Below are 97,583 nucleotides of genomic sequence, written 5' to 3' on the forward strand. Positions count from 1 at the left end.
AATATATTAAGAGGTTTTGGTGAGGAATAAAACACTCAGCAATTATACTGGATGTTTAAATGTAATTTACCAAATCTCCTGCTCAATATGAAAAGCACGGGAGTGATTCAAACACTTTGGGTAAATTAATATGAACCCTGAAGTCTAGTTTTACGCACTTTCTATTATTAATTAAGTCATATAAAATCATCTTAAGTTTTTACTAACAGACTCTGAAACAGACCCTAACTTTTCGCCCACCAAAAGTTTGATACCTATACCCCTTCTGTGCCCCTCGTTTTTTGATGTATTATTGTTTTAAAATAGTGATCATGCATATGTTATTTCCTCTAATACTTCTTCTATAAACTTTATTTTACCTCGTTCTCGCATGTCATGTATAGTTCATCGTTTAAGTTTCGATTAAGGAACTTATTCTAAAATATATATAGAGAGAAAAAGAAAAAGAAAGTGAGGCACAATTATGAGTGAAGATACTAAAAATGTAGAACCACATGGTCCATCAAAAAATGTTATTGAACAAGATAAACAGAAATGGTACAAAAATATTAATACAAAGTTAGTCCTGTTTTCTGTCAGTTTTTTTGTAGTAGGTGTTTTTTCAACTTTTCTTATAAGTAATATGGTACACCACAACAACAGTTTTTATGGAACTAATATGAATAGAAACTTTGACAGATATGATATGGGCCGAAATTTTAATAATTTTGAAAACCGCAGGTTTGAAGGACCGTGTGATTAATAAATTATTCTTTTAAAAAGTTTTCATCATATTATGTAAGAAAAGCATCAAATATTCAAATGGTTCCTTTTACCCAAAAAACTCCCATGATCAATATGATCGTGGGAGTTTTACACTTAATCCGATTTTGTAGGGAACCACAATAAAATTAAAAATATAATTGAAAGTGTATTAATTATCCATTCCTGATTGGAAAACAAAAAAGCTGCAATAAATATGGATAGGGCCAATAAAGTTAAAACTATTTTATAAATTGTTGATTTTCTTAGACGTTTGTTTTCTGCCATTTTTACTTCCCTCCTGCAGAGTCCTTAAAATCATGATAATAAAAATTTCAAAATTTTGCCAGCATAAATCAAGTTATGTTTTCAAACTCCCAAGCAATCTTAGGTGTCCTGAGTGGATCTATACAAATGAAATCTAGATCATCAAGCCACTGTTCGCCATATTCTACCGAGTCAGGACCTTTTTTGACGCCTTTAATGTGAGGTACATCATGTTCATTCTTCAGCTCAGCAATTGATTTAGGTTCTGCAGAATCGGCAAATATGACATCACTCGCATAGCCTTTGGTATGCAACCATTTAGCATATTCTCGGTTACTAATCTTTTGACCGTAATGCTCGTCAATTGCATATATCCCATTCTTTTTCTTGTCATATTGCCATCTTACGTGTGCTAGTGGGTCAGTAGCATAACCAAAGTCGACTGCCTCACGAATGTTGTCAAAGTTATCAACCATCTCGTTTGTGATTGACCCAGGCACGACTTGTAAATTGTCAAATGGCACAACACCAGACCCAATTGCCTTTCCTAAGTACTCCCAATCATAACGCCGTTCACTCCTAGCCTTTGTCGCCTCAGCCTCTTCTATGAACTCTTTAGAAATAAATGGATTGTCGTGATAAGTTGAATGATGAACGAAAGTATTTGCTGGTTGAAATGATGATTCATATTTCTTATTAACCCATGATTGTTTGCGCTTTGGTGGGTTGTATGAGTAAAAAAACTTATAAAAAAGACCATCAGCTAATTCCCCACGTAATAGTGAGCTAGTGATAGTCGTTACTTCCTCTTCAGTTTTAAACTCTGCCAATTCCTCAATCCATCCGATCGTGAAAGGAAATTTGCTGTCTTTTAATGACTTGATTCGCTCAGGGTTCTGCGCCCCTCGGAATATCATGTAATTGCCACGTGGCTTGTATGTGATACGTAAAGGGGATTTATTAAATTTAAACAAGTGTGTCACACCTTGCTCTTCAATAGCCCACTTCATTTGCTCATAGATAGATTGCTCTAGTGTGTTATCAACATAGCGGATACCAACTGCGTTAACTGCATAGCGCATTAGCAACTGAGTGATGATAGGTGCAATATCAGATGACTTCCCTGATCCACGACCACCTTTTTCAACAATATTTAGGATACTTGAATTTAATGCTGCACGCCAAGTTGAGTGAAAGGCTTGAGGAAATAGCTCAGATATTTTTTTAGCCATCAGGATCACCTATATCGTCAACGAACACTGGTACCTCAGTTACAGTCATCTCAGTCTTGTCAGTGAACAACGCATAACGTTTGCCAAGGTCAACTGCAGCAGATTTTCTTGTTGCTACGTTCGGTTGTAGATTGATGACTTTTTGTTTACCATCACCGTCTAAGATTGCTACTGGTTCTGTAACCTCTCCTCGCATGACAGAAGTGAGAAATTGCATCACTTCATCAGCGTCTGCAATTCGTTCTTCTTCGAGTTGCTTCAAACGTTCATCAATATAGGCTTTAAGGTCAAGTTTTGTCAAGTTCTGCTGACCTATCTGTTTGGCAGTCTTTTCACTATACCCAGCAAAGATAGCAGCCTTAGTCGCATTCCCTGTTTCTATGAAATAATCACAGAATTTCTTTTGTTTTTCAGTCATTGTCATGTTGTTCACCTCCAATCTATACAAAAAAGCCCTGATTTTTATCAAGACTTTCAATTTTCTATTTTACAACCATAACATTACACGGTGCATGATTAACAACATATTTAGTGATTGAATGTGCATAAAGTTCATCTGTCTTACTAGTACCACTCGACCCTATCACAATAAGATCAATCTTATTTTCTTTCGCATATTGAACAATTTGTCTCTTTGCATTGTTGTCATAAAGATTTATTTCTTCATATTCGACTTGTTCATCTACTATTTCCGATACCCTTTTGGGAATATCTGTAGCTGGTCTTTCCTTCGAAGTAACCTCAAATACAGATCTATCAAAGGCATTATAGTATCTGCTGGTCTCTTTAACAGTCAAAACTTGAAGTTTTGCTTTATTTCTCTTCGTGATTTCAACTGCTTCAGAAACGGCATTATAAGCGTGTTCTGATCCATCTACTGCGACAAGGATGTTCTTGTATTCTTTTCTCATATTGGCACCCCCACTCTATAACTCTATTATAAAACTAAATAAGTCAAAAATAAACCAATAATATAAAAGCAACCAGTGCTCAAACCACTAATTGCTTTTCTTTTGAATTCCATGATACTCCTATAACACGTTTTTCTTGTCAGTTTTTGCTCAAAAGCTGACAAAATTCAAAATTTACCAAAAACCATCACTTATTTCGTCATATTTTTCTAGAATCGCCGTGCGTTTCCTAAAGTATTGACGTTCAGTTATGTTACACTTAGCAGCTATTTCTGAAACTGTATCATGTTTTTCGGATAGTCAACGATATGAAAATATTAAATTTAGTTCTTCATCATATCCATATCCTTTAATTCATCATCCAATATAATAGCCGTGCTAAACTCTCCATCATCAAACAGAATAGCCTTACCATCTAACAATGCTTGCAACACTTCGCGCTTCATCTTGACTACTCCACATCGCCAAAACTTTTTATGAAATGCTTCTATATCTTCGTCATTTTCAGCTATACCAAACTCATAATCCCTAAACTCGGTATTGATAAATCTATTAGTCACATATATATCATCTTCATATTTCCTAAGTTCTTCGACAGCAGATTCCCCAAACATTATAGAAAGTAATTTATCTGTGGTCTCTTGTCTATCGTTCGTTTCATTCGAAAACCGTTCTGCTATTTTGGTATCTGCCATATTATCCATATATCCCAAACCCTTACCACAAAAAAAACCACAGCTTATGCTATGACTATTATTTATTATTACCCTTTACAGTTTCTCGATATCTTTCTACAGAGCTATGTTCAATGACACGTTCAAGATGCTTCATGTAGTGATGATTAATCGCTTCTAATTTAATCATTTCATTCCGTTGATGCTTTGCAAGTTGTATCAAATCTTCTTTGCTAAAAGCGTCGCAATCTACTTCATTCACTTAACGTTTCCTCCAAAATTTATTTAACAAACTAACAGGAGAGGATTTGAACCCGCGCACGTGTTGCCACATCAGGATTCAAGTTCACGCGTCTTTTCAGCTTCTTCCGAAAACTTGCTAACGACTGCTTCAAGCTCTAAATCTTCTTCATCACCTGAGTAATTCTCATTACTAATTTCATCCAAATTCGCAAACATTTCAATGTGATTTTTAAAATTAGTTAGTGTAATTGGTGCATCGCCACCATATTCACCATCAAGATTAATCATCATTCGGTCACTCGACTGGGGTTCAATTTTGATTTGACTTGTTTTGATATACTCTATTTTTTTATCATCAATGTGTTTACCACCATTGAGCACTAAACCAATTAGCCGAATCATTTCAAATAAGTTAGCTGTTTTAACTAAAATGAGTGTAAATAAACCATCATCAAGTTGGGCATCAGGAGCGATTTGTTCGAAACCACCGACTGAATTAGTCAAGGCAGCAAAAAACATGGAAATTTCACCCTCAAATACACCTTCATCATGTGTAATTTTAAGAGGGACTGCCTTAACACGAGGTAACAACTCTGCACCTTTAGCTAGATAAGCTAAATAACCAAAAGCTGTTTTAAGCTGAGATGGGACACTATAAGTCAATTCAGTTAAAGAGCCCCCTGCAGCGATATTGATGAAATAGTTATCATCTCCCGCACAGCCAACGTCCATATTTAAGGTTTGCGCCTTACCGATAATTCTTGCTGCTGCAACTGGATTATTACGAGGAATTTTTAAGGCACGCGCAAAATCGTTAGTTGTTCCTGCCGGAATAATCGCTAATTTAGGCCGAATTCCCAATGGTGCAATTCCATTAACCACTTCATTAATTGTCCCATCTCCACCTGCTGCAATAATCAATTCAAATCCTGCCTCTGCCGCACGTCGTGCTTCATTTTTTGCAGAGTGTTTTTCAGCAGTCGTCGCAAAAGCAGACGTTTCATGACCAAAATTTTCTAGGACATCTAAAATTTCAGCGATATTTTTTTTCATCGTCTCTTGTCCAGAGGTTGGGTTGTAGATTAGTCTCGTTCTCATAATTTGATTAACTCCTCTTCCGTCCAGATCTCAATGCCGAGGTCCTGTGCCTTTGTCAACTTGCTACCCGCGTCGCTACCGGCAACAACAATATCTGTTTTCTTGGAGACACTGCCACTGACATTTGCGCCAAGATTCTCCAATTTTTCTTTGGCCTCAGTTCGTGTTAATTGCGATAATTTTCCCGTTAAGACAACTGTCTTACCTGATAAAGGTGCATCATCTCGCTTAACTGGTCCTAAGTAATCAAAATTAATGCCCACAGCTTTTAATTCCGCTAGAAGTTTTTTTGTACCATCTAGTGCAAAATATTTAGTTAAACTTTCAGCCAATACCGTGCCAATCGTTGGAATTGCTGATAATGTCTCGGCTGTTGCAGTCGAAATACTATCCAAATTAGACAAATTCTCAGCAATTATTTTTGCTGCTTTTGAACCAACATGACGGATACCTAGACCAAAAATCAATTTTTCAACTGAATTTTCTTTAGAAGATTGAATGGCTTGATACAGCTTCTTAGCTGATTTTTCTTTCACTTTATCTAGTTTTAGAAGGTCATCTATAGTAAGTTGATACAAATCAGCGACATCAGTAATGATTTTTTTGTCAAAAAGTTGCGTTACCACAGCATTTCCAAGACCCATGATATTCATAGCACCACGACTGGCAAAATGGATTAATTTCTCTCTAATTTGAGCAGGACATAGCGGATTAACACAGCGCAAAGCAACTTCATCTTCAAAATGAAGTAAATCCGACCCACATTCTGGGCAATGTTTTGGAATATTTAATGCAACAGAAACAGAAGTTCTTTTGTCCAAAAGAACGCGCTGAACAGCAGGGATGATGTCTCCAGCCTTGTAAATCACAACTTTATCGCCTAATCGGATATCCTTTTCTTTGATGTAATCAACATTGTGCAAGGTTGCTCTTGCAACAGTCGTCTGAGCTAATAACACTGGTGTCATATTAGCAGTCGGTGTGACAACACCTGTTCTACCAACAGTCCAATCAACACTTAAAATTTCAGTTTCTGCCAATTCAGCTGGAAATTTGTAGGCAATCGCCCATTTTGGAAATTTCACGGTGAAACCTAATGCATCTTGTTGGGCTAATTGATTCACTTTAATGACAACACCATCTATATCGTAGGCAAGTGAATCACGTTGAGTTGCAACCTTTTCGATAAACGCCCAAATTTCACTTATATTGGTCGCAAAAGCTCGCTGCTCATTAACAACAAGACCTAGTTTTTCTAGATACTCTAGGACTTCTTCTTGCGTGTCATTAGTCGCTGGACTTGCTTCTTGGTAGAGAAACGTTGCAAGGCCACGCCTAGCAACGACTTTCGTGTTGAGCTGTCGTAAGGTACCTGCGGCAGCATTACGCGGATTGGCAAATGACGGCAATCCTTCTTCTTCACGCTCTAAATTTAGCTTTTGAAAATTACGACGGGGTAAATAGGCTTCGCCTCGAACCACAATGTCAATAGGTTCGCTCAAGACTAGAGGGACATCTTTGATTCGTTTGACCTGCTCTGTAATATCCTCTCCGACGCTGCCATCACCACGTGTAGCCGCTGTCACCAGCACGCCATTAGCATAAACAAGAGACAAAGATAAACCGTCAATTTTAAGTTCACAAATATATTCAGGCTCTGTTATTTCTTTGCGCACGCGGGTATCAAAGGCTTCAAGTTCTTCTTTTGAAAATGCGTCTTGTAAACTGTAGAGCTGGTAGTCGTGGGTATACTTTTTAAAGCCTGATAACACGACGTCTCCGGTTCGATGCGTTGGTGAATCTGCTCGTACAAGGTTTGGATTTTCAGCTTCTAACGTGACAAGTTCGCGGTAGAGACGGTCATATTCTGCATCTTCAACGACTGGATTATCTAATGTATAGTAGGCATGTGCATATTGATTAAGTTGTTCGGTTAATGATTTGATTTTTGATTCGACATTCATACACTAATTTTAACACAATTAATCGGAAAATATTATCTAAAACCGTGGCAATCCATACGCCCCAAATTCCCATACCAAATGCTGTTCCTAAAATCCAAGCAAGGCTTATTCGAATTATCCACATACCAAACACCGTGGCATAAAAAGGTGTTTTGGCATCACCCATAGCTTGAAGGGCAGCTGTATATATAATGACACCAGCAACTATCGGTTCGCTAACAAATGAAATTAAAATAACAACATGTGCCGCTGAAACAGCTACCGCATCACTGGTGAAGAAATTCAAAATAAAACTTGAAAAAGTAAAAATCATGCCACCAACAATAGTGCTGATAATCGCTGTCATAAAAAAGGATTTTTGGGTTAGTGTCCGTATTTCTAACCTATCTTTTGCACCGTAGGCTCGCGCAATTAAAATACTTGCTCCTGTTGCAAAACCAAATGCAGGAAGATAATTATAAGCTGTTATTGTCTCACCAATGGCATTACCAGCAAAAACTTTACTGCCATAGGCAATAATGATAACAAAAATTACAATATCCCCAAGTCGCATCATGAGTCGCTCTCCCATAATTGGTAGTGCTCTTTTTACGATTTCAGTTTTGAAAAGCTGATATTTCAAGTTAATCACAGGGCCGTTCAAACGATGTGAAGTTTTTTGTAATTTATGAAAGAGTAAACACACACCAATTAATCTGGAAAGTGCTGTGCCAATCCCAGCCCCCAGAATACCAAGTCTTGGCAAACCAAATAAACCAAAAATAAGCACAACATCCAGACAAAAATTTAAGATATTCACGATTAAATTGATGGTTAAAGGCGTTCTCGGTTGACCTGCTGTCCGAATCAACTGACCTAACACAGTCATCAAAACGATGAGGACACTTGTGCCAGCTATGACGCGAAAAAAAACAATCCCTTGCTGTAAAATTTCACCGCTTGCCCCCATTGCCCGTAAAATCGGCTGAGCTAAAACTAAGGATAAAATTGATAAAATGACGCCAATAACCAAAGACAGTGCGATAGATTGCCTAACGTTTTCAGAAACTTCTTTCGTTGCTCTGGCGCCTGCAGCATTGGATACGACGGTTGCGACAGCAACGGCTAAGGCGATAAAAACCGCTTGATAGACAGCCATGACCCCATTGACAAGGCTGACCGCAGAGACGGCTACCAGTGATATTTTAGCGATTAAGACGCTATCTATAAATCCGACGCTAGTCTGTAAAACATTTTCAAACACAGCAGGTAGGGAATAATCAATTAAGCGACGCGTATTTTCTTTCATAGGGGACTTTCTAAATTAAAAACCGTTGGGTACGGTTTACTACGATTATTGATATGGACTGCTTCAGTCCTAATTATTAGACTATTCTAACTTTTATTATACCTAATTTCTAACCCTTTCTCAACACCTCCGCTATTTTTTTGGTAAAATAATAGGTATGGATTATTACATTTTAGCAAATCCCCATTCAGGCCATGGGCATGGACAGCAGGTAACTGATAAACTGACTGCTTATTTAACACAAGAAAAAATTACTTATTATCTATTTAATACGCATCAGCCGTTTGATGAACATCGGTTGATGATGACTATCTTAGCGCAAAAAAATACCGACGACCGCATCATCATTATCGGTGGTGATGGCACAATTTCCCTAGCTGTCAATGCCTTACCAGCAGAACAAGCCTTTTCTTATATCCCCGCTGGTTCTGGTAATGATTTTGCCAGAGGACTTGAGGTGTCGTTGCAAGATACGATTGCAACATTTGATCATATTCACAAGGCGACACCCCAAACGATTTATGTCTTGAAATATGAATCTGAAACATTATCAGGTATTGCGACAAATAATTTCGGGATAGGGCTTGATGCGGCGATTGTCGATGCCGCAAATCAAAGTCTAACCAAAGGTTTCTTAAACACTTTGAAACTAGGACAACTGGCCTATCTAACGACGGCTTTAAAAATTATTTTCGCCAAGAAACCGTTCCAAGTAACTGTCAATGGTGTGACATTTACTAAGACATTTCTTTTTACTTTAACCAAGCATCCTTTTTTTGGTGGTGGTGTACCACTAGCACCAAATGCTAGTCTCATGGATACTGATATTCATTTAGTTGAAGTTGATCGCATTCATCTTCTAGGTATTTTTGCTTTGATTCCTAAAGTGCTGAAAGCCAAACATTTAGCTAATCAACACGTTCACCATATGGTAAATAACTCCTTTACATTAGAGATTACAAGTGACCAGCCTGTGCAAATTGATGGTGAAATCCATCAACTTAAAGCGCATCAAACTTTACGGGTGACAACAGAAAAACGAACGATTATTAAATAATCGTTCGTTTTTTTAATGATTTAATCCTGATTCAAATTGCGTAATAATTCATCAATTTTGCCACCATAGGCAACAGATTCATCTTTAGCAAAAATCAAATCTGGGATTTTATAAAGTGTCATACGTTTAGCCAACTCACTTTTAATCGCGCCAGTTGCTTTTTTAAGACCAATTTTAGCTTTTTCATTATCTGATGCTAGATCAGACAAAAGGCTATAATAAACTGTCGCCTGACTCAAATCACCTGTGATTTGAACATCAGAAATGTTGACTTCTTGGACACGAGGGTCGCGAATTTTTAGACGTAAAATATCATTAATTTCACGCATCAATTCAACCGCAACACGGTCACTACGATGTGTATTAGACATATCTCTTTCCCTTCTGCATTTTCATTTCAAGACATCTTGAAACTTAACCTATGTTGGCATTTCATCCAACCGAGGTCATTCTATCAAAAAATGCTTGCTCCTGCAAGCATTTTTAATTACGCTTATAAATTTCAAGATAGCTCGACCGTTTGATTAACGTTTAATCTCAACCATTTCATAAACTTCAAAGGTGTCATCAATAGCAATATCGTTGTAGCCATCAATCATAAGACCACCTTCATTACCTTTTCTGACTTCTTTGACATCGTCTTTAAAATGTTTCAGAGATGACAAGTTACCGTCTGCGATGACAATACCATCACGAATGACACGGACACTTGCATCACGTTTAACTGAACCTGATAAGACCATAAATCCGGCAATCGTACCAACTTTTGAAACGGTAAAAGTATCACGTACGACTGCTTCACCAATGACTTTTTCTTCAAATTCAGGGTCAAGCATCCCTTTCATGGCAGTCTCAACTTCTTCAATCACTTTATAGATGATGCTGTGCAGACGAATTTCAACTTCATCAGTTTCAGCTTGTACGCGCGCAAGTGGTGTAGGGCGAACATTGAAACCAATAATGACAGCATTAGCTGCTTCAGCAAGTGAAACGTCTGACTCATTAATGGCACCAACAGCACTGTGAACGATATCAACTTTAACGCCTTCAACTTCAATTTTTTGGAGTGATGCTGCTAAAGCTTCTGCAGAACCTTGTACATCTGCTTTGATAATCACGTTAACAGACTTGATTTGACCTTCTTTAAGGGTATCAAAGAGGTTTTCAAGGCTAACACGGTGCGTGTTGTTACGTTGGTTCAAGAGAGCACGTTTGGCACGTTCTTCACCAACTGAGCGAGCTGTTTTTTCGTCTTCAAAGACGGCAAAATGGTCACCCGCTTGTGGCACATCGTTCAAACCAGTGATTTCAACTGGACTTGAAGGACCTGCAGTTTTTTCACGACGACCCAAGTCATTAACCATAGCACGGACACGTCCGAAAGTATTACCAACCACGATAGGGTCTTGCTGATGCAAAGTACCTTGTTGGACAAGCAGAGTTGCAATAGCACCTTTCCCTTTATCAAGACGCGCCTCAACAACTGTACCAATTGCTTTAACCGTTGGGTCCGCTTTGAGTTCTTGGATTTCTGCAACCAAGAGAACAGTTTCTAGCAAGTCATCGATATTTGTGTTAAATTTGGCTGAAATCTCAACGAATTCAGATTCGCCACCCCAGGCTTGACTCATGACACCATATTCAGAAAGCTCTTGAATCACGCGTTGTGGGTTAGCACCTGGTTTATCAATTTTGTTAATCGCTACGATGATTGGCACACCGGCTGCTTTAGAGTGGTTAATCGCTTCAACTGTTTGTGGCATCACACCATCATCAGCCGCCACAACAAGAATCGTGATATCTGTGACAGACGCACCACGCGCACGCATGCTTGTGAAGGCCTCATGTCCTGGTGTATCCAAAAACGTGATTTTTTTACCACTTTCTTCGATTTGATAGGCACCAATATGCTGTGTGATACCACCCGCTTCACCACTTGTCACGCGCGAATTACGAAGTGTGTCAAGCAAGGTTGTTTTACCATGGTCAACGTGACCCATGATTGTCACAACTGGTGGACGCTCAACAAGTTTATCTTCATTGAGGTAACCATCTTCGATGAAGAGACGTTCGATATCTGTCTTATCTTCTTCGACTTTTTTCTCAGGTGTCACACCATAGTCCAAAAGCAAAAGTTCAATCGTATCACTATCCAAAGATTGGTTTTGTGTCGTCATGATCCCCATCATGAACAGTTTTTTTACAAGCTCAGCTGGCTCACGTTTCAAACGTTTTGCCAAATCTGCAATTGTCATACCCTCAGTATAAACAAGACTCTCAGGGAGCTCATGGAATTTACGTTGTACCACTGGTTGTGGTGCAACTTGTTGACCTCCACGTTTGCCTTTTTTCTTCTTGTTACTATTCCAGTTAGAATTACGCGCATTCCGAACTTGATTACGGTTATCATTCACGCGCAATGGTCCACCTTGACGATTCCCACCACCTTGGTTACTTTGGCCTTGACCTTGGGCGTTATTGCCATTATTGCGATTTTTCTTATTTTTATTGCGGTTAGCATTTGCATTACCTTGACTTGCTGGCGCAACATCAGCAGCACGTTGGATAACTTTGATGCCACCATTTTTAGGCTTAATATCTTCTGCACGCTTAATGACTTTAATCCCACCATTGGCTGGACGTTCAGGTTTCTTAGGTGTTTCCGCTTTTGTTTTCGTTTCTACTTTGCTATCTACTTTCTTTTCTGATTTGCTGTCAGCTTTATTTTCAGCTTGTTTGTCTGCAACAGGTTGTGATGACTTGTTGGCTACGTTGTCCTGTTTTGCAGGTGCAGCTTGTTTAGTCTCAGCTTTTGACGTTTGTATTGGTGCAACTGTTTTGCCACCTACTGAGATAACACGGCCACTTGACACTTCTTCATCTGACAAGACTTTTTTGCCACCAACAACAATCGGACGGTTGCCTGTTTCTGTTTCAGATACCACTTTTTTACCACCAGCCACAATCACACGATTCTGAGACTTTGGTTCTTCTGTTACTTTTGGCGTAGCTTTGGCAGTTTTTTCTTGCTTGCTATCATTACCAGTACCCGTAGCTTTGAAAGAGCTCAATAATTGTTTCGCTTGTTCAGCATCAATGCTTGAGCTATGCGATTTAACGGGTAAACCGATTTTTTGTGCGTGGTCGACAAGTTCTTTATTGGTCAAGCCGCTCTCTTTAGCAATTTGGTTAATTCGTTTTTTTTCAGACATGTTGATGTCCTCCTTCTTAATCAGGTTCACAATGAGCAAGCCCTAGTGAAAAAGATAAATCCCAGAACCCGCGCAAGCGCCGAACTTTGTGATTTCTATTTTCATATGGCGCTAAACGCTCATTATCACCTTTTTATTCTTATTTCATAAGACTCTCCATTTTCTTGGCAAATCCTTTATCTTGAACAGCGATGACTTTCCGGTCGCTACCAATAGCGTGAGAAAGTTCGGCCGCAGAAAAGATGTCTAGCATGGGAATTTCATAATAGGTTGTTTTATCAGTGATACGTTTGACAAGATTAGGTGCGCCATCATGGGCAACAAATACTAATCTTGCACGGTCTGACTGGATAGATTTAATGACAAGTTCTTCACCTGTCGCAATCTTACCAGCTTTCTTGGCCATTCCTAGGGAATTTGCCAATTTTGTTTTATTGAAATCTGTTATTTCAGTCATATTTTAGCCTTAAATTTCTGGTGCCTCGTCTATTGAGTAGGTCACCGTTGCTAATTTTTTACGTTCGACCTGATGATCAACGTAAACGATTAACTCGTCATAAAAACGATCCGCAATTTCCGTCTGAAACACACGATCGAATATCCGTTTTTGCTTGGCTTGTTTTGCTTCATCGTTTTTAATGGCGATATAAGCACCGCGCCCAGCTGCTTTCCCTGTTGGGTCGATACTGATTTCGCCAGCTTTATTATAGACGATTCGTAGCAATTCTTTTTTTGGAAATTGCTCGTTTGAGACAACGGATTTTCGTAAAGGAATTTTTTTGGTTTTCACCATCGTTAATCACTCCTTTCTAAGATTTCACTTCGGAAATCTTGAAACTTGACCTGCACTTACGCTACGGCCAAACGGGGCCATTCGCGAACTCTATCCGCTCAAAGGCTCTCATGGTTCAAAATTTTAGTCAAGCACTTCGTCAGCAAAATCTGCTTCAACTTCTTCAGAAACAACTTCTGCAGCTTCTTGATCAAACTTTGTTTGAGACTTAATGTCGATTTTATTATTGGTAACGTGAGCCGCCAAACGGACGTTTTGTCCACGTTTACCAATAGCCAACGATAATTGATCATCTGGTACGACAACAACAGTTTCACCTGTTTCTTCGTTGATAATGACATCTGTAACTTGTGCCGGTTTCAAGGCATTTTTAATCAATGTCGCACGGTCATCATGCCATTCAATGATATCCATGTTTTCACCATGCAATTCATCAACCAGCGTCCGAATGCGTGAACCACGTGGACCTACGATTGTGCCGATAGCATCTACATTGGCATCATTAGATTTAACGATGACTTTCGCACGATCGCCTGCTTCACGGGCAATGCTGACAATTTCAACAGTACCATCGTAAACTTCAGGAATTTCTTTTTCAAACATGCGTTTAAGCAAATCAGGATGTGTCCGGCTGACATAAACAATAGGGCCTTTTTTCGACTGTTCAACAGCAGAAACGTAAACTTTTATTTTATCACCAATCTGGTAACGTTCACCAGGGATTTGATCACGTTTACCAAGCATACTATCAACTTTACCAAGATTGATAAAGATAGCACGATCGTCAACACGCTCAACGGTTCCCTGAATGATTTCATTTTCGTAACGTTTAAATTCATTATAGATGATGGTGTGTGACTCTTCACGCATTTTATTCATAATGACTTGTTTGGCTGCATTAGCCGCTGTCCGGGCAAAATCTTTCGGTTTTTCTTCAAAACGGATTTTATCACCAATTTGGTAATGTGAATTGAGCGCGAGGGCATCCTCAAGGCTCATTTCTAGACGACTATCAAAAACTTCATCTACAACTTCACGTGTTGAGTAGACGATAAAGTCACCCTTCGCATCATTGTACTCAATCGTCACATTTTGTGATTGATTGTATTGTTTTTTGTAAGCTGCTGTTAAAGCTTCCGCAATGGCACCAATAACAACTTCAGGCGAGATGCCTTTTTCTTCCTCCAAAAGGGTGAATGCAGCTTGCATTTCCTTGCTCATGTGTCTCCAACTTTCTTTTTTATTTTAAATGCTTCTATTGTTTATAATTTTACTTGCGTCCGAGCTTTAGCAATATTTGATAGCTCAAGCTCAACAGTTTTCTGACGTGTTTTGTCAAGATAATTCAAGGTGATAAGATTGCTGTCAAAAGCAACTAAATCACCAACAAATTCTTTTTCTCCTGCTACTTTTTGATAGAGTTTGACAAAAACGTAAGCACCAATATGCTTTTCAAAATCAGCTGATTTTTTAAGCGGACGCTCAGCACCTGGACTAGCTACCTCAAGCATATACTCCGATGGAAAAGGATCCGGTGAAATTTTGTCCAATTCTGGACTGATGATTTCTGATAAGTCAGCTGTGTCTTGCAATGTAATCCCTTCTGGTTTATCAACAAGTACTGATAAAACATAATCTGCACCCATTTTTGACCATTCGACATCCACCAACTCAAAGGGCTCAGGTAAGAGACCTTCAAGATGTGCCAACACAACTTCTGTGATATTTGTAGACATAATGTTTCCTTTCTACACTAATGTTCTCAAGAACATTTATTTAAATTCAAACAACAGGAGCGCCCATTGTGAGCGCTCCTTTCTTTGTTCTTTAGAGTTATTATACCATAATTTTAACAGAATGCAAACTTTCACCTTTATTTTAAATTTTCTACTTTATCTCTCCGATTAGTTAGAAATTAAGAATTTTGAGTTTGTTTACATAAAATGATATCATAAAGATATGACTATAAAAATATTACTTGTCTTAGTAGGATTTGCACTGATTATCTTTGGTGCAGATGTCCTTGTCGATGGCACAAGCAATATCGCCAAAAAATATCGCATTCCTGACGTCGTTATTGGTTTGACGATTGTCTCACTTGGTACATCGTTTCCTGAAATGATGATTACCATTACTTCTGCTAAAAACGAATACCATGATTTAATTTTTGGTAATGCCCTTGGCTCAAATATTGTCAATCTTAGCTTAATTCTAGGAATTATTGCCTTAATCAAACCCGTCTATTTAGATCGGGAAACCAAGAATATCCACCTACCACTTGCTATCATGGCAACTTCACTCCTTGCCTTTATGGGTAATGGTCTGATTGGAGAGCACTTCATGATTTCAAGATTAGAAGGCTGGTTCTTGATTGCCATGAGTATTGCTTACTTCATCGTACCTGCGTATAAATCTTTGCACAGCATTCAGTTAACCAAACACAAAATACGTCCTAATACAGAAAACATCTCTATTCCTAAGTCCATATTATTTATTGCCTTAGGCTTTGTCGCCCTCAAATTCGGCGCAGATTTTGCCGTTGATAATGCTAAAATCATTGGCGAAACTATCGGAGTCCCTGATAGCATTATTGGCTTGACTATTGTTGGCATGGGAACAGCACTTCCTGAATTAATCACATCCATTACAGCAACACTAAAAGGAACAGAAGGCTTAGCAATCGGTAACCTCATTGGTTCTTGCATCCTGAATCTCTTCTTGATTATCGGACTAGGTGCTGTGATTAACCCACTCACCTACCTTCCGATTTTCAACTTGGAACTCACATTCCTATTCGGTCTCACATTCCTCATTTGGACTTTCTCCTATATTGGAAAGCGCAACACCCTATCTCGACTTGAAGGCAGCATCTTAATTCTCGCCTTTTTCGGGTACATGGTCGTGCTATTGGGCTAAGACTGTAAATAAAAAACTTCTGATGATTAAAACTCAGAAGTTTTTTTCTTGTCCTAAAGACTTATTTTATCTCATTTTCACAATCAACTTTATCCTGTTTCATCAGTTCAGACTGTTCTTGACTCGTTGGGACGAAACGAAAGACGATAAATTGGGCTGGTTCACTTGATTGATTTAATAGCCGATGAATACTTCGCTTAACGCGTAAGACATCATTTTCTTGTACTATTTGACTTGAAACATGACCATTTTCCATGTACTCGACCGTGATTTCACCAGAAGTCACAATTACATTTTCATCAAGTTGCACGTGTTTGTGCCAATCTTGAACAACACCGGCAGGTAAAATATTCACATGAATTTCAAACTCAGGATACAAATAATAAGCTACCTGAGTGCCACTTGATTTTGTTACCGAAATAGCTGATGTTTGTCTTGTAATTTCAATGGCATCATTGTCTAAAGTCATAAGCCTATTTCCGTTTACGAGCAATTAAATGAATGGGTGTCCCCTCAAAGACAAAGGCTTTACGAATTTGATTTTCTAGCATCCGTGCATATGAAAAGTGCATAAGTTCTTCTTCATTCACAAAAACAACGAATGTCGGTGGTTTGATGGCTACTTGTGTGGCATAGAAGATTTTGAGACGACGGCCTTTATCGGTTGGTGTTGGATTAATGGCAATCGCATCCATGATGACGTCATTGAGCACAGCAGATGGAATCCGCATATTTTGGGCTTGGCTGACTGATTTAATCAAATCAGGTAATTTATTGAGACGTTGTTTGGTCTCAGCAGACACGAAAATAATCGGTGCATAGCTCAAATATTGGAACTCGTCTCTAATTTTTTCTTCCCATTTTTGAAGCGTTTTGTTGTCTTTTTCAATGGCATCCCATTTATTGACAACGATGATAATCCCACGGCCTGCTTCATGTGCAAAGCCTGCAATCCTTTTATCGTATTCTCGGATACCCTCTTCGGCGTTCAGTACCATGAGGACGACGTCCGAACGGTCAATGGCACGCATGGCACGCATGACTGAATATTTCTCAGTTGATTCGTAGACTTTACCACGTTTGCGCATGCCTGCGGTGTCAATCATAGTAAATTCTTGACCTTCAGCATCGGTGAAGTTGGTATCGATAGCATCGCGTGTTGTGCCAGCAATTGGGCTTGCGATAACGCGGTCTTCTCCTAAAATGGCATTAATCAAGCTTGATTTTCCGACGTTTGGTCGGCCAATCAGTGAGAATTTGATGATGTCTGGGTTTTCTTCTTCAGTTTCGACTGGTAGGTTGTCGATGATGGCATCTAGCACGTCGCCTGTCCCAATCCCGTGAACTGCTGATACTGGGTAAGGTTCGCCCAATCCAAGGCTGTAGAAATCAAAGATCTCCATACGACGCTCGGGGTTGTCAATTTTGTTGACGACGAGGATGACAGGAGTATCTGTTTTGTAAAGAATTTGTGCGACATATTCGTCTGCATCTGTCACGCCGTTTTCACCGTCTACGACAAAAACAATAACATCAGCTTCGTCCATGGCAATCTCAGCTTGTGCCTTGATTTGTGCCATGAAGGGTGTGTCAGCCATTTCGATACCACCTGTATCAATCATGGCGAATTTTTTATTAAGCCATTCACTGGTTGTGTAAATCCGGTCACGCGTTACGCCGGGTGTATCTTCGACGATGGAAATCCGTTCGCCTGCGATTCTATTAAAAATTGTCGATTTGCCGACGTTTGGTCTGCCGACAATTGCTACTGTTGGTAATGCCATTGTTTTCTTTTCTCCTTTATGTTGCCGTGCCTGTCCACTTGCTAAGCACTCAAGTCTAAGTATAACACAATATGTTTCGTCCTGCTCATCTTTTTTCCGTTACCTCAAGACAATAACAGATTAAGTTCATATAATGTGTTTACGATTAGTGTATAATTGCAATGTTTTGATTAGTATGATAATATTAATATAAATGTTAGTTAATTTGTTTTTTCTATTTTTATTATTTTAAATATCTAAGTAAGAAGCGATTATAAAGACACATGAGCAAATCTTGAACCTCACTAAAAGCTAAGTTAGGAGATTTTTTATGAAATCTAAAACGCTCGCACTCACAAACGGCATCTTCGGACTTATCGGTGGTATTGCCCTTGTTTTCGCCCCCTTATTCATTCTTGGTGGGATAACTAATGATGCACTTAATGATGACGGCAGTGCCACTTCAACAGTCGTTCTATCAATTATATTCATTTTAGTTAAAATTGCAATTCTTGTTCTTGGTATTGTTGGTCTTATTACTTATAAAGGAACTGGTCTGGTTAAAACGGCAGCACACGTTCTTTTAATCGTCGGTGGTGCAGTCGCTTTAATTCCACTTCTAGGCATAGCCGGTGGTATCGTATCTATCGTTGGTGGGGCGCTCTACCTTGCAAGTTTGAAAAACTTCAAAACTGATGCACAATAAATAATAGAGCGTTGGGACAAAATTCCCTCCAAAAATAGGCTATGACTGATTTCTAGTGTTAATAGAAATCAGTCATAGCCTATTTTGTATCATTTTCTCAAAAAAATTGTAAAACAATAATATGAGTCATTGAAAACAATACAAAATCGATAAAATAAGTTCATGACATCAATAAGATATCATGAACTTATTTTTTTATTTATCAACATTGACAAATGTAAAATCTTTTTCAGTTAAAGCAACCTTAACTGGTTTTTCTGTTGCTTTGGATAGAAATTCACCTAGTGCTTTATTTGTATCCTTAACAACCTTCTGCTTGACTGTATCATCCATTGAAACATTTTCGCTGGCTGTCACATCAACACTTTTTAAATTATCTTGCATGAATTGATTAGCATCTTTTCTATTTGTAAAGATATCAACGACCTTATCAAATGCACCATTACTATCTTTTTCAATTTCTGTTTTGCTATAATCAATTTGTGAATCTACTTCAACAATAAGTGGTTCTGTCACTGTGAAAACATTGTTTTTCACTTTAATAGCCTCACTCGAGATTTTCGACAAGTCTAAAGCAAAATCTGTCTCTACAACAGCTTTGATCGTCATATTTCGCCCTGAAAAAATAGAAACAAGACCTTTACCAAGCTCATTCCATTCCTTTACCAATTCTGGTTCTAAGGCGACTTTTTTAACTTCTTTTGAGGTTGTTTTTGTTACTTTTAGTTTAGCTTGCGACTCAATTTTTTGGATGACAAATTCTGTTGTCTCATCTTTTTTCAAAAATCCAAATTTAAAATGTGCTACTGTCGCGCCTATTCCCAAGAGCAAAATAATGACGGCTCCCCAGAAAATAGTAGCTTTGATTTTTTTCATTTCATTTCCCTTTTTAATAGCCTTTCTCAGCATTCCCCTACTGAAAAATTAATCATGCTTTTATTTCATCAAGCCTTTAGCCTGCAAATTTTCAAGTGTTGCTGTTTGTGATGGCGTACCAAATTGTGCGACGATTCGTTCACTCCAGTCGGTACCAAGTCGACGTTCTCCAGAAAACTCTGCTTGCATTTGGTCATAATCCTGAATGACCTTGGTCTCTTGAACTTTGTAGGTCTCGTCAAAGACAACTGCTTCATAAGGCAAACGTGGTTTGACATCATTTTGACGCGCAGGTACCCCTAAAGCTAAGCCAAACAAGGGATAGGTGTAGTCAGGCAAATTCAAAAGCGCTGACAGTTCAGTCGCTTGGTCACGGATCAACCCAACAATTACACCACCATAGCCCAGACTTTCTGCCGCTAAAAGAGTATTTTGCGCAACCAGACTGGCATCAACAGATGAAATCAAGAGATTTTCAATACCTTCTGGATAAAAAACATCTGTATGTAATTTCACTGCTTTTTCAGCACGGTTGAGGTCACCAACAAAGACGAGAAAATTTGAAGCGCCCTTGATTGATTTTTGAGGCTGTAAATCATATATTTTCTGTTTAGTCACTTCATTCGAAATGTTGATAATGGAGTAAGACTGAAAATTTTTCCAAGTAGATGCGGCACGACCAGCTTCAATGATTGTTTTCAAGATGTCAACTGGGATTTTTTCATCTGTAAAATTTCTGACTGATGTGTGTTGCATCATGAGATTGATTGTGTCATTGACCATTGCGACGATTTTCTCCCTCCAAGCGAAACTCTCTTGATAGCTTGCGAACACGTTCCATGACCCGCTTAGCAGACCAAGTTTCATCCCCTTTTTTAGTCATGGCAAGTCGCATCTCAAGCTCATCCATGGTTAAATTCGATGTGAAAAATGTCGGTAAGTTTTCCTGCATCCGATACTGCAAAATCACCTGCAAAATATTATCACGAATCCAATCATTATTACTTTCAGCACCAATGTCATCCAAGACTAAAACTTGGACTTTTTTAATCTCATTAGCCTGCCACTTTAATGCATCAAAACCAGTGTTATCAGAGATAAAAGAAGGGTAATGAATCAAGCTAGTCGCAATCCCCTTCTCTGCCAATTCATTTGCCATAGCAGCCATCATAAAGCTCTTACCAACACCGAATTTGCCATAGAGATAAACGCCGTTTTGATTAGGATAATCTGCTATAAATTCAGCAACAGCCTGATAGGCGGCAACGCGATTGGCATCATCTAAAAGGACATCATTCCAAGTGACATTAGCAAAATCTCTTGGCATACCAATCAATTTAACTCGGCGCTTCTTGATTATTTCAGCTTCTTTCGCCAAGGTTTCTGCTGTTGCACGATAAGTCACATCAGCAAAGCCTTCATTATTAAAGAGAATTGGTTCGTAGCCTGCTATTTTAGTGGGCTCACCAGCGACAAATTTAGCTTTTTCTTTTAAATATTCGTTAAATTTTGACAGAGATTTCGTCACTTGTGCAGATTCAAAACCATTGTCTTGAATAAAAGTTTGAATTTCAGGATTCTCCAAGATTTTGTCTGTTAGTTCCTGATATTTTTTGACGTCTAAACGATTTGCCATCGCATCTGCTATTGATTCCATTGCCATCTTATTCACCACCATTCATTTTGTCAAGTGCCTGACGTTTAATTTTTTCTAGCTCTGCCTGTTGATCTAAGCTGGTTTCATTTTTGTAATCAGGATCATACCAATCCGGTGTTTTACTCCCAACTGGTGCGGCTTTTGGTTGAGTTTTCGTTTTTTGCTGCACTTTCTCTGTCTGATTACGCTGATAGCTTGCTAACCACTTCACTGCTAGCTCGGCTGAGGTCACCTGATCTTTCTTCCAGCGGTTAGCCTGCTCTTCAATATAGTCTGAGACATTAGAATAGCCTCGAATTTCCAAGAAGTAGATGATCAGCATATTTTGGATTTCTAGTGCGACGCCATCACGTGAAAGACGCATAAGGAGTTGCTTTTCTTTTTGAGTCGGATGACCGTCAAAACGGCGTTTCTTAATTTGCGACAGCAGTGCCTCTGGTTTTTCGGACTTGGCTGTTCTGATTAAGGCTTGTTCGGCTTTTGAAAAATCTAATAAACGCGGCTGTTTTTGGTTTTGTGCGATTAAATGACGAGATATATTGGCTGTGTTGAGTGTCTGATCGGCATTTTTTGTCGTTTCTGCTATTTTAAAGAGTTTATACCAATCAAGGTCAAATTTATCTGCCAAGGCATAAAGTGATAACGTGTCCTTGGTTTCATTGGCAAACTGGACGCCTTGATTTTGCATAGCTGTCTTAAAAGCTGCTATATCTAATTTTGTATCTGCCGGCACTGAAATAACTGGTGTTTCAGGTATTTCAGCCACACGGTAGACATCTGAAAATTTTTTAGAGATTTTTTGACCCGAAAAGTCAGAGTCTCTCACCAATTTATCAACGGCGGGTTGACCGATTTTATCCGTTAACAATTGTTTATAAAGACCATCTGCCAGAAAAAGTTCCGGTGTCAAATGGCTTTTTAAATCTAAGGTCAGTTCGCCATGGTCCTCATAAATATCTAGTAAATGCAAGGCTGATAGCTGGTCAAAGCTACTCATCAGCTCATTCAAGCCGTAATCAAGATGATTGAGTAAGTCTGACAGACGACCCTGGTGATTGGGGAAAACACGCAAGAGTTGGTACAAAGCGAAACTTTCTCGTCCAATAATCGGTTGGTAGAACATGACAAAAACACCGGCATCAAAGCTGGTTTTATCAGCGTTTTTAACTGTGAATTTATCAATAGGCCGCATGGTCACTTCCTTACCTAGCTGATAGTGAGCAGAGCTCACTATCAGCTTTTATCTATTTATTCTTATTCGTAATATTGCGTAAGAGATCTTCAAGGTCGCTAACGTCTTTAAAACTGCGATAAACACTCGCGAAACGTACATAAGTGATTTCATCAAGTTCTGCCAACTCTTCCATAACAAACTCGCCAATGGTGTCTGAATGGACTTCATTTTCCGCAAGCATCCGGACTTTGCGCTCAACACGCTCAACTGCTTTTTCAATTGACTCAGAAGACACTGGTCGTTTGCGGGCACTACGTACAATCCCTGTGATAATTTTATCACGGTTAAAGATTTCTCGGGTGTCATCTTTTTTGATGACTAACAAGGGCATTTCTTCAATACGTTCAAAGGTTGTGAAACGATTGCCGCAATTTTCACATTCTCGGCGTCGTCTAATCGCATTTTCAGCCTGACGACTGTCAACGACTTTTGATTCTTCTGATTGACATTTTGGACATTTCATATATTAAAACTGCGCCTCCACTCGGTAGATTACTTGGCCTTTAGAAGAAAATTTTGCCTCGTATTCTGTCATGACATTTTTTTCAGAGAATTCTGTATCAGTATGTAAATCCAACCATACTTGCTGCAAGGTCATACCATATTGACTCATCGATGCTAAAGAGTACTCAAATAAGCCACGGTTATCAGTTTTAAAATGGACTTGTCCATTTTTGACTAAGATTGTTTCGTAGGTTTTCAAAAAATCTTTGTAGGTCAAACGACGTTTTTCATGACGCGTTTTAGGCCATGGGTCTGAGAAATTCAAGTAAACTAAGTCTACTTCGCCATCCGCAAAATAATTGGTTAAGCTACTCCCATCAACATGCAAGAGTTGCACATTCGGCAGGTTCATGTCGAGTACCTTATCTAAAGCGTAGGATAAAACTGTCAATTGCATATCAATGGCGATATAGTTAATGTCTGGATGACGTTCTGCCATACCTGTAATAAATGCCCCTTTTCCTGAACCGACTTCAATATGGATAGTGTGGTTATTACCAAATTTCTCTGCCCATTTACCTTTAAAGGCCTCTGGGTTTTCAACCACATATTGGGTGTTGGCTGCCATCATCTCTGGGGCACCTTTACGATTTCTAACTCGCATCTTTTTTCTTTCACTCCTATGTTAATGCATGACGCAATTTATATTTTTTGAGTAGAAAAGCTTAAACACCTGGTTTAAACTTTTTCCCTTTAACTGAAACAAGGAGACGCTAGTCTCCCCATACATTATTTAAAAATGTTACAAAAATTTCGCAAACCTAGAATTTCTAAATTCGCAGCCTGTAAATTGTCAGACCATAAATTTTCGTTGATCTGTTTTAAAAATGATAGTGTCCCATACCATTTTATTTTAACAAACGTTTCTTCATCCACCCGATAACCTGAGTATTCTAACCATTCCCGCCATTGATTTGGGGCAATGTAGTGGCTCAACAGATGTGCAACATCTACAAAGGCATCTGATAAAGCTACCGTATCCCAGTCTACTAGGTAAATTTTACCACTGTGGTCATTTTTTAACCAGTTATGGTGGTTAACATCACCATGGACGACGACAGCATTTTGTGCATCAAACCTAGGTGTCGCTTCGCGTAATTCTGATAAGGCATTTGACAAGTATGAATTTTGAATTAAACTTCTATGCGCATGTTGATGTAATTTATCCACCAGTTGTTTCGGTGTGGTCACATCGTTGCCAAATTTTTTGAAGGCTTCTACTAGCATTTTGCTGTGATGAAGGGTAGCAAGTGTCTGATTGACTTGCATATCTCCCATTTCAGTTGCTGCAAGCACGACACCGTCAACCCAAGATTGTGCCGTTAACATATCACCATTGCTATTGCGCTTGGTCCAAATAATTTTTGGCGTCAAACCTACTTGTGAAATTGATGCCAGAAGAGGGCTAGCATTGACTTTAACGAATGCCTTTTGGCTACCAAAAGTTGCATAAAAAACGTTATTCACACTTTGACCAAATGAGTTATTGAGTGGCACGTAGTGCCAATCCGCTTCGTTACCTTCCATCATGCTGATAGACCCCTCCTTTCTTTCTGATATCAAATGACTGCCTTATCCTTTATAATGAATCAACATTGACTGTGTTAAAATGTCAGCGTACATATAAGATTCAACGATTTTTTGACCACGTGGCAATATTTTTTCAACGACAAAATGTGTATCAAAAACTTCTGTCACGGTCACTTTATGACGGTTTTCACGTTTACGACCATAATGATCTGTAATCTCTACATCTTCACCTAGATGTGAGGCCACCTCTTTTTTAATCTCAATGATTTTTCCAACTTCTTGACTATCCATATCGCTCTCGTTTCTTTGATTTCCTTAGTTCACATGCTGTGAACTTTTACAGTATTTCTATTATAACATGAAAGGTCTACTAAAATCTACACTAGATTTTAGTAGCCTTGACTTGCTTCATGATGCGTGTCAATGCTGGTAAACTTGGTAAATTGCCCCACCCACATTAACTCGGCAGTACCGGTTTCACCTGATCGGTTCTTAGCAAATATAATTTCAGCTTTATTATCAATTTCGACTTCTGGATCATTGGCGTTTTGATAATAAGCCTCACGATGAATAAAAGCGACAATATCGGCATCTTGTTCTATTGAACCTGACTCCCGCAAATCTGATAATTTAGGGCGTTTATCCTCACGTTGCTCAACACCACGGCTGAGCTGGCTGAGCGCAATAACAGGGACTTTTAATTCTTTAGCTAGAACTTTCAACTGCCGTGAGATTTCTGATACTTCTTGTTGACGATTTTCTTTACCTGTTCCTGAAATCAACTGTAAATAGTCAATTAGAATCAAACCTAGATTGCCTTGCTCTTGGGCCAATTTCCGTGACCTTGCTCGAATCTCTGTGATTTTAATACCAGGTGAATCATCGACGTAGATACTTCTATCTGCCAAGGCGCCTTGTGCAATAATTAAATTGCTCCAGTCATCATCGGTTAACTTACCCGTTCGCAAAGCATGTGCATCAATTAATCCTTCTGATGAAACCATCCGGTTAACTAAACTTTCTGCTCCCATTTCCAGAGAAAAGATGGCAACGGTCTGCCCGAGTTTTCCGATATTTGAAGCAATGTTCAAGGCAAAAGCGGTTTTCCCCATGGCTGGGCGGGCAGCTAAGATAATTAGCTCGCCTTCATGTAGACCGGTCGTTTTCTCATCAAGTGATGGAAAGCCAGTTGAAATGCCGGTCACCGTCGATTTCAATTTTGATAAACGCTCGATTTCATCGTAGTTAATATCAATGATTTCAGATATTTTACGAAATCCTGAGCGTGTCCGACCTTCTGTGACGGCGACGATACCTTTTTCTGCCTCAGCGATGATGTCGTCGGCTGCCTCTTCTTGAGAATAGGCACGTTCGACTGATTCAGTCAACTGGCTGATTAACTTACGTAGTAAAGATTTTTCAGCTACAATTTTAGCATAGAAAACCGCGTGGGCCGCTGTTGGTGTACTCGTTGCCAATTCAGCGATATAGGAAATACCACCGATTGTTTCCAAATCTCCTTGGTTTTCCAATAAGGAATGGACGGTTAAAACATCAATTGGGCTACGCTCATCTTGTAGGCGTAGCATGATGCGAAAAATAATCTTGTGCGATGTCTTATAAAAATCATCAGCTGTGACGTATTCTGATACTTCAATCAAGCGGTCACTATCAAGGAAAATTGCCCCAAGGACAGCTTGTTCAGCTGCTAAATCTTGAGGCGGTGCCTTGAGCACATCAATATCTGCCATTTACTTCTCCGAAATTTTAACGCGAATCGTTGCCGTTACATCTTTGTGCAATTTAACTGGTACATCTTTCAAGCCAATAGCTTTAATCGGGTAGGCTAATTGAATTTTATGTTTGTCTAGTTTGAGGTTAAATTGCGCATTGAGGGCATCCGCAATTTTTTTTGAATTGATGGCACCAAAGAGGCGTCCATCTGCGCCAACTTTTTCTTTGATGTCAACAATTGTTGATTCTTTTTCAAGTTCAGCTTTAAGGGCTTGCGCTTCAGCCAAGATTTCAGCCTCTGCTTTTTGCTCTGCTTTGACTTGACCTTTCAACTCAGCCATAGCTTTACCAGTTGCCTCTTTGGCTAGATTTTTTTTGATTAAAAAGTTTTGTGCAAAACCAGTTGGGACCTCTTTCACTTCACCTCGCTTGCCTTTACCTTTAACATCTTGTAAAAAAATGACTTTCATTTTATTTCTCCTTTATAACATAACTAATCGTTTTAATACTAAGCTGACTCAATAGCCTTTTAACATAAAATAGATGACATACACCCAGCTAAACAAACCATGAATACATGCCCAAGCGATACTATGCCACTTGACATATGAAATGACGATCGCAAGTGCGCAGCCGAACGTGATACCGCTACTCGCAATTGAGCGTGTTCTGTTATCTTGAGTCTTACCAGCCATACATTACCTCTCTCAGATGGTCTCCATCATTTTATGCTATATTATCTATTTGTCATCACCAGAGCGATTTAAGAGTTTTAATAAATCATCTCTCACTTCAGTTGGGGTTTTCTCATAAATTTGCGCTGCTGCATTATTGAAATGTCCGCCACCACCAAATTTTTCCATAATACGTTGGACGTTGAAGTCTCCTGACGATCTAGCGGAAATAGCTACATAACCATTTTCATGATTGACAATCGTAAATGAGGCATCAATTCCCACCATATTTAAGAGTGTATCCGCTGCTTTTGCGATTGTAACATTGTCATACATTTTGCGGTAGAGCCCGATACCTATGGCAATGTTGTCATGAAATTCAGCGTTGAGGACAATTTCGTTAATCTTCTTGTATTTGTCAAACTCTGTCGCCAGGAATTTTTTAATTAGATTGTTATCTGCGCCCTGGGAACGGAGAAATGACGCTGCCTCAAAGGTTCTAGCAGTTGTGCCTTTGGAGAATTTCTGTGTATCGACTGAAATGCCTGCCAGGGCAATTGATGCTTCCACTTTTGACATTTTTTGTTTCTGATCATTTTGGTACTGTAAGACTTCAACCACCAACTCAGAAGCTGATGATGCCCCACTCTCAATATAAGTCAGTAAAGCATTTTTCGGGAAGTCATCATCACGACGATGGTGGTCAATTACTACGACTTTATCAAAACTCTTATAGAAATCATAATCCATGGTTTGACTTGTCTTCGAATGGTCAACCATAATCAACAGCGAGTTCGATTTTTTCAGCTCGTACGCGGTATCCATCCGGATAATGTGGGCAAAGCCATCTTTTGATTCATTGAGCTTGGCAATGGCACGCTCAACGTCAGGTAAAAGTTGTTTTTCGTCATAAACAATAAAAGCCTCTTTATCGTTCATATTGGCGAAAATTTTTGTTGCAACTGCTGCACCCAATGCATCCATGTCTGGATATTTATGTCCCATAACAAAGACATTCTCAGACTCTAACACAATCGTTCGAAGTGCTGTCGCAATCGCCCTCGCTCGTGTCCGAGATTTTTGAGTATGGCTGGCTGAGTTGCCACCAAAATAAATTGGCTTGGCGGTGTTAATGTTTTCTTTAATTACCACTTGATCTCCACCACGAACAAGTGCCAACTCTAAGTTATCAAGTGCTGTTTTACCAATCTTAGAAAAGTTTTCTAAACCGTAGGACATCCCGATAGACAAGGTCAGAGAAAAGTTTTTTTCTGTCGCCTCCTCACGAAAGGCGTTCACAAATTTAAACTTATCATCCATGATTTGCTTCAACGTTAGATAATTCGTATAAATATAGTAGCGACTGGCATTATATCGACTAATATAAACGTTATATTTGTTAGAAAAAGCATCGATTTTCGTCGCAATGAAATTATTAATAATCGTTCGACTACTGTCAGAAATCAAATCAGTCGTATCATCATAATTATCGACTGAAATAATCCCAATTACAGGACGGCTTTCACGCGTAATCGTTTTCGCCACAACCTCACTGGTCGCATCTATAAAATAAAGTAGTTTCTTTTTATGGTCAACTTTAATCGCATACTTTTTTTGTCCGACAGACAGGTATTGCATGCCTTGGTCATCAATATCCTGCACAATTTCTTTTATTTTATCGGCCTCTAATTTATCTTCATCATTGGAAAAGATAATATCGACATATGGGTTAAACCACTCGGGCGTATAATCAAACTCAGAATATCGCAATACGCCTATTGGCATCGTGTCGAGTGTCGCATTCAGTGAATTTTCTGCGGTTTCATTGAGTTCGCGGATATTATCGAGATTGTTAGCCATCACCACACGCGCACGGGCTAATAAAAGAAACATCACAATTAAATTCACAACTAACAATAAGACCAGCTCAGTTTGTTGAAATTCTGCCAAGCGCAAAATAATCACTTCGCATAAATACACCACCGTCATCGAAATGATGATAATAAGTGGTAAAAATCTTTCGTAACGTTTCACGTCTATTCACCTCGTTCTGAAGTTTCTGACTTTTGTTAATACAGTTATCAACGCTTTTTGATACCTAGCAACTAAGTCATAATGGTTCATTTTACCATATTTTAGCTGTTTTTTCAACGATTCAAGGTGGCAACTTAGCACAGTCTACAAATGACTCGCAATCTCAGTTAAATTATTAAACAATTCATCCGCCCGAGACTGATCCAAACCAAACACATTGTCTCTAATTCCCCAGACTGTCGCACCTGAGTCAACCCCAGCCGCGATACCTTTCTCACTATCCTCAATCACCAAAGTCTCCTTTGGATCCATACCTAACCGCGCCATCGCAACCTCATAAATTTCCGGATTTGGCTTAGACTCCTCGAAATCTTCACCCGATAAAACCACCTCAAAATAGGGCAATAGCCCCGTCAGTTTCATCGCCCTTAAAATCTCTAGTTTAATGGTACTAGACGCAAGCCCAAGTTTGTAGCCCTTGGCTTTTAAAGCGTCTAAAGTAGATTTAGCATCTGAAAATAAGAGTGTATCATAAGGAATCGCATGGGCAAGTTTATATTGGGTGTACTCAGCCTGCAAAGCAGGTACATCCCACTTATCATAGTCATCTCTTAAAATCATATACCAAACCTGTCTCATGTTGCCCCCAATGAAATCAAGTGGCGACAAGTGGGCAATCGAAATCCCTTTGCTATCTAAAAAATTCTGACGTCTCGTGTAATAATAGGGCTCAGTATCTACTAAAACACCATCCATATCAAAAATAATCGCTTTAAATTTATTCATAAATACTATTTTACCAAATTTTTTGATATTTCGTATTGAAAGTTTTCAGAATTTTCGCTAAAATAGATATAATACAATCCAAAACCGAGCAACAGCTCAGTATCATGACACAATACCGCCCCCTAAGCTGTGATAAGTTTCTACACCAAGTAGCATAATCTTCACAATATCTTAGAATAATCAAAGGAAAATCTCATCTTGAAAGTTATTAAATTTGGTGGCTCTTCACTCGCAAGTGCCGAACAACTCACAAAAGTCCGCAACATCGTCAAAAATGACCCGACCCGCAAATTCGTTGTTGTTTCAGCACCTGGCAAACGCGATGCCAATGATACAAAAGTAACGGATGCCCTGATTGCTTACTATAAAACCTACAAAAACGGTGATGATGTCATAGCCAACCAGGATTGGATTATTGCACGCTATCAATCCATTTGTGACGAACTAGGCATCACAGGCAATGTTATGACCAAGATTGCCGCAGACATCAAAGATCTCGCCACACTGCCAATCAAAGGCAATAAATTCCTCTATGATACCTTTCTAGCCGCAGGCGAAAACAACAACGCCAAACTCATCGCCGAATACTTTAGCGAAAATGGTATTAACGCCAAATACATCCACCCACAAGATGCCGGCATCATCGTCACACCTGAGCCAGGAAACGCTCGCCTCCTACCGTCTAGTAACGAAAAAATCAACTACCTCAACGAACTAGAAGAAACCCTCGTCATCCCAGGATTCTTCGGCGTCACAGAAAAAGGCGACATCTGCACCTTCTCACGTGGTGGCTCTGATATCACCGGCTCAATCATCGCAGCCGGCGTTCATGCCGAACTCTATGAAAACTTCACTGACGTTGACGGCATCTTTGCCGCCCACCCCGGTATCATCAACCAACCAACCTCAATCCCTGAACTCACCTACAAGGAAATGCGTGAGCTCGCTTATGCCGGTTTCTCTGTTTTACATGACGAGGCTTTATTGCCCGCCTACAGAGCAAGTGTGCCACTCGTGATTAAGAATACCAATAATCCTGAGCATCCCGGTACAAGAATCGTTGCTAAACGTAGCGTCACAGGCAGTCCAGTTGTCGGCATCGCAGCCGATGGAGACTTTACTTCACTCAACATCTCCAAATATCTCATGAACCGAGAAATCGGTTTTGGGCGCAAAGTCCTTCATATCCTTGAAAATCTCGGCATCCGTTTCGAGCATATGCCAACAGGGATTGATGACATGAGCGTCATCATGCGCAATCGTTATTTGACGAAACAAATTGAACGCTCAGTCATTCAAAATCTGACAGAAAGCTTGCAGCCTGATGTCCTACATTTTGAAAAAAATCTCTCAATCATCATGATTGTTGGTGAAGATATGAACGAACATATCGGGGTCACAGCCCGTGCAGCTAACGCCCTAGCCAAAGACGGCATCAATATCGAAATGCTATCCCAAGGCTCATCAGAAGTCTCAGTCATGTTTATCGTCAAATCAGACCAAGAAAAAGCTGCGATTAAAGCGCTCTATGGTGCCTTTTTTCAAGACTAATCATATTTTATGTGAGTCCAAAAGTTTTTTTAGAGACAATATGTCAAAATCATCAAAAAAACAAACTAGCTGTTTAAACACCTGATAACAATAAAAACGCTAGAACAATAATCATTTTAAAAATAGGCTATGAACGATTTTTGATATTAATCAGAATCGCTCATAGCCTATTTCCGTGTCACTTTTTGATACATTGCTAATCAGAAAGAATATGAAAGAAAAGAGAAAAAATATGTATTCAATACTTGTTTTCATGTCATGCGCTTCATAAGCTGGACTAAATATCCAAAATATGGGAGGAGTTATTATTGTTCGTCTTTAGCTTTGCTCAATTTACTCATGGCGACGCGAATTTGACGCTCAAGTTCTGCCTCGATTTTGCCTTCTGGGGCGAAGTCTGCTTCCCAGTTATCTGGTTTCATGACTTTATGTGTGACTGGATCAAAATGTGGTTGACCGTCTGGGAAAATTTTCCCCATGTTGGCTTGATGCACGGCTTTAAAAATAGCGTGCGGATCAACACCCATGAGGGCAAAAGAGCCATAGGTAAAGTAGAGCAAGTCCAAAAGGGCATCCACTTCGCCAGTCAAGGCGTTCTCCCCCTCTGGTATCGGTTTGGCCTTAACTTTAGATGCTGCCTTGTCAATCGACTCGTGCAAATTTTCTGTCAACTCATCAAAAACAGGCACATTAGCATTGGCTGCCGCAAATAGAAATTCAACGATTTCCTCAACCTTGAAACCTGCTCGATTACTTGCCTCTTCTGGTAGAAAGACACGCGGCATTTCCTGTGTCTTCCCGTCCATGACGCGGTGAAATTCTTTAACCTTATTAAAGTTATCGTCTTTACTGATAAAACTTGCGGCATGCTTGAAGTTAATCAAGCCAAAATGCGAGAGGGCTTTAGCGATACCGTCTGAGTTGTTGTTATCTGTAATATAACTAGCGACTCTTTTGATGGCTGGTGTGGCATTCCCCATACCAATGCCTAGACCTACACCTGACAGCATTTCCAAATCATTATCTGAATCACCAAATGCCATGACTTGTGAGAGGTCAAAGCCGAATTTTCTCCCGACTTTCTCAATCCCTTTTAATTTAGAATTACCTTTGGTAATCAAATCTGCGGAATAGGCATTGGAACGTGTGGCTTGTAATTCTGGAAAGTTGTCCATGATATCATCTGTTTCATCACTGGTTGCGACCATGATAACTTGATAGACAGGCTGTCTGATATTATCGGCTAGATTTTTAGATTGGGGTTTGATTTTTCTAATGACGTTTTTAAAGCCACTTTTTGTCAAGCCTGACATTTTTTGTGGTAAAATGCTGGCAATCACTTGTGCTGTCCGCGTTTCACCAAATTTAACAAGTCCACTCCCATGGACACCGTTCGCCATGCCGAGAGAGACATCTCTGCCGTGCCGGCGGGAAAATTCAATGACGTCGCGCAAGGTTTTCTTGTCAATTGGCGAAGTTGAGATGACGGCATCGGGTGTGAAGATGTACTGGCCATTGTAAGTCACGGCAAAATCGAGTCCCAGTGTCTCCATTAGAGGCAGGACAAAAGCCGGCCCTCGCCCTGTGGCGACCCCGACTAGTATCTTATTCTTATGTAGCTCAACAATCGCGCGTTTTGTCGTTGCAGCGACATTTCGTGTGCTGGTAAAAAGTGTGCCGTCTAAATCAAAAAAAACTGCCTTGATGTTCATGTCTATCCTTCTGTCTGTCTACTTAAAAAACTTCTACTTCTATTATACAGTTATTTGTAGCAGATGACTGAAATGAATCATAAAATTTCTAAAGAGACTTTTATTTATTCATATTGAGTTAATTATTTTCTCAAAATCATACCAAAATAGACGATGACCAGCTATCGGACATCGTCTATTTTAAATCATTTTCGTACCAACTTCGTTATCAGATTCGTGTTAACTTGAGTTTAGACTTTTGGGACAAAGAGATGACCTAAAGTCGCAGCCATGACTGCCTTGATTGAGTGCAGTCTGTTTTCTGCCTCTTGAAAGACGACAGAATAAGGTGCTTTGAAAATCTCATCTGTCACTTCTAGCTCTGTTAAATCTGACTTCTCATGAATAGCTTGCATTGTTGTCGTTTCCAAATCATGAAAGGCTGGCAGACAGTGCATAAAAATACAGTTAGGGTTGTTAGCTTGCTCAAAAAGCGCGGCATTCACCTGATAAGGCATGAGTTTTTCAATTCGTTCATCGTATTGGTCCTCTTCTCCCATGCTGACCCAGACATCCGTGTAAATGATATCAGCACCATTGACCGCAGCAGTGTCCGCGGTAATCATGATCTGACTGCCTGAATTGACTGCTTTTTCTGCCGCAATAGCCTGGATGTCAGTTGCGGGCTGCAAATCATCTGGTGCTATAATCGTGATGTTGACGCCTAAAATGGCTGAGGTGACCAGGAGAGAATTTGCCATATTATTTCGACCGTCACCGATATAGACGAGGTTTTTACCTGTGTAATCACCGAAAATTTCTTTAATGGTCATGAAGTCTGCGAGCATCTGCGTGGGGTGCCAAGTATCGGTCAGACCATTCCAGACTGGCACGCCAGACTCATCTGCCAGAATCTCGACATCGGTCTGTTTGAACCCACGAAATTGGATGCCGTCAAACATTGCGCCTAAGACTTTGGCGGTGTCTGCAGTCGACTCTTTTTTGCCGAACTGGACATCGTTTGGTCCTAAAAATTCTGGATGTGCGCCTAAATCATTGGCTGCGACAGTAAAAGCAGCACGTGTTCGAGTTGATGTTTTTTCAAACAAAAGAGCGATGTTTTTACCTGCAAGATACTGGTGAGGAATATGCTGATTTTTGAGTGCTTTTAAATGAATGGCAAAATCAATAAGATATGCTAATTCAGCTTGGGTGAAATCAATTTCTTTTAGTAATGAACGTCCTTGAAACATAAAATAGACCTATCTTTCTGTCGTCAGCTGCGTGCTATCCTGTGTGGATAGCGCAACTTATAGTGAATAATAAGTCTATTTTACTGTATATTTATGCAAAAGTCAAGCCTAATTAAATTGCGAAAGCAATGGCTTGATAAGGTTGCAACTGATTAGGCAGATAGGTTGCATAATTATTAATCAAAATCTCGCTATCTACAAAGTCAGCTAACAGTTCAAAATCAACAACTTGATTTGAAAAGTTGGTCAAAACAAGCAATTCACGACCTTCACACTCACGGATGAAAGCATAAATATGCTCAGCATCTTGATAAGCCGCCTGATAAGTGCCGTCTGAAATCAGCTGGTCAGTCTTTCTCAGCTGAATCAACTGCTTGTAAAACTGATACACTTCCCCCGATTGCTCATTTTCAACGTTAATCTCCGCATGATTCCCTGTTGCCAGCCATGGTGTCCCAGTTGAAAAGCCAGCATTGGCTGTATTATCCCACTGCATCGGCGTTCGCGAATTATCCCGCGACTTGATTTGAATAATCTCGAAAGCCTGCTCTGATGTATGCCCAGCTTCCAACAAGGCTTGATAGGCATTAATTGATTCCACATCGACATAGTCTGCCATAGATTTAAAATCTGGGTCAATCATCCCGATTTCCTCGCCCATATAGATATAAGGTGTTCCTCGGCTAAGATGGATACTGGCTGCCAGCATCGTTGCACCTTTCACTCGGAAGTTTTTGTAGTCTATGAAACGATTAATGGCGCGAGGTTGATCATGATTGTTCCAAAACAAAGCATTCCAACCTTGCCCCTCACTCATCTTTTCACCCCAAGTGTGAAAAAGGTGTTTAAGTTGGGCAAAATCAAAAAGTGACTTAGTCCATTTTTGTGCATTTGCATAGTCGACTTTCAAATGATGGAAATTAAATGTCATTGATAATTCTTGACGGTCAGGACGGCTATATAAGATACAGTTATCAATCGTCGTTGAACTCATTTCACCGACTGTCACACTCTCAGCATCCTTGCCAAAACTTGCGGCATTTAACATCTGTAAATAGTCATGCGTTAGCGGTTTATCTGTATATTCAGGCTTACCTTCATTAACAGGATTCGATTTGAGCAAGGCATCCTTACCAATCAAATTAATCACGTCAAATCTAAAGCCATGCACGCCTTTTTCACGCCAGAAGTTGACAACATCAAAGAGTTCTTTTCGAACATTTTCATTGCGCCAGTTTAAATCAGCCTGCGTAACATCAAAGAGGTGGAGGTAGTATCTACCCGTATCGCCAAAAGGTGCCCAGGCACTACCACCAAATTTTGAAACCCAGTCTGTCGGCTCATCTTGGATGAAGAAAAAGTCTTGATAGTAAGGGTCTCCTGCTAAGGCTTTTTGGAACCACTCATGTTCTGTTGATACATGGTTGAGCACCATATCAAGCATGAAATCAATGCCGTGTTTTTTCCCTTCCTGAATCAGTTCTTCAAAGTCAGACATGGTGCCAAATACAGGGTCAATTGAGACATAGTCTGAAATATCGTAGCCGTTATCACGTTGTGGACTGGGATAAATCGGATTAAGCCAAACCATCTCAATCCCTAAATCAGCTAGATAATCCAGTTTTGAGATGATGCCACGAAGGTCTCCGACACCATTTCCAGTTGTGTCGAGGTAAGATTTCGGGTAAATTTGGTATATTACTTGATTTTTAAATGTCATAAGCTTTCTATTTCTATCGCTATTTTTCAATACTAGCGTTTTTAAAATGCCAAAAGGGCGTTACCTTTTCGGTTAGCCCTTTGGGATGCAGTTAAATTTTTGTTGCAGTTAAAAGGTCATCACCTGAGCGGATAGTACGTGGTAATTGACCAGAAACATCTGGTTGGAAACTATCTTGGTTGGTAACGATGACTGGTGTTTCAACGATTAAGCCTTGCTTTTTAATCAAGTCAATATCGAATGTGAGTAGGCGTTGACCTTGTGTCACATGGTCACCCTGGCTGACAAATGCTTCAAAACCTTTACCATCAAGTTTCACGGTATCCATACCGATGTGCATCAGAATTTCTACCCCAGCATCCGAAATCAAACCAATAGCGTGTTTCGTCGGGAAAAAAGCTGAAACGATGCCGTCAAACGGCGCTGTTAGTACCCCTTCACTTGGCTCGATGACAACACCTTGCCCCATAATGCCTTGGCTAAAGACAGGATCGGTTGCTGTTGCTAACTCACGAACTTCCCCTGACAGTGGGCTAGTCACATTGACCAAAGTGCCTTTAGGAATTTCGGTTTTGGCGATTTGTTGCGCACCTTCTAGGGTTGCAGGGTCGCTTGCAAAAGTTGCATCATCAGCACCTACGAGATCGATTTTATTAAAGATACCAGCTTGGCGGAAAAAGAAGGTCAAGATGATTGGGACAACTATCGCAATCATCATTGGAATGATGAATTTCAGCATGTCTTCACCGCGAATGGCGAGGATACCTGGCAAGCCGCCGACGCCGATAGAATTAGCGCGAACGCCCATGAGTGTCGAAACCATGCCTGCGATACCTGAGCCAATCATAGCGGCAACGAAAGGATAGAGGTATTTCAAGTTAATCCCGAACATGGCAGGTTCTGTAACCCCTAACCAAGCTGAGATTGTGGCTGGAACTGAAATTTCTGCCTCTTTCTTGTTTTTCTTGTGTAGGAGGTAGACCGCAAATACTGACGCACCTTGGGCGATATTTGACAAGTCAATAAGTGGCCATAGATTGGTTGACCCAAAGTCTGCGATGAGCTGTGAGTCAATAGCAAGTGTTGTATGGTGCAGTCCGGTAATAACAAGTGGCGCATAGAGAATCCCAAAGATACCACCGAAAAGCCATGAAAGTGATGATGTTAAGCCAGTGTTCACGACAAAGGAGATGCCTTGTCCGATTTTCCAACCGATTGGGCCAATGATGGCATGCGCTGCAATAATCGTTGGAATTAGAGCGAATAATGGTACGAAAATCATCGAAACTGCTTCTGGGATATATTTCCGGAAGAATTTCTCTAAGTAAGCGAGTAGGAAACCAGCAGCCATGGCAGGAATAACTTGGGCTTGGTAGCCAATTTTATCCATGGTGAAAAAACCAAAGTCCCATGACCAGTTTTTAGCAATTTCTGCTGCGGATGTGCCATTTACGGCATAGGCATTAAGCAACTGTGGTGACACGAGCGTAATCCCGAGGACAATCCCTAGAATTTGTGTTGTGCCCATTTTACGTGTGACTGACCAGGCAATCCCGACAGGGAGGAAGTGGAAAATCGCTTCACCTGGGAGCCAGAGGAAACCGTTGACACCCGCCCAAAACTGAGAGTTTTCAACAATTGTTGAACCGCCAAATTGTACACCTTCAAGAATGTTACGGAAACCGAGAATCAAACCACCTACAATAATGGCAGGTAAGAGTGGTGTGAAGATTTCCGATAACGTACCGACTAGTCTTTGCACGACGTTTTGATTTGATTTCGCTGCAGATTTTGCTGCCTCCTTAGAAACGCCTTCAATACCACTGATGGCAGAGAAATCGTTGTAAAAAGTGGCAACATCATTTCCGATAATAACCTGGAACTGACCGGCATTTGTAAACATCCCTTTAGTTGTCGAAATGTTTTCAATTCGTTTTTTGTCAGCCTTAGCGTCGTCATTTAAGACAAAGCGCATACGTGTCGCACAGTGCGTGACGGCAGAAATATTTTCCTTACCGCCAATCGCATCCAACAACTCCTGAGCTTGTTTTTCAAATTTTCCCATGGTGGGGCTCCTTCTTTAAAAGTTTGAGTCCAGTTGCTTTAAACCAAAGCTACTTCTACTCAGATTAAGATTTTGAAACAAAAAATGCAATCATGATGACTTAGTCATCTCTCTGATAACTTGTACGTACAAGTTATCTTGTGTCTTAATTCTAGCATAAAAAAAATTATTTGCAAGCGTTTTCTTTAACTTTTTTTAAAATTTTTTTCAAAAAAATGCCCAACAAAAAAGACAACCTCACGGTCATCCTTTTAAACTACAACTTAACCAAGTCAAATACACTGTCAATCAGACTTAGCACCTTTCGCACTTCATCATTTTTGACAATAGGTGCTGCACCATTTCTCAGCACATCATAAAAATTTTGGTAAAATGACGGAAACTCTGGCAAAACTTCAGTGATTGCCACTTTTTTCGTTGCCTCTTCTGATGGGGGTGCCATCGTTTTCGTCAGCCCAACACCCGCTTTAATTGGTGCTGGTGCTACAAGGTCATCCTGATTAGTTGCCACAACAATTTCACCTGACAAGTCCCAATCATCAATTTTAGCAGCACCATTGAGTCCCTTAACATACCACCGTGGCAATTGACTGTAATTCGTCGTCCCAACTTCAATCAGACTACGTATGCCATTCTCAAATATTAGATAGAGAATAAATCCATCATCAACCTCCTGTCCGAGTACGTAAGAAAAATCAGCCGTCATGCTTTTAATCGGACTATCAATCAACCACAAAATCTGGTCAATCAAATGAACACCCCAGTCTAGTAACATACCACCACCATGTTCAGCTTGTTCTCGCCAGTCACCTGGAATCCCATTGGCCCCCTGAACACGAGACTCAATTTGGAACAAATCGCCAATCTGACCTCTTTGGTACAACTCACGAATAACTAGGAAATCAGGGTCCCAACGTCTATTTTGATGCACCATGAAAGTATTACCAGTCTCAGCCGCAACTGCTAGAATATCATCCAATTCTCCGACATTCATAGCAACCGGCTTTTCACAAATCACTTGTTTGCCGGCACGTAGCGCAGCAATCGACAAAGCCTTGTGCACATCATTTGGCGTAGCAATCAGGATAGCCTCAACTGACACATCATTTAAAACCTGCTCAAGACTATCATAAACCATCAAGCCAGCTTCACGCGCCTTATCCTTCGCCTTCTGAGCAATATCATAAACCCCAACCACATTAACCAACTCGTGCGGCATCAATTCCTTTTGATGATAGCTACCCATGCCACCATAGCCAATAATCACAATATTAATAGCTGTCATTTTCTTACCCCTTTTCAAACTAACAAGACGACCTCACAACCACCACGGATTAGCAGGCTGGTCATGAATCATAACCGAGCGCAAATTCGTAATCGCTCGATTAAGCCCCTCATCAATCGACATAATCGGGTCCTCATGCTCAATACTCAACACATGGTCATACCCATAAATCCGCAAAGCCGACACAATATCAGACCAAACCTTCAAATCATGCCCACAGCCAACCGAGCGGAAAGTCCAAGCCCGCGTTGCCACATTATCATAAGGCTGCATATCCGTCAGACCGTGCATATTAATATTATCCTGATTCAAATACGTATCCTTCGCATGAAAATGGTGTATAGCATTTTTTTCACCTAGAATTTTAATAGCAGCGACAGGATCAATCCCCTGCCACCATAAATGACTAGGGTCGAGATTACATCCGATAGCATCACCAGCAGCGTCTCGCAAGCGCAACATGGTATATGGTGTATGCGCCAAAAAACCACCGTGTAACTCAATCCCGATTTTAACACCAGCAGCAGTCGCATCCGTGTTAATACCTTGCCAATAAGGAATCAATTTCTTTTCCCATTGATAATTATAGGAATCATCGTATTCCGTCGGCCAAGGCAGCACCGGCCAGTTGACTTGTGTATCTGTCGCATTACCACCTGCAACACCTGAGAATCCATTGACTACAGGTACATTCATCAGACTTGCTAGTTTGATTGTTTTATGCAAGAGCTCATCTGCCTCTTTGGCAACATTTTCGAGCGGTGAAATCGGGTTGTTATGACAAGAGAGAGCTGATATTTCCAGATTTTTATCTGATAATTTGTCTAGGTATTCTCTGCGAGCATCACTAGATGCCAATAGTTTATCAATATCTAAATGCGCATTGCCTGGGCTACCGCCAGTTCCGATTTCGACCGTTTGCAAGCCTTTAGATGCGACCTCAGCAATCATCTCGTCAAATGTTAAATTGTTAAATAATGGTGTAAATACGCCTAACTTCATTGGTTATCTCCTCAAATTTAGATCTTGAAAATCTAGTGTCTTATAAATAAACAGGCTCTCCCGTTTTTGCAGACTTGTAAATGCCTTCTAAGATTTGCGTCACAACTAAGGCTTGTTCAGGTTTCACCAGTGGCTCTGTATCGTTAATCACTGCTGCATACCAACTCTCCGCTTCTTTTAAAGCCGGATCGTCTCCTGCACCATCATAAAAATCAACGCCTCCTGTTTCCAGCTCGACTTTTTTCTCGTAAAGTAAGCCGTGATCCTCACCATTAATTGACAAGCCATTATTCATGTCAGCCCCTGCTTTTGTCCCCATGAGGGTTGTTTTCGCCTCTTTGACGTCCAGAGAATTGATTGCCCAGCTCGATTCCAGGTAAATAGTTGCGCCATTTTCCATGACGACAAAACCAATGGCTGAATCTTCGACGGTGAATTTTTCAGGGTCCCAAGGTCCCCAAGCATTCGCTGCGTTTTTCGTACTTGATAATTTATGGTAGGCATTGCCGACGACATACTTGGGTTTGTAATTATCCATCATCCAGAGTGTCAAATCAAGGGCGTGGGTTCCGATGTCAATGAGCGGGCCACCACCTTGTGCCTCTTCGTCAAGGAAAACACCCCAAGTCGGTACTGCACGACGACGAATGGCGTGCGCTTTCGCGGTGTAGACTTCACCTAGCTCGCCGGCCTCGCAGACTGTATGCAAATATTCTGAATCCGTTCTGAAACGATTTTGATAGCCAATTGTGAGTTTTTTGCCTGTCTTTTCGGCTGCCGCAATCATGGCTTTAGCCTCTTCAGATGTTTTCGCCATTGGCTTTTCACACATGACATGACAACCAGCCTCAAGTGCTGCAATCGTGAGTGGCGCGTGTGAAGAATTAGGGGTTAAAACATGCACAGCATCTAAGTCAAGTTTTAACAACTCCTGATAGTCAGTGAAAACTACCGCATCCGCTGTCCCATATTTCTGTTTTGCCTTTTCTGCACGCGCAAGCTCCAAGTCACAAAAAGCAACTAAAGCAACCGTCTCAACTTGCGCAAGCGCTGGCAAATGCTTGCCATTCGCAATTCCACCACAACCAATAATTCCAACTTTTAAAACCATGATAACCTCCAAATAATTTGTATTAATAATTCATTTGATATCTTTATTTTAGTAAAATTTTCTATCAAATACTTCCCAATTCTCTAACCAAAACTTCCCAGATTTTGCGCTCATTTTTCTCTTAATAGCCTTCAGCATGTGTCTGGACTCATTGATCATTGATGTGCTTTTGATATTGTAACGGGGATATACCCTGTGACTTTTTAAAAACGTGATGAAAGGTTTTAACGCTTGAAAAACCAGACTTCTCAGCCACTGCAACCATAGGCAAACGTTCTTGACTCAAAATATATCTCGCCTGCTCCAAACGATAATCATTAAGAAATTGAATGAAAGTTTGACCGATATGTTTCTTGAAAAAGCGCGTGAAATAATAAGGACTAAACCCCACTAACGCGCTAATCGCATCAAGCGTAATATCCTCTTGAAAATGCGTCTCAATATAGCTGAAAATTTGATTCAGTAAAACCAAATCTTCTTTATATTTTAGCTCAGCGTGATGACCTGCTTTTTTCTCAGTCGCTTCTTGAGGCAGTTGTTCTAAAAAAATCCCCATAAGCTGCATCAAATAACCAAGTTGCAAATAGTGAACCGAAATCGTTGGCACTAGCGTTGTTTGAAACAGTTTATCTAGTAAATCAGACACAATTTGTACCAACTCATCTGACCAATTTTTACTGTCAACTTGCGCGTGATCAAATAACTGTATCAAATGCAGTTGACTAACGCCCAGTAATTTTTCATCGAATATCGCTAAATCAAACTGATAGACATAGCGCACACTATCTGGCGAGGACAAGAAAGCATGCGTTGCACCACTCGGAAAAATAATCATCTCTGATTCATGTAAGACCATCATCTCATTTTGATAGGCAATATTAACACAACCTTTTTTGACATAGATGATTTCGACTTCCTTATGAAAATGCGGAAAACTAGCTAGGGTATTCTCATTTTCAAAGATTTTAAGATTGACAGGACTGTCGAATTTCACCAGCTCGATATAATGACTCATTTTTTCTCCAACTTATCAATTGTTTTTTACTTCACAGCACCATCTGCCATTCCTTTGATAATTTGTTTTTGCAAGAATAGAAAGAGAATGATAACTGGAATAACAGTAATCAAGACTGCTGGGAACATCAAATCCCAAGGCACTGAATAAGGACCGTCCTTCATTTTAGCGTAGTAAAGAGCTAGCGTTAAAGTTTTATTTTCTGAATCCCCTAACACCAAGAATGGCAAGAGATAATCATTCCAGACCCACATGGCATTGAGAATAATGACTGTTACCGTTGTCGGTTTGACAAGAGGCATGACAATTTTAAAGTAAACTTGAAAAACACTCGCACCATCTATAATAGCAGCCTCTTCTAATGAGGCCGGCACACTCTTCATAAACCCATGATACAGAAAAGTCGACATGGCAAGCCCAAAACCACCATACATAATAATCAAACCTGGCACATTTTTCAAGCCAACATTTTCAAACATGGCAATGAGTGGGTACATCACTGCTTGAAAGGGGATCAGCATTGATGAGGTAAAAAGCAAGAGTACAAACATGGCAAACTTACTTTTCACACGCACCATCATCCAAGCAGCACTTGAAGATAGAATGACAATAAAGCCAACAGCAAGAACTGTGATCAAGACAGTCAATAAAATAGAAGGCACAAGCTTGATTTCAGTCATAGCATGTGAGATATACTTAAAAGTAATCTCTTTTGGTAAAGCCAACGGTGAATCAACAATCTCAGCCTGAGATTTGAAAGAGTTCATGAACATGAATGCGATTGGGAAAATCGTCACCAAACCCATGATTAATAAGATGATAAACATGACAACTTTGCCAAGCTTTTGTCCGGTTGTTTGTACTGAATTGTTCATTGCATCTCCACCTCTTTACCTTTCAAAATTACGGTTTGCGTAATTGAAATAGCTGCCACAACAAGGAAGAATATCACGGCCTCTGCTTGTGCAATCCCGTAGTTACCATTCGTATCATTAGTTACTTTCAAAACTTGTGCCGCTAACATCCGATAGCCTTGCGGTGCGTTATTCGTCAGCGCAATATTCTGGTCCAACAACATAAAACATCTAGATAAAACGAGGAAGAAAACAATGGTAAAACTCGGCATGAGCATTGGAATGGTAATTTTAAAGGATTTTTGAAAGGCATTGGCACCATCAATCGATGCTGCCTCATAATAATCATCCGAAATGTTGGCAAGACCCGTCGTGTAAATGACCATCATATAGCCTGACATCTGCCAAACCGCCATGATTAAAATCGCAAACATGAGTTTGTTGGGGTCTTTATCTGTCATGTAGGTCAAAAATTTAATCGGAATCAGACCTTCTTTACCAAACAAAACTTTTGTGAAAATATTGTTGAAGATGAATAGCCAGATGAACCCTAAAGATAGACCACCTAATAAATTTGGTAGGAAAAAGGTTGCTCGGAAAATTCCGACAGCCTTTCCAATGGCATTCACCAGTAACGCTTGTGCCAAGGCAACAACATTGACTGCAATTACCGCAAGTACCGTAAATTTTACCGAGAATAAGAAGGCTGAGCGAAATGATTCTTGTTTGAAAGATGCGATATAATTTTTCAAGCCAAGAAAGGCCTCAAAAGGATTGGTCGTCCGACCATTTGGTCCCATAAAGAATGAGCCACGCCAGCCTGTAAAAGAGTAGAAAATTCCGATTATGAAGGGAATTAAAACAACAATCAGAAAGACGGCAAAGGCAGGCAAAACAAATGGAAAGAACCATTTTTTATATAATTTTGACATTAAACTCTCCTTGATTCAGTTCGAACATCACTAGAAGATGCGAAAGATAAGCTGATAAGGCTGATAAACTTGAACACCCGTACTGCATTTGACAATACGGGTAGTCAAGACTGCTTTAGCAGTAACATTTAATTATTGACCACTTTGTTCCTTGAAGTCTACCCAAGTTTTAACTGATTTATCGACATAATCGTCGTAGTCTTTTTCAGTCCATTTTTCTTTCGTCATGTAGTTTTTCTTCAAGAAATCACCAATGGTATCATTGAATGAACCTGGTGTGCCATCAAATGGATTGCCAAGTGTCGGACCTGCTGCGACATAGGCTGCAACTGCATTATTAAGTTTATTTGGCGATGTTGTGTCTTTCAAATCGTTATACATGATAAAGCCAGCTTCTTCTTTGAGGAATTTTTTACCACGGTCAGACGTATAAAGCCAAGCGAGGAAGTCAGCTGCGATCTCTTGTTGTTTTTTACTTGCTTGTTTATTGATGATAAAGTAGTTTGGTACAAAGGCTGGAATTGTCGTATTAAAAAGTTTCGCATCTCGGTCTTTGATTTTGATGTCACTATCTTGGACTGGCCATTTTACTGGAATCAAATCCATCGTGTTGATAATCTCTTTATCAAGTTTTAAAAGGTTCGGATAAATCCAGTTCCCTTGTTTTAAGAATAAGCCTTTATGTGCAACAAAGTTTGCAAGTGAAGCATCATAGCTCCCCGTAGCACTGTCAATGAAGTCCGGACCACGTTTAACGGCACCATTTTTACCAGCCATGTAAGAATATTCAAAGTCTAGTCCTTTGATTTCAGATTTGAGAGCTGCTTTTGCATCTTTAATGCCTTCATCACCTTTAGCATAGTAGGCTGCGGATACATTTTCAAAGACTGTATTAAGTGGGAATGATACCCAGTGGTTTTAGTAAGTCCATAATTCAGCACCAGATTCAACGAAAACGCCATTTAATTCTTTAGCCAAGCCTTTTTTCTCAGCTGCAAAAGTATAGGTATGACCATTAACAGTCACAGGAGAGACTGTTCCATCTTTGATATAAGCATCAACTGCTTTGACAAAAGTTTGCCATGACGTATAATCAGGTTCAGCTTTTAAGTCAGCTAACAAGGCATCAGTGTCTCCTTCAAACAAATCCTTCAAGACATTTTTATCAACTTGATAACCGTAACCTTCAATGTTATAAGGCAAACCGAAATTTTCACCATTTTTAGCTGTTAAACGTTGGGCTGCAGGAATCTCATCTGCCAATTTTTTAAGTTTAGCATTATCAATTTTATTGATATCTTGCATATAATCTCCTGAATCAGGTCCCCAGTTAGTGAGTGTACCTGACGAGAAGATAGTCGGTGGTGTTTTAGAACTAAACTCTGTCGTTTGAACTTCATTACCATTGGTTGTGCCAACAGATAGAGTGTAAGTCTTAACCTTAATATTGTTTTCTTTACCGTATTCTTCTACGACTTTTTTGAGTGGGTCAGCGATTTCTCCTTTGCCATTAAAGACATATAGAAAATCATCTCCACCACCTTTTGAACTTGCATTACCACATGCTGCCAATGACGTTACTGCTGCCATAGTCAGCAATCCTAAACCTAACTTTTGCCATTTTTTCATTCCAATTCTCCTTAAAAATACGAATGGTAATTATCACCAATATTACATCTAAGCTTTTATGTCAACCGTTTTCATAAACCACCAGATTTTATCCTTGTTTCAATTCTATCCTATTAGCTAAGTTAGAATTGAACTCTCGTTTAAATTCCTGAAAACTTGTTCTGATTCTCCTTTCTATTTTGCAAGCGTTTTCAATTGCTTATAGATGAATTTTACTATACTTCCATTTTTATGTCAACCCTTTTCATAAAGTTTATTAACGGGCAAAAACTATGCCAAAAATAAAGATTGTCTATTTTTATCTCTATTCTATACGTTAAATAACACAATAAAAATACTTTATATTGATATTCCATTTTATTCTCATCATATCATTGCCATTACATATCATTAAAAAATTGAAAATTATAATTATAAACATCTTTTAGAACGGCAATATCCTAACTTTATATTTATCATTTTATTTTAAATTATTTATTTCAGACAAATAAAATCATTAATCTGATAATCGTTTTCATATTTGGCTCTAAAAAAAACAGCTGAAAGTCTCAAGCTGTCCCTCTGATAATTAATTTTGTGTTTAACTCTGGCATTTCCGGTTGTTTACGGTGTTCAATATTAGCAATGATAAGCGCTGCCACGTATTCACCCATCTCCTTTATCGGTTGCTTAACAGTTGTCAATCCTGGGTACAGTGCCTCTGCAATCGGTTGGTCATCAAAGCCAATTATCGCTAGTGTTTCCGGTACTTCAATGTTCAATAGATGGCATTGACTTAAAATCCCTGAGGCAACCTCATCACTGATGACTAAGAGTGCATCCGGTCGCTCCTCACCTAGGGCTAAAACATCCGTCAGGGTACTTTTTCCGTCGCTAATCGTTAGCCGTCTCGGAAAGACACAATCTGAATTTGGTTCAATACCAAACTCTTTCAGAGCCTGTACATACCCTTTAAAACGTGGGTCCACAGCCAACATACTCCCTCTGTTACCTGTCACATAGCCGATTTTCCGATGACCTTTAGAGAGTAAATAATAGGTCGCCTCATAGGTTGCCTTTTTTTCGTCAACATGAATCAGAGGGATATTTTGCTCACCCAAATAGCGATTGCAGACGACGATTTTCCCCGCCTCAATGAGTTTTAAGACTTCCGGACTGTCATCATCAAGACTGGTCATAATTAAACCATCTAGCTGACGTTTTTTCAGCATCTCAATAAACCTTTTCTCCCGCTCAGGTTCTTCCAGTGTCTGTAAAATAACAATTTGGTAACCAACCTGATAAGCCGCTTTTTCAATCGCATCAACCAAGTAAGTAAAAAAAGGGTTGGTCACAAAGGAGATGATCACACCAATCAACTTCGTCCCTTTACCTCTCAACTGTTGGGCAACGTTATTGGGATAATAGTCCAACTCCTTCATGGCGTCAAAGATCTTCTTTTTTGTCTTATCTGAAACATAAGGGTGGTCATTAATTGCCCTAGAAATAGTTGTAATCGAATAGCCTGTTTTTTCAGCAACATCGCTTATTTTTGTCATCTTGTTTTACCTATATTTTCTATGCACATTGTCTATCTTCTATGTCACTATTATTATAACGTAAAAAAACCGAAAAGTCTCCTACCATGTGATAGCGCTCTCATTTCGATGCAAAAAAAAAACGCTACTCACGTTTTTCACCTCACTCCTTTAATGCCTATTGCCACTCACCTGCTAAAATACACTCAACTGCATGTGCCACACCATTCTCAATATTCGTCACAGTCGTGTACTTGGCAATCGCCTTGACCTCGTCTTCAGCATTAGCCATCGCAATCCCAATACCTGCTGCAGCAATCATGCTCATGTCGTTAAAATTATCACCAAGTGCTGCTACTTTTGACAAAGGAAGGTTTAATAGCTCTGTCACTTTTTGGAGGGATTGTCCTTTTTGCGCAGCCTCATGATTCACTTCAATGTTATTGGCACCAGATGATGTCACAGCCAAATTTGGAATCTGTAACAATTCTTCCTTAGCCGATAATAAAGCTGGGTCATCAATTTGTCCCATTGCAAAGATTTTCAAAACTGTCACTTCAGGATTATCCAAAACTTCCTTGAAATCCGCCACAAAGCTAATTGGTAAGGTCGCCATATGACTTTTGGCGATTTCAAACGCCTCAGCCTCAGTCAAATTAGGTGATGTGCTTTTTAGCCAGTGTGCCACACTCGCAATCCGATCATCAATATTTTCAGTAAAGCCACCGTGATCCGTAAAAAGTTCAAAATAAATGTCATGGCGGCGCAAAATAGGCAGAGCTAAGACAAGTTTCTCCTTTTCAATCCCAACAGTGAAGATATTTTGACCATTTTCATCAAAAATTTGCGCCCCATTTGATGTGATATAACGGCATTTAATCCCAGCTGACTCTAAAATTGGTTGTGCCTCTTCAATTGAACGACCAGTTGCAACAACAAACTCTATCCCTGCTGCCTGTACTTTCTTAATCGCTGCAACATTTTCTTCTGAAATTTCCATCTCAGCATTAAGCAACGTGCCATCCATATCTGATGCAATAAGTTGAATCATTTTTCTTCCCTTTCTGTGCTTTCATTAAAATGAAAGCTTGAAACTTGACCTACACTAGCGCTCCACCAAAGCTGGGTCATTCGCGACCTTCGTCCGCTCAAAGTCTTTCTGTGCTACTCTAGTGTTTCTTAAAATTCTGTTTGTTTCAAACAAATTGTAAACGTTTCCCTTCCATTTTAACATATTTTGCTCTGAATTTTGGTAAAATAAAGATATGAAAAAATATGAACTGATTTTACATGACTTAGAATATAAAATTAAAAATAAAACCTATCAGGAGAATGATCTTCTACCAAGTGAAAATGAACTCGTCAAAATTTATGATGCCAGTCGTGCAACAATCCGCCAATCTCTTCAAATTTTGGAAGAAAAAGGCTTAATTCAAAAACAAAAAGGTCGCGGTTCTGTTGTCATCGCATCAAGTAAACTTAATTTCCCGATTTCTGGCTTAACCAGCTACAAGGAGTTGCAAGACTCCCTCGGCTTTCAAAGTGTCACCGAAGTCATTAAATTTGAGAAAATCACTGTTGATAACGAACTTGCTACTCGGACACTTTTCGAACCAGGTATTCCCGTCTGGCATATCATTCGCATTCGTAAAATTGATGACGAGGCAGTCGTCCTTGACCACGATTTTGTCAAATATGACATTTGTCCTGATATGAGCAAAGCAGATGTTGCCTACTCCCTCTACGACTACCTTGAAAAACAGCTGAAAATAGAAATTTCCTTCGCCCAAAAAGAAATCACCGTTGATTTCATCAATGACGAAGACCGACAACTTCTAGATCTCAATCAGCTAGACCGCCACATCGTCAGCGTCAAAAGCCATGTTTTTCTCAATGATGCCAGTGTCTTTCAATATACGGATAGTCGACATCAAGTTGATAAGTTCCGATTCACTGAATTTGCAAGACGACAAAAACGTTGAGTTCCAAATCAGTCAACACAGACTAAGTAAAGATTGAAAAAGATGGCATTAACTTTGCCATCTTTTTTCAATCTTTTTAAATTTCCGATACACTATTTTTGCAATCGCTTTCTTTTTAGTTTATAATAAGTGTGGTATTATTAATACTCGCGTGTTTATAAAAAAGCACACATTTTTAAAATCATCAATTCAAAACGGAGGTGAAACGATTAGACGTAGTTAAGTACAAAACAAAACATATTTTACTTAGTTTCTACCAACTTATCATCGACTAGGCTTAGTGTATTCTCATATGCTTTCGGATGATTTTCTAGATTTTTTCTGAAACAATCTCAAAATATTTGTTGCGTTCTCAAACTTGAACGCGTATACTTTTAATTAAGCTTCAACTACAAAACTTCTTCAATTGGCCAAATCATCTCGGGCCATGTCACTAAAAGTAAAAGGGGCCACTTAGATAGATACAGTTAGTCAGACTAGTCTTAGGAGATCGGTCTTTCTTCAGTACCTGTCTCACGTTTAACGTATCGAGCACACCTCTAAAAAAAGAAAAGGAAACCTACTACCTATGAAAACAGTTATTATTGGTTCAAACCACGCAGGAATTGCTGCTGCCAATACACTCCTTGACAATTATCCTGGCACTGAAGTTGTCCTAATCGACCGCAATACTAACCTCAGCTATCTCGGCTGTGGTACAGCACTTTGGGTTGGCCGTCAAATCGATGGTTATGAAGACCTCTTTTATACAAACGAAGAAACTTTCCGCAAAAAAGGGGCTAAAATCTTCATGGAATCAAGTGTGACTAGTATTGATTTCAATAATAAAATCGTTTACTTTGAAAATAAAGCTGGCGAGAAATCTGAAGAAAGCTATGATAAATTAATCTTGGCAACTGGTAGTAAACCAATCATTCCAAATATTCCCGGTAAAGACCTTGAAGGCTTACACTTCTTGAAACTCTTCCAAGAAGGACAAGAAGTTGACCACGATATGTCACGTGAAGATGTCAAAACTGTTGCTGTCATCGGTGCTGGTTATATCGGCGTTGAAATCGCAGAAGCTGCTAAACGTCGTGGTAAAAACGTCCTCCTCTTTGATGCCATGCCAACGTCTCTTGCGTCTTACTACGACCCTGAATTCACACACAATATGGACAAAAATCTTGAAGAAAACGGGATTGAACTTCATTTTGGTGAACTCGCTACTGAATACAAAGGCGATAAACGCGTAACACAATTAGTGACCGATAAAGGCACTTATGATGTTGATATGGTGATCAATGCCATTGGTTTCACAGCAAATTCAGATTTAGGAAAAGACCACTTGGAAACTTTCCGAAATGGTGCTTACCTTGTTGATAATCATCAAAAAACAAGTGACGATAGCGTCTATGCTGTTGGAGACTGTGCAACAATTTATTCAAACGCCCTTGAAGCGACAACCTATATTGCCCTTGCAACAAACGCTGTTCGTAGCGGTATCGTTGCAGGTCATAACGTTGGTGGTACGGAACTTGATGCAATTGGCGTACAAGGTAGTAACGGTATCTCAATCTTCGGCTATAACATGGTGTCAACAGGTCTTTCAGTTGCTGCCGCTAAAAAAGCTGAAATTGATGTTGACTACACTGACTTTGAAGACTTACAAAAACCTGGTTTCATCAAAGAAAACGCACCAGTTAAAATCCGTATTGTCTACGAAAAATCATCACGTCGTATCGTTGGTGCACAACTTGCCTCAACTGAAGATATTTCAGCTAACATCCATATGTTCAGCTTAGCTATCCAAGAGCACGTGACGATTGATAAATTGAAACTATTGGACATCTTCTTCTTACCACATTTCAATCAACCTTACAACTATATCACAATGGCTGCACTTCGCGCTAAATAATTACTTGAAAACACCTGACTGTTTAGCATTTGGCTAATCCATCAGGTGTTTTTTTGTTTATTTTTCTATCACTGACCCAAGTTCACAAAAAAAACCTCACAAAAGGTTCTGATTTTTGATTTTATAAGTACCATCTTGATTAGTCAATTCCAATTTCTTCACGAACAACTGAAACGATCGTATCCACATATTCATCTACTTCTTTATCAGTTGGCGCTTCTGCCATAACACGTAATAAAGGTTCTGTCCCACTAGGACGAACGAGAATACGACCATTACCTGCCATTTTTTCTTCCATTTTACCAATGATAGCCGCAATCGCAGGCACTTCCATTGCTTTAGATTTCATGCTGTTTTCAACACGAACATTGACTAATTTTTGAGGATAAATTGTGACTTGCGCTGCCAATTCTGATAGTTTTTTACCGGTTTCACGCATCACTTTTACAAGTAAAATCGCTGAGGCTTGACCATCACCTGTTGTATTATTATCAAGGTAAATGATATGACCTGACTGCTCACCACCAAAATTATAACCGTTTTTCTTCATTTCTTCAACGACATAACGGTCACCAACAGCTGTAATCACACTGTTAATCCCTACAGACTCTAAAGCTTTATGAAAACCGAGATTAGACATAACAGTCGTCACAACTGTGTCCTGAGCTAATAAGCCCTTCTCATGCAAGTGCTTAGCAACGATGAACATAATCTTATCACCATCAACAATAGCCCCTGTTTCATCAACTGCAATCAAGCGGTCACCGTCGCCGTCAAAAGCCAAACCTAAATCTGAACGATTTTCAACAACAGCTTTCGCCAGATTCTCTGGGTGGGTCGAGCCAACACCTCGGTTGATGTTCAGACCGTCAGGTGTCTCACCAATGACATTGAGATTAGCAGAAAGATCACTAAAAACTGTACGGGCGCTAGTAAAAGTCGCACCATTGGCTGTATCCAAAGTGATTTTAAAACCTTCAAAACTACCATCTGCAGTATTTTTCAAAAATTCATCATATTTCCGAACGGCTTCTGAATAATCATGTAAGATCCCAAGGCCTTGTGCTGAAGGGCGTGGCAAAGTGTCACGTTCAGCATCTAACAAGGCTTCAATTTCGAGTTCTTGACTATCTTCTAACTTGAAACCATCTGCGCCAAAGAACTTGATACCATTATCCAAGGCAGGATTGTGACTGGCAGAAATCATGACACCCGCAGATACGTCATCTTTTTTTACAAGATAAGCAACACCCGGTGTCGCAATGATACCAAGATCGTAGACTTCAATCCCAACGCTTAAAAGTCCTGAAATCAACGATGTGCCTAACATTTGACCTGAAATCCGAGTATCACGCGCAACATAAACTTTTGGTGTCCCAATTTCGTGCTGAGACAACACAAAACCACCAAAGCGACCAAGTTTAAAGGCTAGTTCAGGTGTTAACTCAACATTTGCCTCACCACGTACGCCATCAGTTCCAAAATACTTACCCATTTATTATCTCATTTCCTTTTTTTTGCTATATCTATTATAACTTACTTTTTATTTTATAACCATTATAACCTATTTTTTAACCGGTGTCACTGTCACATCGATCACATTAGGCGAAATCGTCACATTATCCTCTGAAAGCGGAACCTTGATTGTCGTTTCTTTAGTAATATTCGTCACATCAATATTAGCTGTAATACTTGACACATCATCAATAAATTTCTGCTCACCCGAAATATTGGCAGTATCTTTAGACAATTTGAAGTTATAATTTGTGAAGGAACTATCTTTTTTACCTGTTATTTTGCCCACTATCGGGACATCTTTGTTAGGTAATTCAACATCCACTTTCATATTGACAGACGTTGGTGATAATTTCGCTGGCAACACTTTACCTGACTTATCGATAGCTTGTAGGTAGACTTTGCCAGCGTAATCATTGTCCAAAATCACATCACTAGGTAGAACGGCTTGCACTTTGTCAATCTGCGTGATAATAGAGGCACCTGACGTCACCTTAACCGTATCCTTATCAATGCTGACATTTTTCAGTTGGTAGCCTTCTGGTAATAGTTTAAGGGAAACGACAGGGGTAATATCAAAAGTCTTTTCTGCTTTTTTCTCAACTGTCACTGAAATGTTACCTGGATCAACTTGGGCATTGACACCTGTCGCCAATTCGACAACTCTAACAGGGACTTCAACTGTCCCTTCTTTTACCTTCGTCAAATCAACGACCAGATGAAAACTACGGGTGTCTGATGATTTTTCAGCATTTAGCCGTACGAGATTATAGGATGTTAGATAGACATTAGCACTGCCATCAAACCCTGAGACAAAGTATTTATCGTGATCATATTTCAGTTCAATTGGTACATCATAAAGTGACGTTGAATATGTTTCTGACGCATTCGTTCTATCGTTAGAATTTTTCAGTAACACCGCATTGGCATTGAAAAATAAGACAATCGCAAAGAAAAGACTAACAAGTATGTAGATAAATTTTGATGATATGAAATCTTTATTTTTCATTTGATTGACCTCTCTTTGACTTTAATTTCTTCAAGAGTCTATCTCGTTTGTTCATTTTATTGGTATCTTCTAGGTTTTTAATCAAAAAGTCATGAAACTCGCTTTTTGAGAGGTCTGAGTAAAATTCACCATTTTTGGTAATTGACAGGCCTCCTGTTTCTTCCGAAACAATCAGGGTAATAGCGTCTGAGACCTCAGAGATACCTATTGCCGCACGGTGGCGGGTCCCGAATTCTTTAGAAATCTTACTATTTTCGGTTAGTGGTAAGTAGGCTGACGTTACCGCAATTTTATCGCCTTGAATGATAACTGCACCATCATGCAAGGGGGTATTGGGGATAAAGATGTTAATGAGTAGCTCGGATGTAATGTCTGCATCCAGTTTAATCCCGGTCGAGATATATTCTTCAAGGGTTTGGGATTGTTCAATGACAATCAATGCACCGATTTTGCGCTCACTCATGTAGTCGAATGATTTCTCATAGGCTTTGATGTGGCTCGATTGTCTTTTCTTATCATCCGATAAGCTAAAGCTGAAGATATTCGTGGTACGACCAAGACTTTCAAGACCACGACGAATTTCTGGTTGAAAGACGATAACGGCGGCTATCACACCATAGGTAATCACTTGATTCAAGAGCCACTCAAATGTGCCCAGTCCTAACCAACCACTTATGATTTTTAGCATGATAAATAAGAGGACACCACGCACTAATGTCATCAATTTTGTCCCTTGCACACTCCGCAAGGCGCTATAAATCAAAAAGGTAATCAGACTGATGTCGACAATGGCAATAAAAAGACGCCAAGGAGTCAGATTCAGCTGAATTATTTCCTGCCATGATTGCAGGTTGAAAATTTGATTAAAATCATTCATGTTTCAATTCTACCATTTTTGTTTTTTTTTAACAGCGAAAAGAGATGATTCTCTTGAATTTATTTTGAATTAATATCATGTTTTACCAACGAAGTTTGCTTAATAAATCAAGTAAAGCACTTAAACTTCCCATGACAAGATACCCAGAAAATGATGTCTTTGCTTTTCCGGTAGCACTGCCTCAAATTTAGCAACATAGGTCTCACTAATCATTTCTGAGCGCTGGGCGACTGTCAAAAGAAAGTCCTGAATAGTAGAGAAATCAAAGGTCTTACCGTGATGTTGCTGTCGCTTGAGTTTAAGCAATGGTATTCGATAGTCTTGAAACCAGTCTATTTTAGGATTTTCTAAAGACCTTTCCAGGTAAATCAGACCATCAATTCTTCGAGAAATTTTAGGCATATCTTCTATTGACAACATGTAGTTATAACCAAATAAGAGTCTGATATCATAATCATTTTATATTAAGCAACACATCATTTCCGATGCTATCGGTATCACTTTTTTTTGCATTCGTATACTTTTTGACGTAAAACAAGACAAGAATAAAAGCAAACTAGCTCAATCAATCTGATTTTAGCTACTTTGCTTTTCTATTTCGGTAACTAAGAACTTCTATCTTAGCTTTTTTACATTCATCATTATTTTCAATTTTCAGGTTACTTTCCTGCACGTTTAGCAGCACGCTCAGCACGTTTGGCAGCACGACGAGCCTCAGCTTCAGGGTCTTTTTCACGCTTTGGACGCTCTACTTTGGATGAAGTAACAAGGACTGTTTCTTCACCCTTAGCCTTCGCTTCCTTGGCTAGGAATTTATCCAAGTCCCCAGACATCCTTGCATAGCGAACAAATTTACGACGCGCATCTGCAGTCGTCTTATCAAACAAAGCTTGCGCAGTCTCTGGTTTGATGCGCTGTAGGCTTGCAAATCGAACTTGTTGGGTCATGAACTCTGTCATCTTATCAAAATCAGGCTTCTTGAAGTCAAGCGTTAGAGGATTTTTCCCCATATCTTCCAAATTTGGATTGTAACGGTAAAGTTGCCAATAACCAGACTCTACAGCTTCTTTAGCTTCTCGAATGGTTTGTGACATACCACCACGTAAACCGTGTGAAATACATGGTGTATAGGCGATGATGATTGACGGCCCATTATGACGTTCTGCCTCTTCAAAGGCCTTAATCGTTTGCATTTTGTTAGCACCTGAGGCAATTTGGGCGACATAGACATTACCATAGGTCATAGCCATGAAACCTAAATCTTTCTTAGCTGCAGCTTTCCCTGCTGCTGAGAATTTTTCAATTGCAGAACGTGGTGTCCCTTTAGAGACTTGACCACCAGTATTAGCATAGACTTCATTATCCATGACGAGCATATTCACATCTGCACCAGAGGCAATGACATGGTCAATTCCTCCAAAACCGATATCATAAGCCCAACCATCGCCACCAATCATCCATTGAGTAGGTTTGACAAATTGATCTTGACGCGCTCGAATACTGTCAAACTCTGAGCCCAATTCAGCTAAGGCACTCTTGAGTTTTTCAGCACGTTGGCGTGTACCTTCTGATTCGTCTTTATGCTCAATCCAGTCTTGCATTAGGGCTGCTACTTCTTCTGATACTGACACGTCATTAAGCAGCGTTGTCAAATCCTTTGCCAACTTCGTGCGGCGCGCTTGCGACGCTAGCCACATGCCATAGCCAAATTCCGCATTGTCCTCCAAGAGAGAGTTGGACCAAGCAGGACCTTGACCGGCGTCATTTGTCGTGTAAGGGCTGACAGGTGCTGCACCACCCCAGATAGAGGAACAGCCAGTGGCATTAGCAATCATCATGCGGTCACCAAACATTTGTGTGAGTAGTTTAACGTAAGGTGTTTCACCACATCCGGCACAGGCACCTGAAAATTCGAGTAATGGCGTGTTGAACTGTGTCCCAATAACTGTGTTGGCCTTAGCTGGATTAGCTTTGGTTTTCAAGGTCATTGAAAAGGCCCAATTTGCAGCCTCAGCACGAACTTCTTCGTAAGGTTTCATTTCGAGTGCTTTACCTTTGGCAGGACAAGCCTCGACACATAGTCCACAACCGGTACAGTCTTCAACAGAAACCTGAATGCGATACATGAGACCATCAGCACCGCGATAATCTTTGACGAGATAACCTTCAGGTGCTTCGTTTAGTTCGTCTTCATCCAGTAAAAAAGGTCGAATCGCTGCGTGTGGGCAAACAAAACTACACTCATTACACATGGTACATTTGTCAACATCCCAGACAGGAACTTCCAGAGCAACACCACGTTTTTCAGAGGCAGTTGTGCCAAGTGGCATGCGACCGTCTGTCATATCATTGTCAACTAAATCTCCAACCGACAGATTGTCACCTTCTTGCGCATTGACGTTATTGACGATTTGAAAGACGTATTTCTTAACTTTTTCACCACCAACTTCAATGGCTTGTGGTGCTTTTGCTACTGCCCAATCGGCTGGAATCGTCACTTTGTGCAAGCCATCCACTGCCAAATCCATTGCCTGCCAGTTTTGCTCAACAATCTTCATTGATTTACGAGCATAACTATCATGCGCATCTTGTTTGAGAATGCTAAAGACATCATCAAATGGCATGATTTGTGATAATTTAAAGAAACCAACTTGCATGGCGGTGTTAATCCGTCTACCAAGGCCAGCTTTTCCCGCAATTTCAACAGCATTCATCGTATAAAATTGAATGTCGTTTTCAGCGATATAACGTTTCATCCGACTTGGCAAATGATGATTAAGTTGCTCATCAGTCCAGACTGTATTGAGCAAGAAAGTGCCACCTTTTTTGAGCCCTTTCAGAACATCATATTGGTGGACATAACTGGCTGTTGATAGGCTGACAAAATCGGCGTGTTGAATCATATAAGTTGACTTAATCGGTGTATCACCAAAGCGCAAGTGACTAATTGTCAAACCACCAGATTTTTTAGAATCGTAGGCAAAAGCACCTTGCACATATTTATCTGTATGGTTACCGATAATTTTAATAGCAGATTTATTGGCACCAACAGTGCCATCAGAACCAAATCCCCAGAACTTGGCTTGGAACGTTGAACTTGGTGTCAAATCAAGCGAAGGACCTAATTCAAGCGACAAATTCGTCACATCATCCTTGATACCGATTGTGAAGCGTTTTTTAGGTGCGTCTTTACCCAATTCATCAAAAACAGCAACCATTTGGCTTGGCGTCGTATCTTTCGAACCAATCCCATAACGCCCACCAATCACTTTAATGTCAGATGCCTGGTCATACAAAACAGACTTGACATCCAGATAAAGTGGTTCTCCACCAGAACCAGGCTCCTTAGTTCTATCCAAGACAGCAATTTTTGTCACAGTTTTAGGGAGTTTTTCAAGGAAATTTTCTGCTGGAAATGGTCGATATAGATGCACATTTAAGAAACCAGTCTTACGACCTTGTGCATTCAAATAGTCCACAGTCTGCTCAATCGTTTCACCGACAGAACCTATTGACACAATCACTTCCGTCGCATCTTCTGCCCCGTAATAGTTAATTAAATCATAATCTGTGCCACGCAAAGCATTAATCTTACCCATATATTTTTGGATAATCGCAGGCACCTTATCATAGTGACGATTGGTCGTTTCACGCTGTTGAAAATGGATGTCAGCATTCTGATTAGTCCCCGAAACAGTTGGATGATCAGGATTCATGGCTCTATCACGAAATTCTTGCAGCTTTTCTTGATTGATAAGCTGACCTAAATCTGCATAGTCCAAGACCTCAATTTTTTGTAGCTCATGTGAGGTTCTGAATCCATCAAAAAAGTTCATAAATGGCACAGAAGATTCAATCGTCGCTAAATGTGCCACAGCTGACAAATCCATAACTTCTTGAACAGAAGACTCTGCCAACATGACATACCCCGTTGCACGCGCGCTCATGACATCAGACTGGTCACCAAAAATATTAAGGGCATTAGTTGACACCGCACGTGCCGCCACATGAATCACGCTAGGGAGCAGTTCTCCTGCGATTTTATACATGTTTGGTAGCATCAACAGTAAGCCTTGGGATGCTGTGTAGGTCGTCGCTAATGCCCCTGCCTTGAGTGCGCCGTGAATTGCGCCTGCTGCACCTGCTTCAGACTGCATTTCACTAATTGAGACAGTATCGCCCCAAATATTCTTTCGTCCCGCAGCCTGCCACTCGTCTGTGTACTCTGCCATAGGACTAGATGGTGTGATTGGATAGATAGATGCCACTTCTGTGAAAGCATAAGCCACATGAGCTGCTGCCATGTTTCCGTCCATTGTTTTACGCATGTTTACCTCTTTCTGTGATGTTAAAATCAGGTCTATGAGTATGCTTACTTTGACTAAGTTATACTTTTCTATTCTAACATTTTTTTGAGGTGTTTTTTAGTGTTTTTAGATTAAAATTTTGACTACTTTTCATATGTAAAATATCTTTGACACACGAAAAGACCCTTGGTAAATTTGAACTTCTTTATCCATTCGTCAAAATACCAAAAATGAGAAAACGCCAGAAATAAACTTTACATTTCTTCCACCTTTCATATCCTCGCCATGTTCCTATTCTATTGGAAATGTTTCTTTTTTAGAAAACTTGGCAAGGATTGTTTCATTCTGCGTGAGTTGGTATGTTAATAATTTTTCGCAAGATATCAATTTATCACCCAAATACCAGCCGTCGAACCGACCATCTGAAAAAGTCAAGGCACGCAATTGCACACTTTCGCCTTTGGCAACGGTCAAGTTATCGCTTAATACACCGCCATACTGGGGATTTTTTAGTTCAACTTCAATGCCTAAATAGTTGTTCTTGATGTAATATTTTTCTAGTTCATGTCCTGTTAAGCCAATATCCTCCACCAAAATATTGGCTTTGGGTAGTTTTAAATCTTGAAAGGCTTTTAAAACGTAGATTTCTTGTCCTTTGATTGTTTCTTTGGCTATTTTTGTGTTTGGTGGTAGGCAGAAACTTGGGCGGAGATAGTTTGGAGTTCTAACTTCTGATGAGCCAACCCCACCATAATCAGTTACTAAAGTTGCCAAATCTACAAAATGATGGGCTCCCGAACCTCTTAACCACCATAAACCCAAAGTACCATCCTTGGTACTTGCAATAGCCCTTTCAAATTTTTTATCAATAAAATAGCCTATTTTTTCCTCATCACTCGTGGCAAAAATTTCTATCCCTACTTCTTTCTCTAGTAATAGAAATAGCTTTCTCTTAATTTTTTCTATTTCATCACCGACCTGTATGCCATTTTTAGCTTTAATATTCAACGTTGTCATCTTTATCTGCGAGCTCAATTTCGAGGGAAATTCATGAATAAATAGCTCATTCATAAAGCGGTCTGAAATACTTTCGGCATAATAGGAAGTCGTCTGTATTTCCTTATGTGGTATTGCTGCCTCTACCAGATATTTTCGCATTAATAAAACATTGCCTTGTTTATAATAATTTTTCGTCAGCACTAAGTAAGGTTCTAGCTTACCATTTTCAGGAATATAAATGGTGTAGCCTAGACGCTTATCACTATCATAGGCTAAATCTTTTAAGGTCTGTGCTTGTTTTGCTGGCAATGTTTTTGGAAGTTGAAACACAAGTAACCCTAGAAAACTTAGCATTATAATCAGAAATATGATAACTAATCCCTTTTTATTTTTCATTAGCACTTTCCTCAATAGCTGAAAATCTAGCGACTAAAGTACTTTCTTCTGTTACTGTGTAATCACATTCTAATTCTTTTGAAATTAGAGTGCCATCTTTATACCAGCCATCAAATTGACCATTTTCAAAAGGAATGGCATATAATTCGGCTTTGTCAAATTCTTGTGTAACACCACCACCTAAAATCTTACCAAATGCTAGACCTTCGATAATGACATTCGTTTTATAGTAAGTTTTCTTTTCCTCTACAACCACTGAGCGACTCCGATTTTGCAATATCGGTAATGGATCAGTGTAATTTTTATCTTGTGACCGTAACCAAGCCAGACAAATTTCAGGCTGATGTGCAGCACCGACTATTTTTAGATTTTCAAATAAAGTAAGTGTTAAGTTAGGATGTTTGAGAATAAAATCTCCAAAGAGTTCAAGGGCGCTACTATTCAATTCTCTAGTAATATCATCCAACCCTAAAGCCTGTCCCAATTTTTGTTGTAAAGGTCTTGTAATTAACTCGCCAACAGATGTGGTTTTCAAATCTACTATGATTTTGATTAACTCAATAACACTTACCACTGCCTTATCATTTGAATCCGCTAAAAACGCTGCAATTAGTCCACGTACGCTCTCCTGATGATTTTGGACATAGTAATTTCGATTGAGTAATTCTTCCGCTGTGAAAGTACCTATGACTTTTTCTAAATACTCCGTCAAAATATGATTCTGATTATTATCATTGACACTAAATTTAATACTTTTATTTGATAAATTAACATTTAGACTTAATTTTTTCCACTTAAAATTATCCACAATATAGTCATCTAGAGACTCTATCTTTTCAAGCTCTCTTAGCATTCTGTCGCGTAACAAGGAGTATTGGCTTTCTCCAACAAGCTCTCTAGTTGGCAATAAGATATCTTTACCATACCTAGTAAATTCAAAATTTTTCGTATCAGGTGCCACTTTCGTTACCACATCATTCAAATTAACAATATTAATAATATTATCATTCTTTTTATTTCTAGGGTCAAAACTAGCTAGCGTCCCAGCTGGCGGTTCAAAGCAAAAAGCATACAAATCTGATGGTGCAAGCTCAACTTGCGGTAATTTTCTACCAGAGTTCAATTCACCTGCAAGCAAATTAGCTGTTGCGCCACCGCGACTGTAGCCTGTCAGCCAAAGCTTGATTTTACCTTTAATGTGATGCGTTTTGATATAGTTGTCCAAAAATTTCAAAACATCTTGGCTAGCTTTATGAAACCCCTGATGTTGTCCAGATGTCCCAAGTGTCACATTGCTCGCCCACTCTGCCTCGTAGCCACCGCCACGGATAGCAAGTGCAATTAGCGTATAATCTTCCTCGTCAACTGTAAGCTTTTTCTCTGCTGCGATAGCTCCAATTGAATCTTTAGTGGGCCTGAATTTGAAACCATCATTTGCCTCAAAATGATTAAATCCTAATTTCCCAAGTAGTTTTTTAGCATTATCACTCTTAAATAGATAATCATTTTGAGTCGGACTAGCCCAAGCCGCCAGTTCTAAATTTAATGACATGGTAGCTAGACTAGGATTATAAGGTAAAGCTTTATTTTGATAAGCATCACTTGCCGCCTTAAAATAATCATCTGAATAATGAAATTGCGTCTGTGCATCTCGATGACCATATCTCACACCATAATCAAACTGTCCCGTCAAAAGTGTTTCATTTGTACGCTGCCGCTCAAACAAAAAATCAAGATGATCATTTTGGGAAATATCAAAGAAACCGTCATTCTGAATATTTTCAAAAAATCGTTGTGTCTGTGCTTGAGTACTTTTAGCAACTCTTGCCAAATAAATCAATGTTCGGATAGAAACTTTTGATTTTTTTAATTGCTGAGCATATTCATCAGCTGCATTCGCATATTTATAACTATGACTGTCCTTGCTAGTGTAAGTCCCTTTTTTCAGCATATCACCTGCCGTTGGGGCATTATCAGCAATGATAAAAATATTTGCCTTTTGATTTTGGCTCTGCTTAATCAGTTCCTCAGCAGTTTTCAAACCAGCCGTCAGATTACTTTCCCCACTAGATTCAAGAGTTGATAGCTTTTCTAGAATCACTGTTGAATCAGTTGTTGGTGCAACAAGCACCTGACTGTCATTATCATAAGCAATAACCGCAATCCTTGCCTGCTCACTTTCTACCGCAAAACGGTTAATCAAGTCAATCGTCGTTTGCTTGTCCTTGTTTTGCATATTTCCTGATGTATCAATCAGAAAAATAGTTAAAGCCTCATCATCCAGTTTCATTTTTAAAAGCTGTTTATCAGTCGCTTGCACTAAAACATTTGTTCCGAAATCAAGCGCATGTGTGACCGACAAAGGGATAAGAAAGAAAATCCCTAAACAGAAAGTTATGATCATTTTTTTCATATACAATATCCTCCGATATTATATACGCTAAAAATGTTCAGATGTCACAAAGTAAATCAAAAAACTCTCACAAATCAAACATTCGTGAAAGTTTTCAGCTTATTCCAATTTCTCTTTCAAATAACGCCCCGTATAAGACTCTGGTACCTGAGCCACTTCTTCTGGTGTCCCAACAGCCAGCACCGTACCACCACCGATACCACCTTCAGGTCCTAAATCAATAATATGATCAGCTGTCTTAATCACATCCAGATTATGTTCAATGACAACGATTGTATTGCCCTGTTCAACCAAACGGTTGAGGACTCCAAGCAAGGTTGCAATATCTTCTGTGTGGAGACCTGTCGTCGGCTCATCTAAAATATAGAATGATTTACCAGTTGAGCGTTTTTGAAGCTCACTTGCCAGTTTCATCCGTTGGGCTTCGCCACCAGAAAGTGTTGTTGCAGGCTGTCCTAATGTCACATAGCCCAAACCAACATCGACAATCGTTTGTAGTTTCCGCTCAATTTTTGGAATGTGCTTGAAGAAGTCAACTGCATCGGACACGCGCATTTCAAGCACCTCTGAGATATTTTTCTCCTTATAATGGACTTCCAATGTCTCAGAATTATAACGTCTACCATGGCAAATTTCACATGGCACATAAACATCTGGCAAAAAGTGCATCTCAATCTTGATAATACCGTCACCAGAGCAGGCTTCACAACGACCACCCTTGACATTAAAGGAGAAACGACCTTTTTTATAACCACGAATCTTGGCTTCATTGGTATTGGCGAATAAATCTCGAATATCATCAAAAACTGAGGTATACGTCGCAGGATTGGAACGCGGTGTCCGACCGATTGGACTTTGGTCAATATCAATCAAACGCTCAATTTTTTCATAACCTGAAATTGATTTATATTTACCAGGCTTATCACTGTTATGATTAAGTTTTTGCGCCAAAGCTTTTTTAAGAATGGTGTTTACTAGAGTTGATTTACCAGAACCAGAAACGCCAGTTACTGCTGTCATCAGACCTAAAGGAAAGGCAACATCTAAATTTTGTAGGTTATTCTCAGTTGCACCTTTAATGGCAACAGTTTTCTCTGGATCTACTGGTCGACGAACGTCTGGTACTAGAATTTTTCGCTTGCCAGACAAATATTGACCTGTGATAGATTTTTTATTTTTGGCGACTTGCTTAGGTGTGCCAGCAGCGATAATTTCACCACCCAAATCACCAGCACCAGGACCGATGTCAATCAAGTAATCTGCTGCCATCATGGTATCTTCATCATGTTCAACGACGATGAGCGTATTTCCTAAATCGCGCATTTTTTTCAAAGACTCAATCAAACGATCGTTATCACGCTGATGCAAGCCAATCGACGGCTCATCTAGAATATAAAGGACACCAGATAAGTTTGAACCAATCTGCGTTGCCAAACGAATCCGCTGACTTTCACCACCTGATAAAGTCCCAGAATTACGAGACAAGGTCAAATAGTCCAAACCAACATTTTTCAAAAAGCTCAAGCGATCTCCGACTTCTTTGATAATCGGACGGGCAATCATGGCTTCATTTTCTGACAAGACCAGTGACTGAATCAAGTCCAAGTGCTCACCAATCGGTAGGCTTGACAAGTCTGCAATGTCATAACCTGTTTCGCCATTCAACTTGACAGACAAGGCCTGTTCATTCAAACGCTTCCCGTGACAAGTTTGACACGGTAAAGCATTCATATAAGCCCGCATTTGGGTTTTCGTACTGTCAGAGCCAGTCTCATATCGTCTGAAAATATTAGGTACAATCCCGACAAAAGCCATGTCCAAATCACGCAGACCAAAATCTCCCTCGTGATAAAAATGGAAGACTTTGTCCCCTGACCCATAAAAAATCAAGGTTTTTTCATCTTCTGTTAGTTGCTCAAAAGGGGTGTCTAAATCAACGTTGAAAGCCGTCATTGCCTGCTCCAAAACGGCAGGATAGTAGGTCGATGAGCCTGAATACCACGGCACGACCGCGCCCTCGCGAATCGTTTTCGTCGCATCTGGCACGACCAAATCAAGGTCAACTTCCAAGCGCATGCCGAGACCATCACAGTCAGAACAAGCACCTTGTGGCGCATTGAACGAAAACAAACGTGGCTCAAGCTCAGGGACAGAAAAGCCACAAATCGGACAGGCATAGTATTCACTGAACAGCAACTCATTGCCATCCATAGTATCAATTTTGACATAGCCATCACCTTGACGCAAGGCCGCCTCAACCGAGTCAAACAACCGCCCACGAATCCCGTCTTTGAGGACAATTCGGTCAATCACGATGTCAATATCATGTTTCTTATTCTTCTCTAGCTCAGGCACTTCGGATACATCATAGACCTCGCTATCCACCCGCACCCGAACATAGCCGTCCTTTTGGATTTTCTCGAAAATCTTCTTATGTTGACCTTTTTTAGCGCGGACAATGGGCGCTAAAATCTGGAGCCGTTGCTTTTCAGGCAGAGCCAAAACACTATCGACAATTTCCTCGACAGATTGTGCTGTAATTTTACCATGACCGTTGATACAGTAGGGTGTGCCAATCCGTGCGTAAAGCAGACGCAGATAGTCATGAATTTCAGTTACCGTGCCAACCGTTGAGCGTGGATTCTTAGAAGTCGTCTTCTGGTCAATTGAAATCGCAGGCGATAAGCCGTCGATACTATCAACATCTGGCTTATCCATGTTCCCAAGGAACTGACGGGCATAAGCCGAGAGACTCTCAACGTAGCGTCGCTGTCCTTCGGCATAGAGTGTATCGAAAGCTAGTGATGATTTTCCCGAGCCTGAAAGTCCTGTCATCACGACTAATTTATCTCGCGGAATCGTGACGTCTATATTTTTTAAATTGTGGGCGCGAGCCCCATGAATGACAATATTTTCTTGTGCCAAGTTAGCCCCTTTCATGCATCATATTTGATATCACTTTTATACTTGTCTAACTATATAAAGCATACGCAACTTTTGAGCTATTTTTGTCAGTTAGTCAACGGCTAAGCGGTAATCTAGCGACTAAGATTTTTTCAAAAATCAAGTCTACTGTATATAGCGTGGTACGTAATGCGCTGAAGCGCAAAGTGCCAATGCCAAAACCACCAAGCCACGTTGTAAGTCACTTTTCCGTAAGCCGCTAAAATGTCAACTCCAAAGCTAGAGGCAAAAAGACAACGGCATATAAGTATACATCAAGACCTTTGTCCTACGCCTAAGTGGTAAAACTACCAAGGCACGTCAGACATAGCTACTTATCTAAGCGCTAAAGCGCCAAGATAGTTGAAAGCAATGGAGGCAATGAAGTTACCATCAGAAAGTGTATGTTTTAGATAGTTAAACGAGTATAACTGGCAAGCAATATACAACTACCTCTAGTATAACATTTTAACAATTGAATAGGCAACATTTGAATTTTCTGTCTAACAAATTCCCACCTGCTTTAACTCTTGCAGTTTCTCAACCAATCGTTTGATGTCATCTCGATCTAATCGTGCAATATTGAGTCGAATTGCAGGTGTTTTGTCACCAAAAATAAAACTAGGTAGACACAAAATACCAGCCGCTAAAAAGGCATCTATCTGTTTTTTTGTCAGCGTATCCGTTGACAATTTGAGCCAGACATAAAAGCCACCTGCTGGGCGATGACAAATAAAATTCTGACCGATTAGGTCGAAAAAATAGGACATTCTAGCACTGATTTTAGCACGTAAAGTAGCAATTTTATCTTGAAAAGTCACATCTGATAAGGCATAATTAGCCAAGACCTGTGGAAAAATACTGAGCGTCAAATCTAAATCTTGCCGAGCCGTTGACAGTTTTTGCAGGACGGCTGGCGGGGCACTAATCCAACCAATTTTTGTCGTTGAGCCGATGATTTTAGACAAAGAGCCGATATAAATCATATTTTGCGGATCTAATTGTTTTAAAGGTGGTAGCGTCATGTGCTTATCAAATGGTAACAGACCAAAAGCATCGTCCTCAATAATCGGAATCTTGTAAGTCTGGCATAATTTGATTAAAGCCTGTCGGCGTGCTAAAGACATGGTCGTGCCAGTGGGATTTTGAAAGGTTGGGTTGAGCATGACTAACTTGACACGATGCTTTAATATCTCATTTTCGAGACAATCCAAACGCATCCCTTGTTCATCCATTGGCACACCAAATAGGCGAATACCCGCAGTCTGAAACAAATTTAAGGCATATAAAAATGAGGGTTGACAAATCGCAACTGCATCGCCACTATTAAGCAAGGCTTGAACAATCAAGAAAATCGCCTGATGCCCTCCTGAGGTGATCATCAGCTGCTCAACTGGTAGCGTAAACCGATAATCTTGTGCAACAAGATTTGATATCGCTTGACGGAGTGGAAAATACCCTAATGCGTCTTGATTTTTATCAGCTTCAATAAAATCTCGCCAGTTTGACTGAGGCAAATCAAATGCAGGCACTAAATCAAGAGGTAACTCACCTGTATAGGCATCAATCACGCCTTTTTTCTGACTTTTTTCTTTGATTTGTGTCATCAACAATTGGTGTTCATCAGGTTGCTGCCCCTGAATCAACTGGTGCCAACCTACTACTGGTTCTTGACTTAGCCCCCATTTGTCATCATTAATCATTGTCCCACTGCCTTGTTGACGCTTGATAATGCCTTTAGACTCTAGCTCAGTCATAACGCGTACAATTGTTGAGCGATTAACACCAATTAAAGCTGCCAGTTTTCGCTCAGATGGTAATTTTTGACCTGGTAATAGCTGACCACTTTGAATATTTTGGGTGATGTGCTTTATGATTGACTGATAGATAGGCGTCTTTTGTGTTCTCTCAATGTCCCAATTCATCTTGCAAACCTTTCTGGTAAATTGGATGGTTAAAAAACAATCCAATTGGTTGTTCCATTTAGGATACCAAATGATAGAATAGATTGCAAGAGAAAAAATAAAATAAGAAATGAAGATAAAAGATGAAAACAAAGAAAAAGACGCTAACTATTGCCGGAAGCGATGCGACAGGTGGCGCTGGCTTACAGGCTGACTTAAAGACTTTTCAAGAATATGGTACTTTCGGTATGAGTGCCATAACGTCAATAGTGACGATGGATGTTAATGATAATTGGTCGCATACTATTGAAACGATTGAACCAGAGATTGTTGGGCGCCAATTAGACACTATTTTTGCGGGTGGCAAGCCAGATGCACTAAAAACAGGCATGTTGGGCGATATTCGGACGATTACTGTCGTACGCGATGCGATTGAACGTTATCAACCGAAAAATATTGTCATTGACCCAGTATTGGCTTGTAAAGGGACAGCCGGTATTCTGCTTTCCGAAAACGCAGATAGCATCCGAGAACTGCTCCTTCCTGTAGCTGATGTCACCACGCCAAACTTAATTGAAGCTGGTATTTTATCTGGACTTGGTGAACTTAAAACAGTTGCCGATATTGAAAAAGCAGCTACCATTCTTCACGGTTATGGCGCTAAAACTGTGATTATCAAAGGTGGTCGTCGTTTTGATAATCAGCACGATGAGGCATTAGATGTTTACTATGACGGCCAGGACTTTCATCACCTCAAAAGTCCACTCGTTCATTCTGATAATAATCACGGTGCAGGCTGTACGTTTGCTGCTGCCATTACCGCAGGACTTGCCGATGGACAATCATCTCTCGATGCTGTAACAACAGCCAAAGCATTCGTCCATGCAGCAATTACAAATGGGCAACCTTTTAATCAATATCTCGGACATATTTGGCACGGTGCTTACCGAGATAATGGTCATTTCAAATCCTAGTTGATACATCATTTTTTAGCTATTTGCAAAAACGACCTGACCTTTCAAAACGATAATAAACTGTCAAACATATAAGACCAATGAACTGGAGATTACTTATGAATACTAACAATAAAAAACTTATCTTTTTAGCCATCTTAATCGCTTTAAATGTTGCCATCTCCAAAATACTATTGATTCCAACACCGGGAGGATTTATCACGGTAATGGATGGTTTAGTTTTTACTGCAGCATCTCTTTTCGGAAAAAAAGAGGGGGCTATCGTTGGAGGACTGAGCGGGTTTTTACTCGATATCGTGAGTGGCTATCCACAATGGATGTTATTTTCGCTAGTCATTCACGGTACACAAGGTTACCTATCCGCTAGTACTAAATCTCGCACCTTGAACTACCTACTCGCTACCAGTCTCATGGTCATCGGATATGGTCTTGCAAACATGTTTTTTTATGGACCTGGTGGTTTCCTGCCTAGCCTACTCCCTAACCTTTTACAAAACATCTCAGGGATTATTATTGCAACAGCACTTGTACCCATCTTATCGCGAGTCCTAAAAGTCAATAAACAATAAGTATAAAAGGAGACTTCTCATGACAACACGAAAAAATGCCCAAACTACAGTTTTTCTTCCCATCACCCAAAATAAAACAAAAAAAGTCATCTTAGCTGCGCTTTTCGCAGCACTCGCATATGTCTCAATTCAGTCACTTCACGTTGCGATTTTTGCCCCGATTGGGGCCCCATTTTTCCATGTTGGTAATGCCGTTGTAGCACTCGCAGCACTTTACTTAGGCTTTGGCTATGGTACTTTTTCAGGTGCTATTGGTCTTGCTATTTTTGACACTGTTAATGGTTATGCTATTGAAATGCCTATCGTATTTCTAGGTAACGTCTTAGTCGCTTTAACAATTCAGATTGTATATAAGGCTTTACACCGATTTTCCCCCGATAAACTCTGGTTAGTCACAGTCGCTGTATCATCTGGTGTCTTGGTCAAACTGTTAACCGATTTTTTAAACGGCCTTATTCGTGCCTTAGTTGCGGGGGCTAGTTTAGAACCAGCCGCTGCTGCTGCTTTTACTTCTCTTCTTGCCACTGCCATTAACGGGATTGGCACAATTATTTTAGTAACACTTTTATATTTGCCACTAAAAACCATTCTTACTCGATTCGTTAAATAAAAAAGTGAGCAATCATCAAAATGGATGACTGCTCACTTTTTTTATCTCTAACACATTAGTTTCCCAAGTAAGCTATGACCTCAACCTCAACCAAAACATCTTTAGGTAATCTGGCAACTTCCACAGCTGAACGTGCTGGAAATTCTGCACCGAACGCTCTCGCATATTCAGTATTAAATGGTACAAAATTTGTCATATCACTCAAAAAACAAGTTGTTTTAACCACATGATTAAAGTCTGTGCCTGCTTCAGCAAGAATGCCCCCAACATTTTTCATGACTTGTTGTGTTTGTTCGGCGATTGTCTCACCTACGATGTCACCTGTTTGAGGATCCAGTGGAATTTGACCTGATGCAAAAAGAAAATCACCGACAATTTTGCCCTGAACATAAGGACCAATAGCTCCTGGTGCTTGGTCTGTTGCGATAGTTTTGATTGACATAATAGTTCTCCTCTGATAACTCATCATTTAATATAGTGCTTATTTCTAGTATAACAAATTATCAGAAAATTGTGTCAAAAATAATGATAAAAAAGTAGCTACTTGCTAATAGCTACTTTTTTAGTTAAACGAATATATTAAGTGATTAATTACCAATTAAAGCCATAAAACTTGCCTCAGTTTGACCATAAGAGACACGCACACGATTAAGGGCAAAGAGACCATTGGCACTGCTGGCAAGACCTGGGTTAGTCGTCAAACCAAGCTTATAGCCTGCTGCCTCAGCAAGTCCTGCAGTTTCAGTATTATAGCGTCCTGCCGGATAACAAATGACAGATGTCTCTTGATGTAACAAATTATCCAGATACTTTTTAGAATCGATCAACTCTGTATTGGCTACATCATGGCTTGAATATTCCAAATCTGGATGATTAACGGTGTGGCTACCGACAGACATAAGCGGATTAGCTTTCAACTCTGACAACATCTCATCCGTCATCGTATCTTCATTTCCCAACTTTCCAGTAATAATGAAGAAGCTACCTTTCATGCCAAGCGCCGTTAGAATTGGCATAGCCGTATCGTGCGCATTTTTGTAACCATCATCAAAAGTCACCCAGACAATTTTTTCTGCTGGCTTTTCATTGGTCGTCAAAACACGATAAGCTTCCTCAGGGCTCAAAGTATAATACCCAGCATTCTTGAGTGCAGTCATCTCCATTTTAAATTCATCAGCCGGTACAAATAAAGTATTGCCATCAACAACATCTGCAATGTGATGATACATCAAAATTGGAAACTCAATTGGCGCATCAGACTTGACCCATTTGGGTTCTGGTTTCGCTTGTTCTTGTTCACTAGATGTCGACGGCTTAGCTTTCTCACTGCTTTCACCGACAACCTTATCAGCCACAGATTTCGTCACTTTTATCGGTCGATTATCAGACTTTGCTGATTTTCCTGATACCATTTTGAAAAAAATCATACCAACTAAGGCAAGAAGTATGACTACAATCGAAATTTGTAACACTTTTTTCATATTGGATGATTTCCCCCTAAGGTTTCAAACGGTGGAGGAGACGTGGAAACGGAATCGCTTCACGGATATGCTCATTACCTGTAATCCAAGTCACTGCACGTTCTAAGCCGAGTCCGAATCCTGAGTGTGGCACACTACCATATTTGCGAAGATCAAGATACCAAGCGTATTCTTCTTCTGATAGACCAAACTCAACTAATTTGGCTTTGAGATACTCATAGTCTGTCGCACGCTCACTACCACCAATGATTTCACCATAACCCTCTGGTGCTAACAAATCAGCACAGATAACCACGTCATCACGTGTTGGATGTGGTTTCATATAGAAGGCCTTGATTGCTTTTGGATAGTTGAGGATGAATGTTGGCACACCAAAATAGTTTGAAATCCATGTTTCATGCGGTGAGCCGAAGTCATCCCCCCATTCAATTTTTTCATAGTCATTATCAGCTTGATGCTCCTGTAACAAAGCAACCGCATCATCATAAGTAATCTTTTTAAATGGTGTTTCAATATATTTTTCAAGTACTGTTACATCACGGTCAAGCTCATTTAATGCATAGCTTTGATTGTCAATAACAGCCTTGATGATGTGTTTCACATAAGCTTCTTGGACCTCAAGAGATTCCTCATGTGTCGTGAAAGCCATCTCTGGCTCAATCATCCAGAACTCTGTCAAATGACGACGTGTTTTCGATTTTTCAGCACGGAAAGTTGGCCCAAAGGTAAAGACTTTACCAAATGCCATGGCACCTGCCTCAGCGTAGAGCTGACCTGTTTGTGACAAGAAAGCCGGCTGACCAAAGTAGTCTGTTTCAAATAACTCTGTCGTGCCTTCTGGCGCTGACCCTGTTAAAATTGGGCTATCAATTTTGATAAAACCACGCGCATTGAAAAATTCATAAGTCGCCCGAATAATTTCATTTCTGACAAGCATAATCGCGTGTTGCTTACGGCTACGCAACCACAAATGACGATTATCCATAAGGAAATCTGTGCCGTGGTCTTTCGGTGTGATTGGGTAATCTACTGACTCACCAATGACTTCAATATCTGTCACATCAAGTTCGTAGCCAAATTTGCTACGATCATCAGCCTTAACAGTTCCTGTGATTTTCACAGACGTTTCTTGTGCTAAGTGTTTGATGCTATCAAATTTAGCAAGACCCTCTTCTTCACCAAATTTTTCGATAAAATTTGGTTTGAAAGCAACTGCTTGAAAATAAGCTGTCCCATCACGCAATTGTAAGAAAGCAATCTTACCTTTACCTGATTTATTAGCGACCCAAGCGCCAATTGTGATTTCTTGATTGACATAATTTTTGACATCAATGATTGATACAAAGTTTCCCATTTTTCTATTTCCTACTTTCCGCTTTCATTTCATGAAAACTTGACCGCCACAGGGGTGCCATCCAAGCAAGGTCATTCACGAATTGAAGGCCGTTCAAAGTCTTTGACTAAAACTATTTTACTTCACAAACTGCATAATAGTGACCATCCGGGTCTGCAAAATTAAAGACACGCCCCAAGCCTGGTACTACTACAATTTGACCGATTGCATCACTTACCTCTGTCACTTTAGTATGCAAGACATCAAAGTCGTTGGCTTGAAACATGAGTGAGGGTATATTGTCAACAACTTCTGGTGATACTTCACGGATGAACGCCTTAGCATACAAATTCAGCGTGACTTGACTATCTGTGGCAGGTTTAATTGTCGCTGCATTGTCATCTATTTTTTGACCGACAAAACCGATAGCTTGCCAAAATTTTAAAGCATCGTCAATATTTTCAACATAAAGCATGATAGCTAATTCTGATTGAAACATCCCATGTGCCTCTTTTCATTTCTAATTTAAGTTGTCATATATACTTTAAGGCGATTGACAGCATCTACTAAAGTTGCCATATCCGTTGCATAACTCATGCGAAGATTATCGTCAGCCCCAAATCCAGCACCTGTCACAACGGCAACACCAGTTTCTTCTAAGATATCGTCACAAAAAGCCGTAACATCCGTAAAGCCTTTGATTGCCATAGCTTTTGCTACCTTTGGAAAGAGGTAAAATGCCCCTTGTGGTTTGATAGCTTCAAAGCCAGGGATTTCATTGACTAACGGAAAAATTGTATTTAAACGTTGTTCAAATTCTGCCCGCATGGTTTCAATGGCGGTTTGATCGCCAGTTAGAGCTTCAATCGCTGCGTACTGAGCGACTGCCGATGGATTAGAGGTTGTTTGACTGACGATTTTACTCATGGCACTGATAATCTCAGGATTGCCCACAGCAAAACCAATCCGCCAGCCTGTCATCGCATAAGTCTTTGAAACACCATTAATAATCAAAGTCTGATTTTTAATAGCATCTGAAACACTGGAGATTGGTGTAAAAGCATTACCATTATACACCAATCGGCCATAGATATCATCAGCCAAGATCAAAACATCATGATCTACTGCCCAGTTACCAATGGCGCGCAATTCGTCTGAGGTATAAATCATACCTGTTGGATTTGAGGGTGAATTGAGAATTAAAACGCGCGTTTGGGGTGTTTTGAGATTATCAAGTTGGTCAACCGTTACTTTAAAGTCTGCCTCCTGTTTTCCAACGGCAAAGACTGGCACACCACCGACCATTTTAATCTGATCCGCATAACTAACCCAGTAAGGTGTTGGGATGATAACTTCATCACCAGCATCTAAGACACTCGCAAAGAAAGCATAGAGAGCAAATTTCGCACCAGTTGTCACAACAACTTCTTGACGCGCAACACCATAACCATAGTATTTCTCAAAATAAGTACCAACAGCATCTTTAAGGTCAGGTAAACCGCCTGCTTGGGTATAAAAACTTGCTTTTCCTGAATCAATCGCTGCTTTTGCTGCTGCTGCGATATTATCAGGTGTTGTAAAATCAGGTTCACCAATGGTTAGCATCAGAATATCTCTGCCTTGCGTTTGTAACTCCTTAGCACGCGCAGACGCTGCTAGCGTCACCGATTCTTCTAGATTATTGACTAGGCTTGATAATTTCATAAGGTATCTTCTCCCAACTTGAACTACAGAAATTTGCGATTAACTAGAATTATACCAAAAATACCTTAAAAAATCAGCCTTTCCTTGCGATATTCTCAATTTATTCTAAATTAAAAGGGCAGCTTTTAACACATAACTATTTCTAATATTACTTTGACGTTTTATACCTTGTATGACTTTAACCTTTTATTTTTTCACCGGTATCAAAAGCATACAAGACCATATCTTTAGTCTGCCAAACGACTTGACCATCATAAAGAGTCAATGCTGCTGTTTTTTCAGTTAAATCACTTTTATTATCTGCTAGTTTGACTACTTTAATCTCACCACCCTTAGCAGGCAGTAAAATACCCAGCGCTTCTCCTTTACTATCTTGCCCGATAAGGCTATAAGTCGTTGTCGTTGTGGTCGTAACTTCAAAATTTGTAACTTCTTTGACAGGTGTTTTTGCTTTAACAAGACTAATAGCATCTGACTTAGCACGACTGTAAGGACTCATGGCTTGCATATAAAAGAAGATTGTCCCAATCAAAAGTGACAAGATAATTAATAGTACACCAATCCAAATTTGGCTGATTTTTGTCATTCGTTTTTTTCTCATAACTGCCTTTCTTATACTACAAAAAATCTTTTGTTTCTTGTAAAATATCCTCTATCTTGGCAAAGTCCACACGACTGGCTTGTCGTAAATTCTTAACCATTTTTTTGGCATAGGTTTTACCTGCCAAACGTTTGTCGAGGATAACGACAACTGATTTTTGATCTTTTCGACGGTTAACACGTCCAATTGCTTGTTTGAGTTGCAAGGTTGCCAAAGGAACAGAAAAATCATAGAAAGGATTCTTGAACCGCTTGGCATATTTTCGAATTAAAATATCATCAGGGACTGTAAATGGCAGTCTCGTCACAAGCAAAATGAGCTCATCTTGTCGTTCAAAATCGACACCTTCCCAGAATTTTTTACTTCCCAAGAGAATAGCTCGCGCACGCTCATCAAATTTTTTCTTAATTCGGCTGGCATCTCCTGATGCATCAGCTTGGAGAAAGTCAATTCCCGCTGCTTCTAAAGCCTGCGCTGTTAGCGCAAGGCTATCATTGCTCGTAAATAAGACAACCATTGGTTTGCCAAGTTTTGCGACTGTTTGCACGCATTCAGCAATAAAATCAGCATAGGCCTCTGGTGAGAGACTTGTAATATCGGCACTATCTGTTGCTACAAAAACTTGCTGGTTGTCGTTTTTTTCCTGAGGCATGATGTCAAAGGTGTAATCAGTAAAACCTAAAAGCTCTGGAAAAACAGCCTTTTTATCCGACATAGACAAGGTTGCGCCAATCAAATAAGTCTTGGTTTGTTGAGGAATCATGGCCGCAAAATTTAGAAAATCTGTTGGGCTAGACTTGAGCACATGATTTTGAATCCAGACAAAATCTTCCGGATTGGCAAGGACATCTGTAATAGCTGTCAGACCTAGTTCTTGCGCATCCAAACGGATTTTATCAATATTTAGTTGTCGCCGTGATAACTGATGCGTAAGGCTTTCTAACAATCGTTTGTGTAACTGCGAAGTATGACGATTGACTTTGACAAGCTCATCTAAAAGTTTGACTGATTTTTGTTGCGCATTTTCTAAAACAGAAAAGAGTTGTTGCGCTTCATCCACTACTAAAACTTTATCTTCAAACATCTCTGTTTGGTCTGCTATTCGTTCCGCTAAATAAGCATGGTTCATAACAATGACCTGAGCATTCTCAGCTTTTTTCTGCGTTAACTGCCAAAAATCTTGCTCAAAATAAAGTTGTCCTGGACTCACAACGCCCGTATGACGAATGCTATCCAGATAGGCATGGCTAGTCATCGTGAGACTCAGTTCATCAAGTTCACCTGTTTTTGTCTCTGTCAGCCATACCAGCACTTTCATCTTGAATATTTCAAAATTTTTACCTTCATCTGCTCTATACAGTAATTTGCTGAATTTTTCTAGGGAAATATAGTTGGCTGTCCCGAGCATTTTAGCAAAGTCAACCCCAAATTTCGCCTTGAAAACAGGTGCTAAATTTTGCATGAGCTGATCTTGTAAGATTTTCGTTGGCACTGATAAAATCAGCTTTTTGCCTTGACCTAATAGTGTCAATAAATAAGCATAGGTCTTGCCGATACCTGTAGGCGCTTCGATGAAAGCTGCAGTATCATCTGCAAGCCGTGCTTTCACCACTTCCGCAAAAGCTTTTTGTTGCAGGCGTTCTGTTAAGTTGAGCATCTTCAAATTTTGTCTAAAATTCTTTTTGACTAAATTTTTATTTTCCGCAAAATACGGTTTCAAGGTTGAGATATGATTGACCTTAATCATATCGGCATGTTTGCGCTTGGCTTCGGGCAACTGTTCGGTGATGACAAGTTTTGTTTCATAGATGAGATTATCAGCGTGCTGTTCGATTTCTGTCAAAACATTTTTGGGCAGATGACGCATTTTTTCTTGCAGTTTAATCAAAAGTTTGGCTGTCGCATAGGCATCCGAAAGTGCTTCATGTGGTTTATCATGCTGCAAGTTCAGAACACGCGAAAGTGTCTCTAGTCCATACTTCTCCAGAGTTGGGAAGAAAACCCTTGCCAGTTCGACCGTGTCGACTCTAGGCATATCAAGGTTGACACCATGTTGCGCAAAGGTATGAGCTAGGAGATGATAGTCGAATTTCACATTATGCGCGACAAAAACACAGTTTTTCAAGATAGCTGCAACGTCTGAAAGGACATCAGAAAAATCAGGCGCGGCCTGAACTTGTGCCGTTGAGATGCCTGTTAACATGGAGATATGGTAATCCAACGTTTCATGTGGATTGACGTCAGTTTGATAGGTTTGTATGATTTTGCCGTTTTCGACCACGACAATACCAATTTGGATAATTTTACTCGTGTGGCTAGCACTTGTTGCCTCTAAATCCACTACTGCGTATTTGGTCATAATTTTCGTTTTCTATCTATAAATAAGTTAAATCCATTATAACATATATTGTTTTTTGATATAATGAAGGAAACAAGCAACAACAAGAAAAATCACTTGCTACCGCTTTATTCTAACGTGATACATCTCAAAGGAGTTTTTATGAACATTAAAATGATCACCAATCCTATCGCCTATGAAAATACTTACTTTCTATCCAACGATGAGGCAACACTCGTCATCGATCCAGGTAACGACACGGACACGATTCTCAGCCTTATCGGAGACCTCGGCAAACCCGTCGCAGCCATTCTTTTGACTCACACCCACTACGATCATATCATGAGTGTTGAGGCAGTTCGCGAGGCAACTGGCGCGCCTGTCTATGTCAGTCCACTTGAGGCAGAATGGCTCTATACACCAACACTTAACCTCTCAGGTTTACCACGTCATGAACATGATTTACCCAATGTCGTGGTCAATGTTGCAGAACATACATTTTCAGAAAACACAGATTATCACATTGGTGGCTTTGATTTCACTGTCCTTGCCACACCGGGTCACTCTCAAGGTGGCGTTTCTTTCGTTTTTGAACAGGAAGCCATTGTCTTTACGGGAGATGCTCTTTTCTCAGGTACCATTGGTAGAACTGACTTGAACACAGGCAATATAGAAATACTGAAGCACTCTATTCGTACGCAACTCTTTACACTACCTGATAATTACCGTGTCTTTCCCGGACATGGCCCACAAACTAGGATTGGTGCAGAAAAACTGCATAATCCATTTTTCTTAGATTAAGCCACTAAACAGTAGACAATGACTGCTGTTTTTTTTATTTCCTAACTTTTCTTTCATCATTCTAAACACTACTTATCAACAAACCGACAATTAAATTTTTTACATGTTATACTGAGCATAGCACCCTTACTAGAAACCATCAGTAGGTGTCCCTCGAATGGAGACTCATGGTCACAAAACAAACCATCGGCTTTTTAAAAAGCCACAAGCCGAATGAACATCGCATTGCACTACTCCCACAAGATTTGACACACACTACCCATCCAGAAATGATTTACTTGGAAACAGGTTATGGACACGGTTTAGGTATTTGTGATACGAGTTATTCAGACTTAGGCGCACAAGTCGTCCCACGTCAAATCGTTCTTGAACAGAGCATCATTTGTGAACCTAAGATTGGCGAATCCGATATTTTAAGTCAGCTTCAACCACATCAGACTGTCTTTGGCTGGATTCATGCTAAGCAAAGCCTGCCCATCACCAAGGTACTTCTCGCCACTGGTGTACGCGTCATCGCTTGGGAAGAGATGTATGACAATCATCAACATACCTTTTGGCGTAATAATGAACTAGCTGGTGAAGCTGCCGTCCTTCACGCTTTTCTTTTGACCGGTCAGATGCCTTACGATACAAAAGTTGCCCTAATTGGCAGAGGAAGTGTCGCTTTTGGAGCGACACGTGTCCTACAAGGTCTTGGCGCCGATGTTACCGTCATTCGGCGTAATCAGGAAAGCTTACTCAGACAGACCCTCGGGAACTTCGATGTCGTTGTGAACGCATCGCTCTGGAATGTGAATCGTGAAGACCATCTAATTACAACAGAGGATTTAGCTTTGATGCAACCTGGTAGTCTAATCATTGATATTTCCGCTGATGCCGGTGGTGGGATTGAAAGTTCACATATCACGACCATGTCTTCACCCACTTATGAGATTAATCGAGTCACACACTATGTTGTCGACCATACGCCAAGTATATTATATCAAACGGCTTCAAAAAGTATTTCCCAAGCCATCTCACCGTTTTTAAATGACTTAATCAGCAATCGAGAAAATAACGTTTTAACTCAAGCAACAATTATTGATAAAGGTAAAATATTAGACTTGGATATTTTAGATTTTCAAGCCTTATAGCATCATATAAAAAAGCAGGAACTGACATTTCGTTGTCAGTTTCTGCTTTTATGTTTAATCGTTTGATGCGACTACTTTTGAGTAGTTGGCAACATCAGCTGTGATGGCTGCGACAAAGTCAGTCAAGCTAAATTCAGCTGTTTCTTTGCTACCATAGCGACGAACATTGACAGATTTGTCGGCTTGTTCTTTATCACCCACGATAATTTGGTATGGAATTTTATTAGTTTGAGACTGGCGAATCTTGTATTGCATTTTTTCATTGCGCTCGTCCACATGGACACGGATACCGACATCTTTAAGGCTATCCGCAACTTTCCAAGCGTAGTCAACGTGTGCATCGTTAGATACAGGAATCACGGTTACTTGTGTTGGGGCAAGCCATGTTGGGAAAGCACCTTTATAAACTTCAGTTAGGTAGGCGACGAAACGCTCCATGGTTGAGACGATACCACGGTGAACCATGACTGGACGGTGACCTTCACCATCAGCACCAACATATTCAAGTTCAAAGCGTTCTGGCAATAGGAAATCCAATTGAATTGTTGACAGGGTTTCTTCGTTACCAAGTGCTGTCTTAACTTGCACGTCGAGTTTCGGTCCGTAGAAAGCTGCTTCGCCTTCTGCCTCAAAGTAATCCAACTCAAGCTCGTCCATGGCAGCTTTCAGCATGGTTTGGGCATTTTCCCACATCTCATCATTATCGAAATATTTATGTGTATCTGCAGGGTCACGGTAAGATAGACGGAAACGATAGTCTGTGACATTGAAATCTTCATAAACATCAGTCATGAGTTGCAATGTCCGTTTGAATTCATCTTTGATTTGGTCAGGGCGAACGAAAACGTGGCCATCATTAAGGGTCATCTCACGCACACGTTGCAAACCAGAAAGCGCGCCAGATTTCTCATAGCGGTGCATCATGCCAAGCTCGGCAATCCGAATCGGCAATTCACGATAAGAATGCACGTCATTTTTATAGACTTCGATATGGTGTGGACAGTTCATCGGACGCAAGACTAATTGTTCACCTTCACCCATGTCCATTGGTGGGAACATATCTTCATGATAATGATCCCAGTGACCAGATGTTTTATAGAAATCAACACTCGCCATAATTGGTGTATAGACGTGTTGATAGCCACGCGCGATTTCTTTATCGACGATATAACGTTCAATCGTCCGACGAATGGTCGCACCATTTGGCAACCAGAATGGCAGCCCAGAGCCGACTTCAGGATTGACCATAAAGAGATCCAATTCCTTACCAAGTTTGCGATGGTCACGCTCCTTAGCTTCTTCACGCATTTTCAAGTAGGCTTTAAGGTCTTTTTTATCGAACCAAGCTGTCCCATAGACACGCTGCATCATAGCGTTGTCGCTGTTACCACGCCAATAAGCTCCCGCAACGTTCAAGAGGTGGAAAATTTGAATCCGACCTGTTGTTGGAACGTGTGGTCCCCGGCAAAGATCGGTGTACTCGCCTTGACTGTAAATGGTTAAGCCACCTTCATCTTCGTTATGTTCTTCAATCAACTCAAGTTTATAAGGATCAGCTGCAAAAATTTCTTGTGCCTCAGCCTTTGTTACTTCACGACGAATAGACGGCAGATTTTCTTTGACGATTTTCATCATTTCAGCCTCGATACGTGGGAGGTCTTCATTAGAGATTTGACCTTCAGCGTTGTCTGTATCGTAGTAGAAACCATCTTGGATTGAGGGACCAACGCCTAACTTGATGTCAGGAAAAAGACGACGTGCTGCTTGCGCAAACAAGTGAGCTGCTGAGTGACGAAGTAAAGGTAAGGCATCTTCGTGGTCAGGTGTCACAATTTCAATTGTCCCATCTTCAGTGATCGCACGGTTTGTGTCAATCAATTTGCCATTAAATTTACCCGCAAGTGCTTTTTTAGCTAGTGATTTACTGATAGATTCAGCAATTTCAAAAGTTGTGACGCCACTATCAAAAGACTTGACAGCGCCGTCTGGGAATGTGATTTGTATCATTTACTAATCTCCTTAATTAAGATGTTGAGGCGACTACTCTGGTGTGTAGGATTTTTTACCGCGACGACTAATCGCAGAAGTGAAGTAGGAAAAAGACGTCAAGACACGACAGTGTCTTCATACTTTTTTCTATTTTCCTAACACCAAGGAGCCGAAGCTCAGTTGATCAAAAATATAAAAACGTCCTGCGTTCAATTATGAACACAGGACGTTAACACGTGGTACCACCTGACTTTATTTCCACCTCAAAAAGATGAAAAACTCTCAAGCCGTAACGTGGCAATGCGTGAATTTTTTTCAAAATCAGGTTCAGGGTACCTCTAAAAACTGCTTTTACGGCTACGGTTATTCGCCGCATAAAGTGCTTTGATGACTTTTAAGCTAAATTTTTTAGCGCTAGGCATTGCGACAAGGCTTGTGGCTGCAAGGCGCGAAGCAATAACGACGCGATAGGAAAATTTAGTCAAAAGAGGCAAATCAAAGTTTTTAGAGGCGCCCTGAATGATAAAGTAGTATTAATATCTTGATTTCACAATGCTCTCACCATCCACTGCTCGCTAGTCAATGCCCCCACTCATATCTTGAGTAAGAACATCTCAAATCATTCGATACTAACTCGTCTTTACTGTCTCATTATAAAACTTTATTGATGCTTTGTCAAAAACAAATCGTCATAAAAACTATGCTATCATGCCAAAGTGATAATGTCTTAAATCAAGCAAAAACGCAACTGTTTTTTCCTTTCTAAAACATACCTATGATCAACTTGATATTTAAAATCGTCAAGACAATCGTCGCCAGCCAGCCCAAACCAGCAATGATTCTTTTATTTTTAAACCGTTTGCCCATGATTTGTTCACTAGAGGTAAAATAAACCAGTGGAATCATTGAAACAGGTAAGGCAATGGACAAGAAAACTTGTGAGCGAATCATCAAGATATCAAGACCACCTTCACGACCGTGATAGTAAATCGCTGCAATCAAAACTGGAATAACTGATAAACCACGAGTGATTAAGCGACGTGCCCATGTTGGCACTTTTAAATTAATGAAACCTTCCATGACAATTTGGCCAGAAAGCGTCCCTGTTATCGTTGAATTTTGTCCCGATGATAATAAAGCAACTGCAAATAAGGTGGACAATACAGGACTCGCTACAGCGCCCGCTAATTTGTTATCTTGCAAGGCATTATAGAGTGAGGTAAAAGTGCCTAAACCTTCACCACGACCGAAAAACATGGCAGCACCCAAGACGAGTAATAAGGTATTAATAATAAAAGCAACAGTTAATTGAATGTTAGAGTCCCAAGTTGAAAAACGAACGGCACGTGCCACATCATCTTCATCTTTACGGTCATAGCTTCGAGTTTGGGCAATGGATGAATGCAAATACAGATTATGCGGCATAACGGTTGCCCCCACAATCCCTAGAGCCATCGTCAACTGACCACGATTAAAGATTTCCTTTTGGGGGACAAAGCCTTTGAGCATGTCCGCAAGGACGGGATTAGAAATGGCGACTTCATAAACAAAGACGACCATAATCACGAGAATAAGGGTAATGACGATAGCTTCTATCTTGCGAAAGCCGAGTTTCATCAAAAAGAGTAAAAGTAGGACGTCAAAGACTGTCAAGATGACACCCCAAATGATAGGCAGACCAAATAATAAGTTCAGGGCAATGGCGCCACCGATAACTTCTGCAATGTCTGTTGCCATAATGGCGAGCTCTGTAATCATCCAAAGGATGAACCCTACTCTTCTGCTAGTGTGTTTTCGAGTGGCTTGTGCTAAATCCAGCCCCGTGACGATGCCGAGTTTAGATGCCATATATTGTAAGAGCATGGCAATTAAACTTGATACGAAAACGACAGATAAAAGCAGATAACCGTACTGAGCGCCACCACCAATTGATGTAATCCAGTTACCCGGGTCCATATAACCTACTGCGACCAGAGCCCCCGGTCCTGAAAAGGCGACAATATTTTTCCAAAAACTAGTATTTTTAGGGATTGGTACAGTATTATTAACCTCCGCCAAACTTGGACCATTGACGTACTCGACGAATTTTTTATTTTCTTTCATGACAACTCCTATTTAAGATATCCCGACAGCTGTTTTGCCTGAACTCAGTTTAATTCCTGTTAATGTTAGTGTGCTTTAAGATAGACATTTTAATGACTATAGTATTTTAACTGCCAACCATTTTTTTGAAAATTTGGAATGACAAATCTAGCATCATCATCTGTCCTCACAATGACTGACCCATCACTCAAAACACTTGATAATGTCATAAATTTAGGTTGAACTAGATTCAAACAAACTAAAAAGTCCTTTACTTCTTGTGAGAGCGATGCAACTTCATATCGTTGCCCAACTTCTGCATGATTTAAATCATGCGTGATAATTTCACCCTCCCAAAAACGTTCTGCAGGAATTTCTGAGCCATGTGGATCAGTTTTAGGGAAATGCATGAGCGTATACAAACGTTCTACTAATCTTTTAGAAGAGGAATGCTCTAAATTCTCCGCTTCTTCGTGGACTTCATCAATCTGATAACCAGCCTGTTCAACTAAAAAAGTCTCCCAAACACGATGTGATTTGATGATAAACCTAGCTTCTTGATAACCTTCGGGTTTTAAGAGTACCCCGTAATATTTTTTATGCTCGACTAAATCTTTTTTAGCCAAACGCTTAATCATCTCAGTTGCACTAGGTGCAGAGACTTTTAGATAATTGGCAACATCTGTAATACCAACCATCTTATCCGTTTTTTCTTCAAGCTGGTAAATAGCTTTTAGATAATCTTGTTCAGTTTTTGAAAATTCTTCCATATTGTACTTTCTAAATGTTTATAGTTGATAGTTTAGCACTACCTAAAATATTTGTCAAGGATTTCAAGGCTTAATTTAGCAGAATATTCACATATAAACTGGTAAAGCACAATAGATTGATACAATTTTTTTTCTGTATTTTAAACTAATAGATAAAATTCCCCTTCTAAATTTTAGCACTACCTAATTTTCATGAACAGCAATATTTTTAGCCGACACTAAAAAAGCCTGACCTGTCGTCAGACTTTTTGATTTTTATAATAATCGCTTTACTCAAACCAGCTATCAACGGTTTTAGCATTAGCTTTAATCCATTTATCAGCCGCTTCATCTGGGTCCATACCTGATTGAATATCAAGCATGACACTTTCCATATCATCTGTTTTCCATTTAAAATTTTTCAAAACTTTATAAATTTCAGGATGTTCAGATTTTAAATGCTTCCGAGCGAGTGTTTTTATGGCTTCATTACCTCCCATTGAAACTTTTGAATCTTCCAGATAATGTAGTTTATATTTACTAAACATCCAGTGTGGTGACCAACCAGTGATGACAATATCTTCTTTATTTTTATAAGCTTTTTCAAGTGCTGAAACCATGGCGCCACTGGATGAAGCTTGTAAACTCCAACCTGAAAGGTTTGGATATGCCTTGATTGTATTTTCAGTAGAAGCCATAATACCTGCACCTGGTTCTATCCCAGTAATAACTTGTTTAGCTTGAGTTGTCAAATCTGAAATAGATTTAGCTGACATATAGTCTGGTACTACAAGTCCTGTTTTTACACCATTTAAGTTCGTCCCAACGACTGTTAAGTCGTCTTTATATTTCTTAAGAAGAGGTCCATGTGTATTAGGTAACCAGGCTGATAAAGTGGCATCAACTTGACCATTAGCGACAGATTGCCAAAGGACAGCATTATCAAGTGGCGTTAGGCTAACATCATAGCCATGTTCTTTGAGTGCTTGCGCTAGTACATTTGTACTGGCAACTTCCGAATCCCACTCAACATAACCAAGGCTAATTTTTTCATGACTTTGACTAGTTGACGCAAATGAATTCACGACACCACCACCGACCATCACTAATAATGTTGCAATAACAAGCCAACGACGTTTGCGATTTTGTGGCAATTTTTGACCGGGTTTCGTGTTCAATTTTTGCGCAAAACGGTCCATAATAATGGCTAGAATAACCAAAGCAAGACCATTGACAAAACCAGCACCTATATCAGCATGTTGAACTGCAGATAAGACACCACGACCAAGTCCTGGTGCACCAATCATACTTGCGGTAACAACCATTGATAGAGCCAACATAATTGTTTGGTTGGCACCTGCTAAAATAGTATTTTTAGCATTTGGTAATTCAAGTTTTAATAATTTTTGCCAAGAGGTTGCCCCGAATGAATCTGCAGCCTCGACCAGATCAACTGGTACTTGACGAATCCCAAGATTAGTCATACGAACTACTGGTGGCAAAGCAAAAATAATAGAAGCAAAGACACCCGGTACAACACCAATACCAAAGAAGGCAACGGCAGGAATCAAGTAAACAAAACCAGGCATGGTTTGCATAAAGTCCAGAATTGGTTGTACAATGGCTTGTGTGCGATCAGATTTTGCCATACCAATCCCAAGTGGTACACCAATAATCAAAGAAATCAGGGCTGACATAATAACCAAAGTCATGGTACTCATCAAATCTGACCAGAGTTCTTGATTAGCGATTAGCAGCAAACCTGCTAAAGCAAAAATCGGAAAACCCCATTTTTTAGGTGATGTGACGACAGCAATTAAAAAGATACCTGCAATCATTAAAAACATCGGAATAGCAATTAATCCGTCAGTCATGGCTGACATAAGTGTGTTACCGCCATTTTGGATGACATTGAAGAATCCTGACAGATGTTGCGTCAACCAGTCTACGCCATTCGTCACCCATTTTTCCACAGGTAGTTGACTTACGAGTAAATTATGCATCTTACGCTTCCTCCTTTTCAATCACTTCAGTTACCATAGTCCCTGTTTCGTTAGATTCAATTTCGCTAGATTCTGTTTCGACAACAGCCTCATCTTCAGATTCCGTATCCGCTAAAGCCTCAAGCACGAGCCCTCTAATAATGACACCGCGCAAACGCCCCTCTTCAACAACAGCTACTGGTGTCGTCGCATCGTAGATAATTGGTAGAATGTCTGAGATTAAAGTGTCCGGCGTAATAGCTGGCATGTCTACAATGACATCCAATAAAGGTAATCGTTCTTTACGTGCACGAACTGCTGCATCTGCTGATAGATAACCTCTGAAAGTTCGATGTCTACCCACTGCAATAAGACCAGAGACTTCCTCCTCTTGCATTCTACGAAGTGCAACAGTTGGGCCATCCACTGCGACATTGGTCGTCAAGGCCGGAATCATGATATTCTCTGCGACAAGGACTTTAGAGCGGTCAACACCTTCTGTAAAGGTTCTGACGTAGTCGTTTTCAGGGTTGGTTAGGATTTCTTCACCTGTACCCACTTGCATGAGCTTACCATCTTTCATAATGGCGATGCGGTCACCGATTCGTAAAGCTTCATCTAAGTCATGTGTAATGAACACAATCGTTTTCTGAACGTTGGCTTGTAAATCTAAGAGTTCATCTTGCATTTCTCGACGAACAAGTGGATCTAGTGCTGAGAAAGCCTCATCCATGAGCAAAATATCTGGATTATTGGTTAAGGCACGTGCCAAGCCGACACGTTGCTGCATCCCACCTGATAATTGAGCTGGATACTGATCTTTAAAGGCTAATAACTTAGCATTATCAAGGGCTTTTTCTGCACGTTTTTGACGTTCTTCTTTTGGAACGCCTTGAATTTCAAGACCAAACTCTGTGTTCTCCAAGATTGTCCGATGTGGCAACAAGGCAAAGTTTTGGAAAACCATAGACATCTTACGACGCCTAATATCTAGCAACTCTTTTTTATTCAGTTTCGTGATATCTTGACCATCAATGATGAGCTGTCCCGCTATTGGCTCAGACAAGCGATTCAATAGTCGAATCAAGGTTGATTTACCTGACCCTGATAGCCCCATAATGACGAAGATTTCACCTTCATTAATAGATAAATTAATGTCATAGACACCGACAGTACTACCTGTCTTTTTAAGAATTTCGTCTTTACCGACATTTTGTTTGACTAACTCCAATGCTGCCTTACGGCGCTTTCCGAATATTTTAGTCAATTGTTTTATTTCAACTTTTGGCATAAATTCCCCCTTTTTATTTTGTTTTTGTGATAAAATTATGCTATAAGTGACAACCCTTTATAAAAAACAAGTTGTCTCAAAGTGACATCTTTAATGTTACACACAAATTGTCACTTTGTCAACCATTTTTACTTTTAATGGATTTTTAAGTACTTCCTCAAATAGAAAGACCCGAGATATGAAAACAATTCGAGAACCTCGTTACCGTCAAATTGCTTATGCTATTGCTGAAAAAATCGCTGATGGTGACTATCCAATTGGATCTAAGTTACACGCTAGATCAACACTTTCTGCACAATTTGGTGTCTCATCCGAGACAGCACGTAAAGCCATCAGCATTTTAAGCGACCTTGATATTGTCCAAGCTGTTCATGGCTCTGGTGTCAAAATTTTATCTCAAGAAAAGGCTAAAAATTTCTTAAACCAGGCAGAAGAAACTTCTACAATTCAAACCTTACATGCTCAAATCGATAATATCATGACTGTTCAGAAAACGGCGATTGAGAATCTATCAGAATCACTCGCCACTTTATTTGAACAGACAGCACGCATTCAGAAGAAAAATCCGTTGGCACCACATGAACTCCTACTTTCTGAAACGTGTGACTGTATTGGTCAATCGATTTCGCAGCTCAATTTTTGGCAAACAACAGGGGCCACTATCGTTGCTATTCTACACAACGATGAATTGGTCTTATCACCTGGCCCCTATGCGATTTTAGAAAAAAATGATACGATTTATTTTGTCGGAAATGAAACAATTTTTCAGAATGTAAAAACTTTCTTTTATCCTCCTTTGGATTAAAGATTTACCTAATAAAAAAGAGGTTGAGACACCCCCTCCCAATAGGCTATGAATAATTTCTACTGTAGATGGAAACCATCCATAGCCTCTTCTATGTCATTTTTCTAAAAATTGTAAAACAACATTATGATTATGATGTAAGAAATTCGGATTCATTCAGCAAATAATACCAAAAATAAAAAAGTAAACCAGCAGGTCTACTTTTTTATTTTTGATGACTGAGAACTTTTGTCCTAGTCTCTTTTATTTTGGATTAAGTATTAATCTAGATTTATCTTAAGCTCCAAATACTTTAAAACGATCTTCATCAGCCATAAATGCTTTAGGGCCAGCTTCTGATTCAGGAGAGCCAACAACAAGTTGACCACGAAGGTTCCATGATGCTGGAATACTATAAGTTTTAGCAACAGTTGCATTAATCACTGGATTGTAATGTTGCAAGTTAGCACCAAGGCCAAGCTCGCTCAAAGCAACCCAAGCATTAACCGACGCAATCCCTGTTGATTGTTCAGACCAAACTGGGAAATTATCGGCATAAAGTGGGAATTGTTCTTGCAAGCTTTTCACCACATCAGTATCTTCAAAGAAGAGAGCTGTCAAACCTGCAGCCGCAAAGCTATCCAATTTCGCTTTAGTGCCTTCCCAAGCGGATTCTGGCACACCTTGCCGATCCATTTCAGCTTTAAGGTCAGTGGCAACAATTTCTTGCCAAAGTTTATGATGCTCGGCACCAGCTAAAATCAAAACACGTGATGTTTGACTGTTAAAAGCTGATGGTGACAATTTAACCGCTTCTTTGATTGTTGCTGTTGCTTTTTCAACATCAACAGCTTTACCTAAAGCGTAGATAGAACGACGATTTGCTAATGATTCTAAGAATGACATAATTTTTCTCCTAATTTGAACTTCAAGCTAACTTCCCAGAAAAATAGATGATTTACAGAACCTACGTAAGCGCAGGAACTTTCAAATCCCTAGTTTTCTACGGAAGTTTGCGGCTGCGGTTACTCGCCACAGAAAGTGCATGTGCGACTACGTCGCACCGCTCTCAGTATCATCCGTTAAAATAAATTTAATTTTTTAGGAGACGTCTTCTATGTGGGTTCGCGATTCATTTGAAATCTCAAACACTTTAATACCCTCGCCTCACGTTTACAAATGTAATTTTACCATATTAATTTACATTTGTAAACATTTTAGCTCGAAAAATTTTCCTAACTCTCGACACATATCATGAGTCACAAAAGAATAAAAAAAAAAGAATTAGCTACCTAACCCTTTAAATTGACAAATTTTATGCGGCGCCCCCCCTGAAGTCTTAGCATATGGCAGGCGATTTTCAAAAGTCTCTACTGGATGCCACTCTTCTAAAAGCGCCAAACCATGATACTGTTGTAAATCCTCTGCACATTCTGCGCACCACCGTTTCTCAGACTTTACCCAAAAAGCCGACAAAAAATCTTCCTGACTTTTAAACTCTGGATAATCATGTGCTAAGCGTTGCCACTCCTGCTTATAAGCTTTTAGAGCATCATAAAAATTATCAAACTCATATTTGGCGATAATGTCATCTCGCCAATTCTCAAAAAACCACCATGGCTCGTTATCACCACGCATTTCAACTACTCTGTACATATCCCAACCTCTTATATGTCCTCTATTTTACAGAAAACATTAAGATTTTTCATCAAATTTGCTCAGAGATTTTCTCAAGGCAATAATCTGCTAAAAAAGCAACCCTATCATGCTTATGAGTCAAATGGTTGAAACCAAAAACAGCCTCGAAACCAGTTGAAATTCGGTATGTGACAACATCCGTGTTTTTGGCTGTCGTTTTACTATGTGCATTGCGCCCTCTCTTGAAATAGACTAGCTCTTCCTCTGTCAAAATATCATCTTTTTCCATTTCAGAAATCAAAAAGGCTTGCGCTTTGGCACTGACGAACTTCACCGCAGTTTTTTGTAATTCACCGGGTTTCGTTATCCCCTGTGATAGCAAATAGTCCCGTACAAATATTTCATAGACAGCATCACCAGCATAAGCTAAGGCAATACCATTTAATAAATCAGCTCGAAATTCAGTCACGTGTCCACCTCACACCATCTGGTGTATCTAATAAAGCAATCCCTTGCGCTTTTAAATCATCACGGATTTTATCTGACAGGGCAAAATCACGATTTTCTCTCGCAATTTGTCGCTCAGCAATCAATTGTTCAATCTCAGCATCTAACATCTCTTCTGATTCAAATTGAATGCCGATAATAGACAGAATCTCTTCAAATAAAGTCTGTGCTTCCATAGAAAAATTACCTTGATTGATATATTTAATCAAGTCATAAAAAACAGTTAATCCATTTGAGATATTGAAGTCATTGTCCATTTCTTTGATGAAATCCTGACGTAAACCATCAATTTCCTGGTCTGGAATTTGTGCCACCACCGGGTTTTTCGCAATTTCAAATGTTAATTTATCATAGGCATTTTTGATTTTTTTGAGATTATTTTCAGCGTCTTTAATCGTATCATCACTGAAAGCAAGTGGTTTACGATAATGTTGTGAGACTAAGAAAAAACGTAAAATTTGTCCATCAACAGCTTGCAACATATCATGAACAGTTTTAAAATTTCCCAGAGATTTAGACATTTTTTCACCGTCTGCTGCTGTTACAAAACCATTATGGAGCCAATATTTAGCAAAGGTGTGACCCGTTTTTGCCTCAGACTGGGCGATTTCATTGGTGTGATGCGGGAATTCTAAATCCGCACCACCACCATGAATATCAATCGTGTCCCCTAATATACTCGTCGCCATAACAGAACATTCAATATGCCACCCTGGTCGACCAGCACCCCATGGACTTTCCCATGAGGGCTCATCTGCCTTACTTGACTTCCAGAGAGCAAAATCAAGTGGGTCTTCTTTATTAAGCTCAACTGTATCCGTCCGACCAGAAGCACCAGCTTCTAATTCATCCAAATTTTTATTAGCCAAACGCCCATAATCTGCAACTTTTTTAACACGGAAAAAAACATCGCCGTCCGAAACATAGGCAAAGTTTTTTGCAACCAAGACTTCAATAAAAGTAATGATTTCTGGCATGAATTCAAGTACGCGTGGATTTCTTGTTGCTGATTTCACCCCAAGTGCTTGTGTATCTGCAAAGAAAGCCTTAATATATGTCTCAACCAAAGTTTCAATTGACACGTTAGCAGTCTTAGCTGCCTGAATGATTTTATCATCCACATCTGTAAAATTGGACACAAAAGTTACCACATATCCGCGATACTCTAAATATTTACGAATCGTATCAAAAGCTACAACCGACCGCGCATTTCCGATATGAATGTAGTTATAAACGGTCGGGCCACAAACATACATTTTAACCTCACCTGAAACAAGTGGGACAAAATCCTCCTTTTCCCTGGTTAAGGTGTTATAAAGTTTAATCATTTCATTCTCCTTGCGTTCAATACCCTCTGCAAAAGCAGGGTATCTATCATCTGACGACTTCAACAGCAGATGATTTACTAGATGCCACCCATATGATCATAAAAACTCACATGGCGCTCACGTTCAAGCTTAGCACGATCACGCTCGGGTGTCGCAGGTCCGTGAACACGAACAATCTTAGCAGGTACACCTACAACCGTCACAGCTGTGGGCACATCTTTTGTCACAACAGCACTGGCACCGACTCTAGCATTCTCACCAATCTCAATCGGTCCTAGTAATTGGGCATGAGCTGAAATCAAGGCACCACGTCTGACGCTTGGATGACGTTTGCCTGTATCTTTTCCTGTCCCTCCCAATGTCACACCGTGATATAATTTAGCACCAGTTTCGACAATAGCTGTTTCCCCAATGACAAGGCCAGAACCATGATCGATGAATACACCATTTTCTATCACAGCACCTGGATGTATTTCGATCTGTGTTAAAAAACGCCAAAATTGTGAATGCATACGCCCCAGTAATTTAAAATGATGCCGCCACAAAAAATGCGAAACTTTGTGTGCCGCAAGCGCTTTAAGTCCTGGAGATGTCAAAAGTATCTCAAAATTATAGCGTGCGGCAGGATCATTTTCTTTCACAGCCTTAAACGCCTCTTGCCAAAAACCCATTGTGTTCTAAACCTCCTGTTCTCTTGTCAAAAAGTCAAGACAGCCATCAACCTCTGCTAATCATCAGTCTCATTTGAAATATTTAACACATCCCAGAGCATGACGGATTTTTCATAGTCAACTGCATCAAAAGGGTCAACCGCCACACCTAAAACATCTTCTAAATCATTGACGCCCGTGCTTGGATGTTGTATGTCCCTTAGCTGCCAAATTAACACTAAACCATCATGCTCTTGAAAAGGAATGCCAAAATCAGCATGGTTATACCATTTGGCAAAACTTAGAATATTGCTAAATACTGGTACAAAACTATCACCATTTGGCTTAGAGAGTGTCGCAAAAATTCGAGCAGTCTCACCATCCGCTGTCGTTCTTACAAAAGCTGGCATCAAATAGTAGCGCTCGATTTGTGATTTTCCCTCACTAGCAGAGCCTAAGAGTTTATTTAAGACATCCGTATAATAGTTAAGAAAAGCAACCAAGTCACTACGTCCTAACATAATTGCATTACTAGCATCTTGTCCGGTAGGTTGTAAATTAAAAGCAATCGCGTCAAATTCTTGTGACAATAAGTGATCAACAACTGTCATGAAAGGTTGATTGACAAAAGTTAGAGGTTCTGTCACACGTTTTTTAAAGTCTGTTAAAGCATCCGCTGATGTAAAAACAGGGATGACATTTTTATCTTCAATCGGCAGGACGAATGGTTCTGCAATGCCAACAACAGCATAAGCATGTAGGGCGTGAACAAAGCCAATATCTGTCACAAAGTTTCCTGAATCCGCAATAAAACTACGGAGGCGCTCATCAAGTTCTGGGCTAAATTGGTAGTCAGTCATTTTTTCTCATTTCTGGATATCTTGTCTGTTTCTATCTGTCACATATCATGTTTGTTCAATTTATTAGTCTTTTCTTTTCAACATCTGACAAGTATCATTTTGATATTATTAGTCCTATTTTACCATAAAATTGCTTTATTTTTGATATCTAGTCACTAAATTAGCAGGAACAAAAAAACGCCATCTTGGCGTTTTAAATTGGAAACTGTGATTATCCAATATTATTCAGCTGCTTTAACCGCTGTTTGACCAGTTACGTCATATTTAGCAGTTGCATCTAACTTATTATAAGTATCAAGTTGTTCTTGTGTTGCAAAGTAAAGATTACCATCAATCTTTGCTGTTACTTGTTTACCATCTACATCTTTACCATTTTGTGCAGCAAAACCAATCGCAGATTTAGTCACATAGACATCACCTTTGATTCCACCGTTAGAAATGACTGTAAATGGTGAATTAACGATAACTTTCTTAACAGTTAAAGTAAATGTTTTTGTGACTTGATGTTTGTCATTTTGTGCATAGAGACCAACCTTGCGGGCAATTTTTCCCTTAGAACCAAGGAAAGTACCGTCAATTGTTAACGTTTTATCAGCAGCATCGATATCAGCAGTTGCTGCACCAAGCCATGCACCATTTTTGCCAAGTGTATCCGCTAAGTCGTCAAATTTTTCAGTGCCTTTTGTTGCGCCTGTTTTAACGTCAGAAACTTTATCGTAGCTGATAGCACCACCTTTAGCCGCAACAGAAATCGCACCTGGTTTCACTGTTGTGACATCAGACGCCTCAACCTTAACCTCACCTGTTACAGTCCCTTTATCTGCAGCATCAAGTGCTTCATAAGCAGTTTTTAGGTCTTCAGAGGCGAAAATCAAATTACCATCAATTTTGCCAGTACCCTTAAATTTAAGACCTGATGCGTTCACATAAACATCACCTTTAACTGTACCTTGTGCAATGGCAAAATCTGGTGATTTTACAACTAATTTTTTAACAGTTAAAGTGTAAGTTGCTTCTGGTTTATGGTCAGCACCTGATTTGTAAAGGGCAAGTTCACGGTTAACTTGACCGTCTCCTGCAAATAAACCTTCAACAGTCAAAACTTTGTCAGATGCCTCTACATCTTTTGTCACTGCATTCAACCAAGCACCATTAGATGCAAAACCTTTTGACAAAGTATCAAAGCTATCTGTTCCTTGTGTTGCGCCAGTGAAAGCTTCAGCAGTCTTAGCTGAATCAGTTGTTTTATCATCAGTTTTTTTGTCACTTGAACCGCCACAAGCAGTCAAGAATGTCACTGATAACGCAGAAACTGCCAAAAGTGATATTAACTTTGTTTTTTTCATGAGATAGGCCTCCTTTTTTAGTTCACTGTACGAATGACGGTGAAACTCGCCCTAAATATAATTTTAGCATAGATAAACTTTCAGAAAAAACTTATCTTTTTTCTGAAATCGTTTACACATGTTATTTTAGCACTTCCTATTTTTAAAGTCAAGTCATATCCTAATTGCTCATAATCCCCCCTCATTCCTGATATTATAATCCTTTTTTCATCTGAAAATTCACGCAATATTAAGGTTTAGTTGCCATTTCTTTAGATGAACTTAGGTATTTTATCCATTGATTTTGACAACATTATCTCACAATAAGATAAGACTACTCTTTTCTTCTTTTTTTTGGTAAAATAGAGACAGTAAATTTATTTGTAGAAATGGACGAAAATGACTTACAAAGACAAGCATATCAAACTCTTCTCACTTAACTCAAACTTAGAATTGGCGCAAAAAATTTCTGAATGCGCGGGTATTCCCCTCAGCAAAATTGAATCTAAACAATTTTCTGACGGTGAAATTCAAATCAATATTGAAGAAAGTGTTCGTGGATACGACATCTTCATCGTGCAATCAACATCTTATCCTGTTAATACACATTTGTGGGAATTGCTCATCATGATTGATGCTTGTAAGCGCGCCAGTGCCAATACGGTCAATATCGTGATGCCTTATTATGGTTATGCACGCCAAGATAGAACAGCATCACCACGCGAACCCATTACAGCTAAACTCGTTGCCAATATGCTCACAACCGCGGGCGCTGACCGCATTTTAACCCTTGATTTACATGCTGTTCAAGTCCAAGGTTTCTTTGATATTGCAGCTGACAATCTCTACACTGTTCCCTTATTTGCTGAATATTATCAGTCGCAAGGTTTGGTTGGTGATGACGTTGTCGTTGTTGCACCTAAAAACTCAGGTATTAAGCGTGCGCGTTCACTGGCTGACCATCTGGAAAGTCCACTTGCAATCGTTGACTATATAGATGATGACCAAAAACGTGAAAATGGCTATATTATTGGTGATGTCAAAAACAAAAACGTCATTTTGATTGATGATATTTTGAACACAGGTAAAACCTTCTCTAGTGCTGCAGTCATTGCAAAAGATGCTGGTGCTATGGATGTCTATGCCGTTGCATCGCACGGCTTATTCACGCCAGGTGCCGCTAACCGCTTAAACGCTGCACCAATTTCAGAAGTACTTGTTACAGACTCCGTCAAAACTGAAACACCTAAGCCTGATGCAATTAAATACCTTAGTGCGGCACCTCTACTCGCACACGCCATCATCCGTATCCACGAAAACAAACCTGTCAGCCCGCTCTTTCAATACAATAAAACAACTGATTAACTGACATAGAAATGATAATCAAAGCTCAGGTACTTGACCAAATCACGGTTGAATACCTGAGCTTTGATGCAATAGGTAATAACATGATTTATCTTGATAATGCTGCAACCACACCTGTTCTACCTGAAGTTTCACAAGCAATGTTAAACACCCTCAACACAACATTTGGTAATCCATCAAGCATTCATAACTACGGGCGTTCTGCCGGTAAAGTGATCCGAGATTCCCGCAAAACAATTGCAGCTGTCCTAGACATCCCTGCTAGAAACATCATCTTCACTTCTGGTGGCTCCGAAGCCAATAACCAGGCTCTTGTCGGTTATGCTCTAGCCAATCGAGACAAAGGCAACCATATTGTCGTGACAGCAATAGAACATCACGCTGTACTTCACACCGTCCAATACTTGCAAGACCGTCACGGCTTTGATATCACTCTCGTTAAACCCAATCCCGACGGCAGCTATACCGCAGATTTAATCACAAATGCGCTAAGAGACGATACCATTATGGTCTCAACCATGTATGCCAACAACGAGACTGGACAAATCCTGCCAATCGCTGAAATTGCTAAGTGCCTAAAAACACATCAAACTGTCTATCACGTTGATGCCGTCCAAGTTATGGGAAAACTACCTATCCATCCCATCACACTTGGCATTGACTTTCTCTCTGCTTCGGCCCATAAATTCCATGGACCAAAAGGTGTCGGATTCCTCTACCATGGTGATTTAAAATTCGATACTCTCATTCATGGGGGTGAGCAAGAAAATGGCCGACGTGCAGGCACTGAAAGCATTCATAATATTGTCGGCATGGCAACAGCACTTGAGATTTCAGCTCAACATCTTGATACCAATTATGACAAAGTCTCAGCACTCAAGACACAACTCCTCTCTGAACTAGATGGACTTGATTACTATGTGAATGCCTTTGGTGAAACCATGCCACACGTCCTTAATCTTGGCTTTCCTGGATTCAATCAAGACCTTTTACTGATGAAGTTGGATTTGCAAGGCATTGCTATCTCGACAGGTTCCGCCTGTACCGCTGGTGTCATTGAACCCTCGCATGTTCTTGAAGCAGTCTATGGCAAAACATCTGCTAAACTTAAAGAATCTGTTAGGGTTTCTTTATCAGATTTAACAACCTCTGAAGATATTTCGGAATTTGTCCGAATCTTGAAATCAATCTTAGCACAAAAATAATCGTACACAATAGAAAGGAGATTTGATTGGTCTAGCAGTAAAACCAATCAAAAAACCAATCATGGCATTTGTCACTGAAAAACATTTGGATGATAGTCAATATACTTATAAACTCTCACCTAGCATCAAAAAATACACCCTCATGGATACAACATTTATTAAAAATAAACTTGGTAACTATGAACTCACTCGCATTTTAGAAAACGTCCCCAATTCAGGTGACGGTCCAATACTTAAAATCATTGTCAAATCTGATTTATCAGGTTTTAAACTTTCTGTCACTGATAAATCAGGACTGAAAAACATGAACATCTTCAAATCAGCTGACAACAAAATGATTCAAGAAAAATTCTATTTTCAAATGAATGCACTTGTTGACCGTGGTATCTTTGTGAAAGCATAATAAAAACAGCTCAAATGAGCTGTTTTTATTGATAAAATTTGCACCAAATTTCGACATAAACACATACGATATTTCAAATTTTAAAAAAGTGGCTCTATAATAAATCGTGTGGGAAATTCC

General features: G+C 39.8%; 87 protein-coding genes and 2 pseudogenes. 16 read left to right on the forward strand and 73 right to left on the reverse strand.

All coding sequences use genetic code 11. From position 1 onward, the window contains the following. Nucleotides 1-463 precede the first annotated feature (463 nt). Complete coding sequence (locus tag RR45_RS04820) at nucleotides 464-742, forward strand: hypothetical protein (RefSeq protein WP_072353609.1); 279 nt, start codon at nucleotides 464-466, stop codon at nucleotides 740-742. A 116-nt stretch (nucleotides 743-858) separates the two neighbouring features. Here RR45_RS04820 and RR45_RS11180 read toward each other — a convergent pair whose 3' ends face one another. The 9 genes and pseudogenes from RR45_RS11180 to RR45_RS04860 all read right to left on the reverse strand — a co-directional run bounded on the left by RR45_RS11180 (nucleotide 859) and on the right by RR45_RS04860 (nucleotide 8,418). Next, nucleotides 859-1,029 (reverse strand): hypothetical protein, encoded by a 171-nt coding sequence (locus RR45_RS11180; protein WP_167362591.1) that lies wholly within the window; start codon nucleotides 1,027-1,029, stop codon nucleotides 859-861. A gap of 74 nt (nucleotides 1,030-1,103) precedes the next feature. After that, a pseudogene (locus RR45_RS04825) lies at nucleotides 1,104-2,240 on the reverse strand (PBSX family phage terminase large subunit); the annotation flags it as partial. Next, nucleotides 2,233-2,664 carry a terminase small subunit gene (locus tag RR45_RS04830; protein ID WP_031366768.1) on the reverse strand — a complete coding sequence of 144 codons (432 nt, stop codon included), beginning with the start codon at nucleotides 2,662-2,664 and terminating at the stop codon, nucleotides 2,233-2,235. The gene RR45_RS04830 and the pseudogene RR45_RS04825, both read right to left, overlap by 8 nt. Before the next feature lie 58 nt (nucleotides 2,665-2,722). Continuing rightward, nucleotides 2,723-3,151 (reverse strand): universal stress protein, encoded by a 429-nt coding sequence (locus RR45_RS04835; protein WP_031366767.1) that lies wholly within the window; start codon nucleotides 3,149-3,151, stop codon nucleotides 2,723-2,725. A gap of 323 nt (nucleotides 3,152-3,474) precedes the next feature. Beyond that, a complete protein-coding gene (locus RR45_RS11185) occupies nucleotides 3,475-3,846 on the reverse strand; it encodes a hypothetical protein (protein WP_208601312.1) in 372 nt (123 codons plus the stop codon). Nucleotides 3,847-3,904: 58 nt separating this feature from the next. Then, nucleotides 3,905-4,087, reverse strand: a complete 183-nt coding sequence (locus RR45_RS04845) for a hypothetical protein (protein ID WP_031366765.1) — start codon at nucleotides 4,085-4,087, stop codon at nucleotides 3,905-3,907. Nucleotides 4,088-4,158: 71 nt separating this feature from the next. Then, complete coding sequence (locus RR45_RS04850) at nucleotides 4,159-5,166, reverse strand: diacylglycerol kinase (protein ID WP_031366764.1); 1,008 nt, start codon at nucleotides 5,164-5,166, stop codon at nucleotides 4,159-4,161. Further along, nucleotides 5,163-7,130, reverse strand: a complete 1,968-nt coding sequence (ligA, locus tag RR45_RS04855; RefSeq protein WP_031366763.1) for an NAD-dependent DNA ligase LigA — start codon at nucleotides 7,128-7,130, stop codon at nucleotides 5,163-5,165. Before ligA ends, RR45_RS04850 begins: the two co-directional genes overlap by 4 nt. Further along, a complete protein-coding gene (locus RR45_RS04860; protein WP_031366762.1) occupies nucleotides 7,087-8,418 on the reverse strand; it encodes an MATE family efflux transporter in 1,332 nt (443 codons plus the stop codon). Before RR45_RS04860 ends, ligA begins: the two co-directional genes overlap by 44 nt. A gap of 157 nt (nucleotides 8,419-8,575) precedes the next feature. Between RR45_RS04860 and RR45_RS04865 the strand changes: the two genes are divergently transcribed. Continuing rightward, complete coding sequence (locus RR45_RS04865; protein ID WP_031366761.1) at nucleotides 8,576-9,475, forward strand: diacylglycerol/lipid kinase family protein; 900 nt, start codon at nucleotides 8,576-8,578, stop codon at nucleotides 9,473-9,475. Between the two features lie 20 nt (nucleotides 9,476-9,495). Here RR45_RS04865 and rbfA read toward each other — a convergent pair whose 3' ends face one another. From rbfA to rimP, 6 genes are all read right to left on the reverse strand, one after another. After that, on the reverse strand, nucleotides 9,496-9,846 hold the full coding sequence (gene rbfA / locus RR45_RS04870) for a 30S ribosome-binding factor RbfA (RefSeq protein ID WP_003138355.1): 351 nt from the start codon (nucleotides 9,844-9,846) through the stop codon (nucleotides 9,496-9,498). A 153-nt stretch (nucleotides 9,847-9,999) separates the two neighbouring features. Continuing rightward, complete coding sequence (gene infB / locus RR45_RS04875; protein WP_031366760.1) at nucleotides 10,000-12,687, reverse strand: translation initiation factor IF-2; 2,688 nt, start codon at nucleotides 12,685-12,687, stop codon at nucleotides 10,000-10,002. A gap of 139 nt (nucleotides 12,688-12,826) precedes the next feature. Next, nucleotides 12,827-13,144 carry a YlxQ-related RNA-binding protein gene (locus tag RR45_RS04880; protein ID WP_031366759.1) on the reverse strand — a complete coding sequence of 106 codons (318 nt, stop codon included), beginning with the start codon at nucleotides 13,142-13,144 and terminating at the stop codon, nucleotides 12,827-12,829. A 9-nt stretch (nucleotides 13,145-13,153) separates the two neighbouring features. Continuing rightward, nucleotides 13,154-13,480, reverse strand: a complete 327-nt coding sequence (rnpM, locus tag RR45_RS04885) for an RNase P modulator RnpM (RefSeq protein WP_003138350.1) — start codon at nucleotides 13,478-13,480, stop codon at nucleotides 13,154-13,156. A 123-nt stretch (nucleotides 13,481-13,603) separates the two neighbouring features. Further along, on the reverse strand, nucleotides 13,604-14,701 hold the full coding sequence (gene nusA, locus RR45_RS04890; protein WP_072353608.1) for a transcription termination factor NusA: 1,098 nt from the start codon (nucleotides 14,699-14,701) through the stop codon (nucleotides 13,604-13,606). 41 nt (nucleotides 14,702-14,742) lie between these two features. Beyond that, entirely contained in the window at nucleotides 14,743-15,216 is a 474-nt protein-coding gene (gene rimP / locus RR45_RS04895; RefSeq protein ID WP_031366757.1) for a ribosome maturation factor RimP, read from the reverse strand. Nucleotides 15,217-15,439: 223 nt separating this feature from the next. Between rimP and RR45_RS04900 the strand changes: the two genes are divergently transcribed. Beyond that, nucleotides 15,440-16,396, forward strand: coding sequence for a sodium:calcium antiporter (locus RR45_RS04900; RefSeq protein ID WP_084463466.1), 957 nt, complete (start codon nucleotides 15,440-15,442; stop codon nucleotides 16,394-16,396). Between the two features lie 61 nt (nucleotides 16,397-16,457). Here the strand turns inward: RR45_RS04900 and RR45_RS04905 are convergent, their stop codons facing one another. Together RR45_RS04905 and der are read right to left on the reverse strand one after the other, a co-directional pair. Beyond that, nucleotides 16,458-16,865: a cupin domain-containing protein gene (locus tag RR45_RS04905; RefSeq protein WP_031366755.1), complete on the reverse strand. Its 408-nt coding sequence runs from the start codon at nucleotides 16,863-16,865 to the stop codon at nucleotides 16,458-16,460. Nucleotides 16,866-16,869: 4 nt separating this feature from the next. Further along, nucleotides 16,870-18,180 carry a ribosome biogenesis GTPase Der gene (gene der, locus RR45_RS04910; protein WP_031366754.1) on the reverse strand — a complete coding sequence of 437 codons (1,311 nt, stop codon included), beginning with the start codon at nucleotides 18,178-18,180 and terminating at the stop codon, nucleotides 16,870-16,872. Nucleotides 18,181-18,490: 310 nt separating this feature from the next. On the opposite strand from der, the gene RR45_RS04915 reads away from it, so the two are divergent. Further along, entirely contained in the window at nucleotides 18,491-18,865 is a 375-nt protein-coding gene (locus tag RR45_RS04915) for a hypothetical protein (RefSeq protein WP_031366753.1), read from the forward strand. Between the two features lie 195 nt (nucleotides 18,866-19,060). On the opposite strand, the gene RR45_RS04920 is transcribed toward RR45_RS04915, so the two are convergent. The 13 genes and pseudogenes from RR45_RS04920 to RR45_RS04975 form a co-directional block, all read right to left on the reverse strand. After that, a complete protein-coding gene (locus RR45_RS04920) occupies nucleotides 19,061-19,741 on the reverse strand; it encodes a DUF4230 domain-containing protein (RefSeq protein ID WP_143188743.1) in 681 nt (226 codons plus the stop codon). A 60-nt stretch (nucleotides 19,742-19,801) separates the two neighbouring features. Then, nucleotides 19,802-20,524, reverse strand: coding sequence for an NADPH-dependent oxidoreductase (locus RR45_RS04925; protein WP_031366751.1), 723 nt, complete (start codon nucleotides 20,522-20,524; stop codon nucleotides 19,802-19,804). Then, the gene (gene dnaI / locus RR45_RS04930; RefSeq protein ID WP_096823162.1) at nucleotides 20,514-21,404 is read right to left on the reverse strand and encodes a primosomal protein DnaI; all 891 of its coding nucleotides are present in this window, start codon (nucleotides 21,402-21,404) and stop codon (nucleotides 20,514-20,516) included. The genes RR45_RS04925 and dnaI overlap by 11 nt, the downstream gene beginning before the upstream one ends. Nucleotide 21,405: 1 nt before the next feature. Further along, the gene (locus RR45_RS04935; protein ID WP_031366749.1) at nucleotides 21,406-22,590 is read right to left on the reverse strand and encodes a DnaD domain protein; all 1,185 of its coding nucleotides are present in this window, start codon (nucleotides 22,588-22,590) and stop codon (nucleotides 21,406-21,408) included. Between the two features lie 52 nt (nucleotides 22,591-22,642). Further along, nucleotides 22,643-23,095 carry a transcriptional regulator NrdR gene (nrdR, locus tag RR45_RS04940; protein WP_031366748.1) on the reverse strand — a complete coding sequence of 151 codons (453 nt, stop codon included), beginning with the start codon at nucleotides 23,093-23,095 and terminating at the stop codon, nucleotides 22,643-22,645. A 3-nt stretch (nucleotides 23,096-23,098) separates the two neighbouring features. Continuing rightward, nucleotides 23,099-23,743: pseudogene (trmB, locus tag RR45_RS04945) on the reverse strand (tRNA (guanosine(46)-N7)-methyltransferase TrmB); the annotation flags it as partial. Nucleotides 23,744-23,865: 122 nt separating this feature from the next. After that, complete coding sequence (locus tag RR45_RS04950; protein ID WP_031366746.1) at nucleotides 23,866-24,666, reverse strand: phosphotransferase family protein; 801 nt, start codon at nucleotides 24,664-24,666, stop codon at nucleotides 23,866-23,868. Between the two features lie 42 nt (nucleotides 24,667-24,708). Next, entirely contained in the window at nucleotides 24,709-24,957 is a 249-nt protein-coding gene (locus tag RR45_RS04955; RefSeq protein ID WP_031366745.1) for a Veg family protein, read from the reverse strand. 98 nt (nucleotides 24,958-25,055) lie between these two features. Continuing rightward, complete coding sequence (gene dnaB / locus RR45_RS04960; RefSeq protein ID WP_031366744.1) at nucleotides 25,056-26,417, reverse strand: replicative DNA helicase; 1,362 nt, start codon at nucleotides 26,415-26,417, stop codon at nucleotides 25,056-25,058. Continuing rightward, entirely contained in the window at nucleotides 26,418-26,870 is a 453-nt protein-coding gene (gene rplI / locus RR45_RS04965) for a 50S ribosomal protein L9 (RefSeq protein ID WP_031366743.1), read from the reverse strand. A gap of 48 nt (nucleotides 26,871-26,918) precedes the next feature. Then, nucleotides 26,919-27,095: a hypothetical protein gene (locus RR45_RS11190; protein WP_167362590.1), complete on the reverse strand. Its 177-nt coding sequence runs from the start codon at nucleotides 27,093-27,095 to the stop codon at nucleotides 26,919-26,921. A 45-nt stretch (nucleotides 27,096-27,140) separates the two neighbouring features. Next, nucleotides 27,141-29,108 (reverse strand): GGDEF domain-containing protein, encoded by a 1,968-nt coding sequence (locus tag RR45_RS04970; protein ID WP_031366742.1) that lies wholly within the window; start codon nucleotides 29,106-29,108, stop codon nucleotides 27,141-27,143. Nucleotides 29,109-29,252: 144 nt separating this feature from the next. Then, the gene (locus RR45_RS04975; protein WP_031366741.1) at nucleotides 29,253-29,894 is read right to left on the reverse strand and encodes an HAD family hydrolase; all 642 of its coding nucleotides are present in this window, start codon (nucleotides 29,892-29,894) and stop codon (nucleotides 29,253-29,255) included. A 198-nt stretch (nucleotides 29,895-30,092) separates the two neighbouring features. On the opposite strand from RR45_RS04975, the gene RR45_RS04980 reads away from it, so the two are divergent. Continuing rightward, nucleotides 30,093-31,445 carry an aspartate kinase gene (locus tag RR45_RS04980; protein ID WP_031366740.1) on the forward strand — a complete coding sequence of 451 codons (1,353 nt, stop codon included), beginning with the start codon at nucleotides 30,093-30,095 and terminating at the stop codon, nucleotides 31,443-31,445. A gap of 305 nt (nucleotides 31,446-31,750) precedes the next feature. On the opposite strand, the gene RR45_RS04985 is transcribed toward RR45_RS04980, so the two are convergent. The 14 genes from RR45_RS04985 to RR45_RS05050 form a co-directional block, all read right to left on the reverse strand. After that, nucleotides 31,751-33,157 (reverse strand): Cof-type HAD-IIB family hydrolase, encoded by a 1,407-nt coding sequence (locus tag RR45_RS04985; RefSeq protein ID WP_031366739.1) that lies wholly within the window; start codon nucleotides 33,155-33,157, stop codon nucleotides 31,751-31,753. Between the two features lie 230 nt (nucleotides 33,158-33,387). Next, nucleotides 33,388-34,389 (reverse strand): ornithine carbamoyltransferase, encoded by a 1,002-nt coding sequence (gene argF / locus RR45_RS04990; RefSeq protein WP_031366738.1) that lies wholly within the window; start codon nucleotides 34,387-34,389, stop codon nucleotides 33,388-33,390. Between the two features lie 112 nt (nucleotides 34,390-34,501). Then, nucleotides 34,502-36,109, reverse strand: a complete 1,608-nt coding sequence (gene treC / locus RR45_RS04995; RefSeq protein ID WP_031366737.1) for an alpha,alpha-phosphotrehalase — start codon at nucleotides 36,107-36,109, stop codon at nucleotides 34,502-34,504. 91 nt (nucleotides 36,110-36,200) lie between these two features. Next, nucleotides 36,201-38,174 carry a PTS system trehalose-specific EIIBC component gene (gene treP, locus RR45_RS05000; protein WP_031366736.1) on the reverse strand — a complete coding sequence of 658 codons (1,974 nt, stop codon included), beginning with the start codon at nucleotides 38,172-38,174 and terminating at the stop codon, nucleotides 36,201-36,203. A gap of 256 nt (nucleotides 38,175-38,430) precedes the next feature. Next, entirely contained in the window at nucleotides 38,431-39,459 is a 1,029-nt protein-coding gene (locus tag RR45_RS05005) for a Gfo/Idh/MocA family protein (RefSeq protein ID WP_031366735.1), read from the reverse strand. 33 nt (nucleotides 39,460-39,492) lie between these two features. Next, complete coding sequence (locus RR45_RS05010) at nucleotides 39,493-40,461, reverse strand: sugar phosphate isomerase/epimerase family protein (protein WP_031366734.1); 969 nt, start codon at nucleotides 40,459-40,461, stop codon at nucleotides 39,493-39,495. Nucleotides 40,462-40,501: 40 nt separating this feature from the next. Beyond that, nucleotides 40,502-41,572 (reverse strand): Gfo/Idh/MocA family protein, encoded by a 1,071-nt coding sequence (locus tag RR45_RS05015; protein WP_031366733.1) that lies wholly within the window; start codon nucleotides 41,570-41,572, stop codon nucleotides 40,502-40,504. Between the two features lie 148 nt (nucleotides 41,573-41,720). Continuing rightward, nucleotides 41,721-42,587, reverse strand: a complete 867-nt coding sequence (locus RR45_RS05020; protein WP_031366732.1) for an AraC family transcriptional regulator — start codon at nucleotides 42,585-42,587, stop codon at nucleotides 41,721-41,723. Nucleotides 42,588-42,613: 26 nt separating this feature from the next. Further along, a complete protein-coding gene (locus tag RR45_RS05025) occupies nucleotides 42,614-43,462 on the reverse strand; it encodes a carbohydrate ABC transporter permease (RefSeq protein ID WP_031366731.1) in 849 nt (282 codons plus the stop codon). Continuing rightward, nucleotides 43,459-44,373, reverse strand: coding sequence for a carbohydrate ABC transporter permease (locus tag RR45_RS05030; RefSeq protein WP_031366730.1), 915 nt, complete (start codon nucleotides 44,371-44,373; stop codon nucleotides 43,459-43,461). The genes RR45_RS05025 and RR45_RS05030 overlap by 4 nt, the downstream gene beginning before the upstream one ends. Before the next feature lie 132 nt (nucleotides 44,374-44,505). Continuing rightward, complete coding sequence (locus RR45_RS05035) at nucleotides 44,506-45,150, reverse strand: extracellular solute-binding protein (protein ID WP_084463465.1); 645 nt, start codon at nucleotides 45,148-45,150, stop codon at nucleotides 44,506-44,508. A gap of 141 nt (nucleotides 45,151-45,291) precedes the next feature. Beyond that, entirely contained in the window at nucleotides 45,292-46,002 is a 711-nt protein-coding gene (locus RR45_RS05040; protein WP_084463464.1) for an ABC transporter substrate-binding protein, read from the reverse strand. A 548-nt stretch (nucleotides 46,003-46,550) separates the two neighbouring features. Then, the gene (locus RR45_RS05045) at nucleotides 46,551-47,540 is read right to left on the reverse strand and encodes a LacI family DNA-binding transcriptional regulator (RefSeq protein WP_031366729.1); all 990 of its coding nucleotides are present in this window, start codon (nucleotides 47,538-47,540) and stop codon (nucleotides 46,551-46,553) included. 157 nt (nucleotides 47,541-47,697) lie between these two features. Then, the gene (locus RR45_RS05050; RefSeq protein WP_031366728.1) at nucleotides 47,698-48,570 is read right to left on the reverse strand and encodes a Cof-type HAD-IIB family hydrolase; all 873 of its coding nucleotides are present in this window, start codon (nucleotides 48,568-48,570) and stop codon (nucleotides 47,698-47,700) included. Nucleotides 48,571-48,784: 214 nt separating this feature from the next. On the opposite strand from RR45_RS05050, the gene treR reads away from it, so the two are divergent. Together treR and nox are read left to right on the forward strand one after the other, a co-directional pair. After that, nucleotides 48,785-49,501: a trehalose operon repressor gene (gene treR, locus RR45_RS05055; RefSeq protein WP_031366727.1), complete on the forward strand. Its 717-nt coding sequence runs from the start codon at nucleotides 48,785-48,787 to the stop codon at nucleotides 49,499-49,501. Nucleotides 49,502-50,069: 568 nt separating this feature from the next. Next, nucleotides 50,070-51,398 (forward strand): H2O-forming NADH oxidase, encoded by a 1,329-nt coding sequence (gene nox, locus RR45_RS05060; RefSeq protein WP_031366726.1) that lies wholly within the window; start codon nucleotides 50,070-50,072, stop codon nucleotides 51,396-51,398. A gap of 139 nt (nucleotides 51,399-51,537) precedes the next feature. Here the strand turns inward: nox and glmM are convergent, their stop codons facing one another. From glmM to RR45_RS05105, 9 genes are all read right to left on the reverse strand, one after another. Next, the gene (gene glmM / locus RR45_RS05065) at nucleotides 51,538-52,893 is read right to left on the reverse strand and encodes a phosphoglucosamine mutase (protein ID WP_031366725.1); all 1,356 of its coding nucleotides are present in this window, start codon (nucleotides 52,891-52,893) and stop codon (nucleotides 51,538-51,540) included. Nucleotides 52,894-52,962: 69 nt separating this feature from the next. Continuing rightward, entirely contained in the window at nucleotides 52,963-53,922 is a 960-nt protein-coding gene (locus RR45_RS05070; protein WP_031366724.1) for a CdaR family protein, read from the reverse strand. After that, complete coding sequence (cdaA, locus tag RR45_RS05075) at nucleotides 53,912-54,799, reverse strand: diadenylate cyclase CdaA (protein ID WP_031366723.1); 888 nt, start codon at nucleotides 54,797-54,799, stop codon at nucleotides 53,912-53,914. Before cdaA ends, RR45_RS05070 begins: the two co-directional genes overlap by 11 nt. Before the next feature lie 120 nt (nucleotides 54,800-54,919). Beyond that, nucleotides 54,920-55,201 carry a hypothetical protein gene (locus RR45_RS05080; protein ID WP_031366722.1) on the reverse strand — a complete coding sequence of 94 codons (282 nt, stop codon included), beginning with the start codon at nucleotides 55,199-55,201 and terminating at the stop codon, nucleotides 54,920-54,922. Between the two features lie 257 nt (nucleotides 55,202-55,458). Continuing rightward, nucleotides 55,459-59,127, reverse strand: a complete 3,669-nt coding sequence (gene nifJ / locus RR45_RS05085) for a pyruvate:ferredoxin (flavodoxin) oxidoreductase (RefSeq protein WP_072353607.1) — start codon at nucleotides 59,125-59,127, stop codon at nucleotides 55,459-55,461. A gap of 270 nt (nucleotides 59,128-59,397) precedes the next feature. Then, complete coding sequence (locus RR45_RS05090) at nucleotides 59,398-60,501, reverse strand: DUF6273 domain-containing protein (RefSeq protein ID WP_072353606.1); 1,104 nt, start codon at nucleotides 60,499-60,501, stop codon at nucleotides 59,398-59,400. Further along, nucleotides 60,491-62,914 carry a VWA domain-containing protein gene (locus RR45_RS05095; protein WP_072353605.1) on the reverse strand — a complete coding sequence of 808 codons (2,424 nt, stop codon included), beginning with the start codon at nucleotides 62,912-62,914 and terminating at the stop codon, nucleotides 60,491-60,493. The genes RR45_RS05090 and RR45_RS05095 overlap by 11 nt, the downstream gene beginning before the upstream one ends. A 99-nt stretch (nucleotides 62,915-63,013) precedes the next feature. Beyond that, nucleotides 63,014-65,854, reverse strand: coding sequence for an excinuclease ABC subunit UvrA (gene uvrA / locus RR45_RS05100; RefSeq protein ID WP_031366718.1), 2,841 nt, complete (start codon nucleotides 65,852-65,854; stop codon nucleotides 63,014-63,016). 506 nt (nucleotides 65,855-66,360) lie between these two features. Beyond that, nucleotides 66,361-67,782: an aminotransferase-like domain-containing protein gene (locus RR45_RS05105; protein WP_031366717.1), complete on the reverse strand. Its 1,422-nt coding sequence runs from the start codon at nucleotides 67,780-67,782 to the stop codon at nucleotides 66,361-66,363. A 122-nt stretch (nucleotides 67,783-67,904) separates the two neighbouring features. Here RR45_RS05105 and thiD point away from each other — a divergent pair, with 122 nt between their 5' ends. The 3 genes from thiD (at nucleotide 67,905) to RR45_RS05120 (ending at nucleotide 69,914) form a co-directional block, all read left to right on the forward strand. After that, nucleotides 67,905-68,735: a bifunctional hydroxymethylpyrimidine kinase/phosphomethylpyrimidine kinase gene (gene thiD, locus RR45_RS05110; protein ID WP_031366716.1), complete on the forward strand. Its 831-nt coding sequence runs from the start codon at nucleotides 67,905-67,907 to the stop codon at nucleotides 68,733-68,735. A gap of 98 nt (nucleotides 68,736-68,833) precedes the next feature. Then, entirely contained in the window at nucleotides 68,834-69,304 is a 471-nt protein-coding gene (locus RR45_RS05115; RefSeq protein ID WP_031366715.1) for an ECF transporter S component, read from the forward strand. 19 nt (nucleotides 69,305-69,323) lie between these two features. Continuing rightward, on the forward strand, nucleotides 69,324-69,914 hold the full coding sequence (locus RR45_RS05120) for an ECF transporter S component (protein WP_072353604.1): 591 nt from the start codon (nucleotides 69,324-69,326) through the stop codon (nucleotides 69,912-69,914). 55 nt (nucleotides 69,915-69,969) lie between these two features. Here RR45_RS05120 and RR45_RS05125 read toward each other — a convergent pair whose 3' ends face one another. From RR45_RS05125 to RR45_RS05155, 7 genes are all read right to left on the reverse strand, one after another. After that, nucleotides 69,970-70,356, reverse strand: coding sequence for a RidA family protein (locus tag RR45_RS05125; RefSeq protein WP_031366713.1), 387 nt, complete (start codon nucleotides 70,354-70,356; stop codon nucleotides 69,970-69,972). A 145-nt stretch (nucleotides 70,357-70,501) separates the two neighbouring features. Next, nucleotides 70,502-71,395: a polysaccharide deacetylase family protein gene (locus tag RR45_RS05130; protein ID WP_072353603.1), complete on the reverse strand. Its 894-nt coding sequence runs from the start codon at nucleotides 71,393-71,395 to the stop codon at nucleotides 70,502-70,504. A gap of 16 nt (nucleotides 71,396-71,411) precedes the next feature. Then, nucleotides 71,412-72,749, reverse strand: coding sequence for an asparagine--tRNA ligase (gene asnS / locus RR45_RS05135; RefSeq protein ID WP_031366711.1), 1,338 nt, complete (start codon nucleotides 72,747-72,749; stop codon nucleotides 71,412-71,414). 112 nt (nucleotides 72,750-72,861) lie between these two features. Beyond that, nucleotides 72,862-73,227 carry a VOC family protein gene (locus RR45_RS05140; RefSeq protein ID WP_031366710.1) on the reverse strand — a complete coding sequence of 122 codons (366 nt, stop codon included), beginning with the start codon at nucleotides 73,225-73,227 and terminating at the stop codon, nucleotides 72,862-72,864. 26 nt (nucleotides 73,228-73,253) lie between these two features. Further along, nucleotides 73,254-74,432, reverse strand: a complete 1,179-nt coding sequence (locus tag RR45_RS05145) for a pyridoxal phosphate-dependent aminotransferase (protein ID WP_031366709.1) — start codon at nucleotides 74,430-74,432, stop codon at nucleotides 73,254-73,256. Between the two features lie 178 nt (nucleotides 74,433-74,610). Further along, entirely contained in the window at nucleotides 74,611-75,018 is a 408-nt protein-coding gene (locus RR45_RS05150) for a cell wall elongation regulator TseB-like domain-containing protein (protein WP_143188742.1), read from the reverse strand. Nucleotides 75,019-75,049: 31 nt separating this feature from the next. Beyond that, a complete protein-coding gene (locus RR45_RS05155; protein WP_031366707.1) occupies nucleotides 75,050-77,392 on the reverse strand; it encodes a helicase C-terminal domain-containing protein in 2,343 nt (780 codons plus the stop codon). Between the two features lie 141 nt (nucleotides 77,393-77,533). Between RR45_RS05155 and RR45_RS05160 the strand changes: the two genes are divergently transcribed. Further along, complete coding sequence (locus RR45_RS05160; RefSeq protein WP_031366706.1) at nucleotides 77,534-78,172, forward strand: MBL fold metallo-hydrolase; 639 nt, start codon at nucleotides 77,534-77,536, stop codon at nucleotides 78,170-78,172. A gap of 167 nt (nucleotides 78,173-78,339) precedes the next feature. Continuing rightward, nucleotides 78,340-79,305, forward strand: a complete 966-nt coding sequence (locus RR45_RS05165; protein WP_031366705.1) for a N(5)-(carboxyethyl)ornithine synthase — start codon at nucleotides 78,340-78,342, stop codon at nucleotides 79,303-79,305. Nucleotides 79,306-79,359: 54 nt separating this feature from the next. Here RR45_RS05165 and thrS read toward each other — a convergent pair whose 3' ends face one another. The 6 genes from thrS to RR45_RS05190 all read right to left on the reverse strand — a co-directional run bounded on the left by thrS (nucleotide 79,360) and on the right by RR45_RS05190 (nucleotide 87,398). Further along, nucleotides 79,360-81,312 (reverse strand): threonine--tRNA ligase, encoded by a 1,953-nt coding sequence (gene thrS, locus RR45_RS05170; RefSeq protein WP_031366704.1) that lies wholly within the window; start codon nucleotides 81,310-81,312, stop codon nucleotides 79,360-79,362. 320 nt (nucleotides 81,313-81,632) lie between these two features. Then, nucleotides 81,633-81,779 (reverse strand): hypothetical protein, encoded by a 147-nt coding sequence (locus RR45_RS11195; protein ID WP_179295325.1) that lies wholly within the window; start codon nucleotides 81,777-81,779, stop codon nucleotides 81,633-81,635. 277 nt (nucleotides 81,780-82,056) lie between these two features. Then, a complete protein-coding gene (locus RR45_RS05175) occupies nucleotides 82,057-83,397 on the reverse strand; it encodes an Nramp family divalent metal transporter (protein ID WP_031366703.1) in 1,341 nt (446 codons plus the stop codon). An 89-nt stretch (nucleotides 83,398-83,486) separates the two neighbouring features. After that, nucleotides 83,487-84,146 (reverse strand): metal-dependent transcriptional regulator, encoded by a 660-nt coding sequence (locus RR45_RS05180; RefSeq protein WP_031366702.1) that lies wholly within the window; start codon nucleotides 84,144-84,146, stop codon nucleotides 83,487-83,489. Nucleotides 84,147-84,415: 269 nt separating this feature from the next. Then, nucleotides 84,416-86,128 (reverse strand): ABC transporter permease/substrate binding protein, encoded by a 1,713-nt coding sequence (locus tag RR45_RS05185; protein WP_031366701.1) that lies wholly within the window; start codon nucleotides 86,126-86,128, stop codon nucleotides 84,416-84,418. Nucleotide 86,129: 1 nt separating this feature from the next. After that, nucleotides 86,130-87,398 (reverse strand): quaternary amine ABC transporter ATP-binding protein, encoded by a 1,269-nt coding sequence (locus RR45_RS05190; protein WP_072353602.1) that lies wholly within the window; start codon nucleotides 87,396-87,398, stop codon nucleotides 86,130-86,132. A 178-nt stretch (nucleotides 87,399-87,576) separates the two neighbouring features. Between RR45_RS05190 and RR45_RS05195 the strand changes: the two genes are divergently transcribed. After that, the gene (locus RR45_RS05195) at nucleotides 87,577-88,203 is read left to right on the forward strand and encodes a GntR family transcriptional regulator (protein WP_031366699.1); all 627 of its coding nucleotides are present in this window, start codon (nucleotides 87,577-87,579) and stop codon (nucleotides 88,201-88,203) included. A 276-nt stretch (nucleotides 88,204-88,479) separates the two neighbouring features. On the opposite strand, the gene RR45_RS05200 is transcribed toward RR45_RS05195, so the two are convergent. From RR45_RS05200 to RR45_RS05230, 7 genes are all read right to left on the reverse strand, one after another. Then, nucleotides 88,480-89,088, reverse strand: a complete 609-nt coding sequence (locus RR45_RS05200; RefSeq protein ID WP_031366698.1) for a nitroreductase family protein — start codon at nucleotides 89,086-89,088, stop codon at nucleotides 88,480-88,482. A gap of 378 nt (nucleotides 89,089-89,466) precedes the next feature. Next, nucleotides 89,467-89,838, reverse strand: coding sequence for a DUF1033 family protein (locus RR45_RS05205; protein WP_031366697.1), 372 nt, complete (start codon nucleotides 89,836-89,838; stop codon nucleotides 89,467-89,469). Between the two features lie 52 nt (nucleotides 89,839-89,890). Further along, nucleotides 89,891-90,289, reverse strand: a complete 399-nt coding sequence (locus tag RR45_RS05210) for a Mini-ribonuclease 3 (RefSeq protein WP_031366696.1) — start codon at nucleotides 90,287-90,289, stop codon at nucleotides 89,891-89,893. Then, the gene (cysS, locus tag RR45_RS05215; RefSeq protein ID WP_031366695.1) at nucleotides 90,282-91,655 is read right to left on the reverse strand and encodes a cysteine--tRNA ligase; all 1,374 of its coding nucleotides are present in this window, start codon (nucleotides 91,653-91,655) and stop codon (nucleotides 90,282-90,284) included. The genes RR45_RS05210 and cysS overlap by 8 nt, the downstream gene beginning before the upstream one ends. 77 nt (nucleotides 91,656-91,732) lie before the next feature. Beyond that, the gene (gene epsC / locus RR45_RS05220; protein ID WP_031366694.1) at nucleotides 91,733-92,326 is read right to left on the reverse strand and encodes a serine O-acetyltransferase EpsC; all 594 of its coding nucleotides are present in this window, start codon (nucleotides 92,324-92,326) and stop codon (nucleotides 91,733-91,735) included. Between the two features lie 56 nt (nucleotides 92,327-92,382). Then, nucleotides 92,383-93,165, reverse strand: a complete 783-nt coding sequence (locus RR45_RS05225) for an SseB family protein (RefSeq protein WP_031366693.1) — start codon at nucleotides 93,163-93,165, stop codon at nucleotides 92,383-92,385. A 221-nt stretch (nucleotides 93,166-93,386) separates the two neighbouring features. Beyond that, nucleotides 93,387-94,511 carry a hypothetical protein gene (locus RR45_RS05230; RefSeq protein ID WP_031366692.1) on the reverse strand — a complete coding sequence of 375 codons (1,125 nt, stop codon included), beginning with the start codon at nucleotides 94,509-94,511 and terminating at the stop codon, nucleotides 93,387-93,389. A gap of 378 nt (nucleotides 94,512-94,889) precedes the next feature. On the opposite strand from RR45_RS05230, the gene RR45_RS05235 reads away from it, so the two are divergent. From RR45_RS05235 to RR45_RS05245, 3 genes are all read left to right on the forward strand, one after another. Continuing rightward, the gene (locus tag RR45_RS05235; protein WP_031366691.1) at nucleotides 94,890-95,855 is read left to right on the forward strand and encodes a ribose-phosphate diphosphokinase; all 966 of its coding nucleotides are present in this window, start codon (nucleotides 94,890-94,892) and stop codon (nucleotides 95,853-95,855) included. An 83-nt stretch (nucleotides 95,856-95,938) separates the two neighbouring features. Then, nucleotides 95,939-97,060 carry a cysteine desulfurase family protein gene (locus tag RR45_RS05240; protein WP_031366690.1) on the forward strand — a complete coding sequence of 374 codons (1,122 nt, stop codon included), beginning with the start codon at nucleotides 95,939-95,941 and terminating at the stop codon, nucleotides 97,058-97,060. 61 nt (nucleotides 97,061-97,121) lie between these two features. Beyond that, on the forward strand, nucleotides 97,122-97,463 hold the full coding sequence (locus RR45_RS05245) for a DUF1831 domain-containing protein (RefSeq protein WP_031366689.1): 342 nt from the start codon (nucleotides 97,122-97,124) through the stop codon (nucleotides 97,461-97,463). The last annotated feature ends 120 nt before the right edge of the window (nucleotides 97,464-97,583 follow it).

The sequence above is a fragment of the Pseudolactococcus chungangensis CAU 28 = DSM 22330 genome (assembly GCF_002441885.1).
GTDB classification, from domain to species: Bacteria; Bacillota; Bacilli; order Lactobacillales; family Streptococcaceae; genus Pseudolactococcus; species Pseudolactococcus chungangensis.

Bases quoted from the DNA above. Each gene is read 5' to 3' on its own strand.
- RR45_RS04975 (WP_031366741.1), bottom strand. From the start codon at position 29,894: ATGAATAAATTTAAAGCGATTATTTTTGATATGGATGGTGTTTTAGTA.
- RR45_RS04865 (WP_031366761.1), top strand. From the start codon at position 8,576: ATGGATTATTACATTTTAGCAAATCCCCATTCAGGCCATGGGCATGGA.
- rimP (WP_031366757.1), bottom strand. From the start codon at position 15,216: ATGTCTACAAATATCACAGAAGTTGTGTTGGCACATCTTGAAGGTCTC.
- RR45_RS05050 (WP_031366728.1), bottom strand. From the start codon at position 48,570: ATGATTCAACTTATTGCATCAGATATGGATGGCACGTTGCTTAATGCT.
- ligA (WP_031366763.1), bottom strand. From the start codon at position 7,130: ATGAATGTCGAATCAAAAATCAAATCATTAACCGAACAACTTAATCAA.
- RR45_RS05095 (WP_072353605.1), bottom strand. From the start codon at position 62,914: ATGAAAAAAATGATCATAACTTTCTGTTTAGGGATTTTCTTTCTTATC.
- RR45_RS05175 (WP_031366703.1), bottom strand. From the start codon at position 83,397: ATGAAAGAAAATAAAAAATTCGTCGAGTACGTCAATGGTCCAAGTTTG.
- nifJ (WP_072353607.1), bottom strand. From the start codon at position 59,127: ATGCGTAAAACAATGGACGGAAACATGGCAGCAGCTCATGTGGCTTAT.
- RR45_RS04955 (WP_031366745.1), bottom strand. From the start codon at position 24,957: ATGGATAGTCAAGAAGTTGGAAAAATCATTGAGATTAAAAAAGAGGTG.
- RR45_RS05140 (WP_031366710.1), bottom strand. From the start codon at position 73,227: ATGTTTCAATCAGAATTAGCTATCATGCTTTATGTTGAAAATATTGAC.
- uvrA (WP_031366718.1), bottom strand. From the start codon at position 65,854: ATGAAAGGGGCTAACTTGGCACAAGAAAATATTGTCATTCATGGGGCT.
- treR (WP_031366727.1), top strand. From the start codon at position 48,785: ATGAAAAAATATGAACTGATTTTACATGACTTAGAATATAAAATTAAA.
- RR45_RS05080 (WP_031366722.1), bottom strand. From the start codon at position 55,201: ATGCCTAAAATTTCTCGAAGAATTGATGGTCTGATTTACCTGGAAAGG.
- argF (WP_031366738.1), bottom strand. From the start codon at position 34,389: ATGTTTCAAGGACGTTCATTACTAAAAGAAATTGATTTCACCCAAGCT.
- RR45_RS05040 (WP_084463464.1), bottom strand. From the start codon at position 46,002: ATGAAAAAATGGCAAAAGTTAGGTTTAGGATTGCTGACTATGGCAGCA.
- RR45_RS04985 (WP_031366739.1), bottom strand. From the start codon at position 33,157: ATGAACATCAAGGCAGTTTTTTTTGATTTAGACGGCACACTTTTTACC.
- RR45_RS05190 (WP_072353602.1), bottom strand. From the start codon at position 87,398: ATGCCAAAAGTTGAAATAAAACAATTGACTAAAATATTCGGAAAGCGC.
- RR45_RS04860 (WP_031366762.1), bottom strand. From the start codon at position 8,418: ATGAAAGAAAATACGCGTCGCTTAATTGATTATTCCCTACCTGCTGTG.
- RR45_RS04820 (WP_072353609.1), top strand. From the start codon at position 464: ATGAGTGAAGATACTAAAAATGTAGAACCACATGGTCCATCAAAAAAT.
- RR45_RS05160 (WP_031366706.1), top strand. From the start codon at position 77,534: ATGAACATTAAAATGATCACCAATCCTATCGCCTATGAAAATACTTAC.
- RR45_RS04950 (WP_031366746.1), bottom strand. From the start codon at position 24,666: ATGATGGAAGGTAACGAAGCGGATTGGCACTACGTGCCACTCAATAAC.
- nusA (WP_072353608.1), bottom strand. From the start codon at position 14,701: ATGAGCAAGGAAATGCAAGCTGCATTCACCCTTTTGGAGGAAGAAAAA.
- RR45_RS04905 (WP_031366755.1), bottom strand. From the start codon at position 16,865: ATGACTTTAGACAATGATGCCATTGAAATTACAAGACAAACATCAGCT.
- RR45_RS04920 (WP_143188743.1), bottom strand. From the start codon at position 19,741: ATGAAAAAAATCAAAGCTACTATTTTCTGGGGAGCCGTCATTATTTTG.
- RR45_RS05105 (WP_031366717.1), bottom strand. From the start codon at position 67,782: ATGAATTGGGACATTGAGAGAACACAAAAGACGCCTATCTATCAGTCA.
- epsC (WP_031366694.1), bottom strand. From the start codon at position 92,326: ATGGGTTTTTGGCAAGAGGCGTTTAAGGCTGTGAAAGAAAATGATCCT.
- RR45_RS05045 (WP_031366729.1), bottom strand. From the start codon at position 47,540: ATGACAAAAATAAGCGATGTTGCTGAAAAAACAGGCTATTCGATTACA.
- RR45_RS05020 (WP_031366732.1), bottom strand. From the start codon at position 42,587: ATGAGTCATTATATCGAGCTGGTGAAATTCGACAGTCCTGTCAATCTT.
- RR45_RS05035 (WP_084463465.1), bottom strand. From the start codon at position 45,150: ATGGCTGGTAAAAATGGTGCCGTTAAACGTGGTCCGGACTTCATTGAC.
- nrdR (WP_031366748.1), bottom strand. From the start codon at position 23,095: ATGAAATGTCCAAAATGTCAATCAGAAGAATCAAAAGTCGTTGACAGT.
- treP (WP_031366736.1), bottom strand. From the start codon at position 38,174: ATGGGAAAATTTGAAAAACAAGCTCAGGAGTTGTTGGATGCGATTGGC.
- RR45_RS05070 (WP_031366724.1), bottom strand. From the start codon at position 53,922: ATGAAAAATAAAGATTTCATATCATCAAAATTTATCTACATACTTGTT.
- RR45_RS05120 (WP_072353604.1), top strand. From the start codon at position 69,324: ATGACAACACGAAAAAATGCCCAAACTACAGTTTTTCTTCCCATCACC.
- der (WP_031366754.1), bottom strand. From the start codon at position 18,180: ATGGCATTACCAACAGTAGCAATTGTCGGCAGACCAAACGTCGGCAAA.
- RR45_RS05025 (WP_031366731.1), bottom strand. From the start codon at position 43,462: ATGAACAATTCAGTACAAACAACCGGACAAAAGCTTGGCAAAGTTGTC.
- RR45_RS05165 (WP_031366705.1), top strand. From the start codon at position 78,340: ATGGTCACAAAACAAACCATCGGCTTTTTAAAAAGCCACAAGCCGAAT.
- RR45_RS05150 (WP_143188742.1), bottom strand. From the start codon at position 75,018: ATGACAAAAATCAGCCAAATTTGGATTGGTGTACTATTAATTATCTTG.
- RR45_RS04850 (WP_031366764.1), bottom strand. From the start codon at position 5,166: ATGAGAACGAGACTAATCTACAACCCAACCTCTGGACAAGAGACGATG.
- RR45_RS11180 (WP_167362591.1), bottom strand. From the start codon at position 1,029: ATGGCAGAAAACAAACGTCTAAGAAAATCAACAATTTATAAAATAGTT.
- RR45_RS05185 (WP_031366701.1), bottom strand. From the start codon at position 86,128: ATGCATAATTTACTCGTAAGTCAACTACCTGTGGAAAAATGGGTGACG.
- RR45_RS05115 (WP_031366715.1), top strand. From the start codon at position 68,834: ATGAATACTAACAATAAAAAACTTATCTTTTTAGCCATCTTAATCGCT.
- RR45_RS05145 (WP_031366709.1), bottom strand. From the start codon at position 74,432: ATGAAATTATCAAGCCTAGTCAATAATCTAGAAGAATCGGTGACGCTA.
- RR45_RS05010 (WP_031366734.1), bottom strand. From the start codon at position 40,461: ATGAAGTTAGGCGTATTTACACCATTATTTAACAATTTAACATTTGAC.
- RR45_RS04915 (WP_031366753.1), top strand. From the start codon at position 18,491: ATGAAATCTAAAACGCTCGCACTCACAAACGGCATCTTCGGACTTATC.
- cysS (WP_031366695.1), bottom strand. From the start codon at position 91,655: ATGATTAAACTTTATAACACCTTAACCAGGGAAAAGGAGGATTTTGTC.
- rplI (WP_031366743.1), bottom strand. From the start codon at position 26,870: ATGAAAGTCATTTTTTTACAAGATGTTAAAGGTAAAGGCAAGCGAGGT.
- RR45_RS05225 (WP_031366693.1), bottom strand. From the start codon at position 93,165: ATGACTGACTACCAATTTAGCCCAGAACTTGATGAGCGCCTCCGTAGT.
- RR45_RS05030 (WP_031366730.1), bottom strand. From the start codon at position 44,373: ATGTCAAAATTATATAAAAAATGGTTCTTTCCATTTGTTTTGCCTGCC.
- RR45_RS04925 (WP_031366751.1), bottom strand. From the start codon at position 20,524: ATGGTCAATGACACAATCAATCTCATGATGCAACACACATCAGTCAGA.
- cdaA (WP_031366723.1), bottom strand. From the start codon at position 54,799: ATGAATGATTTTAATCAAATTTTCAACCTGCAATCATGGCAGGAAATA.
- infB (WP_031366760.1), bottom strand. From the start codon at position 12,687: ATGTCTGAAAAAAAACGAATTAACCAAATTGCTAAAGAGAGCGGCTTG.
- rnpM (WP_003138350.1), bottom strand. From the start codon at position 13,480: ATGGTGAAAACCAAAAAAATTCCTTTACGAAAATCCGTTGTCTCAAAC.
- dnaI (WP_096823162.1), bottom strand. From the start codon at position 21,404: ATGGCAATGGAATCAATAGCAGATGCGATGGCAAATCGTTTAGACGTC.
- RR45_RS04835 (WP_031366767.1), bottom strand. From the start codon at position 3,151: ATGAGAAAAGAATACAAGAACATCCTTGTCGCAGTAGATGGATCAGAA.
- RR45_RS05180 (WP_031366702.1), bottom strand. From the start codon at position 84,146: ATGGAAGAATTTTCAAAAACTGAACAAGATTATCTAAAAGCTATTTAC.
- RR45_RS05125 (WP_031366713.1), bottom strand. From the start codon at position 70,356: ATGTCAATCAAAACTATCGCAACAGACCAAGCACCAGGAGCTATTGGT.
- thiD (WP_031366716.1), top strand. From the start codon at position 67,905: ATGAAAACAAAGAAAAAGACGCTAACTATTGCCGGAAGCGATGCGACA.
- RR45_RS05005 (WP_031366735.1), bottom strand. From the start codon at position 39,459: ATGACAGCTATTAATATTGTGATTATTGGCTATGGTGGCATGGGTAGC.
- RR45_RS05015 (WP_031366733.1), bottom strand. From the start codon at position 41,572: ATGGTTTTAAAAGTTGGAATTATTGGTTGTGGTGGAATTGCGAATGGC.
- nox (WP_031366726.1), top strand. From the start codon at position 50,070: ATGAAAACAGTTATTATTGGTTCAAACCACGCAGGAATTGCTGCTGCC.
- thrS (WP_031366704.1), bottom strand. From the start codon at position 81,312: ATGATACAAATCACATTCCCAGACGGCGCTGTCAAGTCTTTTGATAGT.
- RR45_RS05230 (WP_031366692.1), bottom strand. From the start codon at position 94,511: ATGAAAAAAACAAAGTTAATATCACTTTTGGCAGTTTCTGCGTTATCA.
- RR45_RS04880 (WP_031366759.1), bottom strand. From the start codon at position 13,144: ATGACTGAAATAACAGATTTCAATAAAACAAAATTGGCAAATTCCCTA.
- treC (WP_031366737.1), bottom strand. From the start codon at position 36,109: ATGACATTTAAAAATCAAGTAATATACCAAATTTACCCGAAATCTTAC.
- RR45_RS04900 (WP_084463466.1), top strand. From the start codon at position 15,440: ATGACTATAAAAATATTACTTGTCTTAGTAGGATTTGCACTGATTATC.
- glmM (WP_031366725.1), bottom strand. From the start codon at position 52,893: ATGGGTAAGTATTTTGGAACTGATGGCGTACGTGGTGAGGCAAATGTT.
- rbfA (WP_003138355.1), bottom strand. From the start codon at position 9,846: ATGTCTAATACACATCGTAGTGACCGTGTTGCGGTTGAATTGATGCGT.
- RR45_RS05090 (WP_072353606.1), bottom strand. From the start codon at position 60,501: ATGAAAAATAAAAAGGGATTAGTTATCATATTTCTGATTATAATGCTA.
- RR45_RS05155 (WP_031366707.1), bottom strand. From the start codon at position 77,392: ATGACCAAATACGCAGTAGTGGATTTAGAGGCAACAAGTGCTAGCCAC.
- RR45_RS05205 (WP_031366697.1), bottom strand. From the start codon at position 89,838: ATGTACAGAGTAGTTGAAATGCGTGGTGATAACGAGCCATGGTGGTTT.
- RR45_RS04830 (WP_031366768.1), bottom strand. From the start codon at position 2,664: ATGACAATGACTGAAAAACAAAAGAAATTCTGTGATTATTTCATAGAA.
- RR45_RS05195 (WP_031366699.1), top strand. From the start codon at position 87,577: ATGAAAACAATTCGAGAACCTCGTTACCGTCAAATTGCTTATGCTATT.
- dnaB (WP_031366744.1), bottom strand. From the start codon at position 26,417: ATGGCAGATATTGATGTGCTCAAGGCACCGCCTCAAGATTTAGCAGCT.
- RR45_RS05235 (WP_031366691.1), top strand. From the start codon at position 94,890: ATGACTTACAAAGACAAGCATATCAAACTCTTCTCACTTAACTCAAAC.
- asnS (WP_031366711.1), bottom strand. From the start codon at position 72,749: ATGGGAAACTTTGTATCAATCATTGATGTCAAAAATTATGTCAATCAA.
- RR45_RS11185 (WP_208601312.1), bottom strand. From the start codon at position 3,846: ATGGCAGATACCAAAATAGCAGAACGGTTTTCGAATGAAACGAACGAT.
- RR45_RS11190 (WP_167362590.1), bottom strand. From the start codon at position 27,095: ATGGCTGGTAAGACTCAAGATAACAGAACACGCTCAATTGCGAGTAGC.
- RR45_RS05240 (WP_031366690.1), top strand. From the start codon at position 95,939: ATGATTTATCTTGATAATGCTGCAACCACACCTGTTCTACCTGAAGTT.
- RR45_RS05130 (WP_072353603.1), bottom strand. From the start codon at position 71,395: ATGAAAAAAGTGTTACAAATTTCGATTGTAGTCATACTTCTTGCCTTA.
- RR45_RS05245 (WP_031366689.1), top strand. From the start codon at position 97,122: ATGGCATTTGTCACTGAAAAACATTTGGATGATAGTCAATATACTTAT.
- RR45_RS05200 (WP_031366698.1), bottom strand. From the start codon at position 89,088: ATGTCATTCTTAGAATCATTAGCAAATCGTCGTTCTATCTACGCTTTA.
- RR45_RS04935 (WP_031366749.1), bottom strand. From the start codon at position 22,590: ATGCGGCCTATTGATAAATTCACAGTTAAAAACGCTGATAAAACCAGC.